This is a genomic window from Aminobacter sp. J44, assembly GCF_007829415.1.
GTDB lineage: Bacteria > Pseudomonadota > Alphaproteobacteria > Rhizobiales > Rhizobiaceae > Aerobium.
On sequence record NZ_VLJG01000045.1, the window covers coordinates 56,622 to 149,123 of the forward strand.

87 protein-coding genes, 1 tRNA gene, 2 pseudogenes and 1 riboswitch (1 of these 91 cut by a window edge) are annotated in these 92,502 nt (G+C 62.8%); of the genes and pseudogenes, 55 read left to right on the plus strand and 35 right to left on the minus strand.

The annotated features are described in order from the left end of the window. On the minus strand, positions 1 to 732 hold the 5' portion of the coding sequence (pncB, locus tag L610_RS15075) for a nicotinate phosphoribosyltransferase (RefSeq protein WP_144706073.1). The gene continues 573 nt to the left of window position 1, outside the view; 732 of the gene's 1,305 nt are visible here — the first part of the coding sequence; the start codon lies at positions 730 to 732; its stop codon lies beyond the left edge, outside the window. Between the two features lie 212 nt (positions 733 to 944). Here pncB and L610_RS15080 point away from each other — a divergent pair, with 212 nt between their 5' ends. From L610_RS15080 to L610_RS15205, 26 genes and pseudogenes are all read left to right on the plus strand, one after another. Then, a complete protein-coding gene (locus L610_RS15080; RefSeq protein ID WP_144706075.1) occupies positions 945 to 2,123 on the plus strand; it encodes a TadE/TadG family type IV pilus assembly protein in 1,179 nt (392 codons plus the stop codon). Positions 2,124 to 2,195: 72 nt separating this feature from the next. Continuing rightward, positions 2,196 to 3,248: an aldo/keto reductase gene (locus L610_RS15085; RefSeq protein ID WP_144706077.1), complete on the plus strand. Its 1,053-nt coding sequence runs from the start codon at positions 2,196 to 2,198 to the stop codon at positions 3,246 to 3,248. Positions 3,249 to 3,462: 214 nt separating this feature from the next. Next, on the plus strand, positions 3,463 to 3,840 hold the full coding sequence (locus L610_RS15090) for a hypothetical protein (RefSeq protein ID WP_348640231.1): 378 nt from the start codon (positions 3,463 to 3,465) through the stop codon (positions 3,838 to 3,840). 207 nt (positions 3,841 to 4,047) lie between these two features. Beyond that, the gene (locus L610_RS15095) at positions 4,048 to 4,413 is read left to right on the plus strand and encodes an NADH-quinone oxidoreductase subunit A (protein WP_024847574.1); all 366 of its coding nucleotides are present in this window, start codon (positions 4,048 to 4,050) and stop codon (positions 4,411 to 4,413) included. Next, positions 4,404 to 4,985, plus strand: a complete 582-nt coding sequence (locus L610_RS15100) for an NADH-quinone oxidoreductase subunit B family protein (protein WP_024847575.1) — start codon at positions 4,404 to 4,406, stop codon at positions 4,983 to 4,985. Before L610_RS15095 ends, L610_RS15100 begins: the two co-directional genes overlap by 10 nt. A 9-nt stretch (positions 4,986 to 4,994) precedes the next feature. Beyond that, positions 4,995 to 5,600: an NADH-quinone oxidoreductase subunit C gene (locus tag L610_RS15105; RefSeq protein WP_144706079.1), complete on the plus strand. Its 606-nt coding sequence runs from the start codon at positions 4,995 to 4,997 to the stop codon at positions 5,598 to 5,600. Positions 5,601 to 5,608: 8 nt separating this feature from the next. Next, positions 5,609 to 6,799: an NADH-quinone oxidoreductase subunit D gene (locus tag L610_RS15110; RefSeq protein ID WP_144706081.1), complete on the plus strand. Its 1,191-nt coding sequence runs from the start codon at positions 5,609 to 5,611 to the stop codon at positions 6,797 to 6,799. Then, positions 6,800 to 7,693: pseudogene (gene nuoE / locus L610_RS15115) on the plus strand (NADH-quinone oxidoreductase subunit NuoE); the annotation flags it as partial. Between the two features lie 28 nt (positions 7,694 to 7,721). Further along, positions 7,722 to 9,026: an NADH-quinone oxidoreductase subunit NuoF gene (nuoF, locus tag L610_RS15120; protein ID WP_144706084.1), complete on the plus strand. Its 1,305-nt coding sequence runs from the start codon at positions 7,722 to 7,724 to the stop codon at positions 9,024 to 9,026. A gap of 56 nt (positions 9,027 to 9,082) precedes the next feature. Continuing rightward, the gene (locus L610_RS15125) at positions 9,083 to 9,622 is read left to right on the plus strand and encodes a helix-hairpin-helix domain-containing protein (protein WP_186441513.1); all 540 of its coding nucleotides are present in this window, start codon (positions 9,083 to 9,085) and stop codon (positions 9,620 to 9,622) included. Positions 9,623 to 9,688: 66 nt separating this feature from the next. Further along, positions 9,689 to 11,770, plus strand: a complete 2,082-nt coding sequence (gene nuoG / locus L610_RS15130; RefSeq protein WP_024847581.1) for an NADH-quinone oxidoreductase subunit NuoG — start codon at positions 9,689 to 9,691, stop codon at positions 11,768 to 11,770. A gap of 9 nt (positions 11,771 to 11,779) precedes the next feature. Then, positions 11,780 to 12,829, plus strand: coding sequence for an NADH-quinone oxidoreductase subunit NuoH (nuoH, locus tag L610_RS15135; RefSeq protein WP_024847582.1), 1,050 nt, complete (start codon positions 11,780 to 11,782; stop codon positions 12,827 to 12,829). Continuing rightward, a complete protein-coding gene (locus L610_RS15140) occupies positions 12,826 to 13,017 on the plus strand; it encodes a hypothetical protein (protein ID WP_144706089.1) in 192 nt (63 codons plus the stop codon). Before nuoH ends, L610_RS15140 begins: the two co-directional genes overlap by 4 nt. A 1-nt stretch (position 13,018) precedes the next feature. Further along, positions 13,019 to 13,510 (plus strand): NADH-quinone oxidoreductase subunit NuoI, encoded by a 492-nt coding sequence (gene nuoI / locus L610_RS15145; protein WP_024847584.1) that lies wholly within the window; start codon positions 13,019 to 13,021, stop codon positions 13,508 to 13,510. Positions 13,511 to 13,643: 133 nt separating this feature from the next. Then, complete coding sequence (locus tag L610_RS15150) at positions 13,644 to 14,264, plus strand: NADH-quinone oxidoreductase subunit J (protein WP_024847585.1); 621 nt, start codon at positions 13,644 to 13,646, stop codon at positions 14,262 to 14,264. 4 nt (positions 14,265 to 14,268) lie between these two features. Continuing rightward, entirely contained in the window at positions 14,269 to 14,577 is a 309-nt protein-coding gene (nuoK, locus tag L610_RS15155) for an NADH-quinone oxidoreductase subunit NuoK (RefSeq protein WP_024847586.1), read from the plus strand. Between the two features lie 7 nt (positions 14,578 to 14,584). Next, on the plus strand, positions 14,585 to 16,567 hold the full coding sequence (gene nuoL, locus L610_RS15160) for an NADH-quinone oxidoreductase subunit L (RefSeq protein ID WP_024847587.1): 1,983 nt from the start codon (positions 14,585 to 14,587) through the stop codon (positions 16,565 to 16,567). Next, entirely contained in the window at positions 16,567 to 18,072 is a 1,506-nt protein-coding gene (locus L610_RS15165) for an NADH-quinone oxidoreductase subunit M (RefSeq protein WP_144706091.1), read from the plus strand. The genes nuoL and L610_RS15165 overlap by 1 nt, the downstream gene beginning before the upstream one ends. Positions 18,073 to 18,081: 9 nt before the next feature. Next, positions 18,082 to 19,518: an NADH-quinone oxidoreductase subunit NuoN gene (nuoN, locus tag L610_RS15170; RefSeq protein ID WP_144706093.1), complete on the plus strand. Its 1,437-nt coding sequence runs from the start codon at positions 18,082 to 18,084 to the stop codon at positions 19,516 to 19,518. A 4-nt stretch (positions 19,519 to 19,522) separates the two neighbouring features. Next, entirely contained in the window at positions 19,523 to 20,353 is an 831-nt protein-coding gene (locus L610_RS15175) for a biotin--[acetyl-CoA-carboxylase] ligase (protein WP_144706095.1), read from the plus strand. Between the two features lie 17 nt (positions 20,354 to 20,370). Continuing rightward, positions 20,371 to 22,038, plus strand: coding sequence for a ribonuclease J (locus L610_RS15180; protein WP_144706097.1), 1,668 nt, complete (start codon positions 20,371 to 20,373; stop codon positions 22,036 to 22,038). Positions 22,039 to 22,117: 79 nt separating this feature from the next. Further along, complete coding sequence (gene mce / locus L610_RS15185) at positions 22,118 to 22,522, plus strand: methylmalonyl-CoA epimerase (RefSeq protein WP_144706099.1); 405 nt, start codon at positions 22,118 to 22,120, stop codon at positions 22,520 to 22,522. Positions 22,523 to 22,534: 12 nt separating this feature from the next. After that, positions 22,535 to 22,804 carry a DUF1467 family protein gene (locus L610_RS15190; RefSeq protein WP_144706101.1) on the plus strand — a complete coding sequence of 90 codons (270 nt, stop codon included), beginning with the start codon at positions 22,535 to 22,537 and terminating at the stop codon, positions 22,802 to 22,804. Positions 22,805 to 23,244: 440 nt separating this feature from the next. Next, the gene (proS, locus tag L610_RS15195; RefSeq protein WP_144706103.1) at positions 23,245 to 24,567 is read left to right on the plus strand and encodes a proline--tRNA ligase; all 1,323 of its coding nucleotides are present in this window, start codon (positions 23,245 to 23,247) and stop codon (positions 24,565 to 24,567) included. After that, positions 24,564 to 25,850: a lipoprotein-releasing ABC transporter permease subunit gene (locus tag L610_RS15200; RefSeq protein WP_144706105.1), complete on the plus strand. Its 1,287-nt coding sequence runs from the start codon at positions 24,564 to 24,566 to the stop codon at positions 25,848 to 25,850. The genes proS and L610_RS15200 overlap by 4 nt, the downstream gene beginning before the upstream one ends. Next, the gene (locus tag L610_RS15205) at positions 25,850 to 26,533 is read left to right on the plus strand and encodes an ABC transporter ATP-binding protein (RefSeq protein ID WP_024847596.1); all 684 of its coding nucleotides are present in this window, start codon (positions 25,850 to 25,852) and stop codon (positions 26,531 to 26,533) included. Before L610_RS15200 ends, L610_RS15205 begins: the two co-directional genes overlap by 1 nt. A 187-nt stretch (positions 26,534 to 26,720) precedes the next feature. Here L610_RS15205 and L610_RS15210 read toward each other — a convergent pair whose 3' ends face one another. The 3 genes from L610_RS15210 to L610_RS15220 form a co-directional block, all read right to left on the minus strand. Then, entirely contained in the window at positions 26,721 to 27,335 is a 615-nt protein-coding gene (locus L610_RS15210; RefSeq protein WP_024847597.1) for a transglutaminase-like cysteine peptidase, read from the minus strand. Positions 27,336 to 27,596: 261 nt separating this feature from the next. Beyond that, positions 27,597 to 28,196, minus strand: coding sequence for a PilZ domain-containing protein (locus L610_RS15215; protein ID WP_024847598.1), 600 nt, complete (start codon positions 28,194 to 28,196; stop codon positions 27,597 to 27,599). A 128-nt stretch (positions 28,197 to 28,324) separates the two neighbouring features. Next, positions 28,325 to 28,966, minus strand: coding sequence for a PAS domain-containing protein (locus L610_RS15220; protein ID WP_024847599.1), 642 nt, complete (start codon positions 28,964 to 28,966; stop codon positions 28,325 to 28,327). Positions 28,967 to 29,418: 452 nt separating this feature from the next. Between L610_RS15220 and L610_RS15225 the strand changes: the two genes are divergently transcribed. The 5 genes from L610_RS15225 (at position 29,419) to L610_RS15245 (ending at position 33,839) form a co-directional block, all read left to right on the plus strand. Further along, on the plus strand, positions 29,419 to 30,165 hold the full coding sequence (locus L610_RS15225) for a rhomboid family intramembrane serine protease (RefSeq protein ID WP_024847600.1): 747 nt from the start codon (positions 29,419 to 29,421) through the stop codon (positions 30,163 to 30,165). A 76-nt stretch (positions 30,166 to 30,241) separates the two neighbouring features. Further along, a complete protein-coding gene (locus tag L610_RS15230; protein ID WP_024847601.1) occupies positions 30,242 to 30,673 on the plus strand; it encodes a CBS domain-containing protein in 432 nt (143 codons plus the stop codon). A gap of 231 nt (positions 30,674 to 30,904) precedes the next feature. Beyond that, the gene (gene gatB / locus L610_RS15235; RefSeq protein WP_144706107.1) at positions 30,905 to 32,404 is read left to right on the plus strand and encodes an Asp-tRNA(Asn)/Glu-tRNA(Gln) amidotransferase subunit GatB; all 1,500 of its coding nucleotides are present in this window, start codon (positions 30,905 to 30,907) and stop codon (positions 32,402 to 32,404) included. A gap of 2 nt (positions 32,405 to 32,406) precedes the next feature. Beyond that, positions 32,407 to 32,907 carry a GNAT family N-acetyltransferase gene (locus L610_RS15240; protein WP_144706109.1) on the plus strand — a complete coding sequence of 167 codons (501 nt, stop codon included), beginning with the start codon at positions 32,407 to 32,409 and terminating at the stop codon, positions 32,905 to 32,907. Between the two features lie 98 nt (positions 32,908 to 33,005). Next, the gene (locus L610_RS15245; protein WP_024847604.1) at positions 33,006 to 33,839 is read left to right on the plus strand and encodes an EamA family transporter; all 834 of its coding nucleotides are present in this window, start codon (positions 33,006 to 33,008) and stop codon (positions 33,837 to 33,839) included. A gap of 5 nt (positions 33,840 to 33,844) precedes the next feature. Here the strand turns inward: L610_RS15245 and L610_RS15250 are convergent, their stop codons facing one another. Then, on the minus strand, positions 33,845 to 34,276 hold the full coding sequence (locus tag L610_RS15250; RefSeq protein ID WP_144706111.1) for a hypothetical protein: 432 nt from the start codon (positions 34,274 to 34,276) through the stop codon (positions 33,845 to 33,847). A 151-nt stretch (positions 34,277 to 34,427) separates the two neighbouring features. Here L610_RS15250 and L610_RS15255 point away from each other — a divergent pair, with 151 nt between their 5' ends. Next, a complete protein-coding gene (locus L610_RS15255; RefSeq protein ID WP_144706113.1) occupies positions 34,428 to 34,826 on the plus strand; it encodes an NADH:ubiquinone oxidoreductase subunit NDUFA12 in 399 nt (132 codons plus the stop codon). 110 nt (positions 34,827 to 34,936) lie between these two features. Further along, positions 34,937 to 35,353: a DUF2155 domain-containing protein gene (locus tag L610_RS15260; RefSeq protein WP_246659032.1), complete on the plus strand. Its 417-nt coding sequence runs from the start codon at positions 34,937 to 34,939 to the stop codon at positions 35,351 to 35,353. Between the two features lie 6 nt (positions 35,354 to 35,359). Here the strand turns inward: L610_RS15260 and aat are convergent, their stop codons facing one another. The 6 genes from aat to L610_RS15290 form a co-directional block, all read right to left on the minus strand. Further along, positions 35,360 to 35,977: a leucyl/phenylalanyl-tRNA--protein transferase gene (gene aat, locus L610_RS15265; protein ID WP_024847608.1), complete on the minus strand. Its 618-nt coding sequence runs from the start codon at positions 35,975 to 35,977 to the stop codon at positions 35,360 to 35,362. 21 nt (positions 35,978 to 35,998) lie between these two features. Continuing rightward, positions 35,999 to 37,357, minus strand: coding sequence for an acetyl-CoA carboxylase biotin carboxylase subunit (accC, locus tag L610_RS15270; protein WP_024847609.1), 1,359 nt, complete (start codon positions 37,355 to 37,357; stop codon positions 35,999 to 36,001). A gap of 8 nt (positions 37,358 to 37,365) precedes the next feature. Continuing rightward, entirely contained in the window at positions 37,366 to 37,836 is a 471-nt protein-coding gene (accB, locus tag L610_RS15275) for an acetyl-CoA carboxylase biotin carboxyl carrier protein (protein WP_144706117.1), read from the minus strand. A 35-nt stretch (positions 37,837 to 37,871) separates the two neighbouring features. Further along, a complete protein-coding gene (aroQ, locus tag L610_RS15280; RefSeq protein WP_144706119.1) occupies positions 37,872 to 38,309 on the minus strand; it encodes a type II 3-dehydroquinate dehydratase in 438 nt (145 codons plus the stop codon). 111 nt (positions 38,310 to 38,420) lie between these two features. After that, a complete protein-coding gene (locus tag L610_RS15285; RefSeq protein WP_144706121.1) occupies positions 38,421 to 39,215 on the minus strand; it encodes a DsbA family protein in 795 nt (264 codons plus the stop codon). Positions 39,216 to 39,239: 24 nt separating this feature from the next. Continuing rightward, positions 39,240 to 40,613 carry a M48 family metalloprotease gene (locus tag L610_RS15290; protein ID WP_024847613.1) on the minus strand — a complete coding sequence of 458 codons (1,374 nt, stop codon included), beginning with the start codon at positions 40,611 to 40,613 and terminating at the stop codon, positions 39,240 to 39,242. Positions 40,614 to 40,739: 126 nt separating this feature from the next. On the opposite strand from L610_RS15290, the gene L610_RS15295 reads away from it, so the two are divergent. After that, on the plus strand, positions 40,740 to 41,885 hold the full coding sequence (locus tag L610_RS15295) for a pyridoxal phosphate-dependent aminotransferase (RefSeq protein ID WP_024847614.1): 1,146 nt from the start codon (positions 40,740 to 40,742) through the stop codon (positions 41,883 to 41,885). A gap of 97 nt (positions 41,886 to 41,982) precedes the next feature. On the opposite strand, the gene L610_RS15300 is transcribed toward L610_RS15295, so the two are convergent. After that, entirely contained in the window at positions 41,983 to 44,937 is a 2,955-nt protein-coding gene (locus L610_RS15300; protein WP_144706123.1) for a ribonuclease E/G, read from the minus strand. Between the two features lie 644 nt (positions 44,938 to 45,581). On the opposite strand from L610_RS15300, the gene L610_RS15305 reads away from it, so the two are divergent. The 3 genes from L610_RS15305 (at position 45,582) to prfB (ending at position 50,764) form a co-directional block, all read left to right on the plus strand. Then, on the plus strand, positions 45,582 to 46,826 hold the full coding sequence (locus L610_RS15305; RefSeq protein WP_051473117.1) for an N-acetylmuramoyl-L-alanine amidase: 1,245 nt from the start codon (positions 45,582 to 45,584) through the stop codon (positions 46,824 to 46,826). Positions 46,827 to 47,072: 246 nt separating this feature from the next. After that, positions 47,073 to 49,538 (plus strand): penicillin-binding protein 1A, encoded by a 2,466-nt coding sequence (locus tag L610_RS15310; protein WP_144706125.1) that lies wholly within the window; start codon positions 47,073 to 47,075, stop codon positions 49,536 to 49,538. 94 nt (positions 49,539 to 49,632) lie between these two features. After that, positions 49,633 to 50,764 (plus strand): peptide chain release factor 2 gene (prfB, locus tag L610_RS15315; protein ID WP_144706127.1). Its coding sequence is split into 2 segments (ribosomal slippage): positions 49,633 to 49,698 and positions 49,700 to 50,764, totalling 1,131 coding nucleotides; the frame shifts between segments, so codons are not numbered across the junction. 77 nt (positions 50,765 to 50,841) lie between these two features. Here the strand turns inward: prfB and L610_RS15320 are convergent. Both L610_RS15320 and L610_RS15325 read right to left on the minus strand, forming a co-directional pair. Beyond that, positions 50,842 to 52,074 (minus strand): M23 family metallopeptidase, encoded by a 1,233-nt coding sequence (locus L610_RS15320; RefSeq protein WP_024847619.1) that lies wholly within the window; start codon positions 52,072 to 52,074, stop codon positions 50,842 to 50,844. Positions 52,075 to 52,155: 81 nt separating this feature from the next. After that, positions 52,156 to 52,623, minus strand: a complete 468-nt coding sequence (locus tag L610_RS15325; protein WP_024847620.1) for a peroxiredoxin — start codon at positions 52,621 to 52,623, stop codon at positions 52,156 to 52,158. A 91-nt stretch (positions 52,624 to 52,714) separates the two neighbouring features. Here L610_RS15325 and L610_RS15330 point away from each other — a divergent pair, with 91 nt between their 5' ends. After that, on the plus strand, positions 52,715 to 56,086 hold the full coding sequence (locus L610_RS15330) for a DUF3971 domain-containing protein (RefSeq protein WP_024847621.1): 3,372 nt from the start codon (positions 52,715 to 52,717) through the stop codon (positions 56,084 to 56,086). Positions 56,087 to 56,466: 380 nt separating this feature from the next. On the opposite strand, the gene tyrS is transcribed toward L610_RS15330, so the two are convergent. Further along, entirely contained in the window at positions 56,467 to 57,720 is a 1,254-nt protein-coding gene (gene tyrS / locus L610_RS15335; RefSeq protein ID WP_024847622.1) for a tyrosine--tRNA ligase, read from the minus strand. A gap of 74 nt (positions 57,721 to 57,794) precedes the next feature. Here tyrS and L610_RS15340 point away from each other — a divergent pair, with 74 nt between their 5' ends. Next, positions 57,795 to 58,904, plus strand: coding sequence for an anhydro-N-acetylmuramic acid kinase (locus tag L610_RS15340; RefSeq protein WP_024847623.1), 1,110 nt, complete (start codon positions 57,795 to 57,797; stop codon positions 58,902 to 58,904). On the opposite strand, the gene L610_RS15345 is transcribed toward L610_RS15340, so the two are convergent. Continuing rightward, positions 58,901 to 59,575 carry an alpha/beta hydrolase gene (locus L610_RS15345; protein ID WP_024847624.1) on the minus strand — a complete coding sequence of 225 codons (675 nt, stop codon included), beginning with the start codon at positions 59,573 to 59,575 and terminating at the stop codon, positions 58,901 to 58,903. The genes L610_RS15340 and L610_RS15345 overlap by 4 nt on opposite strands. Positions 59,576 to 59,801: 226 nt before the next feature. On the opposite strand from L610_RS15345, the gene L610_RS15350 reads away from it, so the two are divergent. From L610_RS15350 to L610_RS15385, 8 genes are all read left to right on the plus strand, one after another. Next, positions 59,802 to 60,956, plus strand: coding sequence for a cysteine desulfurase family protein (locus tag L610_RS15350; RefSeq protein WP_144706129.1), 1,155 nt, complete (start codon positions 59,802 to 59,804; stop codon positions 60,954 to 60,956). Positions 60,957 to 61,133: 177 nt separating this feature from the next. Next, on the plus strand, positions 61,134 to 62,642 hold the full coding sequence (gene sufB, locus L610_RS15355) for a Fe-S cluster assembly protein SufB (protein WP_024847626.1): 1,509 nt from the start codon (positions 61,134 to 61,136) through the stop codon (positions 62,640 to 62,642). A gap of 42 nt (positions 62,643 to 62,684) precedes the next feature. Beyond that, entirely contained in the window at positions 62,685 to 63,440 is a 756-nt protein-coding gene (sufC, locus tag L610_RS15360) for a Fe-S cluster assembly ATPase SufC (protein ID WP_024847627.1), read from the plus strand. Positions 63,441 to 63,451: 11 nt separating this feature from the next. Beyond that, complete coding sequence (sufD, locus tag L610_RS15365; protein ID WP_024847628.1) at positions 63,452 to 64,717, plus strand: Fe-S cluster assembly protein SufD; 1,266 nt, start codon at positions 63,452 to 63,454, stop codon at positions 64,715 to 64,717. Positions 64,718 to 64,738: 21 nt separating this feature from the next. Further along, on the plus strand, positions 64,739 to 65,980 hold the full coding sequence (locus tag L610_RS15370) for a cysteine desulfurase (RefSeq protein ID WP_024847629.1): 1,242 nt from the start codon (positions 64,739 to 64,741) through the stop codon (positions 65,978 to 65,980). Positions 65,981 to 65,985: 5 nt separating this feature from the next. After that, on the plus strand, positions 65,986 to 66,366 hold the full coding sequence (locus L610_RS15375; RefSeq protein ID WP_051473130.1) for an SUF system Fe-S cluster assembly protein: 381 nt from the start codon (positions 65,986 to 65,988) through the stop codon (positions 66,364 to 66,366). Between the two features lie 89 nt (positions 66,367 to 66,455). Further along, positions 66,456 to 66,842 (plus strand): Fe-S cluster assembly scaffold SufA, encoded by a 387-nt coding sequence (gene sufA / locus L610_RS15380; RefSeq protein WP_024847631.1) that lies wholly within the window; start codon positions 66,456 to 66,458, stop codon positions 66,840 to 66,842. Positions 66,843 to 66,847: 5 nt separating this feature from the next. After that, positions 66,848 to 67,201, plus strand: coding sequence for a TfoX/Sxy family protein (locus L610_RS15385; protein WP_024847632.1), 354 nt, complete (start codon positions 66,848 to 66,850; stop codon positions 67,199 to 67,201). Positions 67,202 to 67,237: 36 nt separating this feature from the next. On the opposite strand, the gene L610_RS15390 is transcribed toward L610_RS15385, so the two are convergent. Together L610_RS15390 and L610_RS15395 are read right to left on the minus strand one after the other, a co-directional pair. Further along, complete coding sequence (locus L610_RS15390; protein ID WP_144706147.1) at positions 67,238 to 68,779, minus strand: DEAD/DEAH box helicase; 1,542 nt, start codon at positions 68,777 to 68,779, stop codon at positions 67,238 to 67,240. Positions 68,780 to 68,986: 207 nt separating this feature from the next. Then, positions 68,987 to 69,760, minus strand: coding sequence for an NAD kinase (locus tag L610_RS15395; RefSeq protein ID WP_024847634.1), 774 nt, complete (start codon positions 69,758 to 69,760; stop codon positions 68,987 to 68,989). A 139-nt stretch (positions 69,761 to 69,899) separates the two neighbouring features. On the opposite strand from L610_RS15395, the gene L610_RS15400 reads away from it, so the two are divergent. Next, positions 69,900 to 69,975: transfer RNA gene (locus tag L610_RS15400), tRNA-Thr, on the plus strand. Between the two features lie 124 nt (positions 69,976 to 70,099). Here the strand turns inward: L610_RS15400 and L610_RS15405 are convergent. The 6 genes from L610_RS15405 to L610_RS15425 all read right to left on the minus strand — a co-directional run bounded on the left by L610_RS15405 (position 70,100) and on the right by L610_RS15425 (position 75,566). After that, a complete protein-coding gene (locus L610_RS15405) occupies positions 70,100 to 70,309 on the minus strand; it encodes a hypothetical protein (RefSeq protein WP_144706131.1) in 210 nt (69 codons plus the stop codon). A gap of 267 nt (positions 70,310 to 70,576) precedes the next feature. Continuing rightward, the gene (locus L610_RS15410; RefSeq protein ID WP_051473120.1) at positions 70,577 to 72,316 is read right to left on the minus strand and encodes an alpha/beta-hydrolase family protein; all 1,740 of its coding nucleotides are present in this window, start codon (positions 72,314 to 72,316) and stop codon (positions 70,577 to 70,579) included. Between the two features lie 59 nt (positions 72,317 to 72,375). Then, on the minus strand, positions 72,376 to 72,996 hold the full coding sequence (locus L610_RS15415; protein ID WP_024847637.1) for a copper chaperone PCu(A)C: 621 nt from the start codon (positions 72,994 to 72,996) through the stop codon (positions 72,376 to 72,378). 53 nt (positions 72,997 to 73,049) lie between these two features. Beyond that, the gene (locus L610_RS15420; RefSeq protein ID WP_144706133.1) at positions 73,050 to 73,430 is read right to left on the minus strand and encodes a hypothetical protein; all 381 of its coding nucleotides are present in this window, start codon (positions 73,428 to 73,430) and stop codon (positions 73,050 to 73,052) included. 92 nt (positions 73,431 to 73,522) lie between these two features. Next, positions 73,523 to 73,993, minus strand: coding sequence for a hypothetical protein (locus L610_RS20900; RefSeq protein ID WP_371713063.1), 471 nt, complete (start codon positions 73,991 to 73,993; stop codon positions 73,523 to 73,525). Positions 73,994 to 74,036: 43 nt separating this feature from the next. After that, a complete protein-coding gene (locus L610_RS15425) occupies positions 74,037 to 75,566 on the minus strand; it encodes a hypothetical protein (protein WP_371713064.1) in 1,530 nt (509 codons plus the stop codon). A gap of 109 nt (positions 75,567 to 75,675) precedes the next feature. Here L610_RS15425 and L610_RS15430 point away from each other — a divergent pair, with 109 nt between their 5' ends. From L610_RS15430 to L610_RS15440, 3 genes are all read left to right on the plus strand, one after another. Then, the gene (locus L610_RS15430) at positions 75,676 to 76,185 is read left to right on the plus strand and encodes a cupin domain-containing protein (RefSeq protein ID WP_084465826.1); all 510 of its coding nucleotides are present in this window, start codon (positions 75,676 to 75,678) and stop codon (positions 76,183 to 76,185) included. Positions 76,186 to 76,257: 72 nt separating this feature from the next. Then, positions 76,258 to 77,343 carry a cysteine synthase A gene (gene cysK / locus L610_RS15435; RefSeq protein WP_024847641.1) on the plus strand — a complete coding sequence of 362 codons (1,086 nt, stop codon included), beginning with the start codon at positions 76,258 to 76,260 and terminating at the stop codon, positions 77,341 to 77,343. A 30-nt stretch (positions 77,344 to 77,373) separates the two neighbouring features. After that, entirely contained in the window at positions 77,374 to 78,852 is a 1,479-nt protein-coding gene (locus L610_RS15440) for an aminotransferase class V-fold PLP-dependent enzyme (protein ID WP_144706135.1), read from the plus strand. 4 nt (positions 78,853 to 78,856) lie between these two features. On the opposite strand, the gene L610_RS15445 is transcribed toward L610_RS15440, so the two are convergent. From L610_RS15445 to L610_RS15455, 3 genes are all read right to left on the minus strand, one after another. Further along, a complete protein-coding gene (locus L610_RS15445) occupies positions 78,857 to 79,621 on the minus strand; it encodes an amino acid ABC transporter ATP-binding protein (RefSeq protein ID WP_024847643.1) in 765 nt (254 codons plus the stop codon). After that, the gene (locus L610_RS15450) at positions 79,618 to 80,298 is read right to left on the minus strand and encodes an ABC transporter permease subunit (protein WP_024847644.1); all 681 of its coding nucleotides are present in this window, start codon (positions 80,296 to 80,298) and stop codon (positions 79,618 to 79,620) included. The genes L610_RS15445 and L610_RS15450 overlap by 4 nt, the downstream gene beginning before the upstream one ends. A gap of 78 nt (positions 80,299 to 80,376) precedes the next feature. Further along, positions 80,377 to 81,150: an amino acid ABC transporter substrate-binding protein gene (locus L610_RS15455; protein WP_144706137.1), complete on the minus strand. Its 774-nt coding sequence runs from the start codon at positions 81,148 to 81,150 to the stop codon at positions 80,377 to 80,379. A gap of 264 nt (positions 81,151 to 81,414) precedes the next feature. Between L610_RS15455 and L610_RS15460 the strand changes: the two genes are divergently transcribed. Further along, on the plus strand, positions 81,415 to 82,068 hold the full coding sequence (locus tag L610_RS15460) for a glutathione S-transferase family protein (RefSeq protein WP_024847646.1): 654 nt from the start codon (positions 81,415 to 81,417) through the stop codon (positions 82,066 to 82,068). 2 nt (positions 82,069 to 82,070) lie between these two features. Here the strand turns inward: L610_RS15460 and L610_RS15465 are convergent, their stop codons facing one another. The 4 genes from L610_RS15465 to L610_RS15480 form a co-directional block, all read right to left on the minus strand. Beyond that, positions 82,071 to 83,882: a monovalent cation:proton antiporter-2 (CPA2) family protein gene (locus tag L610_RS15465; RefSeq protein WP_144706139.1), complete on the minus strand. Its 1,812-nt coding sequence runs from the start codon at positions 83,880 to 83,882 to the stop codon at positions 82,071 to 82,073. 3 nt (positions 83,883 to 83,885) lie between these two features. After that, a complete protein-coding gene (locus L610_RS15470) occupies positions 83,886 to 84,149 on the minus strand; it encodes a hypothetical protein (protein ID WP_245263674.1) in 264 nt (87 codons plus the stop codon). 217 nt (positions 84,150 to 84,366) lie between these two features. Continuing rightward, the gene (locus tag L610_RS15475; protein WP_144706141.1) at positions 84,367 to 84,783 is read right to left on the minus strand and encodes a DUF6691 family protein; all 417 of its coding nucleotides are present in this window, start codon (positions 84,781 to 84,783) and stop codon (positions 84,367 to 84,369) included. Between the two features lies 1 nt (position 84,784). After that, positions 84,785 to 85,213 (minus strand): YeeE/YedE family protein, encoded by a 429-nt coding sequence (locus tag L610_RS15480; RefSeq protein WP_024847649.1) that lies wholly within the window; start codon positions 85,211 to 85,213, stop codon positions 84,785 to 84,787. 416 nt (positions 85,214 to 85,629) lie between these two features. Here L610_RS15480 and L610_RS15485 point away from each other — a divergent pair. Continuing rightward, positions 85,630 to 86,420: pseudogene (locus L610_RS15485) on the plus strand (phytanoyl-CoA dioxygenase family protein). 64 nt (positions 86,421 to 86,484) lie between these two features. Here L610_RS15485 and L610_RS15490 read toward each other — a convergent pair. The 4 genes from L610_RS15490 to L610_RS15505 form a co-directional block, all read right to left on the minus strand. Continuing rightward, complete coding sequence (locus L610_RS15490; RefSeq protein ID WP_186441515.1) at positions 86,485 to 87,072, minus strand: BA14K family protein; 588 nt, start codon at positions 87,070 to 87,072, stop codon at positions 86,485 to 86,487. Between the two features lie 134 nt (positions 87,073 to 87,206). Further along, positions 87,207 to 88,118: a bifunctional GNAT family N-acetyltransferase/nucleoside diphosphate kinase regulator gene (locus L610_RS15495; RefSeq protein WP_024850011.1), complete on the minus strand. Its 912-nt coding sequence runs from the start codon at positions 88,116 to 88,118 to the stop codon at positions 87,207 to 87,209. A gap of 218 nt (positions 88,119 to 88,336) precedes the next feature. After that, positions 88,337 to 89,992 carry a penicillin-binding protein 2 gene (locus L610_RS15500; protein ID WP_186441517.1) on the minus strand — a complete coding sequence of 552 codons (1,656 nt, stop codon included), beginning with the start codon at positions 89,990 to 89,992 and terminating at the stop codon, positions 88,337 to 88,339. A 14-nt stretch (positions 89,993 to 90,006) separates the two neighbouring features. Beyond that, positions 90,007 to 90,693 (minus strand): L,D-transpeptidase, encoded by a 687-nt coding sequence (locus L610_RS15505; protein ID WP_051473411.1) that lies wholly within the window; start codon positions 90,691 to 90,693, stop codon positions 90,007 to 90,009. Between the two features lie 294 nt (positions 90,694 to 90,987). Continuing rightward, positions 90,988 to 91,075: riboswitch (glycine riboswitch) on the minus strand. Positions 91,076 to 91,564: 489 nt separating this feature from the next. On the opposite strand from L610_RS15505, the gene L610_RS15510 reads away from it, so the two are divergent. Both L610_RS15510 and L610_RS20365 read left to right on the plus strand, forming a co-directional pair. Next, complete coding sequence (locus L610_RS15510) at positions 91,565 to 91,909, plus strand: DUF6634 family protein (RefSeq protein WP_144706143.1); 345 nt, start codon at positions 91,565 to 91,567, stop codon at positions 91,907 to 91,909. Between the two features lie 393 nt (positions 91,910 to 92,302). Next, on the plus strand, positions 92,303 to 92,502 hold a 200-nt coding region (locus tag L610_RS20365; RefSeq protein ID WP_210246022.1), incomplete at its 3' end, for a hypothetical protein.

The window sequence follows — 92,502 nt, forward strand, 5'->3', positions numbered from 1 at the left end:
CAGCTCGTGCGCATTGGTGCCAAGTGCCTCCAGGTCGGTATCCATAGCCAGCAGCACGTTCGACGTGCCGGTGAAAGCGGAACCGATGCCTTCCTTCAGCGCCTCGACGCACCAGCGCTGCCATAGGAACGAATGGCGACGGCGGGTGCCGAAGTCGGAAATGCGCAGTTCGGGATATTTCCTGAGCAGCTCGACCTTTTCCCATACCTTCGCCTTGGCACGGGCATAGGTGACGTCGAGCGCGAACGGACCCATCGACTTCAGCGCCGCGCGTGAGCGCAGCTCGTTGATGATGGCGAGGGCCGGAATCTCCCACATCGTCGTTTCGTGCCAGCGGCCGTGGAAGTGGAGCTCGTACTGGCCGTCGCGCTTGAAAAGCTCGTATTCGGGCAGGCGGAAGTTCTCGAGCCAGGCGAGGAAGTCCGGCTCAAAGATCTGTTTGCGCCCGTAGAAGGTGTTGCCGGCGAGCCAGATCATCTCCTTCTTGGTGAAGCGCAGCGTGCGGGCGTGGTCGAGCTGCGCGCGCAACTCCTGCTCTTCGATCTCCTCCGCGATCCGCACCGACTTCGTGCGGTTGATCAGCGAAAAGGTAGCGTCAACATCGCGATAGAGCCCCCAGATCATCTGCAGCATCAGGAGCTTGTAGAAGTCCGTGTCGAGCAGGCTGCGCACGATCGGGTCGAGCTTCCAGGTGTGGTTGTAGACCCTGCGGGCGATGTCGGTCTTGGTCATGTCGTGTCTCGCGACGAGCGCGTGGGAGAAGTTGCGCTCACGGTGTCCTCATGCTCGGCCATCCTCCCGATGGCGCGTGGGGAACGGAACCTATGCGGGCTCCATTGTCAATTCCGTAACCCTGGGCGCAACGAGACAGCGCTGGATTCAGCGGAATTTTACGCCTTACCTATAGTCAGTGGCGCGTGAGTATACACGGCTGGGGGGCCGACATGGAGTTTTTGCGCCTTGGTGAGCGCCTGCGCGCGCTCCTCTCAACGTTTGCACGCGACCGAGGCGGCAATTACGCCGTCATCACTGCGATCGCGAGTCTGCCGCTTCTCGGGGCGGTGGCACTGGCAGTTGAATATACCAATGCATCACGCATGCGCTCCGACCTGCAGCAGCGGCTTNCCGCCGAGAGCAACCAGACAACCGCGGCGCAGCAATTCTTCAATCGGACCTATTCGGACGCGGGCGTCACTACGGTCCGCTTCGAGCTCGGCGATGGCGTCCTGAACGGCTGGGCGGCGCGCCCGATGGCGACCACTTTCAGGATCCCGGGGATGACCGAGGGCAAGGAGATCGGCGTCTATTCGCAGGCACGGTTCACGACGGCGACCACGCCGGTGCCCTGCGTGACCATTCTCGGCAACGCACAACAGGCGCTGCTGGTGAACTCCGGGGCCAACGTGTCCGCCAAGGACTGCGAAATCCACGTCCATTCGAAGTCGAACCCCGCAATGATCATGAACGCTGGCGCGACCATCGACGTCGCGAAGACCTGCGTCGCCGGCACCAACATCATCAAGAATGGCGGCACGCTCGGCGGGCTTGAGACCAACTGCAAGGTCGATAACGATCCGTATGCAAACGCGATCCCGGCGCCGACTATACCCGCCAACTGCTCATCGGGCCCATCGAAGAACGGCACGACCTACACGATCAGTCCCGGCAAGCACTGCGGTTTCAACATCAACGAACCGTACAAGGTTGTCTTCGAGCCGGGACTGCACATTATCTCGAGCACGATCATCATTCCCGCAGGTGCTACGGTGATCGCCGAGGGCGTGACCTTCTACTTCACCAGCCCCTATGCGGAACTGCGCATGAACGGCGGCATCACGATGAAAGCGACCGCCCCGACATCCGGACCCTACAAGGGCATCCTGATGTTCGAGACAAAGGGCACCAACAAGGGACCGTTCATTTTCAACGGTTCGGTGAGCGAGCATTTGGAAGGCGTGATCTACCTCCCCAACCGCGACGCTATCTACAACTCGAAGACCAATATCGGCCAGAACAAGGTCGCGATGGTCTTCAATACGCTCATCATCAATGACGCTGATTGGAACATGACCGGCATTTCCTCGCCGGGTTCGGGTCATAAGACGGTTTATCTTTCGCACTGACACCTGCGGAAATTGACTTTTGTGGCCGGCGAGTCCAACTCGTCGGCCACCCATCATTCTGGAGTACGGCATATGGAAAAGCGCAGGCTCGGGCGCACGGATATTTTTGTCTCGAAGATCTGTCTCGGGACCATGACTTTCGGCGAGCAGAACACGGAAGCCGAAGGTCATCAGCAGCTCGACCTCGCGATCGACCGCGGCGTCAACTTCATCGACACCGCCGAGCTATACCCGATCCCGCCGAAGGCGGAGACGCAGGGCCGCACTGAGCGCATCATCGGCAACTGGATGAAGGCGCGTGGCAACCGCGACAAGCTCGTGCTCGCAACCAAGGTCGTGGGACGCACCGCCAATGAGTGGTTCCGCGGCGGCCGCCCCTCGAGACTGGTGCGCGCAGACATCATGGACGCGATCGACAAGTCGCTGCAGAAGCTGCAGACCGACTACGTCGATATCTACCAGATCCACTTCCCCGACCGTCTGGTCCCGTGGGGCTCCAACCCCAACCGCGTGAACGAATGGCCGGCCAAGCGCGCCGACGATGAAACGCCGATTGCCGAAACGCTCGCCGTGTTCGACGAACTGGTGAAGGCCGGCAAGATCCGCCATCTGGGTCTCTCGAACGAAAGCTCCTGGGGCGTGATGAAGTTCATCGCCGAGTCGGAACGCGGCGTTGGCCCACGTCCGGCGTCCCTGCAGAACGCCTACAACCTCGTCAACCGCACCTTCGAGGTGAACCTCGCCGAGGTTTGCGACCGCGAGGAGGTGAGCCTGCTCGCTTATTCTCCGCTGGCGCAGGGGTACCTCACCGGAAAATACGACGATGGCGCTCTGCCGGCCGGCTCGCGCAAGCAGCTGTTCGATCGCCTGCAGCGCTACGAGACGCCTGGTGCTGCCGACGCGCTCAAGGCGTACAACAACATGGCTCGCCAGTTCGGTATGGAGCCGGCACTGTTCGCCAACGCCTTCGTCACGCATCAGCCGTTCGTTACCTCGAACATCATTGGCGCGACGTCCATCGAGCAGCTTGAGCTCGCGCTGTCCTTGGCGGAGGTGAAGTGGACCGAAGAGATGCAACAGGCGGTCGACGCTGAGCACCAGTTGCGCGGCAACCCTTGCCCCTGATGTCTCGAGTACCTATTTGGCTGGCAGGCGCAGGGCTTGATGCAGGCGCCGCAAGATTAGTCCAATGATCTACGTTTGTCCGAAGACGAGGGTTGAGGAGACCATCGCGCTGGCAGGCGCCACACGGCTGGTTACCCTTTTGACCCACAGGGCGGAGTTCCAGCGTCCTGCCAGCATCGTCCCGGCGAATCATCTCTTCCTCGAGATGAATGACGTGGTCGCCGAAGAACCGGGCATGGTCGTGCCGGCCAGGGCGCATGTGGAGAGCCTGCTCGCCTTTGTCAGGGAGTGGGATCGGGCGCAGCCGCTGGTTATCAACTGCTTTGCGGGGATCAGCCGCTCGACCGCGGCCGCCTACATTGCCGTTGCGGCACTTGCTCCGCATCGCTGCGAGGCAGAACTCGCGCAGGAATTGCGCCGTGTTTCGCCGTCCGCGACGCCAAATTTGCGGCTCATCGGTCACGCTGATGAGCTTCTCGGGCGTGAAGGACGGATGATCGCTGCAATAGAGGCAATCGGGCGGGGCGCTGATGCTTTTGAAGGCACCCCGTTTTCAATTGCTGTGGACAGGAAAGGTAACGTTAACTTGTAACCGCCTCAGGGGCAGGACGTCCTTCGCCAGGGCCGTTCAGCGCAAAATTCTGGCAAATCTTGGACTTGCTTCGCGGGGTCGCCTGCGCTAACGCTCGCCCCGCATATATCCTCGCTTCAAGAACTCCTGTCGGAGAATCTGTTGCGGTCACGCCCTTGGGTCGCTGCTTTGGTAACGAGCCAGGTTGAGGTGCAAACGGAAAATACGATGAGCGAACTTCTGAGTTCCTACCTTCCAATCGTGATCTTCCTCGGCGTTGCGCTGGTGGTGGGTCTCGCGCTCCTGGTGGCGCCGTTCCTGGTCGCCTTCCGCAACCCTGATCCGGAGAAGCTGTCCGCCTACGAGTGCGGCTTCAACTCCTTCAGCGACGCGCGCATGAAGTTCGACATCCGCTTCTATCTGGTGTCGATCCTGTTCATCATCTTCGACCTCGAAGTGGCCTTCCTGTTCCCCTGGGCCGTCTCCTTCGGTCAGATCGGGTGGCTGGGATTTTCTTCGATGATGGTCTTCCTCGCTGTGCTGACCATCGGCTTCATCTATGAATGGAAGAAGGGAGCACTGGAATGGGATTGAACGACGCCTCCCAGACTTTGGTTGCCCCAAAGCCCAAGGGTCTCATTGATCCGAACACCGGCAAGCCGATCGGTTCTGATGATCCGTTCTTCGGCGAGCTGAACAACGAGCTGTCGGACAAGGGTTTCCTTGTCACCTCGTCGGAAGCCCTGATCACTTGGGCCCGTACCGGCTCGCTGATGTACATGACCTTCGGTCTGGCCTGCTGCGCCGTGGAGATGATCCACTCAGCAATGCCGCGCTACGACAGTGAGCGCTTTGGCGTCGCGCCGCGCGCTTCCCCGCGCCAGTCGGACGTCATGATCGTCGCCGGCACGCTGACCAACAAGATGGCGCCCGCGCTCCGCAAGGTCTATGACCAGATGCCTGAGCCGCGCTATGTGATCTCGATGGGTTCGTGCGCCAACGGCGGCGGCTATTATCACTATTCCTATTCGGTGGTGCGCGGCTGCGATCGCGTCGTCCCGGTGGACATCTATGTTCCTGGCTGCCCGCCTTCGGCGGAAGCGCTGATGTACGGCATTCTTCTCCTGCAGAAGAAGATCCGCCGCACCGGCACCATTGAGCGGTAAGAAGCGACTATGAGCGAAGCCCTTTCCAGCCTCGGTTCCTATGTGCGCGAACGTCTGGCCGACCAGGTCCTGGACGTCACCGTCGCATATGGCGAGCTCACTGTCCTCGTGGTGCGCGAGGCGATCGTCGACGTAGTGCAGTTCCTGCGTGACGACGCCAACTGCCGCTTTGTCTCGTTCATCGACGTTTCGGGCGCCGACTATCCGGCGCGCGAGGATCGCTTCGACGTCGTCTACCACCTGCTGTCACCGACCAAGAACCTGCGTATTCGTGTCAAGGTCCGTACCGACGAGGATACGCCGGTGCCGTCCGTGACCTCGGTGTTCCCGGGCGCAAACTGGTACGAGCGCGAGGTTTACGACCTCTATGGCGTGCTGTTCTCCGGTCATCCGGAGCTGCGCCGCATCCTCACCGACTACGGCTTTGAAGGGCATCCGCTGCGCAAGGATTTCCCGCTCACCGGCTTCGTGGAAGTCCGGTACGACGACGAGATCAAGCGCGTGGTCTACGAGCCCGTGGAGCTCAAGCAGGAGTTCCGCAATTTTGACTTCCTGTCGCCGTGGGAAGGCACTGACTACGTGCTGCCCGGCGATGAGAAAGCCAAGCCGAACTGAGGCGCGTTATGGCTGAGACATCCGTTCGTAATTTCAACATCAACTTCGGTCCGCAGCACCCGGCGGCGCACGGCGTTCTGCGTCTCGTGCTCGAGCTGGATGGCGAGATCGTCGATCGCGCCGATCCGCATATCGGCCTGCTGCATCGCGGCACCGAGAAGTTGATGGAGTACAAGACCTACCTGCAGGCCGTTCCGTACCTCGACCGCCTCGACTACTGCGCCCCGATGAACCAGGAGCATGCATACTGCCTGGCCGTCGAGCGCCTGCTCGGCATCGAGGTGCCGAAGCGCGGTCAGCTGATCCGCGTGCTCTACTCCGAGATTGGCCGCATCATGTCGCACATCCTGAATGTGACGACGCAGGCCATGGACATTGGTGCTCTCACCCCGCCGCTGTGGGGCTTCGAGGAGCGCGAGAAGCTGATGGTGTTCTACGAGCGCGCATCGGGCTCGCGCATGCACGCGGCCTACTTCCGTCCGGGTGGCGTTCACCAGGATTTGCCGGAGCGCCTCATTCAGGACATCGGCAACTGGATCGATCCATTCCTGAAGACCATCGACGATCTCGATGCGCTTCTGACCGAAAACCGCATCTTCAAGCAGCGTAACGCCGACATTGGCGTCGTCAGCCTCGAAGATGCATGGGCGATGGGCTTCTCCGGCGTCATGGTTCGTGGCTCGGGTGCCGCATGGGACCTGCGCAAGTCGCAGCCTTACGAATGCTACGACGAACTCGAGTTCGACATTCCGGTTGGCAAGAACGGTGACTGCTACGACCGCTACCTCATCCGCATGGAAGAGATGCGTCAGTCGGCCCGCATCATGCGCCAGTGCGTCGAGCGTCTGCTCGGCAGCGAGCGCGTGGGCCCCGTCTCGACTGTTGACGGCAAGGTCGTCCCGCCCAAGCGCGGTGAGATGAAGCGTTCGATGGAAGCGCTGATCCACCACTTTAAGCTTTACACCGAGGGCTTCCGTGTTCCGGCCGGCGAAGTCTACGCCGCCGTGGAAGCGCCCAAGGGCGAGTTCGGCGTCTATCTTGTGTCGGACGGCACCAACAAGCCGTACCGCTGCAAGCTCCGCGCGCCGGGCTATGCGCATCTTCAGGCGATGGATTTCCTGTGCAAGGGACACATGCTCGCCGACGTATCCGCCATCCTTGGCTCCCTCGACATCGTGTTTGGTGAGGTCGACCGTTAAATGTCCGTTCGCCGTCTCGCAGAGCCAGCCTTGCAGCCAGCCAGCTTCGCCTTCAACGAGGCGAACCTGGCGTGGGCAGAGCAGACCATCAAGAAATACCCGGCAGGGCGCCAGCAGTCCGCTGTGATCCCGCTTCTGATGCGGGCGCAGGAACAGGAAGGCTGGGTGACCAAGGCTGCGATCGAGTACGTCGCCGACATGCTTGGCATGGCGTATATCCGCGTCCTCGAAGTTGCGACCTTCTACACGCAGTTCCAGATCAAGCCGGTTGGCACCAAGGCTCATGTCCAGGTCTGCGGCACAACGCCCTGCATGCTGCGCGGCGCCGAAGACCTCAAGCAAGTCTGCCGCAACAAGATCCATTCGGAGCCGCATCACTGCAACGAGTCCGGCACGCTGTCGTGGGAAGAGGTCGAGTGCCTCGGCGCCTGCGTCAACGCGCCGATGGTGATGATCTTTAAGGACACCTACGAGGATCTGACGCCGGAGCGTCTCGCCGAGATCATCGATGAGTTCGAGGCTGGCCGCGGCGAGCAGGTTCCGACCGGTCCGCAGACCGACCGCTTCTTCTCCGCGCCGGCCACCGGTTTCACCGCGCTGACCGACGAGGTCAACGTCCTGAAGACGACCCGCGATGCGCTGGCCCGCGAGGCAGCGGCTGCTGCTGCGGCCGCCCAGGCAGGTTCGGCTGAGCTCCCGCCTAGCGAGGCAGGTCGTCCGAAGACCGATGCGATCGAGACCAACCCGGCTGTGAAATCGCCATCGCCGGTCAAGGCGAGCCCGGCTGCCGAAGCTTCGGCGAGCGTGGCGGCACCTGCGACCAACCAGGTCGAGGCTAACAAGTCTGTCACCGGTGAGCAGCGTGCAGACGCTGACAAGCCGGCTGAAGACGCCGACAAGAAGTCGGTTTAAGGAGGTCGGGATGCTTCAGGATAAAGACCGCATCTTCACCAATATCTACGGACGATTTGACAAGTCGCTCGCGGGCGCGATGCGCCGCGGTGTCTGGGATGACACCAAGGGCCTGATCGACAAGGGCCGCGACTGGATCATCAACGAGATGAAGGCGTCGGGCCTGCGTGGCCGCGGCGGCGCCGGCTTCCCGACCGGCCTGAAGTGGTCCTTCATGCCGAAGGAAAGCGACGGCCGTCCGCACTACCTCGTCGTCAACGCCGACGAATCCGAGCCCGGCACCTGCAAGGACCGCGAGATCCTGCGCAACGACCCGCACACGCTGGTTGAAGGCTGCCTGATCGCCGGTTTCGCGATGGGCGCGCACACCGCCTACATCTACGTCCGCGGTGAGTTCATCCGCGAGCGCGAGGCGCTGCAGCGCGCGATCGACGAGGCCTATGACGCAGGCCTCCTCGGCAAGAACAACAAGTGCGGCTGGGACATGGACATTTTCGTCCACCACGGCGCCGGCGCTTACATCTGCGGTGAAGAGACCGCGCTGCTCGAAAGCCTCGAGGGCAAGAAGGGTCAGCCGCGCCTGAAGCCGCCGTTCCCGGCGAACATGGGTCTCTACGGCTGCCCGACGACCGTCAACAATGTCGAGTCGATCGCGGTTGCTCCGACCATCCTGCGCCGCGGCGCATCCTGGTTCTCGTCGTTCGGCCGTCCGAACAATGTCGGCACCAAGCTGTTCATGCTCGTCGGTCACGTCAACACGCCGTGCACCGTCGAAGAGGAGATGGGCATCACCTTCCGTGAGCTCGTCGAGAAGCATGGCGGCGGCATTCGCGGCGGCTGGGATAACCTGCTGGCGGTGATTCCCGGCGGCGCATCGTGCCCGGTGGTCAAGGCCGAGGATATCATCGACTGCCCGATGGACTTTGACGGTCTGCGCGAGCGCAAGTCGTCGTTCGGTACGGCGGCCGTCATCGTGATGGACAAGTCGACCGACATCATCAAGGCGATCGCGCGCCTCTCGTACTTCTTCAAGCACGAGAGCTGCGGCCAGTGCACGCCGTGCCGCGAGGGCACCGGCTGGATGTGGCGCGTGATGGAGCGTCTCGTTCGTGGCGAGGCGCACAAGCGCGAGATCGACATGCTGCTGGACGTGACCAAGCAGGTGGAAGGCCACACGATCTGCGCTCTTGGCGATGCGGCGGCATGGCCGATCCAGGGCTTGATCCGCAACTTCCGCCCGGAGATCGAGCGTCGCATCGACGAATTCACCCGCAACTCCCATCGCACCGAGCCGGTGCTGGTCGCTGCGGAATAGGGCGAAGGAAAGTCTTACGCAGGGCCTCCGCCAGGGGACCCCACGGAATGATGCCGATGAAGCAGTATGGTGACATAGCCAGCGTCAAGCCGGCCGGGATGCCGCAGGAGATCGCCTCCGCGATCAACCTGATGGCGCACCCGACGGGCGGCGCTGCCGCTGTCGGAGCTTTCGGCTTCGGCGTTGCCAGTCACGCCTTTGGGGTGTGGCTCGGTGCGATGTCTGCTGCTGTCGACGCGACGCGCCGCTTCTTCGAGGAAGCAGCGCCGGCGACGCCCGCACCGGCGGCTCCGGCACCGCGTTCCAACGTCACGCGGCTGAAGCTGGTCGAGAAGGCAACGCCTGCGAAAGCTTCGTCCGCTAGCAGAGCTTCCGCAACGGCAAAAACCGAAGCGGAGGACGACCTGAAGAAGATCTCCGGCATCGGTCCGAAGCTCGAACAGGTGTTGAAGAAGCGCGGTATCCAGACGATCCGCCAGATCGCTGAGCTCGATGCAGAGGCGATTGCGGCACTCGATGCCGAGTTTGGCCTTTCGGGCCGTATTGAACGTGATGACTGGGTAGGGCAGGCGAAGGCGCTATCCGGTCGCGAGTGACGAACTACTGGGGCGGCCAGCCGCCCCGAAGCAGGGTTTTGCGGGTATCCGCGGAGTTGAGGCAATATGGCTAAACTGAAGGTCGACGGCAAAGAGATCGAGGTACCCGATCACTACACGCTTCTTCAGGCGGCGGAACATGCCGGCGCAGAAGTGCCGCGTTTCTGCTTCCACGAGCGGTTGTCGATCGCCGGCAACTGCCGCATGTGCCTCGTGGAAGTGAAGGGTGGTCCTCCCAAGCCGCAGGCATCGTGCGCGATGAACGTGCGCGACCTTCGTCCGGGCCCGAACGGCGAACTGCCGGAGATGTTCACCAACTCGCCTATGGTGAAGAAGGCCCGCGAAGGTGTGATGGAGTTCCTGCTCATCAACCACCCGCTGGATTGCCCGATCTGCGACCAGGGTGGCGAGTGCGACCTTCAGGACCAGGCGATGGCCTTCGGCGTCGACGCGTCCCGCTATGCGGAGAACAAGCGCGCCGTCGAGGACAAGTACATTGGCCCGCTCGTGAAGACGGTGATGACGCGCTGCATCCACTGCACGCGCTGCGTCCGCTTCACCACTGAAGTTGCTGGCATTTCCGAGCTCGGCCTGATCGGCCGCGGCGAGGATGCCGAGATCACGACCTACCTCGAGCAGGCGATGACTTCCGAGCTGCAGGGCAACGTTATCGACCTGTGCCCGGTCGGCGCGCTGACTTCGAAGCCGTATGCATTCCAGGCGCGTCCGTGGGAGCTGACCAAGACCGAGTCCATCGACGTGATGGACGCCGTGGGTTCTGCGATCCGCGTCGATACACGCGGTCGCGAGGTCATGCGCATCCTGCCGCGCGTCAACGACCAGGTGAACGAGGAGTGGATCTCCGACAAGACCCGCTTCATCTGGGACGGCCTGCGTTCGCAGCGTCTCGACCGCCCCTATGTGCGCCGTGACGGCCGCCTCCAGCCGGCAAGCTGGGGTGAGGCATTCGCCGCTATCAAGGACGCTATCTCGCGCACCAGCGGCGACAAGATCGGCGCGATTGCCGGCGATCTCGCCGCGGTCGAGGAAATGTACGCGCTGAAGCTGCTGATGCAGTCGCTCGGCTCGGCGAACATCGACTGCCGCCAGGACGGCGCCGCGCTGAACCCGACCAACGGCCGTGCAAGCTACATCTTCAATCCGACCATCGAAGGCATTGAGGATGCGGACGCGATCCTGATCATCGGCTCGAACCCGCGCTTCGAGGCATCGGTGCTCAACGCCCGTATCCGCAAGCGCTGGCGTGCGTCCGACCTGCCGATCGCCGTCATCGGCGAGGCCGGTGACCTGCGCTACGATTACCAGCCGCTGGGTAACGGCGGTGACACGCTGGCGCAGCTGGCGTCCGGCTCGATCGCCTTCCTGCAGACGCTGAAGGACGCCAAGCGTCCGCTCATCATCGTCGGCCAAGGCGCGCTTGCTCGCGAGGATGGCGCTGCCGTCCTCTCACTGGCCGCGAAGATCGCGACGGATGTCGGTGCCGTGTCGGAAGAGTGGAACGGCTTTGCCGTCCTGCACACCGCAGCCGCCCGCGTCGGCGGTCTCGACCTCGGCTTCGTGCCGGGTGAGGGGGGCAAGGATATTGCTGGCATGATGGGCGCGCTCGATGTGCTCTTCCTGCTCGGTGCCGACGAATTCGACATGAAGCAGATCGGCTCTGCCTTCACGGTCTACATCGGCAGCCACGGCGACGCCGGTGCGCACCGCGCCGACGTCATCCTGCCGGGCGCGACCTACACCGAGAAGTCGGGCACCTACGTCAACACGGAAGGCCGCGTACAGCTGGCTAACCGCGCCGGCTTTGCGCCGGGCGACGCCAAGGAAGACTGGGCAATCCTGCGTGCCCTCTCCGACGTGCTCGGCAAGCGCCTGCCGTTCGACTCGCTGACGCAGCTGCGCGCCAAGCTTTATGCGGAGTATCCGCATTTTGCGGCGATCGATGAAATCGCTCCGGGCAATCCGGCCGACGTTGCGGCGCTTGCCGGCAAGGGCGGCTCGGTTTCGGGTGCGGCTTTCGTTTCGCCAGTGACTGACTTCTATCTGACGAACCCGATCGCCCGGGCGTCCGCTGTCATGGCCGAGTGCTCGGCCCTGGCGCGCGATGGCTTCAGGCAGGCGGCGGAATAGGGCGGGGCAATGGATTCCTTCTTTGCATCATACGTGCTCCCGGCGTTGATCATTCTCGGCAAGTCCGTCTTGCTGATCGTGGTCCTGCTGATCCTGGTTGCTTATCTTCTCTACGCCGACCGCAAGATCTGGGCGGCGGTTCAGCTACGCCGCGGCCCGAACGTGGTCGGCCCATGGGGCCTGCTGCAGGCGTTCGCCGACTTGCTGAAGTTCGTCTTCAAGGAGCCGGTCATTCCGTCCGGTGCCAACAAGGTCGTCTTCCTGCTGGCGCCGCTTGTTTCGGCGGTTCTCGCGATTGCCGCCTGGGCGGTGGTCCCGGTCTCGGAAGGTTGGGCGATTGCGACGATCAACGTCGGCATCCTCTACATCTTCGCCATCTCCTCGCTTGAGGTCTATGGCGTGATTATGGGCGGCTGGGCCTCGAACTCGAAGTACCCGTTCCTCGGCGCGCTTCGTTCGGCGGCGCAGATGGTTTCTTACGAAGTCTCGATCGGCTTCGTGATTGTCACCGTGCTGCTGTGCGTCGGCTCGCTGAACCTCACCGACATCGTCTTGTCGCAGCGCGATGGTCTAGGTACGCGTCTCGGCCTGCCGAACACGTTCCTCGACTGGCACTGGCTCGGCCTGTTCCCGATGTTCGTGATCTTCTTCATCTCGGCGCTCGCCGAGACGAACCGCCCGCCCTTCGACCTGGTGGAAGCCGAGTCGGAGCTGGTCGCCGGTCACATGATCGAATATTCGTCGACGCCGTTCCTGCTGTTCTTCCTTGGTGAATACGTCGCCATCGTCCTGATGTGCGCGCTGACCACCATCCTGTTCCTGGGTGGATGGCTGCCGCCGTTCGACTTCGCGCCGTTCACCTGGGTGCCGGGCGTCATCTGGTTCGTGCTCAAGGTCTGCATGGTCTTCTTCATGTTCGCCATGGTGAAGGCTTTCGTCCCGCGCTACCGCTACGACCAGCTGATGCGCCTTGGCTGGAAGGTGTTCCTGCCGATCTCGCTGTTCATGGTCATCGCTACTGCCATCTTCCTCAAGGTGCTGGAGCTGACGGCGGCATGATCGGAGGCGCAACAGGAGCTTTGCTCGGGCTGGTGGCGGCGCATGCTGACGCCAGCTTCCTCTGCGCGAAGTCGCGGCGGGTGGAATTCGCCGGGACGGTAAATGCAACGAAGGTTTCGGGAGCGGCTAAGACGGCCGTGTTCCCGGTGATGGGCTGGTTCGCCGGCTCTTTGTTTGGTGGAGAATAACATGTCAGCGCTAGCCCAGGCTGCCAAGTCGCTGCTGCTCAAGGAGTTCGTCGGGGCCTTCTTCCTGTCGATGCGCCAGTTCTTTGCGCCGAAGTACACGATCAACTACCCGTACGAGAAAGGCCCGATCTCGCCGCGCTTCCGTGGCGAGCATGCGTTGCGCCGCTATCCGAACGGTGAGGAACGCTGCATCGCCTGCAAGCTGTGCGAAGCGATCTGCCCGGCGCAGGCGATCACAATCGAGGCCGGCCCGCGCCGCAATGACGGCACCCGCCGCACGGTTCGCTACGACATCGACATGGTCAAGTGCATCTACTGCGGCTTCTGCCAGGAGGCCTGCCCGGTCGATGCGATCGTCGAAGGCCCGAACTTCGAATTTTCTACCGAGACGCGCGAAGAGCTCTACTACGACAAGGAGAAGCTGCTCGCCAACGGCGACCGGTGGGAGCGCGAGATCGCGCGAAACATAGCTTTGGATGCGCCCTACCGCTGAGTGGGGTGAAGTGGACGGCCGGTAACGGCTGTTCTAAGGAACACGCGAATCTGCCGGAGCCGACGGGCTGCAGCAGTCGTGGAGCAGGGCGTTGCAAGATGCATAGTGCCTTTATTGGAACCCGGGGGAACCCATGCTGACAGGACTTGAGGCGATCTTTTTCTACGTGTTCGCCTTCATCGCGGTCGCGGCGGCCTTCATGGTCATCTCGTCGCGCAACCCGGTGCACTCTGTGCTCTTTTTGATCCTCACCTTCTTCAACGCGGCTGCCCTGTTCCTGCTGACGGGCGCCGAGTTCCTGGCGATGATCCTGTTGGTGGTCTATGTCGGCGCGGTGGCGGTTCTCTTCCTCTTCGTCGTGATGATGCTCGACGTCGACTTCGGAGAGATGAAGCAGGGCGCCCTGCAGTACGCCCCAATCGGCGCGCTGGTCGGCCTGATCCTCGCCGCCGAGCTGATCGTCGTGCTGGGCGGCTACACCTTCGCGCCGGAACTCGCCGGTTCGACCTCGCGGCCGACGCCGCCGGTCGACCAGCGCCACAACACCGCTGCGCTCGGTGACATTCTCTACACGGACTATCTCTTCTTCTTCCAGATCGCCGGCCTGGTGCTGCTGGTGGCTATGATCGGCGCGATCGTGCTGACCCTGCGCCACAAGGCGAAGGCCAAGCGCCAGAGCGTCGCGGCTCAGGTTGCCCGCACGACGGCTACCGCGATCGAAGTCAAGAAAGTCGAGACGGGCAGGGGAATCTGAGGCAATGGAAGTCGGTATCGCACACTATCTCACCGTCTCGGCGATCCTGTTCACGCTCGGCGTGTTCGGCATCTTCCTGAACAGGAAGAACGTGATCGTCATCCTGATGTCGATCGAGCTCATCCTGCTCGCGGTGAACATCAATTTCGTGGCCTTTTCGGCCGTGCTTGGCGACCTCGTCGGCCAGGTCTTCGCCCTGTTTGTCCTGACAGTGGCGGCGGCCGAGGCGGCGATCGGTCTGGCAATCCTCGTCGTCTTCTTCCGCAACCGCGGCTCGATTGCCGTGGAAGACGTCAACATGATGAAGGGCTGAGCGGGCAATGTATCACGCCATCGTCTTCCTTCCGCTCGCGGGCTTCCTGATCGCCGGCCTCTTCGGCCGCGCGATCGGTGCCAAGGCATCGGAATTCGTAACTTCCGGCTTCATGCTCATCGCGGCCGTCCTGTCGTGGGTGGCCTTCTTCCAGGTAGCCCTCGGCGATACGCCGGCCTTCACCGTTCCGGTGCTGCGCTTCATTGAAGTCGGCAGCTTCGATGTTTCCTGGGCATTCCGCATCGATACGCTGACTGCGGTGATGCTGGTCGTCGTGAACTCGGTCTCTGCGCTGGTTCACATCTACTCGATCGGCTACATGCACCACGATCCGCATCGGCCGCGCTTCTTCGCCTACCTGTCGCTGTTCACCTTCGCGATGCTCATGCTGATCACGTCGGACAACCTCGTCCAGATGTTCTTCGGCTGGGAAGGCGTGGGTCTGGCCTCGTATCTGCTGATCGGCTTCTGGTTCAAGAAGCCGTCGGCGAATGCGGCCGCGATCAAGGCGTTCGTCGTCAACCGCGTCGGCGACTTCGGCTTCCTGCTCGGCATGTTCGGCGTCTACGTGATCTTCGGCTCGGTGAACTTCGACACGATCTTCGCCAACGCCGCATCGATTGCCGCGAACCCGGACACCACCGGACAGGTCGTCTTCCAGTTCCTCGACTGGTCGTTGACCCAGGCTGGCGCACTGACCGTGATCTGCCTGCTGCTCTTCATGGGCGCGATGGGTAAGTCGGCGCAGGTTCCTCTGCACACCTGGCTGCCGGACGCGATGGAAGGCCCGACCCCGGTGTCGGCGCTCATCCACGCGGCGACGATGGTCACCGCCGGCGTCTTCATGCTGGCTCGCCTCTCGCCGATCTTCGAGCTGACCCACACCGCCCTGATGGTCGTCACCATCATCGGCGCGATCACCGCCTTCTTCGCGGCGACCGTGGGCCTCGTTCAGAACGACATCAAGCGCGTGATCGCGTACTCGACCTGCTCGCAGCTCGGCTACATGTTTGTCGCGCTCGGCCTCGGCTTCTACTCGGCCGCGGTGTTCCACCTCTTCACGCACGCCTTCTTCAAGGCGCTGCTGTTCCTTGGCTCGGGCTCGGTGATCCACGCCGTCTCCGACGAGCAGGACATGCGCAAGATGGGCGGGCTGCGCAAGCTGATCCCGACCACCTACTGGATGATGATCATCGGGACGATTGCGCTGACCGGCGTGGGTATCCCGGCGACCGTGATCGGTACCGCGGGCTTCTTCTCGAAGGACGCGATCATCGAGGGTGCGTTCGCTTCGCATAGCGCCGTTGCTGGCTTCGCCTTCACGCTGCTGGTCATCGCCGCGATGTTCACGAGCTTCTACTCGTGGCGCCTGATCTTCCTGACGTTCCACGGCAAGCCGCGCGCGTCGGAAGAGGTCATGCACCACGTCCATGAATCGCCGCCGGTCATGCTGGTGCCGCTGTACCTGCTCGCAGTCGGTGCGCTGTTCGCTGGCTTCGTGTTCTCGGGTTACTTCATCGGCGACAACTACGATGCTTTCTGGCAGGGAGCGCTGTTCACGCTGCCGGACAACCACATCCTGCACGATGCACACCACGTGCCGTTCTGGGTGAAGCTGTCGCCGTTCGTCGCGATGGTGCTGGGCTTCCTGGTTGCATACCAGTTCTACATCCGCTCGCCGGAGACGCCGAAGCAGCTCGCCCAGCAGCATCAGGGGCTCTACCAGTTCCTGCTGAACAAGTGGTACTTCGACGAGCTCTATGACTTCCTCTTCGTCCGTCCTGCAAAGCGCCTCGGCTACTTCCTCTGGAAGAAGGGCGACGGCGTCGTGATCGACGGCTTTGGTCCCAATGGCGTCGCGGCACGCGTCGTCGACATCACCGACCGGGTCGTCAAGATGCAGACCGGCTATCTCTACCACTATGCATTCGCAATGCTCATCGGTGTCGCTGCGCTTGTCACCTGGATGATGCTCGGAGGCTCCTTCTGATGACCGGCTGGCCGCTCCTATCGACCGTAACCTTTCTGCCGCTGGTAGGCGTGTTCCTGATCCTGCTGGTCAGGGACGAGGGCACCGCCGCGCGCAAGAACATCCGCAACATCGCGCTGCTGACGACGGTCGTCACCTTCCTGCTGTCGCTCTTCATCTGGGCCGGCTTTGACCGGACCTATGCAGGGTTCCAGTTCGTGGAGAAGACCGCGTGGCTCGACTCCGGCATCTCCTACCACATGGGCGTCGACGGCATTTCGGTGCTGTTCGTCATCCTGACCACGTTCCTGATGCCGATGTGCATCCTGGCCTCGTGGGAAGTGGAGAAGCGCCTCAAGGAGTACATGATCGCGTTCCTCATCTTGGAAACGATCATGATCGGCGTGTTCTGCGCGCTCGACCTAGTGCTGTTCTACGTCTTCTTCGAGGCGAGCCTCGTGCCGATGTTTATCATCATTGGCGTCTGGGGCGGACCGCGCCGCGTCTACGCGTCGTTCAAGTTCTTCCTCTACACGCTGCTCGGCTCGCTGCTGATGCTGCTCGCCATGATGGCGATGTTCTGGAACGCCGGCACCACCGACATTCCGACGCTGCTGGCACATGACTTCCCGGCTTCGATGCAGACCTGGCTGTGGCTCGCCTTCTTCGCGTCCTTCGCGGTGAAGATGCCGATGTGGCCGGTCCACACCTGGCTGCCGGACGCGCACGTCGAAGCGCCGACCGCTGGTTCGGTTCTGCTTGCCGCGATCCTGCTGAAGATGGGCGGCTACGGCTTCCTGCGCTTCTCGGTGCCGATGTTCCCGGATGCGTCGCTGTACTTCCAGCCGTTCGTGTTCACCCTGTCCATCGTCGCGATCATCTACACCTCGCTGGTGGCGCTGATGCAGGAGGACATCAAGAAGCTGATCGCGTATTCGTCGGTCGCCCACATGGGCTACGTGACGATGGGTATCTTCGCCCTCAACATCGAAGGCACCCAGGGCGCGATCTTCCAGATGCTGTCGCACGGCCTGGTCTCGGGCGCGCTGTTCCTCTGCGTCGGCGTGATCTACGACCGCATGCACACTCGTGAGATCGACGCCTATGGCGGTCTGGTCAACAACATGCCGAAGTACGCGGTCGTGTTCCTGATCATGACGATGGCGAATGTCGGCCTGCCGGGCACCTCGGGCTTCATCGGCGAGTTCCTGACGCTGGCTGGCGTCTACCGGGTCAACACCTGGGTCGCCCTGTTCGCGGCAACTGGCGTGATCCTGTCGGCCGCCTACGCGCTGTGGCTCTACCGCCGCGTGGTCTTCGGTGCACTGACCAAGGAGAGCCTGAAGGGCCTGATGGACCTGTCGGGCCGCGAGAAGGCCATTCTCTACCCGCTGGTCATTCTCGTGATCTTCTTCGGTGTGTATCCGTCGGCGGTCTTCGACTTCACGACCGCGTCGGTGGACGCTCTCGTCAACAATGTAACCCTGTCGATCGAGGCCACTCAGGCCGCGATGGCGAGCCGCTAAGGTAGTAAGATGACGGCAGAACTCTATTCGAGCCTGAGCCTCGCTACGCCGGAGCTGATCCTGGCTGTCGGCGCGCTGGCGCTGCTCATGATTGGCGTTTTCTCCGGGGAGCGGTCTTTTTCGACCGTGACCGGGCTTGCCATCGCACTCATCCTTGCGGCCGGTGCATGGCTGTTCCTGTTCACTCCGGATGGCCTCGCATTCGGTGGTGCCTTCATCAACGACCCGTTCGCCCGCTTCATGAAGTTGCTGACGTTGGGCGGTTCGCTGGTTGCCCTGGCCATGTCGGTGGGCTTTGCCCGCCGCGAAGGCTTCGACCGCTTCGAGTTCCCGGTGCTGGTGGTGCTGGCAACCGTCGGCATGCTGCTGATGGTCTCGTCCAACGACATGCTCACCCTCTACATGGGCCTCGAGCTGCAGTCGCTGGCACTTTACGTCATCGCGGCAATCAGCCGTGAGAACGTCCGCGCAACTGAAGCCGGCCTGAAGTACTTCGTCCTCGGCGCGCTTTCCTCGGGCATGCTGCTCTACGGCGTGTCGCTGGTTTACGGTTACACCGGCCACACCGGCTTCAACGAAATCGCGGCCGCGCTCTCGGGCTCCGAGCGCCAGCTTGGCCTCGTCTTCGGCCTGGTTTTCGTGCTCGCGGGCCTCGCGTTCAAGATTTCGGCGGTTCCGTTCCACATGTGGACGCCGGACGTCTACGAAGGCGCACCGACTCCGATCACGGCGTTCTTTGCCTCTGCGCCGAAGATGGCCGCAATGGCGCTGATGGTGCGCGTCACCATGAGCACATTCGGCCCGATCACCCCCGACTGGACGCAGATCATCGTCTTCATCTCGATCGCCTCGATGCTGCTGGGTTCGTTCGCCGCGATCGGCCAGCGCAATTTCAAGCGACTGATGGCGTACTCGTCGATTGGTCACATGGGCTTCGCGCTCGTCGGCCTGGCAGCCGGTTCGGAAGCAGGCGTCCGCGGCGTCGTGATCTACATGCTGATCTACCTTGCGATGACGCTCGGCACCTTTGCCTTCATCCTCGGCATGCGCCGGAACGGCAACAACGTCGAGCAGATCAACGACGTTGCAGGTCTTGCCGCGACCAATCCGGTCGTCGCGACGATCCTCACCGTGTTGATGTTCTCGCTCGCCGGTATCCCGCCGATGGCTGGCTTCTGGGCGAAGTGGTACGTCTTCCTTGCCGCGATCAACGCCAACCTCTATGCGCTTGCAGTCATTGGCATGCTGGCGTCCGTGGTCGGTGCGTTCTACTACCTGCGCATCATCAAGATCATGTGGTTCGACGAGCCGGCAGGKGCGCTGGAGCCGATGGGTGGGGACCTTCGCGTCGTGCTCGGCGTGTCCGGTGCGTTCGTCCTCTTCTATGTGCTGATCGGTGGCCCGATCGGTCGCATGGCGGAAGCGGCGGCGAAGACGTTCTTCTGATCCGTTGGCGGGCTTCCGCATATCACCCATTGCCGAGGCGAACGGGTTTCGCCTCGAGGCATTTGAATCGGTGGGGTCCACCAACACGCTGGCGCTGGAGCGCGCGCGTGCTGGGGACCCCGGCCGTTTGTGGCTGGTGGCAAAACGCCAGCTCTCAGGTCGTGGCCGCCGTGGCCGGGCCTGGGAAACGCCGGAAGGGAACCTCGCAGCCACGCTGCTGGTCGTTCCCGACTTCGACATCAAGTACGCGGCAACGCTTGGTTTCGTCGCAGGCCTCGCCCTGTCTGATGCCCTCAATGCCGTGTTCCCGAACGCGGGCGCGCGGGTTGGGCTGGATGGTGGCACGCTGCTCGGCGAAGGACGGTTCACCCTCAAGTGGCCGAACGACGTTCTGGCCGAGGGGGCGAAGCTCTCCGGCATCCTGCTGGAGTCGACGATGCTAGAAGGCAGGCGTTTCGCGGTCGCTATCGGCATCGGCGTCAACGTCGTCGCCCATCCGGAGGGGCTGCCGTACCCGGCAACCTCGCTGGCGCAGCTTGGCGCAAACTGCGATGCGGAGACACTGTTTCTCGCGCTCTCGGATGCCTGGCTCGAGAACGAGCGTCTCTGGAACGGGGGCCTTGGCCTCTCCGCAATCCGCGAACGCTGGATTGCACGCGCCGCCGGGCTTGGCTCGGAAGTGGCGGTAAAGATTGAAGGACGCGTCGTGCGCGGTATTTTCGAGACGATTGACGACGAGTGTCGTTTCGTCATCCGCGAGCACGACGGCGGGATCGTAACGGTCGCAGCTGGCGACGTACATTTTGGCGCGGTCGCCTCGGCTGGATCCGCCTGAACAGGAAAGGTGCCGGTATGGCTGACAAGAACGGGAACGAGCTCGTCTTCTGCCCGCTGGGTGGCGTGGGTGAAATTGGCATGAACTTCGCGCTGTATGGCCTGGGGCCATCAAATGCGCGCAAGTGGCTGATCGTCGACGTGGGAGTGACGTTCCCCGATGCGCACCTGCCGGGCGTCGATCTCGTGTTGCCCGACACGCGCTTCATCGAAAGCGAACTGCACAATGTCGTCGGCATCGTCATCACGCATGCGCACGAAGACCACTATGGCGCGCTGCTGGACCTTTGGCCGCGGCTGAAGAAGAAGGTCTGGATGACGCCGTTTACGGCTGGTCTCCTGGAGGCCAAGCGCCGGTACGAGGGCGGCCCGGAGGTCGACGTTGAGGTCTACCGCGCAGGCGAGCGCTTCCAGATCGGTCCGTTCGAGCTCGAAGCAATTCCCGTCACCCATTCGATCCCTGAGCCGGTTTCGCTCGCAATTCGCACGCCGCTTGGCACGGTTGTGCACACCGGCGACTGGAAGATCGACCCGGCACCGGCCATCGGGCCGATGACTGATGAGAACCGGTTCCGCCAGCTCGGCGATGAAGGGGTGACGGCGCTTATCTGCGACTCCACTAACGCGCTACGTGAAGGCGATTCTCCGTCCGAGCAGGATGTAGGGCAGGGGCTTCGCGAGGTCATCGAGCAGGCTTCTGGACGAGTCGCCGTAACAACGTTCTCGTCTAACGTCGGCCGCATTCGTTCGATCGCAGAGGCTGCGCGTGACGCCGGTCGTCAGGTGCTGGTGCTGGGCTCCTCGCTCAAGCGCGTCATCAACGTCGCGCAGGAAATTGGCTACCTCGACGGTCTTCCGGAGTTCGTTGACGAGCAGGACTACGCCTACACCCCGCGCGAGAACCTCGTCATCCTCTGCACCGGCAGCCAGGGCGAGCCACGCGCGGCACTTGCCAAGCTCGCGCGCGACGAGATGAAGACGGTCTCTCTGACGCCCGGCGACACCGTCGTTTATTCCTCGCGCGTCATTCCGGGCAACGAGAAGGCGATCCTGGAGATCAAGAACCTGCTGATCGAGCAGGGCATCAAGATCATCGAGGACGGGGATGCGCTCGTCCACGTCTCAGGCCACCCCCGCCGCAACGAACTCAAGCGCATGTACGAATGGGTGCGTCCGCGTATCCTCGTGCCCGTCCATGGCGAGGCGCAGCATCTCGTCGCCCACGGTGCGCTCGGCGCCATGTCCGGCATCCCGGAGGTCGCACAGGTCCGCAACGGCGACATGATCCGTCTTGCGCCCGGACCTGCCGAGATCATCGATCAGGTTCCGTTCGGCCGCATCTTCAAGGACGGCAAGGTCATTGGCGCCGAGGAAGAGGTCGGCATCCGCGACCGTCGCAAGCTGAGCTATGTCGGCCATGTTGCGGTCAATGTCGTGCTGGATGACCGTTACGACCTTGCGGGCGATCCGGACGTCGTCGCGATCGGCGTTGCCAAGTTCAACCGCAACGGCGAGCCGATGGAAGAAATCATGCTGAGCGCGGCCATCGGTGCGATCGAGAGTATTCCGCGCGTGCGTCGCAAAGATCTGGACCTTGTCGCTGAGGCGGCGCGCCGTGCTGTCCGGGGTGCGGCAAACGATGCCTGGGGCAAAAAGCCCATAGTGACGGTCTTCGTCACGCGGTAAAAAGCCGGCGGTTTTTCAGCGGCTTGGCGGAAAAACTGGAATCAGTCTGGCAACGCGTTGAATCAGAAGGTGAGGAACGATGATCGGACGTTTGAACCACGTTGCACTGGCCGTGCCGGACCTTGCCGCCGCTACCGCGCTCTACCGCAATACTCTGGGCGCTAAGGTTTCTGAGCCGCAGGCGCTGCCTGAGCATGGCGTCACCGTCGTCTTCGTTGACGTCGACAACACGAAGATCGAGCTGCTCGAGCCGCTTGGTGAAACCTCGACAATTCGTGCGTTCATCGAGAAGAACCCGTCGGGCGGCATGCACCATGTTTGCTATGAGGTCGAGGATATCATCGCCGCGCGTGATCGCCTGAAGAGTGAGGGTGCCCGCATCCTCGGTGATGGCGAACCAAAGATCGGCGCGCACGGCAAGCCGGTCCTGTTCCTTCACCCGAAGGATTTCATGGGCACCCTTATCGAGCTCGAGCAGGTCTAGGAGCGCCGCCCCGTGACTTTCGTTTCCATGGCCGCTGTCTACTTCATCCTCTGGTGGGTCGTCTTGTTCGCGATGCTGCCCTTTGGACTCCGTACCCAGGACGACGACGGCGAGGTAACGCTTGGGACCGTGTCGAGCGCCCCGACCGGTTCCCACATGCTGGGAGCTTGCATCCGCACGACGATCGTGTCGGCGCTGATCTTCGCGGCTGGATATATCGCAGTCGAATACTACGGTTTCTCGCTGGACGACATTCCGCGCATCGGGCCGAACGCTCGATAATTCGGCGCTTTAAATCGTGATCCTGAGAAAGGCAGGGAAGTACGGCACTGGCGCTGCCTTGTGCCCAAAAAAAATGCAAGGCCGAAGCCTTGCAATTTGAACGCGTCCGATCTGTTCCGTTACCGGCGGCTGCGGAAAATCGCGCCTAGATCGCATCCTCCCAAGACTTTGACCGCGCAGGAGAACGGTTATTTTTCCGTCCTCTCGGTTATGTAGCTACATTAGACCAAGCATCGCGGGAATGTCATCAAGAATTTTGCGTTCTCTGACTGCCTCTTGTGCTGCAATGCACAAAAGGTGCCCAAGGCCTGCCTAAACGGTAGTCATGGCAGCCATGTCGGCGTCCGGGTTTCCAAGCTGCCATGAAATCGCTATGAAGCCCACGACTATTCAGCCCCGCGCGCGCTGATTCCTGGCGCGGCCTTTTCATGGACTTGCCGATGCGTCTTTCGCGTTATTTTCTGCCGATCCTCAAGGAGAACCCCCGCGAGGCCGAGATCGTCTCCCACCGCCTGATGCTGCGGGCCGGCATGATCCGGCAGCAGGCTGCCGGCTCGTTCGCGTGGCTGCCGCTCGGCAAGCGCGTGCTCGACAAGGTGTGCAACATCATCCGCGAGGAGCAGGACCGCGCCGGCGCGCAGGAGCTCTTGATGCCGACCATCCAGTCGGCCGACCTGTGGCGCGAGAGTGGCCGCTACGACGACTACGGCAAGGAGATGCTCCGCATTGTCGACCGTCACGAGCGCGACATGCTCTACGGCCCGACCAACGAGGAGATGATCACCGACATCTTCCGCTCGTACGTCAAGTCCTACAAGGACCTGCCGCTGAACCTCTACCACATCCAGTGGAAGTTCCGTGACGAGGTCCGCCCGCGCTTCGGCGTCATGCGCTCGCGCGAGTTCCTGATGAAGGACGCCTATTCGTTCGACGTCGACTACGAGGCCTCGAAGGCGGCCTACAACCGCATGTTCGTCTCGTACCTGCGCACTTTCGACCGCGTCGGCATGAAGTCGATCCCGATGCGCGCCGACACCGGCCCGATCGGCGGCAACCTCAGCCACGAGTTCATCATCCTCGCCGACACCGGCGAAAGCGCCGTCTTCTGCCACCGCGACTTCCTGACGATGAAGGTGCCCGGCGTTGACGTCGACTACGCGAATGACGCCGAGATCGCCGGCATCGTCGATGCCTGGACGAAGCCCTATGCGGCAACCGAAGAGATGCACGACGAAGCTGCGTGGGGCTCGATCAATGGGGACCAGCAGGTGGCAGCGCGCGGCATCGAGGTTGGCCACATCTTCCACTTCGGCGAAAAGTACTCGAAGCCGATGAACGCCAAGGTCATGGGTGCGGACGGCAAAGAACACTTCGTGTCGATGGGCTCCTATGGCATCGGTCCGTCGCGTCTCATCGCCGCGATCATCGAGGCAAGCCACGACGAGAACGGCATCATCTGGCCGGAGTCGGTCGCGCCGTTCGACATCGCGCTGATCAACATGAAGGCCGGCGACGAAGCCTGCGACAAGGCATGTGATGAGCTCTATGCGCAGCTCACCGCTGCCGGCAAGGATGTGCTATACGACGACACCGACCAGCGCGCGGGCGGCAAGTTCGCCACCGCTGACCTCATCGGCCTGCCGTGGCAGGTCATCGTCGGTCCGCGCGGCATCGCCGCCGGCGAGGTCGAGGTCAAGAACCGCAAGACCGGCGAGCGCGAGACGATGCCGCTGTCCGGTGTGGTCGCACGGTTCGCCGCATGAGTGACGCTGCCGCGAAGAGACCTGCGGGGGCAGGACCGTTCTCAACGTTCGAGCGCATGGTGGCCTGGCGCTACCTGCGCTCGCGCCGGAAGGACACGGTCATTTCGGCCATCTCGCTGATCTCCTTTCTCGGCATCATGCTGGGCGTAGCGACGCTAATCATCGTAATGGCGGTGATGAACGGTTTTCGCGCCGAGCTTCTTACCCGCATTCTCGGCGTCAACGGTCACCTGATCGTGCAGCCGATTGACCGTGCCTTTGACGACTACGCACCCGTGGCCGGCCGCATCGAGGGCGTCGAAGGCGTCCGCTACGCCATCCCGCTGGTGGAAGGTCAGGTGCTGGCCACAGGCCGCATGGGCCCGGGCTCCGGCGCATTGGTGCGCGGCGTCTCGGACGAAGACATCATGAAGCTGGAGCTTGTCTCGCGGAATGTCCGCCAGGGCTCGCTCGTCGGCTTCGCCGCCAGCGAGGGTGTCGCCATCGGCAAGCGCATGGCCGATAATCTGGGACTGGCGGTCGGCGACGGCCTGCAGCTCGTTGCGCCGGAAGGCGATGTGACGCCCTTCGGCACCACGCCGCGGCAGAAAACCTATCCGATCGTCGCCATCTTCGAAGTCGGCATGTCGGAATACGATTCCTCGATCATTTMCCTGCCGCTTGCAGAGGCGCAGATGTTCTTCAACAGCGAAGGCGTCGCGCAGAGCATCGAGGTGTTCGTTGACAATCCGGACGCGGTCGACGAGCTTCGCACTCCGATCGAAGTGGCCGCGCAGCGGCAGATTCTCATCACCGACTGGCGCCAACGCAACCAGACCTTCTTTTCGGCCCTGCAGGTCGAGCGCAACGTCATGTTCATGATCCTCACCCTGATCGTGCTGGTGGCGGCTTTGAACATCATTTCCGGCCTCATCATGCTGGTGAAGGACAAGGGCAGGGACATCGCCATCCTGCGCACCATGGGCGCGACCAGCAGCTCCGTCATGCGCATCTTCATGATGACGGGCGCCGCCATCGGCGTGCTCGGCACGATCGCCGGTGTCGTCCTTGGCGTGATCGTCTGCCTCAACGTCGAGTCGATCCGTCAGTTCTTCTCCTGGCTGTCCGGCACGACGCTGTTCAATCCCGAACTTTACTTCCTGTCGACCCTTCCGGCGAAGATGGACCTGAGCGAAACGGTCTCGGTCGTCATCATGGCGATCACGCTGTCGTTCATCGCTACCCTGTTCCCGGCCTGGCGCGCCGCCAAGCTCGATCCCGTTGAAGCGCTGCGGTACGAATAATGGCACAAAAGCTGCTGCTGGAACTCAAGGCCGTCGACCGGATCTACCACGAGGGCGACCGCAAGCTGGTCATCCTCGATAAGGCTGACTTTGTCCTGCGGCCGGGCGAGATGGTTGCGCTTGTGGCGCCATCGGGTGCGGGTAAATCGACGCTGCTGCACACCGCGGGCCTGCTCGAGCGTGCTGACGGCGGCGAGGTCTTCCTGTCCGGTGTCCCGTGCGGGACCCTGTCGGACGACGACCGTACCGCTATCCGCCGCAACGACATCGGCTTCGTCTACCAGTTCCATCACCTCCTGCCGGAATTCACAGCGCTGGAGAACGTGATGATGCCGCAACTGGTCGCGGGCCTGTCACGCCAGGAGGCGAAGGAGCGCGCGATCCAGCTGCTCGACTACATGAAGATCGGCCATCGTGCCGTTCACCGCCCGGCAGAGCTGTCGGGCGGTGAACAGCAGCGCGTCGCCATTGCCCGCGCTGTCGCCAATGCGCCGTTGCTGCTGCTTGCGGACGAGCCAACCGGCAATCTTGATCCGTCGACGGCGTCCTATGTCTTCGACGCGCTTGAGGCGCTCGTGCGCCAGTCAGGCCTGTCGGCCCTGATCGCGACGCACAACCACGATCTTGCGAACCGCATGGACCGGCGCGTGACCCTCTCGCAGGGCAAGATCGTCGAGTTCTGATCTTCTTTTCCAGCTTCGCCTGAAAGTGCGGAGCCGACCCTTGGGGAAAGGGCCGGCTCCTGAACCCGGTCTATGGGGACGGGGAGGGTGGGGACTCGACCGGGTTTTTCCGTCGCCTCGGTGAGGCTAATCCGTTCAGAAACGTGCGCGCAGCGAGGCGCGAACTGCGCCTCGCTGGTATCTGCGATTAACGCTTGCCGCCGACGCTGCCGACGAGGACGTTGCGGCCGTCGTCGATAGCGACCCACATGCCGGCATGCTTGGACGACTGGCGCTTGAGGAAGCGGTAGTCGGTATCATGCCAGGCAAGGACGCGGCCCTCGAGATTGTCGAGGATGAAGTCGCCCATGCTGGTCTGGACGGTGAGGACTGCATGACCGTCGCCGTTCGGCTGGCGGACGACGGTGATCAGCAGGTTCGCCGCTGGAACACCGGCCTTCATCAGGAGGCGGCGCTTCTCAAGGACATAGTCCTCGCAGTCGCCAATCCCGTTGACCGGGTAGGACCAGTGCTCCTCGACGCCCCAGATCTCGTAGTCGGTGCGCGGCGTGATCATGGTGTTCACGACGTTGTTGATCTCGATGATCTTGGCCCACAGCTCGCGGGTGAGTTCTACTGGACGTGTCTCACGCAGGCGCTGGCATTCCTGTGGCGCGCGCTGGCAGAACTCGTAGTGGCCAACCGGCTGGGTGGACAGGCCGCCCGTCTGCATGAAGGGTTGCGCGGCGTTAGCTGCTCCGGCGGTGGAACCTGCAACCGCCATGAAGAGAGCTGCCAGCAGCTTGTTGGTTGTTTTCCCCATTTGCGTCTCCCCTGTGTTGAGGAGACTATGGCAGATGTGAATTTATTCGATGCAAAGGTGCGAAGTACAAATTGGTTCAAATTCGAATGAATCGGTTGTAGATCTCGTTAAGCGTAAGAACAGGGTAAGAATAAAATTGTATTCGATTTTTCGATAAAATTTGAGTGGAACGGATATGCGTCTGGAAACGGTTTGCCGGACGACCAAAAGCAAAGGGCCAGCACGCGGCTGGCCCTTGTCTCGATGCGGATGTGAGGATGATCAGCGGCGGCCGGAGAACTCGGCGACGAGAACCTCTTCGCGCTGCACGGCCGCGAACTCGATGGCGATGCCTTCCTGAAAGTGACGCACCACACGGCCCCGCATGGTGCCGAGCAGAACCGGCTGGCCGAGTTCCGGCTTGGCGTCGACCTCGATCGCGGCGCCCGACAGCGACAGGTCGATGATGCGGCACTTGTACTGGCTACCGTCGGCAAGCTCGAGCGTGGTCATCGGATTGCGTGGCGACACGCGTTCGTGGCGGCGATCCTCCGGCAGGTCGAGTTCATGGCGGTTGGCGAGCCAGGTGAGCTGCGCGGCGAGCTTATCGCGCTTTCGCTCCGAGGCGATCAGCTGCATGGCGAAGCCGCCGTCGATGATGCGCGTCACCACGCCTTCGACACGGCCGATGTGGTCGAGATAGGCGATCACCTTTTCACCGAGCGCGCCGGGACGGTCCGCGCGCAGGGCGACGTCGCCCGGCGACATGTCGATGACATGGCACGGATACTCCGAGCGATCCTCGAGCATGTAGCGGCCGTAGATCTTCACGCGTACGCGCTGGAACCTGCGTCGCTCTGTTCTGCCCGGCGCAATCATCATCGCTGCCGCTACCCCGATCTAGCCGTTCCAAACCCAGTTGTTCCTGTTTGACACAGGAAGTTCGGGCGCAGACTAACGGAAGGCCGGTTAAGAAGCAGTAATGCCCCAAAAGAGGACGAAGTAACGCCTTAGCGCTCTCGTCCGCCCTCGATCACGACCAGATGGCGAACGCGCCGTCCCGCTTCGGGTGTTTCCGGCGTGACGGGCAGCATCTGGTTCTCTGCTGGTGCAATCGGCGGTACGGTGACTGCTGGCCGGGTGGCAAGCAACGCGGGTTCCCGGGCCGGGTCGACCACGCGCAGCGTGTCGATCGAAGCCTCGATGATCGGGTCGGTTCCCAGCCAGTAGGGGCGGTGGAGGGGGGTGATCGCCCCCAGCACGCGCGGACTGCCGAGCCCTCCCTCGAGCGGCAGCAGCACCATCTCAAACTGGTTGGAACGGCCGGAAAGGGTGGCGCCCTCGAAGGTGATGGCGATCACCGACTTGTTGTGAAAGGCGGAATGGGTGAAGCGCGACAGCACGCGCTGGTCGCGATGAACCCAGGCGGAAAGGAACGAATAGCCCTTCAGCTCCCGGCCGAATGTGGCGCAAAGCCGCGTGCCTGCCAGGCGAAATACTGGTTCGCCGCGGGAATCTTTCTCAAGAATAAAAGTATCTGCCAGCAAGGACTTGATGTCCGCCGGTTCGATCTCGGTGCGTCGCGGCGCGGGACGCTTGCCCCGCAACCTGTTCCAATACTGGAACAATGCGATCGTTCCTTCGTGCTTCATAAACTCTTACCGCCCCTGTCCCTCTTGCGGTTGTCCCATGGGCGAACAGAACTTTTGATTCCCATGAGAGTCATGCCTGCACAAGCAGGAGCCATGCCAGTACCGTTAGCCGTTTTGCACGCGGTTCCGATCCGTTAGGGTTAATAAAGGGTATACGTTGCCGAACTCACTTTCCTGTGACAAGTAACACCCACTTCAAAGCGACGGGCTCGGGTGGGGACTCGACCGGACATCTTTGGGGCGGAGCTCGGGGGGGCTCCAACCTGCGGCCGTTCAGGGGAAACCCTGGACGGCTTTTCATTTTGGTCGCGCTCTGGCACGGTCACGGCATTGTCAGTTAGCGTGCGGCAACATGGTTCTGGTCTCTGACGCGATGCGTCGTAGGGTCAAAATGGTTCCCGCAAGGCGCTTGCCGGCAGACAACACCTGACCCTCTAGCCAGAACAGTTTGCATGACCGCCGAACACCAAGTCCCGCCGCCATCCGCTTCCGACCCGCGGGCCCAGGACGTGCCGCCACCGGCACGCGAACCGGTTTTCAACCTGGCGGGCGTGGTGATTGCGCTGATCGCCCTGTGCGTGGCGATCCACCTGGTGCGCATGTACCTGCTGAGCGAGGCCGACGACTTCGGCGTGATGTTGCGCTTCGCCTTCATCCCGTTGCGTTATACCGGCGGCTACCAGATGGACATCTTTGCCTGGCTGGCGCCGGTCACTTATTCGCTGCTTCATGGCAACGCCGCGCACCTGATCATCAATATGATCTGGCTTGCCGCCTTCGGCTCGCCCTTGGCAAATCGAATCGGCGTCGTCCGCTTCCTTCTGTTCTGGATCGTCACTTCGGTTGCGGCGGTCGCGCTGCATTTCGTTCTGCATCCTACCGATGTCGCGCCGCTGGTTGGCGCGTCCGGTGCGATCTCCGGAATGATGGGCGCCGCCGCGCGCTTCCTGTTCCAGATCGACCGCAGGCGCCGGCGGCCGTGCTTCAGCGGCAACGTCCGCTCGTTCAGGCAGGTATTCAGCTCGCGCTCGGCCCTTACCTTCCTTGGGGTCTGGCTCATCGTGAACGTGTTGACGGCATTCGGCTTCGGCGCGCCCGACGACGGGGGCAGCATTGCCTGGGAGGCGCATATCGGCGGCTTCCTCGCCGGCTTCTTCCTAATCCGGCTGTTTGACCGGCAGCCTCTACGCGAGCCTTGAAAAGCCCTGCATCTCGGCGCACCATGAACTCGGGGTCAGGGCAGCAGTTGGGGCACCGCCAACGGAGGAGATGCTGATGACCGTTAAGTCCATTCTCGACGCGAAGGGCCGGGATGTCGTTACGATCGAGCCCGACGCAACGCTGCAGGAGGCGGCGCGCCTGCTTGGCCTCCGCCGCATCGGTGCCGCCGTCGTGACACGAGCGGACCGGACAATCCTCGGTATCCTGTCGGAGCGCGATATCGTCCGCCTGATCGGCGAGCGTGGCGCTGATGCGCTGGCCATGAACGTGCGCGAGGCGATGACCTCGAAGGTGAGCACCTGCAGGGAAACGAGCACCATCAATGAAGTGATGGAAGTCATGACCCATGGCCGCTTCCGCCACCTGCCGGTGGAGAAGGACGGCAAGCTTGATGGCATCGTCTCCATTGGCGACGTGGTGAAACGGCGAATCGAAGACGTCGAGCGCGAGGCCGAGCAGATCCGCGAGTACATCGCGACCGCCTGACGCCGGAGCATCCGCGAGCCGGACCGCGCGGCCCCGGCTCGCCATAGAGCTTTCATCCCTAACATCCCGGGGGACCCGCTTTGGCACAGCGGTTTGCGGCGCCCCTGCGACCCTGCATGCAGCGCTGATTGGCCCGAAGCGCTTGCATGAGCGCGCGCTTTGATCTAGCGAAACCCAATGTTTTTGTGGCGCGCTCGCGCCTCCGGACCCTGCAGCGACGAACGGACTTCCATGACCATCATCGATACGCGCACACCTGACCCCAAGCGCCTCATTCCCGGTGCAACCGGTGACTGGGAGGTGATCATCGGCATGGAGGTGCATGCCCAGGTGAAATCCGCCGCCAAGCTGTTCTCCGGCGCCTCGACTGCGTTCGGTGCTGAGCCGAATTCGAACGTCAGCCTCGTCGACGCCGCCATGCCCGGCATGCTGCCGGTGATCAACGAGGAGTGCGTGCGCCAGGCTATTCGCACCGGCCTCGGCCTCAAGGCGCAGATCAACCTGAAGTCGGTCTTCGACCGCAAAAACTATTTCTATCCGGATCTGCCACAGGGCTACCAGATCTCGCAGTACAAGCAGCCGATCGTCGGTGAGGGCACGATCATCATCTCGGTCGGCCCTGACCGTCAGGGCAACTTCGAAGACATCGAGGTTGGCATCGAGCGTCTGCACCTCGAGCAGGATGCGGGCAAATCGATGCACGACCAGCATCCGACCATGTCCTATGTCGACCTGAACCGCTCGGGCGTGGCGCTGATGGAAATCGTCTCGAAGCCGGACATGCGTTCGGCTGACGAGGCCAAGGCGTTCCTAACCAAGCTGCGCACGATCGTCCGTTACCTAGGCACCTGCGACGGCAACATGGACGAAGGCTCCATGCGCGCCGACGTCAACGTCTCGGTCCGCCGTCCGGGCGAGCCGTTTGGCACCCGCTGCGAGATCAAGAACGTCAACTCGATCCGCTTCGTCGGCCAGGCCATTGAATATGAGGCACGCCGCCAGATCGCCATCCTCGAGGACGGGGGCGTGATCGATCAGGAGACCCGTCTGTTCGACGCGGTGAAGGGCGAGACCCGCTCGATGCGCTCGAAGGAAGAGGCGCACGACTACCGCTACTTCCCGGATCCGGACCTGCTGCCGCTCGAGTTTGACCAGGCCTACGTCGACGCGCTGGCTGCCGACTTGCCGGAGCTGCCGGACGACAAGAAGGCCCGCCTGATCAAGGAACTTGGCCTCTCGGCCTACGACGCGTCGGTCCTGGTTTCGGAGAAGGCGATCGCCGACTACTTCGAAAAGGCCGCCGCCGGCCGCGACGGCAAGACGGTCGCGAACTGGGTCATCAACGACCTCCTGGGCGCTCTCAACAAGTCCGGCAAAGACATTGAAACGACTCCGGTTTCGCCCGACCAGCTCGGTGCGATCGTCGACCTGATCAAGGAAGGCACGATCTCCGGCAAGATCGCCAAGGACCTGTTCGAGATCATCTGGAACAAGGGCGGCGATCCGCGCGAAGTCGTCGAGACACGCGGCATGAAGCAGGTGACCGACACCGGAGCGATCGAGAAAGCCGTCGACGAAGTCATTGCTGCCAACCCGGACAAGGCCGAGCAGGCCAAGGCTAAGCCGACGCTGGCTGGCTGGTTCGTCGGCCAGGTGATGAAGGCTACCGGTGGCAAGGCTAACCCCCAGGCCGTCAACGACCTCGTCAAGGCACGCCTCGGGATCGAATAGCCATGTTTGTCCGCACCGCTTCGGAACGCGATCTCGAGGCGGTGCGCCAGCTCCTCGTTGAGACTTGGCACGACACCTACGACGCGATCTATGGTTCAGACCGGGTCGCGTCGATCAACACCGAATGGCATTCGCTGAGCGCGCTGCGAGCGCGCATTGACATGCCGCAATCCGAGTTCCTGCTCGCCGATGACGGCGAGACGATTGCAGGCGTCGCGTTCGCGACAGCCGCTGATGACGGCAAGACCGTCAAGCTCCATCAGCTCTACGTTCATCCGGCCCATCAGGGCAGGGGTATCGGTGGCCTGTTGCTCGACGAGCTCGAGGGCTGCTTTCCCGACGCCGACAAGGTTCGCTTGGAGGTCGAGGAAGCAAACATGCGCGCTGTGCGCTTCTATGTGGGGCAGGGCTTTTCCAAGGTGGGCGAGACCGGCAATTGCGGCAAGGAAGGCTCCGGCATCAAAGCCGCCATTTTCGAGCGTCCTATTCTCTGGGCTGAATAGTCGCCAACAAGTCCTTCTGGACTAACGCTATTTTCTTGATCCTTCTGCCAGATTGATCTGGAAATGCAGCCAGATCCTACCCGTCCGAAAGCATCCCTATGTCGGCTCTAGCTCTCGCCCTTGTCCTGCTGGCAGCGCTCCTGCATGCATCCTGGAACGCAATGGTCAAGGCGAACGGCGACCGTGCCATCGTGCTGGCTGGCGTAGCCTTCGTGCATTTCGTTGGCGGTACGATTGTCGCGATCCTCGCGCCGATGCCTGCGCCGGAGAGCTGGCCGTTCATCATTGCCTCGGCGATCATCCACTATTTCTACTACGCCCTGATTTTCTTCGCCTACCGATGGGGCGACCTCTCGCACGTCTATCCCGTGTCTCGCGGTATCGCGCCGGCGCTGGTGACGCTCGGCGCCTGGTTGTTCGTCGGCGAGACGCTGACGCCTCTCGGCTGGGCGGGTGTGACGACCGTCTCGCTCGGCATCCTGTTCCTGACGGCCGGCAAGCGCATCGCCGGCACTGACCCGCGTGCGTTGTTCGCCGCGCTGACCACCGGCGTCGTGATTGCCATTTATTCCGTGGTCGATGGCGTTGGCGTTCGCCTGTCGGGCGCGCCGATGGGCTATATCGGCTGGCTGTTCGCCAGCGAGGTGCTGATCACCGCCTTCGTGCTTGCACGCCGGCGTAAGACCTTGCCGTCGGTTCACAACAAGCTGGTGTGGGTCGGGCTTTTGGGCGGCGTGTTCTCGGCAGCGGCTTACGGCCTGGTGATATTCTCGGCGACGATCGCGCCGCTCGGCGGAATCTCGGCCGTGCGCGAATCGAGCGTCATCATCGCCGCCCTGATCGGCGTGTTCATGTTCGGCGAGCGGCCAATGGCCAAGCGCCTCATCGCGGCGGTGATCGTCGCGGCGGGCGTCCTGATGCTGGCCGCCTGAGGCGCTTACTCGTCGTCGAGGATGATCTCGTTGCCTTCGGGATCGTAGACAACACCCGCGGAGCAGGAGTCGATATTCTCACGGAAGCTGAGGTCGCAACGCACCTTGGCCGCCGCCAGCGCCGCTTCACGAGAAGGCCACCCGCAGGTGAACTCGCTCCAGTGGATGCCCTCCTTGTGCATCACCCCGACGCCGGCCGACCAGCCCGGGCCTTCGCACCACGCCATCGGCGCGCAGTCCTCAATGGAGCCGGCGCGCTCGGCGCATTTCTGGCGGGCGCAGTCGATGGTCGACGCCGCATCCTCGCCGACGCAGACGCCGCCACCCTGTTCGGGCGCATAGGCGAATGCGATGCCGTTGGCCTGCGATGGCAGCGCTGCCCCGCCGAGCATGAGACATGCGGCCGAAAGCACAGCCGCACACTTGCGAAGGTTCATGAAGTCCTCCCCGACCATGGATGTTGTCGGGCCAGAGAATGCGTCAGGCAAAAGCCGTTGCCAATTGAAATCCTGTGGCTTCAGAACCCTTGTAATTGGCGCCGTGTGAGGCCATAAGCGGGACTACGGCGATACCTTGCCGGAGGAATCTATGACGACCTTTTTGAAACAGTTCTTCACCTGGTGGAACGGCCAGACGCTCGGAACCCGCTTCCATACCTGGCGTCACGGCACCCGTGTCGGCACCGATGAGTTCGGCAACGTCTACTATGAGGGCGGCAAGGATTCTGAAGGCCGCACCCGCCGCTGGGTCATCTACAACGGCTATTCGGAAGCGTCCTCGATTCCTCCGGGCTGGCATGGCTGGATCCACCACCGCGTGGATACCCCGCCGTCCAAGGAAAACTACCAGCCGCGCGAGTGGCAGAAGCCGCATAACCCGAACCCGACCGGTACGCCGAACGCCTACCGTCCGAAGGGCTCGCTGCTGAACACCGGCGAACGCCCGCGCGTGACCGGCGACTACGACGCCTGGACCCCGGGCAACTGAGTGCAATGCGAGGCTGTGGCGAGGTTTTTCTCGCCACAATCGTCCTGTACCCAGACGCAGTTCCTTCCTGAATCACCGGATCGTACCGCCGCATGGGCACTCGCAATTCGATGACATCTCTGCGCCGCCTGCTGCTCACCGCCGTGGGCTGCCTTGCAGTTACGGCTGTTCCTGCGTCTGCCGAGCGGATCAAGAACAAGGTCGCGGAGTTTACCGGTGTCGACAAGATCACCGGCCGCATCATCACCTTCGACGTCTACATCAACGAGACGGTGCAGTTCGGCGCGCTGCAGGTCACCCCGCGCGTCTGCAATTCATCGCCCGAGACGGAAGAGCCAAAGACCGACACCTTCGTTGAAGTTGACGAGATTACCCTCGACCGGAAGATCCGCCGCATCTTCACCGGATGGATGTTTGCCGAAAGCCCGGGCCTGAACGCTGTCGAGCACCCCGTCTATGACGTCTGGCTGAAGACCTGCAAGCAGGAGTCGGACGTTCCCGCGCCCGAGGCGCCGAAGACCAACTGAAGCCGCTCAGGGCGCGAACTGCGCGTCACCCTGCAGCGCTTCTTCCAGCATCTGCTCGTATTTCTTGCGCGGAACGTCGATTGCGCCGAAGCGCTTGAGGTGCTCGGTGGTGAACTGCGTGTCGAGGAGCACGAAGCCGCGTTCCCTGAGCCGCTCGACCAGGTAGACCAGCGCCACCTTCGACGCATCGGTCTCGCGCGAAAACATGCTTTCGCCGAAGAAGGTGCGCCCGAGGCTGACGCCATAGAGGCCGCCCACCAGCTTGCCGTCCCGCCAGCTTTCGACTGTGTGGCAGTAGCCATGCTCGAAGAGGGCAGTGTAGGCTTCGCGGATCGGCTCGTTGATCCAGGTCGACATGCGCCCTTCGCGCGCCTCCGCACAGCCGTCGATGACGCCTTTGAAGTCGGTGTTGACGCGGATTTCGAAGATCTGCTGCCGGACCGTCTTCCTGAGGCTGCGCGGCACGTGGAAGGAGTCGAGCGGCAGGATGCCGCGCGACTCGGGTCGAACCCAGAAGATTTCCGGATCGTCGGCGCTTTCCGCCATCGGAAAGACGCCTGACGCGTAGGCACGCAGCAGGAGGTCGAGGGGAATTCGACGTCCTGGTGCGATGGGGCGGCTCATGATGCCAGCCTGTGCCCGTTGTTATCCGTCGTTGCCCGGCGTGGTCGAAGCCAGATACTTCTCCAGCCAGTGAATATCGTAATCGCCATTGGCGATGTCGATATTGCCAACGAGGTCACGGAACAGCGGCAGCGTCGTGTTGATGCCGTCGACGACGAACTCATCGAGCGCGCGGCGCAGGCGCATCATGCACTCGACACGGTTGCGGCCATGCACGATCAGCTTGCCGATCAGGCTGTCGTAGTAGGGCGGAATCTTGTAGCCTGAGTAGACGCCGGAATCGACGCGCACGCCAAGGCCGCCAGGCGTATGGAAGTGCGTGATCTTGCCAGGCGACGGCACGAAGGTGCGCGGGTCCTCGGCGTTGATGCGGCACTCGATCGCGTGGCCGTGGAAGCGCACGTCCTCCTGGCGGACCGAAAGGCCGCCGCCCGATGCGACGCGGATCTGCTCATGGACGAGGTCGATGCCGGTGATCGCTTCCGTGACCGGATGCTCCACCTGCAGGCGGGTGTTCATCTCGATGAAGTAGAACTCGCCGTTCTCGTACAGGAACTCGATCGTGCCCGCGCCCGAATAGCCAAGGTTGGCTATCGCGTTTGCGCAGATCATGCCGATGCGGTCGCGTTCCTCTGCATTGAGGGCAGGGGAGTTCGCTTCTTCCCACACCTTCTGGTGACGGCGCTGCAGCGAGCAGTCGCGTTCGCCAAGGTGGATCGCCTGGCCCATGCCGTCGCCCATGACCTGGACTTCGATGTGGCGCGGCTTCTCGAGATACTTCTCGATGTAGACGGCGTCGTCGCCGAACGCGGCACCAGCTTCCGAGCGGGCCGTTGCAAGCGCGACCTCAAGGTCAGCTTCGCTGCGCGCGACCTTCATGCCGCGGCCACCGCCGCCGGCCGAAGCCTTGATGATGACCGGGTAACCGATCTCGGCGGCAATGCGCTTGGCTTCCTTTTCCTCGGTCACGGCGCCGTCGGAGCCGGGAACGACCGGGATGCCTAGGCTCTTCGCGGTGCGCTTCGCCTCGATCTTGTCGCCCATCACGCGGATGTGGTCGCCCTTGGGGCCGATGAAGGTGATGTTGTGCGCGGCGAGAATGTCAGCAAACTTGGCGTTCTCCGACAGGAAGCCGTAGCCCGGATGGATCGCATCCGCGCCGGTGATCTCGCAGGCCGCGACGATCTGGTGGATGTTGAGGTAGGATTCGCGCGACGGCGGCGGACCGATGCAGACGCTCTCGTCGGCGAGGCGCACGTGCATTGCATCCGCGTCGGCGGTGGAGTGCACAGCGACCGTCTTGATGCCGAGCTCCTTGCAGGCCCGCAGGACGCGAAGCGCAATTTCACCGCGGTTGGCGATCAGGATTTTCTGGAACATCGCCCGGCCTATTCGATGACAACGAGCGGCTCACCGTATTCCACGGGCTGCGCATCTTGGCACAGGATCGCGGTGACGGTGCCCGCACGCGGTGCAGGGATCTGGTTCATCGTCTTCATCGCCTCGATGATGAGAAGGGTCTGGCCCTCCTTCACCTGCTGGCCGACGGTGATGAACGGCGCGGCGCCCGGAGCCGGAGCGAGGTAGACGGTGCCGACCATCGGCGACGGGACGGCGTTCTTGGAGACGTCTGCCGGTGCCGCCGCTGCGGGAGCCGCAGGAGCCGCCGGGGCAGCCGCAACGGGTGCCGGGGCAGGCGCAGCTGCCGGGGCAAAAGCCTGGACCGCAGCGGGAGTGCGCGAAACGCGAATCCGCAGATCGTCCTGTTCCACCTCGATTTCGGTCAGATTGGTTTCATCCAGGATGCTGGCGAGGTCGCGGATCAGCTGCTGGTCAACGCCGTATTTCTTGGTCGACATCGAGTTGGGTCCCTTATCGTGTTTCTTGGCGCCGGTCATGACCGGGCGGCGAGCGCGTGAAGTGCCATGATGTACCCGTATGGGCCGAATCCACAGATCATGCCGGTGGCAACGGGCGACACCCATGAATGGTGCCTGAATTGTTCGCGCGCGTGAATGTTTGAAAGATGCACTTCCGCGACGGGCAGGGGCTGCACAGCCCGGATCGCGTCGTGGATGGCGATGGAAGTATGACTGTAGGCGCCGGGGTTGATGATCAGCCCCTTGGCCTTGGAACCGGCTTCCTGAATCCAGTCGACCAGAACGCCCTCGTGGTTGGACTGGCGGAAATCGACCTCAAATCCGAGCTCGGTGCCGGCCTTGCGGCAATCTTCGCCGATCTGGTCCAGCGTCTTGCCACCATAGATGCCGGGCTCTCTGACGCCGAGCATGTTGAGATTGGGGCCGTTCAGAACGAAAATGACATTTGACATGGATAGATGGTCCCTGCGCGCCGGCATCTATAAAGGGCTTAGTCCGGGAGGCAAAGAGCGCAAGTGCCTTCTTCGCCTGTCCACAACGACAACAGCGCGTCCGCTTCACGGTTAATTCGTCGCGCGGGCCTGATCAACCTTTTCTGACAAAACCTCGTGTCCGAGCGCGCCGAACACAACTTCATCACCTACCACATAGGAAGGCGTACCGGTGATCGCGAGCCGGTTGGCAAGGTCATAGGTCTGGTTGAACGCCTCGATGATCTCGGGGTTCTTCATCTCCTGGCGCAGCGTGGCCTCATCGACACCGAGCGAGACGGCGGCAAGGATCGCCGCACCTTCCGAAGCGCGGGCACCGCCGACGAGCAGGCGTTCATGGAACTCCTGGTACTTCTCCGGCGCCAGCGAGCGGAATGCCATCGAGACGATGTGCGCCTTCTGCGAGTCGGGCCCGAGTATCGGGAATTCCTTCAGCACGAAGCGCAGGTCCGGATTGTTGGCGACGAGCGCCTTCATGTCCTCGTGCGCGCGCTTGCAGAAGCCGCAGTTATAGTCGAAGAACTCAACGATGGTCGTGGTGCCGTTCGGATTGCCGATCACGCCGTCATACTTCGAATTGAAGATGACGTCGGCCGACTCGGCGATGGTCGCGCGCTGCAGCTCGGCCTGCATGTCCTGCTGGCGCTGTTCGAGCGCCACCTGCATCTCTGCAAGGATCTCCGGATTTCCGAGGAGATAGTCGCGCACGATCTGCTCGATCTGCTGCTGTGGCAGGCCGGCCGATGGTGCGGACGCCTGCACGGCGGCAGAGGAGGACGCCTGGTTGCCGGCATAATAACCTGCGCCGACCATTAGTGCGCTGGCGGCGAGGCCTGCGAGAGCGAAGGGGATTGCTTTGATGCTCATGTCGGATTGGCCTGTTCTCTGCGCCTAGCGCTTTGGTGCCTTGTAATTGAGGATGTCCTGCGCGCGCAGCCAGGAGGGTGATCCCTTCTTCAGCTTCAGCTGTGCCCGCGCGGCGAATTTCTTCGCTTCGTCGTACTTGCCCGAATAGAAGTGCCCGTCGGCGGTTGCAAGCTCCGCCTGGCCGATATCGCCCAGCTGTCCGTAGGCCTGCGCGAGATAGCGGTAGCCGGCGGAAAAATCCTTCGCGCGCGTCAGCCCCGCCTGCAACTCGACAACTGCCTTGCGGATATTCTCGGGCTTGCCGGTGGCGAGCAGCGCCTGGCCGTAGCCGATCTGGATAAGGCCGGAATTGCCGCGCTCGAGGCTCTTTGCGCGGCCAAAGGCTTCAGCGGCCTCAGCCGGACGGCCGGCCTTCATCAGGATCTCGCCACGCATTTCGTGGAAATAGGGGTTCTTCGGGTTCTGTGCGACCACGGCGTCGATCTTGCCGACTGCGGCGCGGGCGCTGCCGGAAATGAAGGTAGCGATGGCGTCGGCGTAGAGAGCAGGCAGACCGCGCGGATCGTTGCGGAACAGCCGCATTGCCGCCTGGTGGCCCTGCGTGTAGGCGGCGATCTTGGCCCGCATCAGGTCGTGGCGCAGCTGCAGGGCAGGGGGATCCTTGCGCTCGAAGTGCTTGCTCTGGCGCGCCAGGGTTTCGAGCGTCGCAATGCGCTCCTGCGGCGTCGGGTGGCTGATCTGGTAGGGATCGACGCGAACGCCGGCGAGCGCCATCGACTTGCCGAGCCGCTCGAAGGTCTTCAGCATGCCTTTGGCCGACTGGCCGGTGCGCTCAAGATAGGTGATGGCCGAGCGGTCGGCGGTGGCTTCCTCGGTGCGCTGGTAGCTTAGCAGCGAACGGCGGGCAGCTTCCGTGCCACCCATGAGGATGCCGGTGCCGGAGCGGGCAAGGCCGTCGGAGCCCGCTTGCGCGCCGGCCACCATCGCGCCCGCGCCAAGAATCGTCGAAATGATAGCCATGGTCTGCGCGCGCGACAGCTGCTCGCGCAGGCGCTGCTGGTGGCCGCCGGCGATATGACCGGCCTCGTGCGCGATCACGCCGATAATCTCGTTCGGCGTTTCCGACATCAGCAGCGCGCCGGTGTTCACGAAGATGCGACGCCCGGCCACGAACGCGTTGAACGAGTTGTCGTTGACCAGAATGATTTCAATGCCGGACTTGCTGAGGCCCGCAGCCTCGAGAATCGGTCGGGCATATTCGGCAACCAGTGCCTCGATTTCCGCGTCGCGGACGAGAGAGATGCCGCGCTGGGCATGGGCCTGCGCGGAAACGGCCACCGACAGGATCGTGGCAAGGAACAGGCGCAAGACGTTGCGGAGCGAAGCAAATCGACGCATGGAAGTCAGAGCTAACGGACCTTGGGTAAGCTGAAAAGCTGCGGCGTTGGTTTTCATCAACTTGTGATCCGCACATGTTTCAGGCATTTGTGCGGCCACTCCCCCTTCTGGTTACCGAGGTTATACATGGCGGTCGCCATTTCCAGACGCGGCGCAGTCGAGCCGTTTCACGCAATGGACATCCTGGCAGAGGCGAACCGCCTGCGTGCCCAGGGGCATCCGGTGGTGTCGCTTGCCGTCGGCCAGCCTTCCGATCCCGCTCCGCGCGCGGTGCGAGAGGCTGCAGCGCGTGCGGTTCAGAACGGACAGATAGGCTACACCGATTCGCTGGGCCTGATGGACCTGCGAAAGGCAATCGCCCAGCACTATGGCGATGCCTACGGCCTCGACGTACCTGCCTCGCGCATTGCCGTAACAACCGGCTCGTCGGCCGGCTTCAACCTCGCCTTCCTCGCGATGTTCGACGCAGGCGACCGCGTTGCGATCACCACGCCCGGCTATCCCGCCTACCGCAACATCCTCGCGGCGCTGGGCCTTGAGGTCGTCGAGATCAGGCTGGGCGACGAAGGCTACCTTACCGCGGAAATGCTGGAGCGTACCCATCGTGAAAAAACGCTCAAGGGCGTGCTGTTCGCCAGCCCCGGCAACCCGACCGGTGCTCTGATCCCGGCAGAGGCGCTGCGCGAGCTGGTCGAAGCTGCCCGCAACCTCGGCATCGCCGTCATCTCGGACGAGATCTACCACCGACTGTCCTACACCGGCGCCGATGTCAGCGCGCTGAGCTACGGCGATGATGTAACGGTCATCAACTCGTTCTCGAAGTACTATTGCATGACTGGCTGGCGCATCGGCTGGATGGTGCTGCCGGAGGAGCTGGTTCGACCCGTGGAGCGCATTTCTCAGAGCCTCTACATCTCTGCACCGGAAGTCTCGCAGATCGGCGCGATCCAGGCGTTCGGCGCGAGCGAGGAGCTCGATCTCGTCAAGCAGCGCTACATCGCTAACCGCGCATTGCTGTCGGACGCGCTGCCGAAGCTCGGCCTGCCGCTGGCAGCACCCATGGACGGCGCGTTCTATGCTTATTGCGATGTTTCGCGGCACACGAATGACAGCATGGACTTCGCGAAGCGTCTGCTCGCAGAGGCGCATGTCGCGGCAACGCCGGGTCTCGACTTCGACATTAGCGAAGGCCATCGTTACCTGCGCCTGTCCTATGCGGGTAGCGGCGCGGACGTTTCCGAAGCCATCGAGCGGCTGACGCGCTGGCTTTAACCAGCTCGGTCGGGTGCCGTCTGCCCGCTAACCAATCCTTGAAAACAAAGGAACCGGCGCGTGCGCCGGTTCCTTTTTGTCTGATCGGTTGTGCGGCTTAGAAGAAGCCGCGACGCTGCCACCATCCTTTGCGTGGCTTCGGCTCCTCGCCGGCAGGGGCCGACGAGGTCACGACCGGCTCGGTCGCGATCGGCTTGGGGTCCGCCTTCGGAGCCGGTTCCTCTGCCTTGGCCTCCGGCTCGGATTCGGCCGGCGCCTCCGTTACGTCCGCAGCCACTTCCGACGGCGCTGCTTCTGCGGCCGGTTCCTCAGCAGGGACGGCAGCAGGTTCGGCGACGGGCTCAGCCGGAGTCTCGACAGCCTCGGCGGCAACCGGCTCGGCCGGCGCTTCGGCCTCGGCAGTTGCCTTCTTGCGACGCGTGGTGCGCTTCTTCGGCTTCTCTGCCGGCTCCTCGGCAGCTGGTGCCGCCTCAAGTTCGGTCGCAGCCTGTGCGACTTCTGCTTCGGCAGCCTCGGCCTTCTTGGAGCGCCGGCGTGTGGTCTTCTTCTTCGGCGCTTCCTCGGCTGGAGCCTCTACGGTCTCCATCGCGGCCGCATCGGCGTCGCCGGTCGCCGCAGGCGCTTCTGAGGTTGCCTCGGCTACAACCTCGGCGGCAGGTGCTTCAGCCTCGCCCTCAGCCTCTTCACCGGAAGCTGCTGCCAGCGCGTCCTCGTCACGACGGTTGCGGCGTCCACCGCGCTTGCCGCGACGGCGCTTCTTTGTCTCGCCATTGCCGGCAGCCGACCCTTCAGCGCTGGCCTCGCCAGCGGATTCGCCCTCATCGTCGGTCTCGGCAACGGCATCGGCCGTCTCGCCGGCATCGTCGTCGACGGTGGATTCACCGTTCGTCGCTGCCTGTGCTGCGTCCTGCTCACCGCGATCGCGACCGCCACGACGGCGGCGGCGACGCTTGCGCTTGCGCTGGCCGCCATTGCCGTTTTCTTCCTGCGTAGCGGCAGCAACCGGCTCCGCAGCCTCTTCTTCTGCCTCTTCCTCGACCTCAACGTCGATGATGTCGTCCTCAGGCTCTTCCTCGTAGGCGATGGTCGGCATGACCGGCACGAAGCCTTCCGGCCGCTCTGCAATGGCGCCCTTGACGATGAGGTAGTGCTGCGAGCGCACCGACTCGTCGGCCTCGATGGTGATCGTCAGGCCGAAACGCCTCTCGAGGTCGATCAGCGTCGAACGCTTGTGGTTGAGAATGTAGATCGCGGTGGCCGTCGGCGTACGCACGATGATGTGGTTGCGCGAGTCCTTGAGGAGGTACTCCTCGATCGCGCGGATCACCAGCAGACCGACCGACGAATCGGACCGGACATGACCGGCGCCGCCGCAATGCGGGCAGACCTGCATGGTCGATTCGAGCACCGAGGCGCGGATGCGCTGGCGCGACATTTCGAGCAGACCGAAATGCGAGATCCGGCCGACCTGGATGCGGGCGCGGTCGTTCTTCAGGCATTCCTTCAGCCGCTTCTCGACCGCGCGGTTGTTGCGGCTCTCCTCCATGTCGATGAAGTCGATCACGATGAGGCCGGCAAGGTCGCGCAGGCGAAGCTGGCGGGCAATTTCCTCCGCTGCTTCGAGGTTCGTCTGCAGCGCGGTGTCCTCGATGGAGTGCTCCTTGGTGGAGCGGCCCGAGTTCACGTCGATCGCAACCAGCGCTTCGGTCTGGTTGATGATGATGTAGCCGCCGGACTTCAGCGTCACCTGCGGCTGCAGCATCTTGTCAAGCTGCCCCTCGATGCCGTTGCGCGCGAAGATCGGCACAGTGTCGCGATAGGGCTGAACCACTTTGGCGTGGCTCGGCATCAGCATGCGCATGAAGTCCTTCGCCTCGCGGTAGCCCGACTCGCCGGCGACGAGGATCTCGCTGATGTCCTTGTTATAGAGGTCACGCACCGAACGCTTGATGAGGGAGCCTTCCTCGTAGACGAGGGCAGGGGCCGTGGACTTCAGCGTCAGATCGCGGACGTTGTCCCACAGGCGCATCAGGTATTCGTAGTCGCGCTTGATCTCGGTCTTGGTGCGGCTCTCGCCGGCTGTGCGCAGGATGACGCCCATGCCCTGCGGGACATCGAGCTCCTTGACGATTTCCTTGAGGCGCTTGCGATCCTGGGCGTTGGTGATCTTGCGGGAGATGCCGCCGCCACGGGCGGTATTGGGCATCAGCACGGAGTAGCGCCCGGCAAGCGACAGATAGGTCGTCAGCGCGGCGCCCTTGTTGCCGCGCTCTTCCTTGACCACCTGCACCAGCAGGATCTGGCGGCGCTTGATGACTTCCTGGATCTTGTACTGGCGGCGATGCGGCCGGCGGCGCTCTTCGTGGACTTCCTCGAAGGCATCCTCGGCACCAACGGACTCGATCTCGTCGGCGCCGTTATTGTCGTCGCCGTCGTGAGAGTCGCTGTCGTCGTGATTGTCGTCGCTCGGCGCTTCGGCTTCTTCGGCAAAGTGGCCTTCGGCAGCAGCAGGAGCTTCCTCGGAAACCACGTCGACTTCCGCGGCCTCGGCCAGCACCTTTTCGCGGCTTTCCTCGCCTTCGGCCTCTACGGCCTCGCCAGCTTCGTCGTGGCTTTCGCCCTCGGCGTCGGCCTCAGCGCCGTTCGTCTCGCCGGCGGCGTGTGCGCCTTCGCCATTGCGGTCGCGGTTGCGGCCACGGCGACGGCGGCGGTTGCGGCCGTTGCGCTCCTCGCCGTCCTCGTCGTCATCATCGGCATCGCGTGCGTCCTCGGCTTCTGCACGCAGCAGCGCCTGACGGTCGGCAACTGGGATCTGGTAGTAGTCCGGATGAATCTCCGAGAATGCCAGAAAGCCATGACGGTTGCCGCCATATTCAACGAAGGCGGCCTGAAGCGACGGTTCGACCCGGGTTACTCGGGCGAGATAAATGTTACCCTTGAGCTGCTTCTTGTTTTCCGACTCAAAGTCGAACTCTTCAATGCGGTTACCGCGAACGACGACTACGCGCGTTTCCTCCGGGTGGGAGGCATCTATGAGCATTTTGTTGGGCATTATGTCTTGTCTCCCCGGCGCGGGCAGACGGACGCAACCGCGGATCTGCGCGGAATACATGCGCTGTTCTTGCCAGCACGCCGGAATATTGGGGGGTCGCACGCACAAGGAGAAGCCGACCTGCCGCACCGGCCGCGGCCATGAAGGCGCGGTTTCTTTCGGTCTGGAGCAGGGTCTGGCTTGCGTTCATTGCGTTACATGCGAAACCATTATTTGAACCAAGGCCCATCTGGTGGAAACGGGCCCGCCGATTTTGCTCGTACAGAGCCGGCTGGAACCTGGTCCCAACCGTCTTTCCTCACGCCAGGGGCCCCGTTCTGCGGGTACCTCCTGCAAGAAAATTCTTTGGAAACACCTGTCCCGCCATCGACGTGCCTTTGATCCGCGGTGGCACCGTTGCTGCCAAAGCAAGGCATGGGCGGCAGGCTCGACCGATCACGACATTGCGGTGATCCGAACTTGCTTTTATGATTTGCAGAAGGTCATGGCAACCCACAATCGTTGGCGGCCTCGCTGAGCGAAAGGTTGGGGATCATCCGGCATATGGTGTTTAATCCGGCATATGGTGTTTAAAGAGTTGCTTAACCATAGGCCGTTACCAATCCTTAACTCCGGCCTTCGGCCAGATATTTGAACAGGATGCCATGCCGCAGACTTGCAGCCCCCAGTTTGACGCCCGTCTACGCCAGATGCTGACGCGCATCGTGGCCGTCCTGGTGATGTTGCTGAGTTTTGCTCCTTTCTCTGTGTCCGCATCCGAACTGCTCGTTGCGCACAGCTACAAGATGGCCGGTGATACCTCGCGCATGCGCCTTGTTGTGCATTTCGACAAGGAGCCGGACCTGCGCTGGTTCCTGCTACGCGATCCACATCGCCTTGCCATTGAAATGCCGGAGGCGGAATTTCGTTTCGACGCCGAGGAGCTGACGGCGCGCAGCATGGTCACGGGCGTGTATTATGGTAACACTGGTCCCGGTACCTCGCGCCTGATCCTTTCCTTCGACGGGCCGTTCGCCGTCGAGCGCGTCGAGATCCTGCAGAACGAGAGCGAGCCGGGCTACCGGATGGTGGCCGACATCGGCGCTGCCTCCGAGGAAGCGTTCCAGACGGCGATGGCCGAGCAGGTCGCCACGACTGGGGCCACCGCTGCCGCCAAGGGCGACCGTCTGGTGAAGCAGGCGGTTCGGCAGACCCGACCGTTCCGCGTCGTGATTGATCCGGGCCACGGTGGTATCGACACGGGGGCAGCCGGCGTAAGCGGCACTCAGGAAAAGACGATCACACTCGCCTTCGCGCTCGAACTTAAGAAGCGACTGGAGGATGTGGGCGGCCTCGACGTGTTCCTCACCCGCGACCGCGACCTGTTCCTGCGTCTCGACGAGCGCGTGAAGATCGCGCGCCAGAATGAGGCCGACCTGTTCATTTCGATTCATGCTGACTCGATCCGGCAGAAGTCCGTTCGCGGCGCGACCGTTTACACCGTCTCCGACAAGGCGTCGGACCCGGAAGCTGCCGCCAAGGCTATCCGCGAGAACCTCGCCGACGAGATCGCCGGCGTCGTGGTCGAGGAGGAAAACGAGGAAGTCGCGGACATTCTCGTCGACCTCATCCGCCGGGAGACCCAGGGCTTCTCGATCCGCTTCGCGCGCTCGCTCGTCGAGGAGCTGAAGGGTGCAATCGCCATGATCCCGACCAATCCGCATCGATTCGCCGGCTTCCGTGTGCTGCGCGCGCCCGACGTTCCCTCGGTGCTGCTTGAACTGGGTTACCTGTCGAATCCGGATGACGAAGCACTTCTGCGCGATCCCGAGTGGCGGGCAAAGGCTGCCAATGGCATTGCATCTGCCATCGGTTACTTCGCCGCAGCCCGTCAGGGTGCGGGTGGCTGAACCCGGCTCCTGAATTTGGTGTATTGCCCCCGCGCCGGAGCTCTAGTAGCGGAAGGGGCGGTGGCGATTGCGTTGCAGCAACACAACACTGTGTTATCTAATGCAGGAATCGCAAAACAGGCCTTTTCTATCGCCGCATTTTGCCCACAAGGGCGGAGCATCAGGTGTCGTTGAGACGATGCATGGTCGCGACCGGCGGTTGCGGTCATGGCGCGAGGGCTCGTTGGTCCTCCAGGTGGAGCGGGTATGATAAGGCTTATCGGATATTTCTTCGGTGTTGGTGTCGCGCTGGCGCTCGCAGTTGCCGCTGGCGTGGCCATTTACCTCACCGCAATTACCAGGGATCTGCCTGACTACGAGGTGCTCACCCGCTACGAGCCGCCGGTAACGACCCGCGTGCATGCGTCTGACGGCGCGCTGATGGCAGAGTTCGCCCGCGAGCAGCGCCTGTTCCTGCCGATCCAGGCGATCCCGGACCGCGTCAAGGCCGCCTTCATCTCCGCGGAAGACAAGAACTTCTACACGCACCCCGGCATCGACGTGACGGGACTGATCCGCGCGATCGCCACCAATCTCCAGAACATCGGCAGCGGCCGCCGCCCGGTCGGCGCCTCGACCATCACGCAGCAGGTCGCAAAGAACTTCCTGCTCGATTCCAGCCTCTCCTATGACCGCAAGGTCCGGGAGATGATCCTGTCGTTCCGCATCGAGCAGGCGTATCCGAAGGACCGCATCCTCGAGCTCTACCTCAACGAGATCTATCTCGGCTTCGTCTATCCGGGTTATGGCGCCTACGGCGTCGCTGCCGCTGCGCTGGTCTACTTCGACAAGTCGGTCAACGAGCTGACAGTCGCCGAAGCAGCCTATCTCGCCGCGCTGCCGAAGGGCCCGACCAACTACCATCCGTTCCGCCATACCGAGCGAGCGCTGGAGCGCCGCAACTGGGTGATCGACCAGATGGTCGAGAACGGCTACGTCGACCGGGAGGAGGGCGAGCGCCAGAAGGCGCTCCCGCTGGGCGTCAACCCGCGCCGCGGTGGCAACTACCTGTTCGCCGGTGAGTACTTCACCGAGGAAGTCCGCCGCCAGATCATTTCCCGCTACGGCGAGAACGCGCTTTACGAAGGGGGCCTCTCGGTCCGCACCACGATCGAGCCGCTGATGCAGCGTCAGGCCCGCAAGGCGATGCAGAACGGCATGATCCGCTACGACACGCTGCGCGGTTACCGCGGCCCGGTCACGCATATAGACGTTTCCGGCGACTGGGGTGTCGAGCTTGGCAAGGTCCAGCGTCTCTCCGACGTGCCGGAGTGGCAGCTGGCCGTCGTGCTCGAATCCTCGCGCGAGGGGCTGAAGATCGGTCTGCAGCCTGCGCGCCAGACCTCCGGCGATCTTGTGCCGGAACGTGAAACCGCCACTGTCTCCGCCGAGGATATGAGCTGGGCGATGCGTCTGGTGCGCGACGGCAAGATGGTCAAGGTCAAGTCGCCTGAAGAGGTCGTGCAGCCGGGCGATGTCGTCTATGTCGAGAAGAAGGGCGAGGGTGACGGCTACATGCTCCGCCAGGTGCCGGAAATCTCCGGCGGCCTCGTTGCGATGGACCCACACACGGGCCGCGTGCTGGCGATGGTCGGCGGGTTCTCCTTCTCGCAGTCCGAATTCAACCGCGCGACGCAGGCGATGCGCCAGCCGGGCTCGTCCTTCAAGCCGATCCTCTACGCTGCCGCGCTCGACAATGGTTACACGCCGGCGTCGGTGGTCATGGACGCGCCGATCACCATCCGCATCGGCAATCAGGTGTGGGAGCCGAAGAACTACGGCGGTGGCGCTGCTGGCCCGTCGACGCTGCGCGCCGGCATCGAACGTTCGCGAAACCTGATGACAGTGCGCCTCGCCAACGACATGGGCATGAACCTCGTCGCCGAGTATGCCGAGCGCTTCGGTGTCTACGACAAGATGCTGCCGGTGCTGGCAATGTCGCTGGGCTCCGGCGAGACGACCGTCATGCGCATGGTCTCGGCCTATGCGATCATGGCGAACGGCGGCAAGTACATCCAGCCGTCGCTGGTCGACCGCATCCAGGACCGCTACGGCAAGACCGTGTTCCGCCACGATCAGCGCAAGTGCGAGGGGTGCAACGCGACTGAATGGGATCCGAACCTGCCCGAGCCCGAGCTTATCGATGATGCCGAGCAGATCCTCGACCCGATGACCGCCTACCAGATCACGTCGATGATGGAAGGCGTCGTCCAGCGGGGTACCGCCGCGGCTCTGGCCGAACTCGGCTATCCGCTCGCCGGCAAGACCGGCACCACCAACGAGGAGCGCGACGCCTGGTTCATCGGCTACACGCCGGACCTCGTCGTCGGCCTTTACCTCGGCTACGACCGCCCGCGCCCGATGGGCAAGGGCTCGACCGGCAGCGGCCTTGCCGTCCCGGTCTTCAAGGAACTTATGAAGGATGTCCTCAAGGACAAGCGTCCGGTGCCGTTCCGCGTGCCGGAAGGCATGACCATGATCTCGGTCGACCGCAAGACGGGCATGCGCGCCGACGGTCCAGGCTCGATCGTCGAGGCATTCAAGCCGGGCACCGGTCCTGCCGACAGCTACTGGGTCATCGGCATGGATGACTTCCAGGCAGCCGAGCGTGCGCGCGAGCTTTCGCCGGGTGCCAGCGAAGCGATCATGCAGGGCGGCGGCGGCCTCTACTGACGCCGGACACCGCCCGGCCATTTCACCTTTACAGGCGCGGACCTGCCTCCTATGTTCCGCGCCGATTCAGCTTTTTGAAGGAAACAACCGCTTCATGCGCGCGGAAATCGAGAACATCGTCGACGAAATCAAGCAGGCGATAACCCTGCTGAGGAGGCATCTTTGACTGGGATCAGGCCGTAAAACGACTTGATTACCTGAACATGCGTGCCGAGGATCCCTCCCTTTGGAATGATCCTCAGGAAGCGCAGAAACTGATGCGCGAGCGCCAGACGCTCGAAAATGGCATTAATGCCGTGAAGTATGTCACCCAGGCTCTGAACGACAACGTCGAGCTCATCGAGATGGGTGAGGAAGAGGGCGACCAGACGGTCGTCAGCGATGCCGAGGATGCCATCCGGGCGCTGCGCGCCGAGGTGAGGGCGCGGCAGATCGAGACCCTGCTTTCGGGCGAGGCTGACGGCAACGACACCTATCTCGAAGTTCATGCCGGTGCCGGCGGAACCGAGAGCCAGGACTGGGCAAGCATGCTCCTGCGCATGTACACGCGCTGGGCCGAGCGCCGCGGCTTCAAGGTCGAGGTGCTGGAAGTCCATGACGGCGAAGAAGCCGGCATCAAGTCGGCGACCATCCTCGTCAAGGGCACCAACGCCTACGGCTGGCTGAAGACCGAGTCGGGCGTGCACCGCCTGGTGCGCATCTCGCCCTACGATTCGAACGCCCGTCGCCATACCTCTTTCTCGTCGGTCTGGGTCTATCCGGTGGTCGACGACTCGATCAATATCGAGGTCAGTGAGAGCGATTGCCGCATCGATACCTACCGTGCCTCGGGCGCAGGCGGCCAGCACGTCAACACGACCGACTCGGCAGTGCGCATCACGCACATCCCGACCGGTATCGTCGTGGCCTGCCAGCAGGAGCGCTCGCAGCACAAGAACCGCGCCAAGGCTTGGGAAATGCTGCGTTCGCGCCTGTACGAGGAAGAGCTGAAGAAGCGCGAGGCAATCGCCAACGCTTCCGAGGCCTCCAAGACGGACATCGGCTGGGGTCACCAGATCCGGTCCTACGTGCTGCAGCCGTACCAGCTGGTGAAGGACCTGCGCACGGGCGTCGAGAGCCCCAGCCCCTCGGACGTTCTCGACGGCGACCTCGACGAGTTCATGGAAGCAGCCCTGTCGCAGCGCATCGAGGGTGGTGCCGGACAGGTTGTCGAGGATATCGACTGATTATGGGAATAGGGGCTTAGTTGAATAGGGCAGTATGCCTGCTTGATGACCTAAGCCCCCATTCACCTATTCCCCCTCTACAGCAACGCCTGTACCTGCTTGCCTGCCTTCAGGAAGCGCACGGGATCGATCGCCGTGCCGTTACGGCGCACTTCGAAGTGGAGGTGCGGGCCGGTCGAGCGGCCAGTCGAACCCGCTTCGCCGATGATGTCGCCGGTCTTTACTTCCTGGCCTTCCTTCACGTCGATACGGCTCAGGTGCGCGTAGCGCGAGGTGAGGCCGTGGCCATGGTCGATCTCGACCATGCGGCCGTAGCCGCCGTTGAGGCCAGCGCGGACGACCTTGCCGGCGCCGGCGCTGCGTATCGGCATGCCGACCGCCGCGCGGAAGTCGATGCCGGTGTGCATCGCCGGGCGGCGGATCAGCGGGTCGCGGCGTACGCCGAAGCTGCTGGTGACTGCCTGGCCAGGAACCGGATGATGTATCGGCAAATGCATGGCCGCAGCCTTGGCACTTTCGAGCTTCGCCAGCGCGGCATCGAGCTCGCGCACGCGGGTTTCGAATTCGAGGCTGCCATCAAGCGGCATCAGCGGGCCGCCCGTTGCCTCCTCCGGCGATTCGACGGCCGAGCTCAGGCCTGCGGCCTCAAGCGCTTCGGTGATCTGGTCAGCCGTCTGGAAGGCGGCCTCGGCAAGCTTGTCGAGACCTTCGAGCTGCTCTTCCTCGATCGCGCGCAGCGACCGGTTGATCGAAACGAACAGGCGATCGGCGCCGTCGGCGGCACTTTCGCCTTCATCCTTGCCGGGCCACGACAGGGAAGGGGCCGACGCGAACACCGGCGCATCGCGCGAGGCGCGCAGCTGCGGCTTTTCCTTCGTGCCGATCGTATCGTCGATGGCCGCACCGACTTCGCGTGCGCGTTCGAGGATCGGCTCGATCAGCCCTTGGCGCTCGGAGAGCTGCGACTGGCGGGCGAGAAGCTGGGAAACCTTGTTGACGACCAGTTGCTGGTCGAGGAGCTGGCGGCTGGTGATGCGATCGACCTGGCCGCGCAGCATCGAGATGCGGTCTTCGTAGGCCTGCTGCATGCGTGCCTGTCGCGCGGCGGCCGCACCAATCAGGTCGTCACGCAGCACGAGATAGGAAGTTGCGATAAGATAGCCGATCGCAGCAATTGCAACCAATGAACCGCACAGCGCAGCTAGCCACGGCCGCACGATGAAGTGCCGGATCTCGTCGCCTCGCGCTATGATGATTGTATGCGGTTCCTTGCGTCTGCCGAAGACGGAAGCCTGCCGATACCTTGCCACTTTACACACCCGATCGCAGGAAGTTGCGAGGGTGGATTACACATTATTAGGGTTAACAAACCTTGAGCGAGGCGGCGGTTCTCAAAGCGCGCGCGCTGCCTCCAGCACCTGCTCGGCATGGCCGCGCACCTTAACCTTCGGCCAGATCCGAACGATCTTGCCCTCACGGTCGATGAGGAGGGTGGTGCGCTCGACGCCCATGAATTTGCGGCCGTACATGCTCTTTTCCTTCCAGACGCCATAGGTCTGGAGGACGCTCTTATCCTCGTCTGCCGCGAGGATCAGATCGAGGCCGTGCTTGGTGCGGAACTTGTCGTGCAGGGCGACGCTGTCCGGCGAAATGCCAATCAGCACAGTGCCGGTTTTGTCGAACTCGGGCTTCAGCGCGGTGAACTCCAGCGCCTCTGCGGTGCAGCCCTGGGAATCGTCTTTCGGATAGAAGAACAGCACCACATTGCTGCCGCGAAAGGCGGATAGGGAGACGCGCTCCACCCCACTGCCGGGCAGATCGAACTCGGGCGCAACCTGGCCTGTCTTGATCTCGTCCATGATGGTGCTCCGTTTCAGGTTACGCTCGTGCGCCGGGCAGATATAGTGGCTGGCAAAGATTCGTCCAACTGCAGGAACGGACCATCGCGGCGTGCACAGCGAAATACCGCCTCACGAAAAGATCCGCTTTCGCCGCGGCGACGTCGCCTGTCTCGATCAGCTGCCTTCTGCCATTGCCACACCTCGCCGCCGCCAACGGTCGATGGCGCGCGCGATCAGCAAGGTTGCTGCTAGCATTACCGTTCTTTTCCTGCTGTTCGCCTCCGTTGGCATAGCGGCAATTCTAGGGGGTATCGGCGATGAGCGCCTGCGCTCGGAGGCGCAGGCCGCACTGCATCGGTTAGGCGGCGACGAATTTTTGCCGACGATCGGCGCGACCAGTGTCTCCCTCGACGGTTTTGCCACGCTCGGGCTGAAGGCAGAGGACGTTCGCGTTGGCACAGCCCATTCCGCCGAGCTGATGCGTATCGGCTCGCTTAATATGGGGCTGCGGGTTCTGCCGTTAGCACGCGGCGACGTCCGGGTTTCCAGCGTCAGTGTTGCAGACGCACGCGTCGACGTTTCCGCGCTGCCGGGTGCGGAATCTTCGCGCGCACTGCCCATCTTCGATGACGACGGTCTCATCGATCCCGATGCAGCAATCCAGCTGGTCTTCAAATCTGCCCGGCAGATGCTTGAGATGCTCGACACGCGCGAGGTCGACCGTATCGCACTCAGCGAGGTCGAGATCATCACAGCGGAGACTTCGCCTCTCGGACCTGTCCATGTCCGTGAGGCAAAAATCGCACGCAGCGGGCCAGGGCAGCTGGCGCTGACAGCCGAGCTCGAATTGGGCGGCCGCACCGCGACGATCGAGGGTACTGCCGCGATCGACGAGGCGGATGACAAGCTCAAAGCACTGTCGCTGATGATCGACGCGCCGGAAGTGCCGGAGGGGACGCAGATATCCGGTTGGGCCGCAAAATTCGCGTCGGCGAGCATCACACTTGGCGGTTCGCAAAAGCTGCAGCCCGAGAGTTTTACCCTGTCGGCGCAGATCGATGATCTTGCTCTGCCGATCGGTCGGGAAGGTTTCGTCGGCGACTTTGCGGTCGATGCGACCGCGGCAGCGGGTGCGGAAAAGCTTGAGATCAACCGGCTGCTAATTGGCAGCGGACGCTCCACCTGGGACTTTCACGGTGCGATTGGCCCGATGCCGCGCGACGGAGCTGCCGAGCGCGGCTATCGCTTCGAGTTCGTCACCGATGGTTCGTCCGTCGCGCCTGAAGAATCGCCGGAGCCCGCCATCCATCTGGTCGCGAAGATCTCCGGTCACACCGATGCAGGCCTCCGCACAATCGACATCAGCCAGATAGCGGGGCGCTCCGACAAGGGCGTCATTGCCGGCCGTTCGATCCTGCAGTTTGAGGAAGGAAAGAGCCCTGGCGTCCAGTTCCGCATCGGCGTTCAGGATATGCCCGTCGCTTACACCAAGCAGCTCTGGCCGTGGTTCGCCGCCAATTCCGCGCGGCGTTGGGTACTCGCAAACGTCTTCGGCGGGAGCGTGGAGGACGGACAGGTCGAGCTGAATGTTCCGCCCGGCCGCCTCGGCAATGGCGTTCCGCTCGGCGCCGGCGAAGTTTTTGGCGAGTTCAGGATCCGCAACACTCGCTTCGACGTTGCCGGTCATATACCTCCCGTTCGCGACGCCATCGGCGCGGTAAAGTTCGACGGCACTGATGTCGACATCTCCCTCCAGAGCGGCACGGCCTACATGCCGACCGGCCGCACCGTTGCGGGGAAGGACGGCACGCTGACGATCCGCAACGCGCATGTCCGCCCGGTCATCGGCAAGCTCCAGATCGACATTTCCGGCAATGCTGACGCTGTGCTGGAGATGGCAGGCTACGACCCGATCAATGTCGGCCGCTACATCGATCTCAAGCCAGAGGAGCTTGAGGGGCAGGTTACGGGCTCGGTCACCGCGGACATTCCGCTCCATCGCGATATTCCCGTCGAGACGCTCGGCTGGAAGGTGGAGCTGGACTATGAAGATGTTTCGCTCACCCGTGAGTTCGAGGGCCAGAAGGTCACCCAGGCCACCGGGTCGATCGCCGTTGACCCGAAACTCGCGGTCATCAAGACGAAAGCTCAACTCAATGGCTCTCCCGCGACCCTCGACTTGACGGAGCCGCTCGGCAAAGACAAGTCGCAGCGGAGGCGGCTGGTCGAGCTGCAGCTCGACGACAAGACGCGCCAGCGTCTGGCGCCCGGCCTCAGCGAGATCCTGTCTGGCCCTGCAGGGCTTAAATTCGATCACGCGGCAACCGGCGAACGCGAGATCAGCGTGGCGCTCAACCGCAGCTCCCTCAGCCTGCCATGGATCGGCTGGAGCAAGGGGGCAGGGGTCCCCGCCACCGCCAGCTTCAAGATGAAGAGCGAGGGCAAGACCGTCTCGCTCTCCGACTTCAAGCTGACAGGGGACAGCTTTGGCGCGTCCGGCTCGCTGGTTCTCAACGACGGCGTCCTGCAGAGTGCGCGCTTCGGTTCCGCACGTCTCAACCGCGGCGACGATTTCTCCGTCGACATCTCGGCGAAGGGCAAGGGTTACGCCATCAGCGTCCGCGGCAAGAGCGCCGACGTGCGATCGGTCGTAAAACTCTACACCACCATGTCCGGCAGCGATGGTGGTGGCAGTTCAGGCGGCACACGGTCGATTAATCTTGACGTCCAGCTCGACGCAGTGACTGGTTTTCATGGGGAGACGCTCCGCAATGTCCGGGTTGTATATGCGGGTACCGGCTCCCGCACAGACCGGCTTGAATTCTCCGCCATCACCGCGAGCGGCCGGCCGGTCGCCTATGTCGACACGCTGCAGGGCGGACAGCGCCGGATCGACATGACATCGACCGATGCGGGCGCGGTGCTGCGGTTCCTCGATTTTTACGAATACATGCGCGGTGGCGAGATCGCGCTGGCGCTGGGCAGCCGGGGCGACGGCAACCTTGCCGGCCACATTGACGCGCGCAACTTCTGGATCGTCGACGAGCCTCGCCTTGCCTCGATCGTCTCAAGCACCCCGCCGGGCGACAGCCGCTCGCTCAACCAGGCGGTGCGGCGCGAGATCGACACGCAGAGCGTCGAGTTCGAGCGCGGCTTCTCTCGCATCGTGAAGGGTCCCGGCGGCATCTCGCTCGATAGCGGCGTGCTGCGCGGGCCTCTGATCGGCATGAGCTTTCAGGGCACGCTCGCCGACGCGCAGGGCAACATCGCCATGACCGGCACCTTTATGCCGGCCTACGGCCTCAACCGCATCTTCGGCGAGATCCCGCTGATCGGCGAGCTTCTCGGCAACGGCCGTGACCGCGGCCTGATCGGCGTCACCTTCCGGGTCCTGGGCCGCAAGGACAATCCGCAGCTGGAGGTCAATCCGCTGTCGGTGATTGCGCCGGGTATTTTCCGCTCGGTGTTTGAGTTCAAGTGAGGGCGTCGCGTATTCCTGATAGGCCACTCGCCAGGCCTTTTTTCTGCACCGCTGGGGGGCGTCACCGTTCCGGGATGGATGCCCCGGTCAAGCCGGGGCATGACGAATTGGAAGCGGAAGCGCACTTGGTGCGACGCTTCAGAGCCCAATCATCGCGGCCCCGCACGCTTAAGCGCCAGGTATTTCCGGGAGTCCCCTACATCTCCCCCTCGTCATGCCCCGGCTTGACCGGGGCATCCATGCCTGAACGGTGACGAGGTCGCGGCGCTATCGATCAGGCGACGACAACGCGCGGGTAACACACCGCATCACAAACAAAAACGCGGGGTCGAGGCCCCGCATTTTCAAGAACTCTCAGAACGCCGGCCGCAGCCTCAGACTCAGACTGGGCGCACCAGCACGTGCTTCTTCTTGCCAAGCGAGAGCTTGATGACGCCCTCGGCCGTCACCTCACCGGTGCCGATGACGCGCTTTTCATCGGAGACCGGCTGGTCGTTGATGCGCACTGCACCGCCCTGCACGTGGCGGCGGGCTTCGCCGTTGGTGGCGGCAAGGCCCGCCTTCACGAACAGCGTCAGCACGCCGATGCCAGCTTCCAGTTCGCCAGCCGGGATTTCGATCGTCGGCAGACTTTCTGCGAGCGCGCCTTCCTCAAAAGTCTTGCGCGCGGTCTCGGCGGCCTGCTCGGCGTTCTCGCGGCCGTGCAGCATTGCGGTGACCTCGGTCGCGAGGATCTTCTTCGCCTCGTTGATCTCCGAGCCGCCTAGCGCGGCCAGTCGTGCGATCTCGTCGAGCGGCAGCGTCGTGTAGAGCTTCAGGAAGCGCTCGACGTCGGCGTCCTCGGTGTTGCGCCAGTACTGCCAGAAGTCATAGGCCGGCAGCATGTCCGGGTTGAGCCAGACGGCTCCCGAGAGCGACTTGCCCATCTTGGCGCCGGACGCAGTGGTCAAGAGCGGGGATGTCAGCGCGTAGAGCTGCGGCGTGCCCATGCGGTGGCCCAGCTCGATGCCGTTGACGATGTTGCCCCACTGATCGGAGCCGCCCATCTGCAGGCGCACGCCGTGGCGCTTGTTGAGCTCCACGAAGTCATAGGCCTGCAGGATCATGTAGTTGAATTCGAGGAAGGACAGCGACTGCTGGCGGTCGAGGCGCAGCTTCACCGAATCGAACGAGAGCATGCGGTTGACCGAGAAGTGGCGGCCAACATCGCGCAGGAACTCGAGATAGTTGAGTCCGCGCAGCCAGTCGCCGTTGTTGACCATCAGCGCGTCGGTCGGGCCGTCGCCGAAGGTGAGGTAGTTGGAAAACACCTTCTTGATCGACGCGATGTTCGACTCGATGGTCTCCAGCGTCATCAGCTGGCGCGCTTCGTCCTTGAAGGACGGATCGCCAACCATGCCGGTGCCGCCGCCCATCAGGGCGATGGGGCGATGGCCGGTCTTCTGCATCCAGTGCAGCATCATGATCTGGATGAGGCCGCCGGCATGCAGGCTCGGAGCGGTCGGATCGAAGCCGATATAGGCCGTCACAGTCTCTTTCGAGAACAGATCGTCGAGGCCTGCTTCGTCCGAAATCTGGTGGATGAAGCCGCGCTCGGAAAGCGTGCGCAGGAACTCTGATTTGAAGGCGGACATGCTCGGTTCTTTCGTGCGGAACGTTGCCGGGGGCTTTAGCATCCTGTGGGCGAGAATCACAAGGATTTGCCGCAATGACGCTGAAATGTGCCCTCGGTTTGATGAGCGGAACCTCGATGGACGGCATCGACATCGCCGCGCTGATGACCGATGGGGAGAAAATGGTGACGCGTGGCCCGGCCGGCTTCGTGCCCTATGACGCGCAGTTCCGTCGCCGCATCGAGGCGTCGCTCGAGGATGCGAAGCAGATCAGCGAGCGCACCCAGCGCCCGGGCGACCTTGCCGCGCTCGAAGTCGAAATCACGCGGCGCCATGTCGATGCGGTCAAAAAATTCCTCGCCGATCATCCCGACCTAAAGCCTGAAGTTATCGGCTTCCACGGGCAGACGGTGCTGCACCGCCCCGACCAAGGTTATACGGTCCAGCTGGGCGACGGGCCGTTGTTAGCACGGTCGACTGGCATTCCCGTCGTCAATGACATGCGCGCTAACGACATGGTCCGTGGCGGGCAGGGCGCCCCCCTGGTTCCTGCCTATCACGCGGCACTTGCCGGCTCGCTGCCGAAAGAGCGCAAAAGCTTTCCGGTTTGCTTCGTCAATATCGGCGGAATCTCAAACGTCACCTTCGTGCCCGCCGACGGTGACCCTATCGCGTTCGATAGCGGGCCGGGCAACGCGCTGATCGACCAGTGGGTCTCGCTACAGGGAGGCGTGCCCTATGACGCCGATGGCATGATCGCAAGCGAAGGCGGCGTCGCACGCGACGTTGTCGGGCGCTATCTCGAAAGCCCGTTCTTCGGGAAGCCAGCGCCGAAATCGCTCGATCGCAACGACTTTACCCTCGATCTTGCTGCAGGTCTCGAACTTGCCGACGGCGCACGCACGCTTGCAGCTGTGTCGGCAGAGGCGATCCTGAAGGCGGCTGACCATTTCCCGGAAAATCCGAAGCTGTGGATCATCTGCGGCGGAGGGCGGAAAAACCCGCACATCGTCGCGGACATGCGCGCGGGCGCGCAGGGCGCCGAGGTTCTGCTAGCCGAGGATGTCGGGCTGGACGGGGATTCGATGGAGGCGGAGGCCTGGGCCTATCTCGCCGTCAGGTCGTTGAAGGGGCTACCGCTCACCTTCCCGACCACGACCGGCTGCAAACAGCCGGTCGCAGGTGGTGTCTACGTAAAGCCTTAGCGGAGGCGCTTCGGCTTCGGCTCGGCGAGTTCGCCCGCAAGACGGCGGTCGAGGTAGTCCGCGCACTCCTCGATCAGAATGTCGGTGTCGTTCGAGAAGAAGTGGTTAGCGCCCGGAATCGTCTTCTGGGTGATGGTGATGCCCTTCTGGGTGTGGAGCTTGTCCACCAGCACCTGAACATCCTTCGGCGGCGCGACCTTGTCCGCGTCACCATGGATGATGAGGCCGGAGGACGGGCAGGGCGCCAGGAACGAGAAGTCGTAGATGTTCGGCTGCGGCGCGACCGAGATGAAGCCTTCGATCTCCGGGCGGCGCATCAAGAGCTGCATGCCGATCCAGGCGCCGAACGAATAACCGGCGACCCAGCAGCTCTTGGAATCGGGGTGCAGCGACTGCACCCAGTCCAGCGCCGCGGCGGCGTCGGACAATTCGCCGGTGCCGTGGTCGAACTCACCCTGGCTGCGGCCAATCGACCGGAAATTGAAGCGGAGCGTCGTGAACCCGCGCTTCTGGAACATGTAGAACAGTTCGTACACGATCTTGTTGTTCATCGTTCCGCCAAATTGCGGGTGAGGATGCAGCACGATCGCGATAGGCGCGTTCTTCTCCTTGGAAGGCTGGTACCGGCCTTCGAGACGGCCTGCCGGGCCTGCGAAAATCACTTCGGGCATACTGACTCCACTTTGCGCCGTACGGTGATGCCACTCGGCATCTATGGTTGGACATGCGGCCTCTCGCCCTTGACGGCGGGCAGTCACGTCCGTAAAACACTTTAGAACTGTTCAAAACTAGAGGGCATGACCCTCTGGTTGCAAAGGGCGTAGATAGGATGTCTGGGCCCTAAATTTCAAGGAAAATCGCCGGTTTGGGGCGGTGAGATCAGAAGGCCGAGCACAGATGGCGGTCCGCCGCGTATATCTGGATCATAATGCGAGCGCGCCGCTGCTTCCGAGCGCGCGCGAGGCGATTATCGCTGCGCTCGATCTGACCGCCAATGCGTCCTCCGTGCATCATGAGGGCCGCGAGGCGCGCCGGATCGTCGAGGCGGCACGCCGCGACGTCGCAGCGCTGTGCAATGCGAAGCCCGAACACGTAGTTTTTACCTCGGGTGCGAGCGAGGCTGTCGCGCTGGTTCTGACGCCCAACTGGAAGATGGGGCGCTCGCCGCTTACTTATTCCCGGCTCTATGTTGCCGCGACAGATCATTCCATCGTGGTCGGTGGCGGCCGCTTCCGCCCTGAGCAGGTGGTAATGCTGCCGGTGACGGCGAGCGGGATCCTTGATCTGAAGGCGCTGGCAGATGCGCTGGCCGCGCACGACAAGGCCGAGGGCCTGCCTTTGGTTGCGGTGCACCTTGCTAACAACGAGAGCGGCATCGTCCAGCCAGCAGCGAAGATTGCCGATATCGTCCATGAGGCAGGGGGCTTGCTGGTTCTGGATTCGGTGCAGGCTGGCGGGCGGATTTCCGTCGATATTTCAGAGCTCAGGGCTGATTTCCTGATTCTGGCTGCGCACAAGCTCGGCGGTCCCAAGGGCGCGGGCGCGCTGGTTGGTACCAGCGACGTGCTGATGCCTTCGCCGATCGCGGTGGGTGGTGGTCAGGAGAAGGGCCATCGCGCCGGTACCGAGAACTATGCGGCGATCGCCGGCTTCGGCGCGGCGGCACGCGAGGCTCTGGCCAATCTGGCGCGGGCGGGAGAGCTGCTCCAGCGCCGGGAAAAGATCGAGCAGATCGTGCGCGAGATTGTGCCGGACGCAATCATCTTTGCCGAGGGCGAGGAGCGGTTGCCGAATACGGTCTTCTTTTCCATTCCCGAAGTGAAGGCCGAGACGGCGCTGATTGCCTTCGATCTCGCCGGTGTTTCGATTTCCGCTGGTTCGGCCTGCTCTTCGGGCAAGGTCGGCGCCAGCCGTGTGCTCAAGGCCATGGGCTTTGGAGACACGATCAGCGGCCTTCGCGTTTCCGTCGGCCACCAGACAACTGACGAAGACATCGAACGCTTCGCGTCCGCGCTGCGTGACTTCGTCGGCAGGCGCAAAAGCGCCGCTTGAGGAGGAACTCGGCTACCGGACCTAGAGGCCTGGGAGCCGGTGCGGAGCAGATATGCATCGCTGACGGTGCAATTTCGCTGCGCACGCATTACATAAGCCGCATACCGCGTCCCGACGCGTCGCTATGCGATTTCGACAACTGCCGGACCTTGAATCCGGCGAGGATGGAGAGCGCCGATGCCTGCTGTGCAGGAGACGATCGACACGGTCCGCATGATCGATGTGGACCAGTACAAGTACGGTTTCGAGACGGAAATCGAGGTCGACAAGGCCCCGAAGGGCCTCAGCGAAGACATCATCCGCTTCATCTCGAACAAGAAGGGCGAGCCCGACTGGATGCTGGAATGGCGTCTTGAGGCTTATCGCCGCTGGCTGACGATGGAAGAGCCCACCTGGGCTCGCGTCAACTATCCGAAAATCGACTTCCAGGACCTGCACTACTACGCGGCTCCGAAGAACCAGACGGGCCCCAAGTCGCTGGACGAGGTCGATCCTGAACTGCTCCGCGTCTACGAGAAGCTGGGCATCCCGCTCAAGGAGCAGGAGATCCTGGCAGGCGTCCGCAAGGGCGACGACGAAGAGGCGAGCGACAACGTCTATGCGTCCGGCCGCGTGGCCGTCGATGCCGTGTTCGACTCCGTTTCCGTTGTCACGACCTTCAAGGAAGAACTCGCCAAGGCTGGCGTCATCTTCTGTTCGATCTCGGAAGCGATCCGGGAGCATCCGGAGCTGGTTAAGAAGTATCTCGGCTCCGTCGTCCCGGCGACGGACAACTTCTATGCGACGCTTAATTCGGCGGTCTTCACCGACGGCTCGTTCGTCTACGTGCCGAAGGGCGTTCGCTGCCCGATGGAACTGTCGACCTACTTCCGCATCAACGAGAAGAACACCGGCCAGTTCGAGCGCACGCTGATTATTGCCGACGAAGGCGCGTACGTTTCGTACCTCGAGGGCTGCACTGCACCGCAGCGCGACGAGAACCAGCTGCACGCGGCTGTCGTCGAGCTGATCGCTCTCGATGATGCTGAGATCAAGTACTCGACCGTCCAGAACTGGTACCCCGGCGATGCCGAGGGTAAGGGTGGCATCTACAACTTCGTGACCAAGCGCGGCGACTGCCGCGGCAAGAACTCGAAGATCTCGTGGACGCAGGTTGAGACCGGTTCTGCGATCACCTGGAAGTACCCTTCCTGCATCCTGCGGGGCGACAACTCCCAGGGCGAGTTTTACTCGATCGCGGTGTCCAACGGTCACCAGCAGATCGATTCCGGCACCAAGATGATCCATCTGGGCAAGAACACGCGCAGCCGCATCATCTCGAAGGGTATTTCCGCCGGCTTCTCGCAGAACACCTATCGCGGCCAGGTGTCGATGCACCGCCGCGCCGAGAACGCGCGCAACTTCACCAACTGTGACTCGCTCCTGATCGGCGACAAGTGCGGTGCGCACACGGTTCCGTACATCGAGGCAAAGAACTCGACGGCCAAGGTCGAGCATGAGGCCACCACCTCGAAGATTTCCGAGGACCAGCTGTTCTACGTGATGCAGCGCGGCGTTCCCGAAGAGGAAGCCATCGCGCTGATCGTCAACGGCTTCGTCAAGGAAGTCATTCAGGAACTGCCGATGGAATTCGCCGTCGAAGCGCAGAAGCTGATCAACATTTCGCTCGAAGGCTCGGTGGGCTGATCTTTCGCCCCGACTGGCACACGATATTCAGGAAGAACAATTATGCTTGAGATCAAGAACCTGCACGCCCGTATCGCCGAAGACGGCACCGAGATCATCCGCGGTCTGAACCTGACCGTGAAGCCGGGCGAAGTTGCAGCCATTATGGGCCCGAATGGTTCGGGCAAGTCCACGCTGTCCTACATTCTTGCCGGCCGCGAGGACTATGAGGTCACCGAGGGCGACATCCTCTACAACGGCGAGTCGATCCTGGAGATGGATCCGGCCGAGCGTGCGGCGTCGGGCATCTTCCTTGCCTTCCAGTACCCGATGGAGATTCCGGGCGTCGCGACGATGGAGTTCCTCAAGGTCGCGATGAACTCGCAGCGCAAGGCGCGCGGCGAGGAAGAGCTGAAGATCCCGGAACTGCTCAAGCGCGTGAAGGAAGCAGCCGGCTCGCTCAACATCAACATGGACATGCTGAAGCGCCCGCTCAACGTCGGCTTCTCCGGCGGCGAGAAGAAGCGCGCGGAAATCCTGCAGATGAAGCTGCTCGAGCCGAAGCTCTGCGTCCTCGACGAGACAGACTCGGGCCTCGACATCGACGCGCTCAAGATCGTTTCGGACGGCGTCAATGCGCTACGTTCGCCCGACCGCGCATTCCTGGTCATCACGCACTACCAGCGTCTGCTCGACCACATCGTTCCGGATACCGTCCACGTTCTGTATCGCGGCCAGATCATCAAGTCGGGTGACAAGAGCCTGGCGATGGAGCTGGAGCGGAACGGCTACGCCGGCATCATCGACGAAGCAGCCTGAGGGTAGGCGTCATGAACATTCACGCAAATCCAACGTTGACGGCGGCCGAGAAGGCCCTCGTCGGCGCCTATGAGGAGCGGTTCTCGACCTTCCCCGGCGATCCCGCGGTGGTGACGAGCCGAGACAATGCCATCGAGCAGCTGAAGGCCGGCTTGCCGACGCGCCGCGTCGAGTCCTGGCACTATACGGACCTGCGCCGCCTGCTGACGCAGGTGCCGTCCTTCGACGCGGCAGATACCGCCAAGACCGCTGAAGCATTGCTGTCGGGCTCGTCCGTGTTCGCCGTTCTCAGCGGCGCCGCTGATGATGCGGCCTCTGTCGAGGGCGTTACCGTCGAGCGTCTTGCCGACCTGCTGCAGGCCGGTGACGAGCGCGCGATCCTGACGCCGGCCGCATCCGATGATGCGATCGGTGCGATCAACGCTGCCTTCGCGACCGACGGCTATGTGCTGGCGATCGCCGATGGCGCCGAGATCGAGGCTCCGGTTGAGCTACAGAACATTCAGGCTGGCGGGCAGGCGCATGCGCGCTTTGCCGTCCGTGCGGGTGCGGGTTCGAAGGCGACCATCGTCGAGCGCCAGACCGGCGACGGTTCGGCTCTCGTCAGCTCCGTCTCCAGCCTCGAGCTGGGCGAGGGCGCCGAGATCCTCTGGGTTATCCTCCAGGATCATGCCGAAACCGCAACGCATCTCGGCCAGTTCAACGCCAAGCTCGCCAAGGACGCCAAGCTCAGCCTTTTCGTGATGAACGCCGGCGGCAAGCTGGTGCGCCAGGACATCGTCGTTGATGCTGAGGGCGAGAACTCGGATTTCCGTCTGCGCGGCATCAACCTGCTCGGCGGTGAGACCCACTGCGACGTGACCATGAAGCTTGGTCACCTTGCGCCGCATACGGTCTCGACCGAACTGGTCCGCAACGTCGTCACCGACCGCGCACACGCCGTGTTCCAGGGCCAGATCCGCGTCGCGCAGATCGCGCAGAAGACCGACGCGAAGATGGCGTGCAACACGCTGCTCCTGTCGGACGAGGCTGAAGTTTCAACCAAGCCGGAGCTCGAGATCTTCGCCGACGACGTGGCCTGCGGCCACGGCGCGACCGTCACCGAGATCGACCGTGACCATCTGTTCTATCTTATGGCCCGCGGCGTCGAGGAAAAGCTGGCTCGCGGCCTGCTCATCAAGGCGTTCCTCGCCGAAGTGGTCGAGGAACTGGAGAACGAAGAGCTGATCGATCGGCTCGAGGAAAAGCTGGACGACTGGTTCGCCCGGCACGCATAGCAACAGCCGAACGGTGGCGCGATGGATCTGAAGGTCGAAACAATGGCATATGACGTCGAGGCGATCCGCCGCGATTTTCCGATCCTGTCGCGTACCGTCTACGGCAAGCCGCTGGTGTATCTCGACAATGGCGCGTCCGCGCAGAAGCCGCAGGCCGTCATCGACGCGATCACACATGCCTATTCGAACGAATACGCGAACGTCCATCGCGGCCTTCACTTCCTGTCGAACGCCGCGACGGATGCCTATGAAAAGGCTCGTGAAACAGTACGCCGCTTCCTGAACGCGGGCAGCGCCGAGGAAGTCGTCTTCACCAAGTCGACTACCGAGTCGATCAACACGGTCGCATATGGCTGGGGCATGCCGAACATCGGCGAGGGCGACGAGATCGTCCTGTCGATCATGGAGCATCACTCCAACATCGTGCCGTGGCATTTCATCCGCGAGCGCCAGGGCGCAAAGCTGGTCTGGGCGCCGGTGGACGATGAGGGCGTCTTCCACATCGAGGAGTTCGAGAAGTGCCTGACCGAGCGCACCAAGCTCGTCGCGATCACGCAGATGTCGAATGCGCTGGGCACGGTGACGCCGATCAAGGAGATCGTGCGCATCGCCCACGAACGAGGCATCCCTGTTTTGGTCGACGGCAGCCAGGCCGCCGTACACCTGCCGGTTGATGTGCAGGAACTCGGCTGCGACTGGTACGTCTTCACCGGCCACAAGGTCTACGGTCCTTCGGGCATCGGTGTTCTCTACGGCCGTAAGGAGCGTCTCGAAGAGATGCGCCCGTTCATGGGCGGCGGCGAGATGATCGAGAACGTCACCGAGGACGTCGTCACCTACAATCATCCGCCGCACCGCTTCGAGGCGGGCACGCCGCCGATCGTGCAGGCGATCGGCTTGGGTGCCGCGCTGGACTACATGGACAGCGTCGGCCGCGACCGCATCGCCGCTCACGAAGCTGAGCTGACTGCCTACGCCCACGAACGCCTCACGCAGATCAATTCCCTGCGCATCTTCGGCAACGCGCCGGGGAAGGGGGCCATCGTCTCCTTCGAGCTTGAGGGCATCCACGCCCACGACGTTTCGATGGTAATCGACCGCTCGGGCGTCGCCGTCCGCGCCGGCACCCACTGCGCCCAGCCGCTGCTGAAGCGTTTTGGCGTTACCTCGACATGCCGCGCCTCGTTCGGCATGTACAACACGAAGGCAGAGATCGACGCTCTGGCCGAAGCGCTGGAAAAGGCGCGCACGTTCTTCGGATGACAGACATGACCGAGACCGAAAGCAACATCCAGGCAGAGGCTGCGGCCGAAGAGAAGAAGTCAGCCATTCCGGCCCACGAGCTCGCACGCCTGACCGACGACATCATCTCCGCGCTCAAGACTGTCTATGACCCGGAGATCCCGGCAGACATCTACGAGCTCGGCCTCGTCTACCGCATCGACATTGAGGACGACCGCACGGTTAAGATCGATATGACGCTGACCGCACCGGGCTGCCCGGTCGCCGGCGAGATGCCGGGCTGGGTTGAGAACGCCGTTGGCGCGGTCGAGGGCGTTTCCGGCGTCGACGTCAAGATGGTGTTCGACCCGCCGTGGACGCCCGATCGCATGTCCGAGGAAGCGCAGGTCGCTGTCGGCTGGTACTGAGCCGCTTGCAGCTGGCCGCAAACTTCCCCATGTTGGTTGCGAAGAACAGCATTCGTCCGGCCTTGAACCGGTACTGAGTGGAGAAGACAATGCGTAGCTTTCAGATCATGACGATGACCGACGCCGCCGCTGCGCGCGTCCGGGAAATCGTCGAGTCGCGCGAAAATGCGCGCGGCATCCGTGTCGGCATCAAAAAGGGCGGCTGTGCCGGCATGGAATACACGATTGATCTGGTCGAGAACCCCAACCCGAAGGACGACCACATCGAGCATGCCGGCGCTCATGTCTGGGTCGCGCCGGAAGCCGCTCTTTATCTGCTCGGCACCGAGATGGATTTCGAGCGCACCACGCTGCGCACCGGCTTCACCTTCCACAACCCGAACCAGTCCTCCGCCTGCGGCTGCGGCGAGTCGGTTGAACTGAAGCCCGCCGACCTCAAGAAGCTGGCCGAGGCCCGCGCGGCCGGCGCCGCCTGAACCTCGTGGACAGCGAGGCGATCCGCGATCTCTTTGCCCCGCTGGGACACGTAACGATCCGCCGGATGTTCGGCGGCAAAGGCATTTATTTCAATGGTCTGATCATCGCGCTTGAAGTCGATGGCGAGCTGTTGCTGAAGGCAGACGAGCTCACCGCGCCGGAGTTCGCCGCCGCGGGATCCACCCAATGGGTCTACGAAGGCGCCATGCGCAAGGGCAAGGTGGCGATGCCCTACTGGAGCATCCCCGACAGCGCCGCTGACGATCCCGATGAGCTGCTGCCATGGGCACGCAAGGCCTACGAGGCCTCGGTCAGGGCCCAGAGCACGAAGAAACCCAAAAAGAAAAAGCCGACCTGATCAGGCCGGCTTTTTCGTACTCAATTCTTTGGATGATCAGGCTGGCGTCTGCAGGCCGATCAGCATGAACGCTGGGATGTCATCGCCGAAGCCGACCGGGGCAGGGCCCAAATCGTCGTGGTAGCGGCGATTGCGCTCGCGACGGTCGCCATTGTGATCGGGACGCGCCTTGCGCTCGGCATTGTCCTGGCGGATAGCCTCGCGGCGCTCCTGCGGCGATACCGGCTTCACGTCGGGCTGCTCGTCGAAGGCGGCGACGATCGGCGAGACGGCCTCTTCGGACTTCTCAGCCTTGTCCTGCTTCTTCGAGCTCGCGCGTTTTTCCTTGCCGGTCGCACGGCCGCGCTCGCGCTTGTCACCACGGCCACGGCGCGGACGGTCCTCTGCCTCCGGCTCGTCGCCGAGCGTGGACAGGTCACCGTCGAGCCATTCGATCTTGTTGCCGATCATCTTCTCGATCGCGTCGAGCGCCTTGGTGTCGGACTTGGTGACGATGGTGAACGCCTTGCCTGAACGACCCGCGCGGCCGGTGCGACCGATGCGGTGGACGTAATCCTCGGCGTGGACCGGAACGTCGAAGTTGAAGACGTGGCTGACATCCGGGATGTCGAGGCCGCGTGCGGCGACGTCGGAGGCGACGAGCAGCTTCAGCTTGCCGTCACGGAACGCCGACAGCATTGCCATGCGGGCGCGCTGGTCCATGTCGCCATGCAGCGCGCCAGCATCGAACTCGTGCTTGACCAGCGAGCGGAACAGCTCGGAGACGTCCGCCTTGCGGTTGCAGAAGATGATTGCGTTCTTGAGCTCGGCATCTTCCTTGCGAATGAGGTCGCGCAGCACCGCGCGCTTGTCCCACGGCTTCGACTTCGACTTTACGAGCTTCTGGTCGATGTTGACGCCAGTGGAGGAAGCCTTTGCCACCTCGACGCGCACCGGAGCCTGCAGGAACTGCTCGGTCAACTTGGTGATCTCTGGCGGCATGGTTGCCGAGAAGAACAGCGTCTGGCGGGTGAATGGGATCAGCTTGCAGATGCGCTCGATGTCCGGGATGAAGCCCATGTCGAGCATGCGGTCGGCTTCGTCGATCACGAAGATTTCGACGCCGGTGAGCAGCAGCTTGCCGCGCTCGAAATGGTCAAGCAGTCGGCCCGGCGTCGCGATCAGCACGTCAGCGCCGCGCTCCAGCTTCTTCTCCTGCTCGTCGAACGAGACGCCGCCGATCAGGAGGGCGACTGTCAGGCGATGGTTCTTGCCGTACTTGACGAAGTTTTCCTCGACCTGCGCCGCGAGTTCGCGCGTCGGCTCGAGGATCAGCGTGCGCGGCATGCGGGCGCGGGCGCGGCCCTTTTCCAGCCGCGTGATCATCGGCAGCACGAAAGCGGCGGTCTTGCCGGTACCCGTCTGTGCGATGCCGAGGATGTCTTTGCCCATCAGGGCGTGCGGGATGGCGCCAGCCTGGATCGGGGTTGGTGCGACATAACCTGCATCGGTCACTGCGGAGAGCACCTTTTGGGACAACCCCAAATCCGCGAATGTAACGGAAGGTGCCTCTGATGCTACCTCGGCTTCAGGCAGGATTTCAGTCTGATTGTCTGCTGACACTGTGGTGGTTGTCTTTGCTGGTTTGCCCGACGGCAACACGCCGCCTACACCCCGTAGCGGCACTTTCCGCACGGACGTCGCTGTTGGCGATAAGGAATGATATCAGTGATGTCAACGGCAAGGGCCGGAAAACCACCGATTCACGCTCGTTTGATCTATATATGCTTAAGCAGAGACCGGTTTTCAATACCGGAACTGCTCCGCGAGGATGCGTTCATCCCACGAATGGCTCTGGTCGAACAGCAGTGTGACAGTCGATCGCCGCGATTCCCTGACCGTCACCGACGTTACCGAGCGCACTTCGGCGTGGTCTGCTACCGCATTCACCGGGCGCTTGTCCGCCTCCAGAATGTCGAAGCGCACGATCGAGCGGTTCGGGATCAGCGCGCCGCGCCAGCGGCGAGGCCGGAACGGACTGACCGGCGTCAGCGCCAGCAGCGGCGCGTCGAGCGGCAGGATCGGGCCGTGGGCGGAAAGGTTATAGGCCGTGGAGCCCGCGGGGGTCGCCACCATCACGCCGTCGCAGATCAGCTCGTCCAGCCGAACCTGGCCGTCGATCGTAATACGGATCTTTGCCGCTTGCGCCGACTGCCGGAACAGCGACACCTCATTGATCGCGCGCCCGGTCAGTACATTCCCCTCGGCCGTCTCCGCGGTCATCACCAGCGGCCGGATGGTCTCGGAAAGCGCTGCCTTGATGCGCTCCGGCAGGTCTTCCTCGCGATATTCGTTCATCAGGAAGCCGATGGTGCCGCGGTTCATGCCGTAGATCGAACGGCCGGAATCCATGTTCTCCTGGATTGCCTGCAGCATGAAGCCGTCGCCGCCGAGGGCGACCACCACGTCCGCCTGGTCGATCGGCGTCTGGCCGTAGAGCGCGGCAAGCCGCGCGGCTGCCTCGCGCGCATCGCGATTTTCGGCGCAGATGAAGGTGAGGGCAGGGCGTTCAGCTGTCATTCGTCTTCCGTCGAGCGAGCGCGGCCTGCGCGCCGCGCTATCAAGCAGTTAGCACGGGCGGGGCGATGAGCATAGCGGCCCGCAAAGCCATGCACATTCCGCTTTACACCTGTGACGAATATGGTAACCGATGCGCCGTGCCCTTGTAGCTCAGTTGGTAGAGCACCTGATTTGTAATCAGGGGGTCGCGGGTTCGAGTCCTGCCGGGGGCACCAGAAATCAATAACTTAGCTGCGCTTTGAACCCGGACGTTTTACAGGTTCGGCGGCATTTTACCTTCTTGTCGCACGCGGTGCTTAGGCCGTAGTAGGCGGGTCGATTGCAAAAATGGTTTGCAACCTACTCCCGCGGCAGCAGCGCCAACCCCGTACAGATGGCGCCGAGGGCGAAGCTGGCGGCGAATGCCCACAGAATCATCGCCGCGCCAAGCGGCTGCTCGGTCAGTAGCTCATCGATGTTGCGGGTGAAGATGTAGCCCATCCCGACCGTCAGGCCGGCGATGAAGCCGGTTGCGAAGTTGATTGCAAGGAAGCGGACCAGGGGCGGCATGCGGCGTAACAAGGCATGCCGCTGAATGTTCCCCCGCGACACATCGGTGCTGCGACCAAGAGCCACAATTCCCGTTGCGGCGATGCGAAATTCGTAGCAAATTGTCGCACGGGAGGAATGCAGATGAAGATTACGGACTACGTTGGCGAGATGATTGTCATTGCCATCCTTGGCTTACTGGCAACCGCGGCGACCTACGCGATCTTCATGGTCTGACAGCCGATATCAGCGTCTGACAGCCGATATCAGCAACTTGGGAAGAGCCGGTCATCCGCCCCGGCTTGATTGTTCGGCTTCATCATCCGCACTTTCGTTCATGCCGGCTCGTTCGGCCAGATGCGCCTTGAGGAGGGCCAGCTGGTCGGGCGTCCAGCCGCTGATTCCCGTGACCGCGAGCCATGCGTCGACGTAGTGCTGCGGCGCGTAGACGTGGCCATGGCCGATCGGCGTGCTGGCGGCGACTGCCATGTCGACGGCAAGCTGCAGCATCGTCACCAGCGGATACCAGCGCAGCTCTGGTGAAACGTCCGGACCGCGCGGCTCCGCCATCCAGGCAGGCTGGCGGTATAGGTCGCGATAGTCGAAGAACGTCACGGCATCGCTTGCATATTGCAGATAGACGATACGCGTCGGGCCCCATGGCGCGTCGACTGCGACGTTCGGGCCGTTCTGGTTCATGAAGCGCGCGAAGCCGCCGTCGCGAAATTCCGGGAGCCAGGCGGGGCTGCCAGGATTGCGGCCGTCGGTGATCTGCCGCCACATGCGGCTCTCAAAGGGCGGGCCGCTCCACAGCGCGCCATTGATCGGGTCGCCGATGATCTCGAACAGCTCGAGCGAGCGCTCGGAGTTCATCGCGCCGAGGCTGAGGCCGTGCAGGTATAGCTTCGGACGCGCATCCTTCGGCAGCGTGCGCCAATAATCGTAGACGGTGGAGAAAATCGCGCGCGCGGCCTCGCGGCCATATTCGGGCTGCACCAGCAGCGACAGCGGGCTGGAAAGGTAGGAGTACTGCAGGGCAACGCTCGCAATGTCGCCACGGTAGAGGTATTCGACCGCATCGAGCGCAGCCGGATCGATCCAGCCGGTGCCGGTGGGGGTGACGACGACCAGCGCCTCGCGCTCAAACCCGCCGACGCGCCTGAGTTCCTCAAGGGCGAGTGCGGCACGTTCCTCCGCGGTCTCCGCCGCAGCGAGGCCGACGTAGACGCGGATCGGTTCGAGCGCTTGCTTGCCTGACACGGCGGAAATGTCGGCGGCTGTGGCACCGGATGCGATGAATTCGCGCCCCGCGCGGCCGAGGAGGTTCCACGCGACGAGCGAGGCAGGGCTGCCGGTCTTTGCTGGGTCTGTTGGTTGCGGCCGTTCCGGCTCGATCAGCGCGTCGAACTCGCGGAACGAGGAATCGGCCATGTAGAAGGCCGAGCGCAGCAGGACATCGTTAGCCAGCAGCCAGAACAGCACGATCGCAAGCGCCGCGCCGACGACGTTGGCGACGCGGCGCGGCACGTAGCGATGCGTCCAGCGGGCAAAGCGCGAAACGGCGAGCGCGAACACCCGGCCGATGACAAGCAGTACGATGAAGGTTGCGAGCGCGTAGAGGCTGACGGTAACGGGATGACCGCTCGTCAGCGGCTCCATGTCCATCAGCGTGCGGATCGAGTTCTGCCAGTCGGCAACCTGCCAGAGGAACAGCAAAGCTATCGACAGGCAGAAGATGCCGATGATGTAGTTGGTAACTAGGCGAAGGCGGGGCGATGGTGCCGGCAACTCCAGGTAGATCCAAAGCCAGCGCGAGAAGACACCGATCAGATAGCCGACGCCAAAGCAGGCACCGGCAAGCGCGCCCTGTGTGAGGGCGGTTCGAGGGATCAGGCTGGGCGTCAGGGACGCTGCGAAGAACAGCGTCCCGAGCGCGAGGCCGACGCCCGAAAGCCCCTCAATGCGGCGCCGCAGCCAGCCCACCGGCAGGGCGGCGAATGCGGGAGGGCGGCTTCCGGTTCGTTCCATCTCATCTTTGTGCCCGCGGGCCGATGAGGTGTCCAGTGCAAACCGGAAGGTCGAGATTGTTAGTTGCCGTGTCCGGAGTGGCCACCATGGTCGTCGTGAGAGGCGCCATGTTCGCCATGCTGGCCCTCGTGGCTGGCGGGGTGACCACCGCCATGGCCGCCACCGGCCCCCATGGCCTCGACGGCGAACTCGACCTCGACGCTGCCGGCCTTCTCGAAGGTCAGCACACCCTTGAAGCGCTCGCCTTCCTTCGGCCCCTGCTTCAGCTCCATGAACATCAGGTGATAGGAGCCTGGCTTCAGCGCGACCTCGCCGCCTGCCGGGATCTCGATGCCGGCCGGAACAGGGCGCATGGTCATCACTCCTTCGGCGCTGACGCTCATCTCGTGGATTTCACCGCGCGCGGAAATTTCGCTTGAAACGGAGACGAGGCGGTCGCTCTCGGAGCCCTTGTTTCTGATGACGAAGTAACCCGCGGCAACCTTGGCGCCAGGCGGCGTTGCGCGCGACCAGGGATGGTCGACCTCAATGTCGCCGGCCTTGTAGTCATGCGCGTGCGATGGCTGGGCGGCCGCAAGCATGAGCGAGGTTGCAACAACGGTGAGGCCCAGCATCAGCGTGCTGCGGCGGTGGAAGGGAAAGGTGATAGCGCGGGTGGCTGCGCGGGAAAAGTTCTTCATGTGAATGCTCCTTTTAGCCCATTCGGGCTGGTGCCTGACTGCGTGGATGGTTCTCACGCAGACAGAGGCGGAGCGCGGGGATTGCCCGGAAGGTCGTCGGCCGCAGCGGGATCACCTTGCGCATCCTGCGGGCGCAGGATGCTTGCCACCTGCGGCAGCGGGTTTTCGAGGACGAGTTGCTGCGGCTCGCCACCGGCAAGCGGTGCGAACATCGAGCACGGGCCGAAGCAGCAGCCCGGAAGGTCCGAATTGCTGCTGCCGTCGTGATTGACCTCGCCGCTGGTGATGCAGAGCGGGTTGCCGAACACGTCGATCATCGGGCCGGAATTGGCGGCGCCGAGCATGAAGCCGCCGAGCAGGAGCTGCAGCACGAGCATGTAGCCCGCGACGAACGCGGTGGCTGCACGTCTTCGTCTTTTGCCTGCCTGTTGCATAGTAAAACTTGGTCCTCGTGCGCCCGATGCGGACGCTGGGTCACTTGGTAGCATCCGCGGGCGTGCACGCAAACGGTCAAAGATGCCGCTGGTCAGTCGAGGCCGATATACCGCGCGGCTGTCCGGAACTGCGCTTCCGTCTCCGGCGGGAAACGGAAGGTTGCCAGGAAGTCGTTGACGGTGAATGACGGCGCCGACTGCCGGATGGTGGCGGCGAAGGTACGGCCTTCCTCGATGCGGCCCGCGAGCGCCAGGCAGTGCGCCGCGATGGCGAGGATGATGATGTGGGCGTTTGGCCTGGCAGCCGCCTTGACCGCCCATTCCGCGGCCTCCTCAAATTGCCCCATTCGCACGTGCGCCATGGCGCGCGTGCCGAGCATGCCGAACAGCAACGGATCAAAGGGGCTGAGGCTCCGCGAATGATCGGCAGCGACGATCGCTGCGCCCGGATCGCCCGACTGGGAGAGAACGAAGGAAAGGGCGTAGTGGCCTAGTGCGAAGTTGGGGCTGAGATCGACCGCCCGCTGCAGTTCTTCTACCGCCTGATCCTGACTGTTGCGCAACCACAGCGCCCGCCCCATGGCCCAGTGCGCGGCGGGGTCATGGTCATCGACGATCAGACTGCGCGCGGCCGTATGGAGAGCAAGGCCCGTCTCCTGATCCGGATCCTTCCAGCGCTGGAAGGCGTTCTGCCAGTGCGTGAAGGAGAGGCCGGCGTGCGCCCTCGCGAAAGGTCGGGTCGATCGCCACCGAGCGACGGAAGAACTCCTGCGCGAGATCGTTGTCGTCCCTGGTGAACCGGTACATGTGCCAGAGGCCGCGGTGATAGGCCTCCCACGCATTCAGCGAATTTGGATGTTTCAGGATCGCGCGGTTCTTTTCGGCGGTCTCGATCTCGTTGGCGATCGAGGCGACGATCATGTCGCCGATCTGGTCGAGCAGCAGGAAGGCGTCGTCGTGCTTGAGGTCGAACTCTTCGGCCCAGACGATGCGCAGCGTCCGTGTCTCGACAAGTTCGACCGTGACGAGCAGGCGGCCCGGCAGGCTGTTCAGCACGCCACTGACAAAATAGTCGACCTTCAGCGTACGCGCCGCCTCTTCCGGCGACACGCCTTTCTCGGCCAGCGCGAACACCGAGCCACGGGCGATCAGGAACAGGCTGCGCAGTTTTGCGAGGCGGCTGATGATGTCGTTCGTGAGGCCCGCCGCGACGTTGCCCTGGGCCACAAACTCGCCTGACATGGTGAAGGGCATGACGGCCAGCGACGCGCGCTGGGGTGCGCCTTCGAGCGTGGTAATTTCTTGCTCGTGTTCTGGAGCAGCCGGCCTTCCGATCGGCGATGGCCGGACGGTGATGATCGGCCCCTTACGTATTTCTGCCCAAGTGGAGCGAAGCGGCGTTGGGTCTATGTCTTCCGTCTCGAACAGGCGGATGGTGGCAGCAAGATGCCGCTCTGCCTGGTCCGGCTGTCCGGTCTGCAGCAGCGCTCGCAGCAGAAGGGCGTGCGCACGCAGGTCGAAGGGCGAGACTTCCGCCCACTTCTCCGCATAGCTGCGCAGTGCGGCGGGTTCCTGCAGCAACTTCGTCGTCAACGCTTCCAGGAGCGCGGTCATCACACCGCGATAGCGCCGCCGCTGCATTTCCAGCCAGTGGTCGAGCTGCGGGCTGCGATTGAGGGTCAGGCCCTCGAGAAAGTCGCCCTGCAGCAATTCGCACAGAGACTGCAGCTCCTCGCGCCCGACATTCTCGATGCGCGCCGACAGCGCCTTTTCGATCCGCACCGCGTCGATGTCGCAATGCTGCGTGTCGAGGAACACCATGTCGTCACGCGCGCTGAGGCGCGGGTGGTCCGGCTCGTTAAGAATGGTGCGCAATTTGCTCAGGCACCAGCGCAGCTCGCCCTTCGGATCGTTCGGAATATCGCCGAGCAGCTCGCACAGCCGGCTGCGCCCGACCGGCCGAGTTGCGAGTGCCAGATAGGCCATCAGCGCCCGCACTTTCCGAGATGGCGGCAGCGAAAGCACCGAGCCGTCCCGCTGCACAGACAGCTGGCCGAACATGGAAATCTTCAGGATCGCAGGCGAACGGGCGTCGGTGAGCGACGTTTCCATGCGCAATACCACGCTTGCAACCATGCTCCCACCCGCCGGCGGATAGTACCACCACACATCACCGGCTGCATTCCGTTTTTGGGCGAAGCCTTCGGACCTGCCGGTTCAGCGAAAAGAGAGAATGGAGGAAGAAATGGAGAGGTACTCACTGGTCCGCAGGGCTATGCCGACGCTGACAATCGCCGCAGTCGCAGCAGCGACCGCAGCCGCCATCACCACGCCGATCGACGCGCACGACAATCACCATCAGGTCGTCCCGGCAGATGAAGTTCAGTACAAGGCTGGCCCGCCGACACTGCCGCAGGGCGCCGAGTTCGCGGTACTGATGGGCAATCCGGCTGAGGAAGGCCCGTTCGTGATGCGGCTGAAATTCCCGGCCGGTTTCGACATCCCGCCTCACCGCCATCCGAAGGAAGAGCACGTGACGGTGCTGTCCGGCGGTTTCGCAATGGCGTTGGGCGAAGTGCATGACCGCTCGAAGGCGGAACCTTTGCCGCCTGGCAGCTTTGTCCGGATTCCGACAGGCGAGGCACACTACGCCTGGACGGAGGAGGAGACAGTCGTCCAGATCAACGCGATGGGCCCGTTTGGCGTCGAGTACGTCAACCCGGAGGACGACCCGCGCAAGAAGCGCACCAACTGAGCGCACACCCGCATCGTGCCCGTGGCCTCCGCGGCCGCGGGCATGAGCGACAAGTATCCCAGGGAGAGTGACATGGAAATGCAATCAGGAATTCGTACGACCACGGGGAGGGGCCGATTGTTCGACTCCATCCTGGATACCGTGGGCGACACACCGACTATCCGCATCAACCGCCTCGGCGTCCCGCACGCGACTATTTACGTGAAGGCGGAGTTCTTCAACCCGGCCTCTTCGGTCAAGGACCGCCTTGCCCTCAACATCATTGAGGATGCTGAACGTCGCGGCGTGCTGAAACCCGGCCAGACCGTCGTCGAAGCGACCAGCGGCAACACGGGCATCGGCCTTGCGATCGTCTGTGCCCAGAAGGGCTACCCGCTGGTCGTGACCATGGCGGACAGCTTCTCGATCGAGCGGCGCAAGCTCATGCGCATGCTGGGCGCGAAGGTTGTCCTGACGCCACGTGCGCTAAAGGGCTTCGGCATGTACCAGAAGGCGGTCGAACTGGCTGAAGCCAATGGCTGGTTCCTGGCGCGGCAGTTCGAGACCGAGGCCAATGCCGACATCCACGAAGCGACGACCGGGCGCGAGATCATCAACGATTTCGCAAGCTCGCGGCTCGACTACTTCGTCACCGGCTACGGCACGGGCGGCACCATCACCGGCGTCGGTCGCGTCCTGCGCCGCGAGCGACCGGAAGTGAAGATCGTCCTCAGCGAGCCCGCGAACGCGCAGCTCCTCGGCAGCGGTCAGGTCCAGCAGCGCGATGCCTCCGGTGCACCGGCGGCGAGCCATCCGGCCTTCGAACCGCACCCGATCCAGGGCTGGACGCCGGACTTCATCCCGAACGTCCTGCAGGAAGCGATCGACAAGCGCCTCTATGACGAGGTCCGGCCGATCGCAGGCGCCGATGCAATGACATGGGCGAAGGAGCTCGCCCGGCAGGAAGGCATTTTCACCGGGATCTCCGGTGGAGCAACCTTCGCGGTCGCCCGTCAGGTGGCGGAAGCGGCGCCGCAAGGCTCCGTGATCCTCTGCATGCTGCCGGATACGGGCGAGCGCTACCTCTCGACGCCGCTCTTCGATGGCATCGAGGCGGACATGGATGAAGAGGAAATGGCGCTGTCACGCTCGACACCGGGATTCCAGTTCGCAGCGTAGACGCGATGGTGCAGCAAGGGAGATACGGCCATGCACGTAACCGTCAAACGGCCGGCTGTGCTGGATGATGAAACCCTCGATCCGGAAGACTGGACCGAAACAGCCTCTCTTGCGCACCGCATCGTCGACGAGACTTTTGCCGGGCTTCGAAATGTCCGCAAGCGGCCCGTTTGGCAGGAAATGCCGGTAAAGGTGGCGTCGCATTTCGCGACGCCACTTCCCCGCGAGGGAGAGCCGCTGGAAGACGTCTACGATGAACTCCTGCGCAACCTGATGCCGTATCCGATGGGCAACGTGCATCCGCGCTTCTGGGCCTGGTACATGGGCGCCGGCAATGTAGCGGGTGCGCTGGGCGACTTCCTCGCGGCCATGCRGGGCTCGAATGTCGGCGGCGGCCGCCACGCAGCGGCCCTCATGGACCAGCAGGTAGTCAACTGGTGCAAGGAAATGGTCGGTTTTCCGGCTGACGCCAGCGGTACGCTGGTAACTGGCGGCTCGGTTGCCAATCTGGTTGGCCTCACCGTCGCGCGAAACGTGAAGGCGGGCATCGATGTCCGTGAACTCGGCGTTGCGGCCATGCCACGTCCGCTTCGCTTCTATGGTTCCGACCAGATCCATAGCTGTCATCGCAAGGCGGTTGAGGCGCTTGGCCTCGGCAACCGCTCACTGATCCGCATTGCGTCGAACGACGGTTTCACGATCTCCGTCCACGCACTCCGCGCTGCGATTGCCGCCGATCGTGCCGCGGGCTTCGAACCCGCCTGCATCATCGGCAATGCCGGTGCGGTGAACACGGGCGCCATCGACGATCTGCAGGCACTCGCCGATCTCGCGGCCGAAGAGAACATGTGGCTGCACGTCGATGGCTGCATCGGCGCGATGCTCTCGATCTCGCCCACGCATCACCATCTCATTGCGGGGATCGAACGCGCGGATTCCCTTGCGCTCGACCTGCACAAATGGCTCCACGCGCCATTCGACATCGGCTGCGCGCTAGTGAAGAATGCCGCCGCGCACCGCAATGCCTTTGCGACCACGCCGGAATATCTCGAGAGTTCGCCGCGCGGACTCGCCTCCGGTCAGTGGCTGCATGAGTTCGGCCCGCAAACGTCGCGCGGGTTCCGCGCCCTAAAAGTCTGGATGGCGCTGAAGCAGCAGGGGGCGAAGAAATTCGGCCGGCTGATCGACCAGAACATCCAGCAGGCTCACTATCTGGCGGAGCAGGTGAGTGCGCATCCGGAACTGCGCCTGATGGCGCCTGCGCCCCTCAACATTGTCTGCTTCCGCTTTGATCCCGGAGGCCGCGGCGAAGACGAGCTCAAGGCACTCAACGTCGAGATCATGCTGCGGCTGCAGGAGGAGGGCACCGCTGTGCTGTCCGATACGACGATCCAGGGTCGGCACTGCCTGCGAGCCGCGATCTGCAACCACCGCACCCGCGTTCCCGACATCGATATCCTCGTCGACGAGGTGCTGCGGCTCGGCCGCGACATCGCCGCTGGACACTGACCGCCTAGGTGACGTGCGCGTCCGGCTTCTGCAGGAGTGTCGCAATGAAGCGCTGTGTGCGCTGGCGCTGCGGCGCGCTGAACAGTTCGCGCGACGGGCCCTTTTCGACGATCAAGCCAGCTTCGAGGAACACTGCCTCCTGCGCGATGGTCGAGGCTAGGCGCAGGTCGTGCGTCGCAATCACCATCGTCGTGCCCTCGCGCGCCAGTTGAGCCAGCACCTCAACCACTTCGGCGGCAAGCTCCGGATCAAGCGCCGACGTCGGCTCGTCGCAAAGGAGCACACGCGGCGAGGGCGCCAGCGCCCGGGCAATTGCCACGCGCTGCTGCTGGCCGCCTGACAGCGTCGCTGGCCAGGCATCCGCCTTGTGCGCCAGCCCCACCTTGTCGAGCAGTTCGCGCGCCCGATGCAGTGCCTTTTCCTTCGGCCATTTTAGCACCGTCACCAGCGACTCCGCGACGTTGTCGATGGCTGTACGGTGCGGGAAGAGCTGGAAATTCTGGAACACCATGCCGGTCTGACGGCGCAACTTCTGGACCGACGCCCAGCCGACCTTGGCGCCGGGATGAAATTCCAGCTTCTCATCGCCGATGCGTACCGAGCCAGAAGTCGGGATCTCGAGCAGGTTGATGCAGCGAAGCAGCGTAGACTTGCCCCCGCCGGACGGGCCGATCAGGGCGGTCACGCTTCCTTCGGCGAAGGTGACGTCCACATGGTCGAGCACCGTGTGGTCGCCGAATTTCTTGACGATCTGCTTGAGCTCGATCACGACCGCGCCTCCATGAACCCGCCATAGCGGCTGAGACGCAGCTCGATCCGCGCCTGCAGCGCCGATAGCACCGAGCTGATGACGAGATAGATCAGCGCCGCCTCGACATAGAGGATTAGCGGCTCATAGGTCACCGCCACCACGCGCTGCGCCGCCTGGAACAGCTCCGGCACGGTGATCGCCGCGGCGAGTGACGTGTCCTTCACCAGCGAGATGAAGGTGTTCGACAGCGGCGGCACGGCGACCCGTGCCGCTTGCGGCAGCACCGTCCGGCGCATGGTCTGAGACCACGACATGCCGATCGAGAACGAGGCCTCCCACTGGCCCTTGGCCACCGACGAGATCGCGGCGCGCACGATCTCCGAGGAGTAGGCGCCGATGTTGAGCGTGAAGCCGATCAGCGCGGCCGGATACGCGTCTAGCAGGATGCCGACCGACGGCAGGCCGTAGAAGATCAGGAAAAGCTGCACCAGCAGCGGCGTGCCGCGGATGATCCAGACATAGAAGCGCACGATGGCCGCCAGCGGCCAGGGCCCGAACAGGCGGATCAGTGCCACGATCAGGCCGAGCGTCAGGCCGAAGGCGAAGGACAGCAGCGTGAGCGGGATGGTAAATGCAAGCGCGGCCCACAAAAGCGGGCCGAGCGAGTCGATCATGAGTTGCAGCCAGTGCGGCACGACCATCACTCCGTTGTCAGGCAATGTAGCGGGGCCGTGCGCAGAACTGCAAGGTAGGCCGCCGAAAACGCGAGCTTGCTACTCCGACACGTCTTCGCCGAAATATTTCTCCGAGATCTTCTGGTAGGTGCCGTCGGACTTGATCTCATCGAGCGCCTTGTTGATCGCGTCCACCAGCTCTGCATCGCCCTTGCGGATCAGGATGCCGGACTCCGACGCATCGCCCTGCGTGGCCACGATCTTCACCGGCGCGTTGGGCTGCTTCTTCTTGAAGTCGAAGAAGGACAGGCTGTCGTTGAGGGTGGCGTCAGCGCGGCCCTGAACGACAAGCGCGATCGACTGGTCGAACCCATCGGTGGCGACAATCTCCGCGCCGGCTTCCTGGGCCATCTTGCCGTAGTTGCTGGTCAGCGACTGCGCCGCCTTCTTGCCGCTGAGGTGGGCAAAATCGGTGATGTCGGCATTGTCCTCGCGCACGATCAGCGCCGCTTTCGAGGCGACATAAGGCTGCGAGAAGTCGTACTTTGCCTTGCGCTCCTCGGTGATGCCGACCTGGTTGATGACGACGTCGTAGCGCTTGGCATCCAGGCCGGCGATCAGGCCGTCCCACTTGCCCTCGACGAACTCGGCCTTCACGCCGAGGCGCTCGGCGACTGCTTCGCCGATTTCGACGTCGAAGCCGACAAGCTTGCCGGTATCGTCATGATAGGTGAAAGGGGCATAAGTGCCCTCGGTGCCGATCTTGATGACCCCGGCCGACTTGATGGCATCGAAATTCTCGCCGGCATGGACCGGAATGGCAGCAAGTGCCTGGATGGCGCCTGCGACGACAACTGCTTTCAGCCAGCTCATGGCAATCTCCGTTGATTTCGCCCTGGAACAGGAAAAATTTTCTGCTGCCAAATCTAGGTCGGCCACGCTGTAGAACAAGAATGCGCAATCTGCCGAAAAGCACGTAGGGGAATTTTTGTTCTTCTGAAGCTGGCGACCGCGCGGCGAATTGCTCGGGCGTATCATCCCGGCTTGAGGGCCATCTGGAGGGAAATCCGGGGACGGGTGTCGGAACGCGCCGAGCCCGTTCGTCTTCTCAATTCACAGGGGGCGAAGGAGGATTTCATGACGCCGATCATCACCGTCTTTGCCAACAGCCCGGATGGCGGCAGGGGTCTTGCCCGTGACATGCGGGTGCGCTGGGCGCTCGAAGAGGTTGGACAGCTGTACGAAGTGCGCACGCAGACCTTTGCGGAGTTGAAGCAGGTGGACCATCTCCGGCGTCAGCCCTTTGGCCAGATCCCGACCTATGAGGAGGATGGTCTTGTCCTGTTCGAATCCGGAGCGATTGTCCTTCACATCGCGCAGAAGCATCCGGGCCTGCTGCCGGCCGATCCAATAGCACGCGCCCGCGCGATCTCATGGCTGTTCGCCGCCCTCAACACGATTGAGCCGCCGATCGTCGAGCGTGAGCAGATGCCTTTGGTTGAGCGCGAGCAGCCCTGGTACAGCGAGGAGCGCCTCGCATTTCTCGACGATCGCGTCCGCATCCGGCTCCGCGATCTCTCCGCCCGGCTGGGCGACTCCGATTGGCTGGAAGGTGAGTTCAGCGCAGGCGACCTGATGATGATCGAGGTGCTGCGTCGGCTGGAGCGCTCGCCGATGCTCGGCGAGTTCCCGGAACTTGTCGCCTACATCGGACGCGGCTGCGCCCGTCCAGCGTTCCAACGGGCCTTTGCCTCCCAGCTCAAATTGTTCCGCGCGTCGTCAGCGGTCTGACATCACCTCGCGTCGGGAGATATCTCGGCCTTGCTGCGCTGCGCATTGCCGCGCACCAGCCGCCGCGCGGCATCGTCATAGACACCGCCCGTCAGCTCGATGGCAAAGCGCTCGGCATCGCGCCGGCGCACATCCTCCATAACGCGACGGCGTTCCTCTTCGTCTACCTCGCACAGCTCGAGCGCCCGCTCGGCGCAGGCAAGCGCCGACTCGTAGGTCTCGCGGATCTGCCAGTCGACACCGGCATGGACGAGCTCGGCCGCGTGCTCGCGGTCGAACGAGTGCGCCAGAACCGGCACCAGCGGGAACTCCGCCTTCACAAGCTCGATGATCTTCAGGCACGCCTCGCGGTCGTCGATCGCAACGATGATGAGGTGCGCATCCTCCGCGCCCGCCGGATGCAGGATGTCGAGCCGCGAGCCGTCGCCATAATAGACCTTGAAGCCGAAGTCCGCCGCGTCGCGGATCGCCACCGTATCCGTCTCGATGATCGAGACGGTATATCCACTTGCGAACAGCGGCTGGCTGGCTATCTGGCCGAACCGGCCGAAGCCAATCAGCAGCACGCTGGCTGAAAGATCCTCCGGGGCCTCGACGCCGTCCAGCGACACGGCTGGTTTCGGAATCAGCCGGTCATGCAGGATCACCATCAGCGGGGTGAGGGCCATCGAGACGATGATGGTCGCTGTAAGCAGTGCGTTCGCCTCGGCATTGATGATGCCTTCGGCGGTGGCAGCCGAGTAGAGCACGAAGGCGAACTCGCCGCCCTGCGCCATCAGCACCGCGCGCTCGATCGCCTCCCGTTGGCTCGCCCTGAAGAGCCGCGCAACCGCATAGATGCCGATGATCTTCATGATCATGTAACCGGCAACCGCAACCGCGATCAGGCCCAAATTGGCTGCGATCACCGCAAGGTCGAGCGACATGCCGACGCCGAGGAAGAAGAGGCCAAGCAGGATGCCGCGGAAGGGTTCGACGTCGGCCTCGAGCTGATGGCGGAACGACGACTCTGACAGCAATACGCCTGCGAGGAACGCACCCATCGCCATCGACAGGCCACCAAGCTGCATCGCGAGTGCCGCGCCCAGCACGACGAACAGCGCTGCCGCCGTCATCACCTCTCGCGCTTTGGCTTGCCCCAGCATCCTGAACAGCGGATCGAGCAGGTAAAGGCCTGCAACCACAAGCCCGGCGATCGAAGCAAGGCCAATGCCCACCGCCATCAGCCGGTCGATCAGGCTCGTGTGTTCGCCGCCGGGCGCCAGAAACACGACCAAAGCCAGTAGCGGCACGATGGCGAGGTCCTCGAGCAGCAGGATGGCAACGATCCGCCGGCCCTTGGGCAGGCCGATCGAGCGCCGCTCCTCGAGCGTCTGCATGACGATCGCCGTCGAGGTCAGCACGAAGCCCGTGCCGGCGACAAAGCTCTGGGCGACCGGATAGCCGAGCGCGAGCCCGACGAGCGTGAGCAGGCCGATGCAGAGCCCGACCTGTGCGAGGCCAAGGCCGAAAATCTCGCCCCTCATTGCCCACAGCCGCGACGGTTGCATCTCCAGGCCGATGATGAACAGGAACATGACGACGCCGAGTTCGGCGACGTGCAGAATCGCTTGCGTATCGTAGAACAGGCCGATGCCGAACGGCCCGATCGCGAGGCCAGCTGCGAGATAGCCGAGCACCGAACCGAGCCCGAGCCGCCTGAACAGCGGCACGGCGATGACGGCAGCGCCCAGCAGGACGACGACAGGCATGAGGTCGAAGCCACTATGCGAGGCTGCTTCCGCGGCATGGCTGGCGGTTTCGGCGGCGGCCATCGCTCAGGCCCGCACCAGCTGCCAGGCAAGCATCGCCGCGATGGCGGCCGGTAGTGCGAAGACCACCAGCAGGATTGGCAGCTCTTGCCCGACTGTGTACCCCGCCTTCGTAACGCCGACCCACATATTGATGAGCGCGACCAGCAGCCAAACCGGGATGAACACCCGTGCCGCCACCGTCATCCCGGCGGCATCCCCGCCCCACAGCCGACCGAAAAGCATGAATATGCCCAAAAGCACCACCCCTCCGGTGATGACGAGCAGCATGTGCATGGCTCCCCTCCATACTTGCGAATATTAGCTAGTATTGAAGTGTATGGGCAGCTTTGCCAATGGGGGACGATCTTCGGTTGTAACGCTGGAACGGGTAGGGGAAGGGGAATCATAGCGTCCGGCGAAGGCGGGCCCCGCGGGAGTGCCGGCCGGGTCTCAGCCCGCGTTGCTGCGCCCCAGTCGCCGCGCGGCAGGGGGAGGATGAGCGAGATCATCTCGCTCTTTCTGCCACCAATCTCGCGGTCCACATGCCAAGGAACATTGCGGGCAGGAACGCAAGGGTGCCGGGGGCGCCGAGGCCAAGCGCGGCGATGGCCGGGCCGGGGCAGAAGCCGGCAAGGCCCCAGCCGATACCGAAGAGAGCAGGTCCCACGATCAGGCGAGCGTCGATGTCCTTGCCCGCCGGAACGCTGAAGCTGGGGGCCGCGACAGGCCGGTCGCGGCGAAGCACCAGCCCGTAGCCGACGAAGGCGACCAGCACGGCCCCGCCCATCACGAAGGCGAGCGACGGATCCCATGTGCCGAAGAGGTCGAGGAAGTTGAGCACCTTGGCGGGATCGGCCATGCCCGACACCACCAGTCCTGCGCCGAATAGAAGGCCAAGGGCGAGGTTGACGAGGAACGACATTCTAGCCTCCGATCACGTGACGGACAATGAAGACCGTGACGAACGCTGTCGCCATGAAGATCAGCGTGGCAACCAGCGAGCGCACCGACAGGCGCGACAGACCGCACACGCCGTGACCTGAAGTGCAGCCATTGCCCCAGACCGTGCCAAAGCCGACGAGCAGGCCGGCGCCGATCATCAGCGGAATGTTCGAGGAGATCGTCTGGCGGATTGCGTCCCCGCTCGACCACGAAAGCAGCAGCGGGGCGGCGATGATGCCGAGGATGAAGCCAAAGCGCGAGAGGAAGCCGCCGTCGCGGTAGGGCGAAAGCAACCTGCTGGCGATGCCGGAAATGCCGGCGATCCGGCCCTCCCAGAGCATCAGCAGCACGGCTGACAGGCCGATCATCGCGCCGCCGATGAGCGAGGCAAAGGGGGTGAATTCGGTCATCGGTTCTATCCTTGATGAGGTGATGGCTGCGCTGCGGGTTGATCCATCCGGAGGTCACTGAACTCTCCGCATGGTGCTGAGTGAACTGGTGCACCACCTCGCGCCGACACCGGGGCTAGGCGGATCCACACAGCAGGAGGCGTGATCGTTCCCTTGCTGCGGCGCGAGCCGGGTAGATACCCTTACATCAATTACAAAAGATCGCAATCGTTTTATCGCAATTAACGGCGTGTCAGCTTAGACGTGTCCGGCGGGGCGCCTTGTTCACGTTCGCGCTTTTGGTTATCCTTTCTCGCATGATGTTTATGTCCACGTTCTTTCCGCTGATCTGAACGACTTTCAGTCGTTCACGCGCTTTTGGCGCCATTCAGATCAAACGGTTCCGCTTGACGCGGTATCCGCACGGAGAACGTGTAATGCCCAAAATCGAGCATGTCGGCCTGACTTCCGACCAGGTCCAAAGCTTCATTGACGATGGCTTCGTCAAAATCGAAAATGCCTTCAGCGTCGATCTCGCAAAACAATGCAGGGACGAATTGTGGGCCGATATAGGTCTGTCGCCGGATGAGCCCGAAAAATGGGTTCATCCCGTTGTTTGGGTGGGGTTCAAGGCTTCGCCCCCCTTCATCGAAGCCGCCAAAACGCCGCGCCTTCATCAAGCCTACAACCAGCTTGCTGGCGAAGGCCGCTGGCTTGCCCCCAAGGGCCTCGGAACCTTTCCGATCCGCTTTCCCTCTCCGGAAATGCCCGGTGACGATGGCTGGCATGTGGACATGAGCTTCGGCACCGACAATCCTGATTTCATGGAATGGCGTGCCAACGTGAAGAGCAGCGGACGCGCCTTGCTGATGCTGTTCCTGTTTTCGGATGTCGGCCCGGACGATGCACCCACGAGAATTCGGGTGGGTTCCCATGCCCACATCGCACGGGAATTACTCCCCTACGGCGAAGCGGGCGCAACGCTCAGACAATTGTCTGCGAATGGCCACGCCTCCACGGAGGTTGTAAGGTGGAACTGGCGACAGGCACGGCGGGCACAGTCTATCTCTGCCACCCTTTTCTGGTCCATGCCGCACAGCCACACCGGGGGGAGCGGCCGCGCTTCATGGCGCAACCGGCACTCCTGCCGAAAGGCGAGTTCGATCGCGCCCTGCCGCCATCTCCGGTACAAGTGGCTATCCGCCAGGCAATTGGGATGACTATCTAATCGCCGTAGGTTTCGGGGCTACCGCGCGTAGCCCCGAAACCTACGGCAGCTGGCCGCAGCTCTTTCATTCGCACTGCACCCGCGGGCCGCCGCCATAGGGCTGATATGTGTTGTCCTCAACTCGATATGAGCGGTAACGGGACATGCAAGAGGCAATAAAGTCGGACGTCAGAGGCCGATCAGCCTCCTGCGAAGCTGCCAGCTGATACGTTTCATCATCTTCGACTTTGGCGACCTTGAAGAAGGGTGACAGGCATTCACGGCGACCACCACGGTAGGGCTGATAGCTGTTATCCGCCACCTGGTACGATCGATACCTCGATGAACACCATGCTACATGCTCCTCGCTAAGGATGGTTTCATCGTCGGATTCAGGCAGGGCGGCGGTCGTTAGGAGATCCGTATCTGTCTCGACCTCTTCACCCGGCGTATTGGTGGAGGCAGAGGACGCCGATTGCCCGATGCGCTCATAATTCTGGGACGCAACATCCACCTTCACAGGCTGAAGCGGAAATTCGATTGATGTGGAATCAACCCTCGCGCTGCTCTCCGACGGTTTGGTACTGAGATGCACGATCGCCATCGCCGCGCCACCTGCAAACGTACAACTCGTGAAGGCAAATCCGCCAACGACCGCTAGAAGGTATTTCATCGTTCCCATCCTGCTGAATGTCGATTGCAGAATGCAGAACTTCCAACCTAAGTTCCGAAGGACTTCGCACTCCAGCCGCGCATGCGGCCATCCATCCGGTTCTAGCGCTACAGGCCGCCGCTTATGCCCGGCGCTTACAGATGAAAGTCGCCGGCAGATTCCGGCTGATAGACAATCTTCTCAATCTGAATCCGTCGGGTACGATTTGCCACGATGCATTCGAAGGCATCCCCTTCCTGATAGCCAAGGATAGCGGTGCCTATGTCGGACAGGATCGACAGTTTCCTCGACCGGTTGTCTGCATCTTGCGGATAGACAAGCGCCACATTCTCCTGTTCCCCGTCGAGACGCAGCACGACCTTCGAGTTCATCGTTACAACGTCCTCGGGAACGCTTAGTGGGTCGACGACGATCGCTCTCTCGATCTCGTGCTCGAGCTCGATGTTTGGCGTGTCGATCTCAAGTTCCAGCAGGTTCTCCAGCCGGGTCTTGTCCAACTCAGTGACGTAAATGTTGGCGTGGTTAGTCATCGCACCAGCCCGCAAGAGCTGCAGGTAGCGTCCGGAGGTTAGCGACAGCGAATTGAGTGTTAGCGTTTCCTGTTTGAGATGGAAACCGCAGCGCTCAAACCCCTTCAGGGAGCGCGTGTTTGCCGGGTGAATCTTCGCGACAACGCTATCGGCCCTCATGTCGAGGAAGGCGAGCTTCAGTCCCTCGCGAATGGTGCTGGTGCCCAGTCCACGGCCCCAGTTATCGTGGTCACCGATAGCGAGGACGATTTCACATTCAGGACCCGTCTTGATCAGGCGGACGAAGCCCACGGGCAGGTCGTCGACGTTATAGACCATGAAAAAGCGGCCGCCCTGGTTGAACAGATGCGTCAGGATCGGCATCGGTGATCGATCAACGGCCTGTGAGATGAAACGGGAGACGCTGCGTGAATCGCTCAGGTAGCGAGTGACACGGTCATCTTCCAGCCAGTTCATCAGGGTCAGGGCATGCGTCCGGGTAATCTCCGGACGTAACGATACAAAAGGCCTCTTCATCTTCGCCACCGTGGTCGCAAGAATGAAAGCCTGTCACGGTGGCAGCCGTGCTGGTTCTTTCAGGTTACTGATTGAATGAACGGGGTGCCTAGCAAAGTCCGCCACGAAAGTCCAAGGAGAAAAAGCCTTGTCGGAGTCTCACCTCCGGCGGTGCCTTAACTGGATCCTCTCATTCGGCTTAGAGGTCGGCTCATCTTCGACGCCGCCGACGTCATCGACTAACCCACATTTTCCTCATGGGGTTGGAAGGACGTGCCAAAACTCGGCGTGACATCAAGGAACCCGAAGGTCCTTCGAATGATATTCCCCGTGACCGGAGCCGCAGTGACGCCAGCCGTCAGACCTCGGGTGGATGACTTGGGTTTCGGATCATCGATGACGACGAGGTAGAGGTAAACCGGATCGTGCATCGGCATGGCGGCCGCAAAGACATTGTAGTTTCGGTTCCTCGCGTACCGACCCGCGATGACTTTCTCCGCGGTGCCTGTCTTGCCGCCCACATTGAGCCCAGCCACCGCAGCGTGACGCCCCGACCCCTTCATTCCGCTTAGCCGGTACAAGTACCGCATCATCTCGCTCGTGTGGTCGCTCACGATCCGTTTCGATACTGCCTTAGCATCTTCCTCGCCACGCCTGATCAGTGTCGGGCTCACCAAAATTCCGTTGTTCAGAATGCCGCCTATTCCCGCGGCCGTCTGCAACGGGGTGGTCGCAAAGCCGTGTCCGAATGACGCCGTGATGGATGTCGCGGAGCTCCAGCGGGCTGGCTCGCGCGGGGTGGCCACTTCGGGAAGCTCCAACTGCAACTTGGTGAGAAGTCCGGCGCTTCTCAGAAAATTTCGATGCTCCTCGATGCCGACTGCCCGCGCTTCCAGCGCAGATCCGATATTGGATGAATAAAGAAACACCTCCTCGAGAGTGAGCGGGCGGTTCTTGCCGTAGTAGTCACGGACCCGTTGCCGCCCCACCGCCAGCGGGCTGGACGCGTCATAGACCGTACTGAGCGTTGCACGACCCTTCTCGATGGCCATTGCGGTGGTGAAGGTCTTTATGATTGACCCCATTTCCGCGGCGCTTCCCGACATTCGGTTCAGGCGATCCTCTAGATGCGCCTCAACGGGCGAGTTGGGGTCAAAATCCGGCAGAGATACAAGTGCCAGAATTTCGCCGGTCTTGATGTTCAGTACGAGCCCGCCAGCACCTGCCGGCTCGTACTGCACCATGGCCCTGGCGAGTTCATCATGGACGGCGTGCTGGATCCTCAGATCGATCGATGTCTCAACCGGGGAAAACCTGCCTCTGCCGCCCAGTCCGAAATCGCGAAGCTCGAGATACCCTTGCGTGTCTATCCATCTCTCCAGCCCAGACGTGCCGAGGTTGTCGACGTTCGTCAGACCGACGACGTGTGCCGTGGTGCGGCCCGCGGGATAGAAGCGCCTGATCTCGGACCTGAACCCGATACCCGGAATACCAAGCGTCATGATCCGGTTATGCATCTGAGGCGAGAGGTGACGCTTCAACCAGATGAAACCACGGTCCCCCGAAAGCCTGGCGTGCAGGTCCCGCACATCGAGGTCTGGAAACACTGTGCGAAGGCGCTCAATAGCGTCATCTACATCGACAATCCGCCGGGGTTCTGCAAACAGCGAGTAGGTCTTCAGGTCGATCGCAAGCTTCCGTCCATGGCGATCGACTATCGCAGGCCTGTGAGCCGCAACCAGCCCAACAGGAGCCCCAGACGCCGCAGGTTCTCCAATACCGTACTGAACCAGCCTTGCTGTGATGGTGACATAAGCCAGTGCGAAGATCAGGACGACAATGCGGGTGCGTGATTGCTTCACCTCGCGGCGTGGATTTGGTCGCGGCAACGGCATTGGCTGCAGCTCCCCTAGACCAGGACCACGATCGGGGAGCCCCATTTTACCTCCCGGTAGAGGTGAATGATGTCGTGATGCAGGAGCCGCACGCAGCCTGATGAGATTGCCTTGCCTATCGTGTGCGCCTCACCAGTTCCATGCAGACGGTAAAGCGTGTCCCGATTGCCCTGATGGATATAGAGCGCGCGTGCGCCAAGGGCGTTGTCGATCCCAGGCGGCTGACCGTGCCGCCATTTCTCGAGGGACGGTTGGCGGGCGATCATATCGGCGGGTGGTGTCCACACGGGCCACTCGCGTCCGTATGCGATATGCGCTCGTCCAGACCATTCAAACCCCGCTCTGCCGATTCCTACCCCGTAGCGCGTGGCGGATCCGTCATCATGGACGTGGTAGAGGTACCGATTAGGCGTATCGACAATGACCGTCCCGGGTACTTCCTGGGTCGGGTAGTCGACGACCGCCCGAACAAACGCGGGGTCGAGGCGTGTAAGGTCCACCGCCGGGATGGGAAAGCGCTCCTCGGGCAGCGCCCGATACATCAGGATGACGTCGTCGGAAAATTCCGGGGGCGGTGGTGCTGGGATAATCTCTTCGGAGCCCGGAAAGGGGGTAGTGGTGCAGCCGGACAAAGCTAGCCCGAGGACACCTCCGGCTCCTCCTAAGAACAGTCGTCGGTCGATGGGGCGAGGTCTGGTCATGTAACGTCCTGTCTAAATTGATGACGCTCGACGCCTTCTGCGTAGCGGCGCGTCGATGGTGGCCGCCCCCCCCAGGCTCGCGCTGCAAGGGGCAGATTCCAGGATTTGTCGAAGGGCGTGATTTCAGCGCGTCACTGCGCGTAGCAATTCAGGGTCAAGTCAGGCTCCGAGGGGCACGCCATGCGTTGGCGTTGGAGCCCCCTCTGTCATTGGCCTGAGAGTATCGCTAAGCTGCTTCGGGCAGTCTCAGCTTACACCGTGGGCGGGAGCTGCCGCTCCGCTTTTCAGAGTGTTGTACAGCAAGCGGTCCGGGTGCCTGAGAGTTTCCGGGGCGGTTGCTCCTTCGGCGGTCGGTTGGCCGACTCTCTCCCGCTTGTCCCAAAGACATACCCGCGCGGCAAAGACGACTGCAACCAAACTCGGGCGAACACACCGTTCACACCGGAGCGGAGCTGTCCCCTCAATCAGAAGTTCTCGTAGTGCCGCGGTAGCACCCACGAGCGATGGGACAGCGTCGACTATGAAATGTGGGCTCGCGACCAGAGCGCCAGATCACACACGACGGGACAACGGCGGCTTGCCAGGACGGCAGTCTGCTGGTGCAGCGGAACATCGGTGTGACCTTGCGCACTTGGTCTGCCCCCTGAAAAGTGGTCCTCCCTGAAGTAGGCTGTAATTCTCTGCGACGGCACTCGGCCTCGCCACGACGCAAGACGCGTGACGCTTGTTCTTGCGGTCGCGCGTCGGGCGCCAACGACCAAGGGCAACAGCCGACGGCATAGCAATCGGCAATGGACACGACGAGCCCTTGGCTTAGGTGCCGATCAGGGCTCGGCGGAGCTTCACACGCTAACAGAAGGAACATTTTTGAATGCTGAAGTTCGACCCTCGTTCTCCTGACCAAGGGGATGCTTATGAGACTTCACTCAATCGCATTCGTGCGCTTGCAGCCGACATGGAGCGCATCGGCCAGGGCACGCCTGTCGAAGAACTTGTAGGAGGACCATCCCCGCTTCTTGATCAGTGGAGCATCTCGGAGCGTCCGGCAGGCTGTCTCGTCGGGCTTGCAAGCGGACATCCGTTACTTTTGGGGACGGACCGACCGATCATGACATCGGATCTCTGGCTGGTCTCAGCGGATCTCAAGTGGGCCCGAACACTCTCGCGCTGGTACCGACTGGGAAAACCCCTCGGGAATGCCGGCCTGCATTCTTGAAGCGCGTACCCATGGAGCTGCAGTTGGAAGACGTTCCCGAGTGACCCCTCGCATGGCGCGTCGCGGAGCAGCTCGCACTTCTCTGCTTTTCCTTACCCTCAAGACCAGGGATCTGCTTTACGTCTAGCCTGTGGAAACAGGTAAAACGATCGATCCAATAAGACCGAGGTAGAGGCGGGATTCGGACTACGCCGGACTTCTGGCCTCGATCTTGTTTGAGTTTCGGCTGCAGCGTTTACCTTAGTTCAAGGATTGCTGGTCGCTTCCTTTTCTCCTCTGGCATTTCTTCTGACGTTGGTATATCCAGCCCGTCCAGTCTTTCTGGGAGTGGGTCCCAGACGGTCTGCTACGGGAGCAGTTCACCATGAGCCTGCGAATAACCAGCAATCGTTGATGGGCATCGGCCGCTTTGGGCGGTGTGCCTTTCGACACGATTGCCGAACGTTCGACCTGAAGTCGAACGGGTTTTCGGCTCTGAACTGCCTCCGGACATCTTGTCCGCGAGGACGGATGAACGACAGCGTGGTCCCGCAACTTGCCTGGCTTCTTGAAGATCGTGCCGACAAGGCTTTTGCAGCAGTCGAAAAGTTCGA

Bases quoted from the DNA above. Each gene is read 5' to 3' on its own strand.
- L610_RS15085 (WP_144706077.1), top strand. From the start codon at position 2,196: ATGGAAAAGCGCAGGCTCGGGCGCACGGATATTTTTGTCTCGAAGATC.
- L610_RS15095 (WP_024847574.1), top strand. From the start codon at position 4,048: ATGAGCGAACTTCTGAGTTCCTACCTTCCAATCGTGATCTTCCTCGGC.
- L610_RS15100 (WP_024847575.1), top strand. From the start codon at position 4,404: ATGGGATTGAACGACGCCTCCCAGACTTTGGTTGCCCCAAAGCCCAAG.
- L610_RS15105 (WP_144706079.1), top strand. From the start codon at position 4,995: ATGAGCGAAGCCCTTTCCAGCCTCGGTTCCTATGTGCGCGAACGTCTG.
- L610_RS15110 (WP_144706081.1), top strand. From the start codon at position 5,609: ATGGCTGAGACATCCGTTCGTAATTTCAACATCAACTTCGGTCCGCAG.
- nuoF (WP_144706084.1), top strand. From the start codon at position 7,722: ATGCTTCAGGATAAAGACCGCATCTTCACCAATATCTACGGACGATTT.
- L610_RS15125 (WP_186441513.1), top strand. From the start codon at position 9,083: ATGAAGCAGTATGGTGACATAGCCAGCGTCAAGCCGGCCGGGATGCCG.
- nuoG (WP_024847581.1), top strand. From the start codon at position 9,689: ATGGCTAAACTGAAGGTCGACGGCAAAGAGATCGAGGTACCCGATCAC.
- nuoH (WP_024847582.1), top strand. From the start codon at position 11,780: ATGGATTCCTTCTTTGCATCATACGTGCTCCCGGCGTTGATCATTCTC.
- L610_RS15140 (WP_144706089.1), top strand. From the start codon at position 12,826: ATGATCGGAGGCGCAACAGGAGCTTTGCTCGGGCTGGTGGCGGCGCAT.
- nuoI (WP_024847584.1), top strand. From the start codon at position 13,019: ATGTCAGCGCTAGCCCAGGCTGCCAAGTCGCTGCTGCTCAAGGAGTTC.
- L610_RS15150 (WP_024847585.1), top strand. From the start codon at position 13,644: ATGCTGACAGGACTTGAGGCGATCTTTTTCTACGTGTTCGCCTTCATC.
- nuoK (WP_024847586.1), top strand. From the start codon at position 14,269: ATGGAAGTCGGTATCGCACACTATCTCACCGTCTCGGCGATCCTGTTC.
- nuoL (WP_024847587.1), top strand. From the start codon at position 14,585: ATGTATCACGCCATCGTCTTCCTTCCGCTCGCGGGCTTCCTGATCGCC.
- L610_RS15165 (WP_144706091.1), top strand. From the start codon at position 16,567: ATGACCGGCTGGCCGCTCCTATCGACCGTAACCTTTCTGCCGCTGGTA.
- L610_RS15180 (WP_144706097.1), top strand. From the start codon at position 20,371: ATGGCTGACAAGAACGGGAACGAGCTCGTCTTCTGCCCGCTGGGTGGC.
- mce (WP_144706099.1), top strand. From the start codon at position 22,118: ATGATCGGACGTTTGAACCACGTTGCACTGGCCGTGCCGGACCTTGCC.
- proS (WP_144706103.1), top strand. From the start codon at position 23,245: ATGCGTCTTTCGCGTTATTTTCTGCCGATCCTCAAGGAGAACCCCCGC.
- L610_RS15205 (WP_024847596.1), top strand. From the start codon at position 25,850: ATGGCACAAAAGCTGCTGCTGGAACTCAAGGCCGTCGACCGGATCTAC.
- L610_RS15210 (WP_024847597.1), bottom strand. From the start codon at position 27,335: ATGGGGAAAACAACCAACAAGCTGCTGGCAGCTCTCTTCATGGCGGTT.
- L610_RS15215 (WP_024847598.1), bottom strand. From the start codon at position 28,196: ATGATGATTGCGCCGGGCAGAACAGAGCGACGCAGGTTCCAGCGCGTA.
- L610_RS15220 (WP_024847599.1), bottom strand. From the start codon at position 28,966: ATGAAGCACGAAGGAACGATCGCATTGTTCCAGTATTGGAACAGGTTG.
- L610_RS15225 (WP_024847600.1), top strand. From the start codon at position 29,419: ATGACCGCCGAACACCAAGTCCCGCCGCCATCCGCTTCCGACCCGCGG.
- L610_RS15230 (WP_024847601.1), top strand. From the start codon at position 30,242: ATGACCGTTAAGTCCATTCTCGACGCGAAGGGCCGGGATGTCGTTACG.
- gatB (WP_144706107.1), top strand. From the start codon at position 30,905: ATGACCATCATCGATACGCGCACACCTGACCCCAAGCGCCTCATTCCC.
- L610_RS15240 (WP_144706109.1), top strand. From the start codon at position 32,407: ATGTTTGTCCGCACCGCTTCGGAACGCGATCTCGAGGCGGTGCGCCAG.
- L610_RS15245 (WP_024847604.1), top strand. From the start codon at position 33,006: ATGTCGGCTCTAGCTCTCGCCCTTGTCCTGCTGGCAGCGCTCCTGCAT.
- L610_RS15250 (WP_144706111.1), bottom strand. From the start codon at position 34,276: ATGAACCTTCGCAAGTGTGCGGCTGTGCTTTCGGCCGCATGTCTCATG.
- L610_RS15255 (WP_144706113.1), top strand. From the start codon at position 34,428: ATGACGACCTTTTTGAAACAGTTCTTCACCTGGTGGAACGGCCAGACG.
- L610_RS15260 (WP_246659032.1), top strand. From the start codon at position 34,937: ATGACATCTCTGCGCCGCCTGCTGCTCACCGCCGTGGGCTGCCTTGCA.
- aat (WP_024847608.1), bottom strand. From the start codon at position 35,977: ATGAGCCGCCCCATCGCACCAGGACGTCGAATTCCCCTCGACCTCCTG.
- accC (WP_024847609.1), bottom strand. From the start codon at position 37,357: ATGTTCCAGAAAATCCTGATCGCCAACCGCGGTGAAATTGCGCTTCGC.
- accB (WP_144706117.1), bottom strand. From the start codon at position 37,836: ATGTCGACCAAGAAATACGGCGTTGACCAGCAGCTGATCCGCGACCTC.
- aroQ (WP_144706119.1), bottom strand. From the start codon at position 38,309: ATGTCAAATGTCATTTTCGTTCTGAACGGCCCCAATCTCAACATGCTC.
- L610_RS15285 (WP_144706121.1), bottom strand. From the start codon at position 39,215: ATGAGCATCAAAGCAATCCCCTTCGCTCTCGCAGGCCTCGCCGCCAGC.
- L610_RS15290 (WP_024847613.1), bottom strand. From the start codon at position 40,613: ATGCGTCGATTTGCTTCGCTCCGCAACGTCTTGCGCCTGTTCCTTGCC.
- L610_RS15295 (WP_024847614.1), top strand. From the start codon at position 40,740: ATGGCGGTCGCCATTTCCAGACGCGGCGCAGTCGAGCCGTTTCACGCA.
- L610_RS15300 (WP_144706123.1), bottom strand. From the start codon at position 44,937: ATGCCCAACAAAATGCTCATAGATGCCTCCCACCCGGAGGAAACGCGC.
- L610_RS15305 (WP_051473117.1), top strand. From the start codon at position 45,582: ATGCCGCAGACTTGCAGCCCCCAGTTTGACGCCCGTCTACGCCAGATG.
- L610_RS15310 (WP_144706125.1), top strand. From the start codon at position 47,073: ATGATAAGGCTTATCGGATATTTCTTCGGTGTTGGTGTCGCGCTGGCG.
- L610_RS15325 (WP_024847620.1), bottom strand. From the start codon at position 52,623: ATGGACGAGATCAAGACAGGCCAGGTTGCGCCCGAGTTCGATCTGCCC.
- tyrS (WP_024847622.1), bottom strand. From the start codon at position 57,720: ATGTCCGCCTTCAAATCAGAGTTCCTGCGCACGCTTTCCGAGCGCGGC.
- L610_RS15340 (WP_024847623.1), top strand. From the start codon at position 57,795: ATGACGCTGAAATGTGCCCTCGGTTTGATGAGCGGAACCTCGATGGAC.
- L610_RS15345 (WP_024847624.1), bottom strand. From the start codon at position 59,575: ATGCCCGAAGTGATTTTCGCAGGCCCGGCAGGCCGTCTCGAAGGCCGG.
- L610_RS15350 (WP_144706129.1), top strand. From the start codon at position 59,802: ATGGCGGTCCGCCGCGTATATCTGGATCATAATGCGAGCGCGCCGCTG.
- sufB (WP_024847626.1), top strand. From the start codon at position 61,134: ATGCCTGCTGTGCAGGAGACGATCGACACGGTCCGCATGATCGATGTG.
- sufC (WP_024847627.1), top strand. From the start codon at position 62,685: ATGCTTGAGATCAAGAACCTGCACGCCCGTATCGCCGAAGACGGCACC.
- sufD (WP_024847628.1), top strand. From the start codon at position 63,452: ATGAACATTCACGCAAATCCAACGTTGACGGCGGCCGAGAAGGCCCTC.
- L610_RS15370 (WP_024847629.1), top strand. From the start codon at position 64,739: ATGGATCTGAAGGTCGAAACAATGGCATATGACGTCGAGGCGATCCGC.
- L610_RS15375 (WP_051473130.1), top strand. From the start codon at position 65,986: ATGACCGAGACCGAAAGCAACATCCAGGCAGAGGCTGCGGCCGAAGAG.
- sufA (WP_024847631.1), top strand. From the start codon at position 66,456: ATGCGTAGCTTTCAGATCATGACGATGACCGACGCCGCCGCTGCGCGC.
- L610_RS15395 (WP_024847634.1), bottom strand. From the start codon at position 69,760: ATGACAGCTGAACGCCCTGCCCTCACCTTCATCTGCGCCGAAAATCGC.
- L610_RS15405 (WP_144706131.1), bottom strand. From the start codon at position 70,309: ATGCCGCCCCTGGTCCGCTTCCTTGCAATCAACTTCGCAACCGGCTTC.
- L610_RS15410 (WP_051473120.1), bottom strand. From the start codon at position 72,316: ATGGAACGAACCGGAAGCCGCCCTCCCGCATTCGCCGCCCTGCCGGTG.
- L610_RS15415 (WP_024847637.1), bottom strand. From the start codon at position 72,996: ATGAAGAACTTTTCCCGCGCAGCCACCCGCGCTATCACCTTTCCCTTC.
- L610_RS15420 (WP_144706133.1), bottom strand. From the start codon at position 73,430: ATGCAACAGGCAGGCAAAAGACGAAGACGTGCAGCCACCGCGTTCGTC.
- L610_RS15425 (WP_371713064.1), bottom strand. From the start codon at position 75,566: ATGGTTGCAAGCGTGGTATTGCGCATGGAAACGTCGCTCACCGACGCC.
- L610_RS15430 (WP_084465826.1), top strand. From the start codon at position 75,676: ATGGAGAGGTACTCACTGGTCCGCAGGGCTATGCCGACGCTGACAATC.
- cysK (WP_024847641.1), top strand. From the start codon at position 76,258: ATGGAAATGCAATCAGGAATTCGTACGACCACGGGGAGGGGCCGATTG.
- L610_RS15455 (WP_144706137.1), bottom strand. From the start codon at position 81,150: ATGAGCTGGCTGAAAGCAGTTGTCGTCGCAGGCGCCATCCAGGCACTT.
- L610_RS15460 (WP_024847646.1), top strand. From the start codon at position 81,415: ATGACGCCGATCATCACCGTCTTTGCCAACAGCCCGGATGGCGGCAGG.
- L610_RS15465 (WP_144706139.1), bottom strand. From the start codon at position 83,882: ATGGCCGCCGCCGAAACCGCCAGCCATGCCGCGGAAGCAGCCTCGCAT.
- L610_RS15470 (WP_245263674.1), bottom strand. From the start codon at position 84,149: ATGCTGCTCGTCATCACCGGAGGGGTGGTGCTTTTGGGCATATTCATG.
- L610_RS15475 (WP_144706141.1), bottom strand. From the start codon at position 84,783: ATGTCGTTCCTCGTCAACCTCGCCCTTGGCCTTCTATTCGGCGCAGGA.
- L610_RS15480 (WP_024847649.1), bottom strand. From the start codon at position 85,213: ATGACCGAATTCACCCCCTTTGCCTCGCTCATCGGCGGCGCGATGATC.
- L610_RS15490 (WP_186441515.1), bottom strand. From the start codon at position 87,072: ATGAAATACCTTCTAGCGGTCGTTGGCGGATTTGCCTTCACGAGTTGT.
- L610_RS15495 (WP_024850011.1), bottom strand. From the start codon at position 88,118: ATGAAGAGGCCTTTTGTATCGTTACGTCCGGAGATTACCCGGACGCAT.
- L610_RS15500 (WP_186441517.1), bottom strand. From the start codon at position 89,992: ATGCCGTTGCCGCGACCAAATCCACGCCGCGAGGTGAAGCAATCACGC.
- L610_RS15505 (WP_051473411.1), bottom strand. From the start codon at position 90,693: ATGACCAGACCTCGCCCCATCGACCGACGACTGTTCTTAGGAGGAGCC.
- L610_RS15510 (WP_144706143.1), top strand. From the start codon at position 91,565: ATGCTGAAGTTCGACCCTCGTTCTCCTGACCAAGGGGATGCTTATGAG.